Raw genomic sequence first — 115,343 nt, 5'->3', positions numbered from 1 at the left:
AGCCCCTCATCCGCCAGCTAAGTGTCATCGCCGCCGTGGCCAGTTATCTGGCAGTAGTGTTGGGCACTTTGGTTACAGGTTCCGGTCCACACTCAGGCGATGCCACCTCGCCGCGTATGGAATTGGACGGCTACCTTGTGACTCGCATGCACGCCGTCCCCGTCTACGTGCTCGTGGCGACGGCGTTGCTGCTGGTCATTTTGCTATGGCGCAACGGCAAGGGCGATATCCTCCGAAACGCATCCTTGATCCTTTTCGTCTCGGTGCTGTTCCAGGGCGTTATTGGATACTGGCAGTACTTCACCGGCATCCCGATCCTCCTCGTAGTGGTCCACATGTTCGGAGCCTCGCTCATGCTCTCCGTCGCCACCAACATGATTGATGTGGCGCTCTGCCGCGGCAAGGACCAAGTTCAACTCAAGTAGCCTCCTGCTCCAGTGCCGCGGACCCAGAGGCTCGTGGCCGATAGTGTCACGGCGGCACAGCCCCTGCACAGACTGCTGCTTTAGGGCCCGGTGTCAATACCCGAAAAGGTATCGGCACCGGGCTTTTTCATGCACGTTTGTCCTCCGCCCTGTATTCCGCCCTGCCCTCCGCGCTGTACTCCGTGCGCCGATTCTTGCTGCCGCGACGTGTCCTAGTGCCTGACTCCCCGGTCAGTGTCCAGATAATGCCACTTACAAGCCCAGAAAACCGCTCATAACGACATTAACTGGACACACGACGGCAGAACGGACGGGCCCGGACCGGAAGGGCTCACGGCCCAACGTGAGTACGGCGAATCAACAGGGCAACACGTGAGAGTCAGTCGGCAAGGCTCCAACTCCGCGCTACCCGCGCACGCCAGTACCGCCCTCAACGAGCCAGGGTCTGCTGCCCCGACGTGTTCTAGTGCCTGTGTCATTTTCAGTACTCGGCTGCACAGGGGGCCTCTTGTTTCCGGGGTTGTGCAGGCGAGTGTTGAGCACTAGTTTTTCAGTACTCCTCTGCACTAAAGTCACTTCTGCTTAGTACTCCTCTGCACAGGAGGCCCCAGATTGGACACCCTACTTTGAGCTGAAGAGTTTCTGTCCGTCGGCTCGGAGATCTCCGGTCGGGGAAACGTGGCGATAGAGGGGCTGGCGGGTGATGCCAAGTTCTACGCATAGGTCACCGACCTTTGTTTCAGGTGGTCCCATGGAGGCCAGGGCCAGTCGAACCTTGGCCGCGGTCATCTTGCAGGGCCGTCCGCCCTTGCGCCCGCACGCGAGGGTGGAGGCGAGTCCGGAGATGGTGCGTTCGGAGATGAGTTCCCGCTCAAACTCGGCCAGTGCTGCGAAGATCCCGAAGACAAGTTTGCCTGAAGCCGTGGTGGTATCGATTGCGGCGCCTTCCCCGGTAAGGTACTTTCAGGCTGATGCCTCGGTTCGTGAGGTCATGGAGGGTATTCACCAGGTGACGCAGGTCCCGGCCGAGTCGGTCGAGCTTCCATACCAACAAGGTGTCTCCGTCACGTAGCGCTTTCAGGCACGCGGCAAGTTGTGGCCGGTTCACTCTAAGAATCCGACCTGTGGTGTCTCATAACCTAAGTGTCTAGAATCCGATGTCGTGCAAGACGTTAGATGCTGACGGAGTCGCCATTTAGGCTGCGATTTGGCCGCCATTCGGAACGATCAGTCACAGGCCAAAGGGGAAAGCAATCAGGGTGTTTCAAAAACGGTCGTTTGCTATAGAGCACGGAGGTGGGAACCACCTTGGTGAAAGCTTGCGCTACGTGATCCCCGACCCCTGTTCGTGATGGGCCACACCCGCCACAGGTGGTCGGGTGGTCGGGCGGGTGCTGTCTTCAAGACCTAGGTCATCGTGGAGCTGAAGGCGTACGATGACATCACCAGCAGGGGTCATCCTCAGGGAGTGTTATGGACGCGGACAGCGCATCAACCGAGGACCCCCAACCCTTCGGGAACGAGGCGGCGACCGACGAGGCAACCGGGGCGCGCACGAAGAAGCGTTCACCGGTGGTGCGTTACCTTTCGATCCTTGGTCCGGGCCTTGTGACGGGCGCCTCCGATGATGACCCGTCAGGAATCGCGACGTATGCGCAGGCGGGTGCCACCTATTCGAACTCCATGCTGTGGACCGTGCCGCTTACCCTGCCGTTGATGATGGCGGTGCAGGAAATCTGTGACCGCACGGCGTTGGCGACCGGGAAAAGTCTTGGTTTACTTGTCAGGGTCAAGTTTGGACGCCAGCCCAGCATAGTCATCGGGGTGCTTATCGCGGCCCTCCTCGTGGCCAATACCCTCAATATAGCTGCCGACCTTGTGGCCATCGGTGACGGTGTTCAGCTTCTCGGTGCCGGGCCGGCACCCTTGTGGAGTGCGATCGCCGGGGCCGCCATCGGGACCACCTTGATCGTGGGCTCCTTCGAAGCGATTGCCAGAATCTTCAAGTACTTGTGCCTGGCACTATTGGCCTATGTAGCCGTGCTGTTCGCCGCGAACGTCAATTGGCCCGACGCACTCCAGGGCATGCTCGGTCTGCAGCTTCGATTCGAACCCGGCTACCTAGGATTGGCCGTGGCTGTGCTGGGCACCACCATCACCCCCGTACCTGTTTTTCTGGCAGAGCGCGCACCGGATCGAAGAAATGCGGGGCGAGGAACTCGGGGGCGACGACGCCCCCTCCCATAGGGACCGGGGCAAACCGGGGGCCAAACGCAAACAGCGCAACAGCCGTGTCGACGTATTTAGCGGCATGGCGTTCTCCGTCCTCGTCATGTTCGCCATTATTGCCGCCACCGCCGCGACACTTGGCATCCACGGAACAAGAATCACCAGCGCAGCGGATGCCGCGAAAGCACTCCAGCCCATCGCAGGGGGCGCCTCGACTCTACTGTTCGCTGCCGGGTTCATCGGATCCGGCATCCTGGCTGTGCCCGTACTTGCAGCCTCCGGCTCTGCTGGGATGGCCGGACTGTTGGGCAAGAATTGGGGTCTGCAACGCAGCCTGAAGAATGCGCCCCTTTTCTATTCGCTTCTCGCCGCGGGCACAATCCTAGGAATCCTACTCAGTGTCTTGGTCACGGACCCCTTCGCTCTACTCGTGCTCAGCGCGATCGTTAACGGCATTGCCGCCGGACCATTCCTGATCGTGACAATGCTCATCGCCCGCGACAGAAAGCTAATGGGCGAGTACCGAAATGGAAAACTGGCCGCGACCCTGGGGCTGGGGAACAACCGGGCTCATGTGCATCGCCGGGGCCATAGGCCTGTGGCTCACCATCACCGGGGCATAGCCAACCGAAAGCGGCATGATTTCCCGAGCCTCACCTCACCCTCGAAGCGGATTCTTGGGTTCCGTCCGCGATAAGTGCAGCCCCTGTTTACGGCAGCCGCCACTTTCTACTTAACAGTGCAGCGTTCCGCCGAACACCCCAAGCATGGCCGCCGCATCCCTGGCTACCGTGAAGCTGCCGCGACCGGGGATGCGGGACTGCATCTCGAGTGCTTCAGCCATGGCTTCCGCCTCCTCGGGCGGCTTAGTGCCCATGTGGCTGCTGCGCGCCGACATGATCAGGCCCCTCTGTGACAGTCGTCGGACGGATGGCGAAGTGGTCAAGTTTCGGCAGGGCATGGCCAATCCGGTGTTCGGCGGAATGGATGATTTCACCTACCACCGACAACGCGGCGTCGACCACCACCACTGTGGCGGCGCCCTGGAGCCGATGCCCCACCCACCGCAGCTGGACGTTGTCCACGGCCAGGACTCCCGGCGTGCTGGCCAGGGCTGATTCGGCACGGTCCACGAGCCCGGGCTCGATCCCGTCCATCAACCGCCGGCCGATGCTTTTGACGGTGCCCCACAGCAGGGCGATGATGGCCGCTGAAATGAGCAGGCCCACGATCGGATCGGCCAGTGGGAAGCCGAGCATGACTCCGCCGGCACCGAGCACCACGGCCAGCGAGGTGAACCCGTCGATCCGAGCATGGACGCCGTCGGCCACGAGTGCCGCGGAACCGATCTGCCGGCCCACCCTGATCCGGTAGACGGCCACGGCCTCGTTCCCGGCGAAGCCAATGACGCCGGCGGCCAGCACCCACCACAGATTGTGCAGAGGTTGCGGATGGAACAGCCGGTCGATGGACTGCCAGGCCGCAACTACGGCGGACAGCGCGACCACCGCAACGATGAACAGGCCGGCGAGGTCCTCGGCCCGCCCGAACCCAAAGGTGTAGCGGCGGGTTGCGGCGCGGCGGCCCAGGATGAAGGCAATCCACAACGGGACGGCCGTCAGGGCATCGGAGAAATTGTGGATGGTATCCGCCAGCAGCGCCACTGAACCGCTGATGAGGACCACCAGGAATTGCAGGACGGTGGTGCCCAGCAGGATGAAGAGGCTGATCTTTAGGGCCCGGACGCCCTTGACACTGGACTCCAAGGCGTCATCGATGGAGTCTGCAGAGTCATGGGTGTGCGGGACGAACAACTCGAACAGCCACCCCTTGAACCCGGAGTGGTGCTTGTGAGAATGTCCGGCGTGGGCGTGGCTGTCGGCGTCGTGGTGCCCGTGCTCATGGGGATCATGGGGATGACTGTGCCCATGCTCCACGTCATGACGGTGGTCGTTTGTCTTACCGGCGGGGCTCATGCTGTCCTCTGGCCTGCGCGGTGGTGTGCGGGCATCCCGCCGAGTGCGTGCTCGGCCTGGTAAATGGCGTCAGCGACCAGCTGGCGTGCGTGCTCGTTCTCCAACCGGTACATGACCTTCGTCCCGTCCTGGCGGGTGGACACGATGCGGGCCAGGCGCATTTTGGCCAGGTGCTGCGACACGGCGGCAGGGGATTTGCCCACGGCTTCGGCAAGCGCGCCCACGGCCATCTCGCCGTCGCGAAGGGCCAGTATGATCCGCACCCGGGTGGCATCAGCCAGCATGGCAAAGATCTCCACCGCCAACTCCACGTACTGGCTATCCACATCCAATGTGCAAGACTTCTTATCTGCATTCATACGCACATAATCTCATTAAGCGACTGCATGTGTCGCATTGACCGTGACGGGTCAGGCTATGGCCCGACTGTCGACTGGACTCGATGCAATTCCTGGGTGCCGCCTAGTTAAGAGGGTGATCGGTTTCTTCGCCACCTTGCTTCGGTGCGCGGTGTGTTTGTGGATCGGCTTTGCGGTTCCGTAGAGGCGGCACCTTTGCCTGCAGGGCACCACGGTGCCGGGCGCGGCGCAGGGTGAGGAGGGTGAAGCCGATCATCACCGCGGCGATGAGTGCGATCAGGGTCATCGAGATCGCAATCAGACAGGGAATTCCCATCGCGTTGATGTTTGACCAGTCATCCCATCGGGAGGCAATTATTCCTTGACCGATATCATCCTGTTGTCTCTGGTTGCGTCACACCCTCGGCGGCTGGCTGCCCGTCCAGAGCCGTGTACTTCGTCCTTGCACGGTGGGCCCGGTATTCATGCATGGTGAGCCAGACGATGAAGTTGTCAAAGGCGGTCAGCAAGACCATGCCCCAAGTAAAGGCAATCACCAGTTCGTAGCTTTGGTAAAGGATGAAAACACCCAGGAAGGCAATCATCCACGGGTAGGCCCAGAGTTTGTCCTTGAGTACCGCCCAGATCAGGGCGATCTTCACAAGCCCGTGCAACAACAAGTAGATGGCCCCGAACAGGGTCGCAGAGACGGTCATGGTCCCCGCCAAATGCATCAGGGCCCTAGCAACGAGGTCATGGGGATCTTCGGAGAGCTCATGCCGGGTCAGGATCTGGACCAAGGAGCCCACCTGTGCGGGAGAGCCCAGGAGGAGGATTCCTCCGATAAGTTCCAGCACCCCGTCCAGACCCTTCAGGACCTGGCTGACCTTGAAGGTTTTGTCCAGGACGTCCTGCGGGTATTTACGTTCGTCATCCTTCCTCATCCTCATCAAATCCCACAAACACGGGCCACTACTGCGCTCGACAAAACCCTAGTGTCGGATATTTCACTTTGTAACAAGCCGCCCTAACCGGTGCAATCAGTTATTGCATTGCAACCATTTGTGGATTCTTTTTGCCCCATTCGTTGCCTGCTCGGGCCGGTAGATGCCGGTACAAGGTGGATCGAGTCAGCCCCGTCTTGTTGGGGATCTCCGCCATGGTGTTCCCGCTGGCCCGCAGCAGCGCGGCGTGTTCGAGATCATTCGGTAAAACGACAGAGGGGCGGCCAGTGCGCCGTCCGGGAGCGGACGCAACGGCCCGGGCGTGCGCTGCCCGTTCGATGGCGTAAGTACGTTCCGTCTGGCCAAACAAAGCAAGCATGACCACGGCCAGCTGCCCCATGGGATCGTCAGGGTTGGATGAATGCACCCGGATAGGGTCTGCCAGGTTTCGAACACCCACACCGCGCTGGGCCAGGTCGTGGATTATATTCAAGGTGTCGCGCACGGTCCGCCCCAGGCGGTCTAAGGTATGCACCACCAGAACGTCACCGGCCCTCAGATTAGCTAGGGCGGCCAGTTGGCGCCCTAGATCCTGTTTCGTGGTCGAGACGCGCGCATTAGCCGATCAACATACGATTGAACTCCTTGTCATTTATCCGATCGTATAAATGACAAGGAGTACAAGCCATGCTGATTGGCTATGCGGCTGTCCAAAGCAGACGGATCACAAAGCACCGATCTGCAAAGAGATGGGCTCCTTGCGGCCGGGGTTGATTCCTTGAACCTCTACGAGGACCAGGCCTCTGGCAAGAAGGACGACCGTCCGGAACTTGCGGCTTGTTTGAAGGGGATGCGAGACGAGGACACCCTGCTGGTGTCGAAGCTCGACCGGCTGGGCCGGGACCTGCGCCACCTGGTCAACACCGTTCATGACCTCACGGACCGTGGCGTCGGGCTGAAAGTCCTCACCGGCGAGGGTTCCGCCATCGACGCCACCACAGCCTCCGGCAAGCTCGTCTTCGGGATCTTCGCCGCCCTCGCCGAGTTTGAACGAACCCTGATCTCCGAACGCACCATCGCCGGCCTGGCCTCAGCGCGGGCCCGAGGCCGAAAGGGAGGGCGACCCTACAAAATGACTTCGGCAAAGGTCCGCCTGGCGATGGCAGCCATGGGACAGAAGGAAACAAAGGTCGGCGCCCTGCGCGAGGAACTTGGCGTCACGCGGCAAACCCTCTACCGCCATGTCTCCCCGTCAGGTGAACTGCGCGCGGACGGGAAGAAACTCCTAGACTCGAAATGATGCCAGAAGGTTGGACCCGCTGCTGAAATTTGTGCACTCGTCTTTGGAAAAATAACACATGGAGAGCCGGATGCGATGAGAGTCGCACGTCCGGTTCGGCGGGCAGCCACGGCGAAACCCAGCCCAGCAATAGGACAACGGGCGCGCCGTGACTGACCCAACCAGACGGCTTCTGAAAATGACAGCCTGACTCCCCGGTCAGTGTCCAGATAATGCCACTTGCAGGCCCAGAAAACCGCTCATAACGACATTAACTGGACACTCGACGGCAGAGCAGAATGGACGGGGCCGGACCGGACACAGCCTCCCGGGCTGAGAACTTAACCAACAACGGCCGGCTCCTTCCGTGGGGAAGGTGCCAGCCGGCGTCGTGCGGTGCCGTGTGCGCAACATTCTGCGCGTGCAGCGAGTGAGGAAGATCAGCCCATCAAGGCGGAACCAACAAACGGGTCCACAGCCAGCGACAGGAATACCAGCGTCAGGTAGCTGATGGAAACATGGAACACCTTCATGGCGTTCTTCTTCGTCACGAGGTCTTTCTTCGAATTGTTGTAGAGGACGTGGGCCTCGTACAAGAACCAGGCACCTGCAGCGAGGGCCACCACCGTGTAGACAATGCCAGCGCCACCGAGTGGAATCATCAGCAGCGAACAAACCACCATCGCCCAGGTGTAGAGGACAACCTGGACGGCAACGGTGCGGGAACCGGCCACGGCCCCGAGCATGGGGACGTTGACGGCGTTGTAGTCGTCGCTGTAGCGCATGGACAGCGGCCAGTAGTGCGGCGGGGTCCAGAGGAAGATGACCATGAAGAGGATGATGGCGGGCCACTGAACGGTGTTAGTGACAGCAGACCAGGCGATCAGGACCGGGAAACAGCCAGCGGCTCCGCCCCAGACAATGTTCTGTGAGGTGCGGCGCTTGAGGATGATGGAGTAGACGACCACGTAAACAAAGATGGCCCCCACACCCAACATTCCTGTGAGCGGATTCACACTCCACAGTAAGGCAACCGCAATGACGGTGAGCACCCAGGAGAAGATCAGAGCCTCGCGGGGTGTGATGACGCCGGTCACCAAAGGCCGCTTGGACGTGCGGTTCATGACCTTGTCAATATCGCGGTCAATGTAGCAGTTGAACGCTCCCGCAGCACCGGCGGCCAGTGCGCCACCCACCATGGTGGCCAACATCAGCCACAGGCTGGGAACGCCGCTCTTGCCCGAAAAACCCTGCGCGTAAAACATGGTCGGCAAGGTGGTGACCAGGAGAAGCTCAACAACCCGGGGCTTGGTCAGCGCCACATATCCCTTGGCCTTGTCCGAGAAACTAAGCGAAACTTTGGCCGAAGCCCCAGTTGCCGGGCTATGTGTCGCACTCACGTGTAATGTCACCATGTTTTCATTGTTGTCTTTAGTGCCGTTTACATCCGGGCCGCAATTATTGCGCCGGATGTCGCTGTTACGCCAGCCTCGCCCAGCTCGCCCGCGAACAGGCACGTCACCGGCGCGTCACAGACGTCATAAACCTCTAATCATCATAGCGGATTGCCCTATAGAAGAGCGAAAACGGCCATTGTCAAGACCGGCTCCAACTCTTCGCAACATGTCAAAACTAATCACGTTCCGGGTACTACATCGTGTAACTTTAGAATTGCCTAATGGCATGAGATTTTAGTGGTCACACTACCGTGCGACTAAGCTTGCAACTGCTGAAGCACCACCGCAGTGCGGAGCCAGCAGCGTGCGCCGGATACCTCAAGGCAACCGGTTGCGTTCAAGTCGCCCGCACCTGCATTATTTATGCACATAACGAGAGGGACCTGTCAGTGTCACATCAGGATTTGCCAACGTTCACCTGGACCGCCAACGATCAGCGCGCAGTAGACACCGCACGCATTTTGGCCGCTGACGCCGTTGAGAAGGTGGGCAACGGCCACCCCGGAACAGCCATGTCACTGGCTCCGGCCGCGTACTTGTTGTTCCAGAAGGTCATGCGGATTGATCCGAAGAACCCCGACTGGATTGGCCGCGACCGCTTCATCCTCTCCCCCGGCCACACCTCGCTGACACTCTATGTGCAGCTGTTCCTCTCCGGCTACGGCCTAGAGCTCTCCGACTTGGAGGCCCTGCGCACCTGGGGATCGTTGACCCCCGGGCACCCCGAGTACAAGCACACCGCTGGAGTCGAGATCACCACCGGCCCGTTGGGCCAGGGCCTGGCTTCGGCTGTTGGCTTCGCCTACTCGCAGCGCCGCATGCGCGGCATGCTCGATCCCGAGGCCGCCCCCGGCACCAGCCCGTTCGACCACACTGTCTGGGTCATTGCTTCCGACGGCGACCTCCAGGAAGGCGTGACCAGCGAGGCTTCCAGCCTTGCCGGCCACCAGGAACTGGGCAACATGGTTGTTGTCTACGACTCCAACCACATCTCCATTGAAGACGACACCAACATCGCCTACTCCGAAGATGTCCTCAAGCGCTACGAAGCCTATGGCTGGCACGTCCAGCGCGTTGACTGGACCAAGACGGGCGAATACGTCGAAGACGTTGCAGAACTGCACGCCGCTTTGGCCGCAGCCAAGGCCGAGACAACCAAGCCTTCCTTGATCTCCCTGCGTACCATCATTGGCTTCCCGGCCCCCAAGAAGCAGAACACCGGCGCCATCCACGGCTCCGCTCTGGGCGCTGCTGAAGTTGCTGCTGTCAAGGAAGTTCTGGGCTTCAACCCGGAGAAGAGCTTCGACGTAGAGCCCGCCGTTCTGGAGCATGCACGTGCGGTAGTAGACCGCGGTGCCGCTGCTCACGAAGAGTGGAACACCAACTTCAACGCCTGGGCTGCTGCTAACCCGGAAAACGCTGCTTTGCTGGAGCGCATCCAGAAGAAGGAACTGCCTGCCGGCTGGGAAGAAAACCTCCCCGTCTTCGAAGGCGGCAAGGCTGTCTCCACCCGCGCAGCATCGGGCAAGGTGCTGAACTCCATTGGCGCCGTACTGCCTGAACTCTGGGGCGGTTCCTGCGACCTGGCTGGTTCCAACAACACCACCATTGACGGTGCCGGATCGTTCGTGCCTGCTTCCAAGCAGACCGAGACCTGGTCAGGTGGCCCCTACGGCCGCGTCCTTCACTTTGGTATCCGTGAGCACGCCGCCGCCTCCATTGTGAACGGCATCCACCTCAGCGGCCCCACACGCGCCTTCTCCGGCACGTTCTTGATCTTCAGCGACTACCAGCGCCCGGCCATCCGCCTTTCGGCACTGATGGGCGTACCCTCCATCTACGTATGGACGCACGATTCCATCGGCTTGGGCGAAGACGGCCCCACTCACCAGCCTGTCGAGCAGCTCTCGAGCCTGCGCGCCATCCCGGGCTTGGACGTTGTCCGCCCCGGTGATTCCAATGAAGTTGCGGCTTCCTGGAAGAAGATTCTGGAAACCACTGACAACCCGGCCGGCATTGTGCTGACACGTCAGAACATCCCCACGTACTCCCGTGGCGCTGGCGCAGCTACCGCCACCGAGTTTGGTTCCGCAGACTTGGTCGCCAACGGCGGCTACGTTTTGGCAGAGGCCGTGTCCGACGGCGCAGTGGTCACCCCCGCTGTCATCCTGATCGCCACCGGTTCCGAAGTTCAGCTGGCTGTTGAGGCCCGCGAAGCTCTCGCTGCTGATGGCATCGCCGCCCGCGTTGTCTCCATGCCGTGTGTTGAGTGGTTCAACGCTCAGAGCCCGGAATACCGCGAATCAGTATTGCCCGCAGGCGTCAAGGCCCGTGTCTCGGTCGAAGCTGGCTTGGCACTGGGTTGGCGCGAGTTCGTTGGCGACGCAGGCCGTTCCATCTCCTTGGAGCACTTCGGCGCCTCCGCTGACTACAAGATCCTGTTCGAGAAGTTCGGCATCACCACCGAAGCAGTGACAGCTGCTGCCAAGGACTCCATCGCAACGGTTAACGCTTAATCGACCGCACGTCACACCCGTATTCCCGAAGGCCGGCACACCGCATCTCCTGACGCCGGCCTTCGGGAATACAACCTCTCACCTGCAACGCTATTAATTGCAGGGCCTTAATCCACAAGGAACACAAGGAAGTAGCACAATGACTAACTCAACTCCCACCGCAGCCGTCTCCGCCGCAGGCGTGTCCATCTGGCTCGATGATCTCTCCCGCAGCCGGATCAGCAGCGGCAACCTTTCTGCCCTGATCGCAGAAAAGAACGTTGTTGGCGTCACCACCAACCCCAGTATTTTCGAAGCAGCCATCACCAAGAGCGATGACTACAAGTCCGAGCTGGCCAAGTTCTCCGCCGCCGGCATCAACGCCGAAGATGCAGTCTTTGAACTCACCACAGCAGACGTTGCAGACGGTTGCGATATCTTCGCTCCCATCTACGATTCCACCGCTGGCGTTGACGGCCGTGTGTCCATCGAAGTTGATCCGCGCAAGGCTTGGGACACCGAGGGCACCATTGCCGAGGCCAAGCGCCTCTACGCCAAGGTCAACAAGAAGAACGTCCTGATCAAGATCCCGGCAACCCTTGAAGGCCTCGAAGCCATCACGGCAACCTTGGGCGAAGGCATCAGCGTCAACGTCACCCTGATCTTCTCACTGGACCGCTACCGCGCCGTCATGAACGCATTCCTCAGCGGCCTGGAGCTGGCAAAGACCAACGGCCACAACCTGGCCGAGATCCACTCTGTGGCCTCCTTCTTCGTTTCCCGCGTTGACCTGGAAATCGACAACCGACTCGACGCCATTGGCACCGAAGAAGCAGCAGCCCTGAAGGGCAAGGCCGGACTGGCCAACGCCCGCTTGGCATACCAGGCATTCGAGGAAGTCTTCTCCTCGGAGCGTTGGGCCGTGTTGGCTGAAGCCGGTGCACTCCCCCAGCGTCCACTGTGGGCCTCCACCGGCGTGAAGAACCCGGCCTACCCGGACACCATGTACGTCACCGAGCTGGTCGCCGCACACGTGGTCAACACCATGCCGGAAAAGACCCTCGATGCAACCTTCGATCACGGCGTGGTCACCGGTGACACCATCACGGGCACCTACGAGGAATCGAACGCTCTCCTGAACAAGCTCGAGGGCCTCGGCATCTCCTACAACGATGTTGTGGGCGTTCTGGAAACCGAAGGCTTGGACAAATTCGTTGCCAGCTGGAAAGACCTCTTGAACCACGTTCAGGTTGCTCTTGACGCTGCCGGCGCGGAAGGCTGACGGCCATGACAGCACTGGCATTTACCGCCACCGGAGCCGCTAAGGCTGCCGGCGAGGCGCAGCTGCTGACGCTCGTGGCAGACCAGGTAGCTTCACGCGTATTCGCCAAGGACGCCACCCTGTGGGGTCCGGACGCCGAGTCCGAGTCAGCCATCCGTCTTGGCTGGGTCGAGGCACCTGAGGTCTCCGCCGCTCTGATCGAAGACATCACCGCCCTACGCGATGAACTGCGCGCCGAAGGCGTCAACCACATTGTGCTATGCGGCATGGGCGGCTCCTCGCTAGCTCCTGAGGTCATCACGGCAACTGCCGGTGTTGAACTCACCGTCCTGGACAGCACCGATCCGGGCCAGGTTCGTGCAGCTATCAGTGACCGCTTGGCCACCACGGCTATTGTGGTCTCCTCCAAGTCCGGATCCACACTGGAAACTGATTCCCAGCGCCGCATCTTCGAGCAGGAATTCACAGCTGCCGGCATCGACGCCAAGTCACGCATCATCATTGTCACCGACCCGGGTTCGCCCTTGGACGGTTCGGCACGTGAAGCTGGCTACCGCAAGGTATTCAACGCAGACCCCAACGTAGGTGGCCGCTACTCGGGCCTGACCGCTTTCGGTTTGGTGCCCTCGGGCTTGGCTGGCGTGGACCTTGTGTCCTTGCTGGATTCCGCTGAGGAAGCCGGCGAGATGCTGCGCGATGACGACGTGGACAACGTCGGCTTGCGCCTCGCCGCAGCCTTGGGTGGTACCTCGCCGTTGCGCAACAAGATTGTCATAGTTGATGAGGGCTCAGGCATTGTGGGCTTCGCGGACTGGGCCGAACAGCTTATTGCCGAATCAACTGGCAAGCTCGGCACGGGCGTGCTCCCTGTCGTGGCTGATCCCGATTCCCCCGAGGTCACAGGCGGTGCAACCGACGTTTTGGTGGTGCGCTTGGTAGCCGGGGACGCCGACGTGGAACTTCGTGAAAACGAGGTCAGCATCGCCGGTGACCTGGGCGCCCAGATGATGGTGTGGGAATTTGCCACAGCCGTTGCCGGTCGCCTGCTGGGCATCAATCCCTTTGACCAGCCTGACGTTGAGGCTGCCAAGGTAGCTGCTCGCGGCCTGCTGGACGCCACTCCTGCCACGACCCCTGCGCTGTTCACCGACGGTGCGGTAGAAGTTCGCACTGCCAACAACGACGCCGAATGGCTGGCCGGGGTACAAACCCTCCCCCAGGCACTGGCTGCTCTGGTAGGCACCTTGGGCGCCGACGGTTACCTGAGCATTCAGGTGTACCTGGACCGCTTGGCTAATGCACCGTTGGAGTCTGTGCGCAATGAGCTTGCCGCATACTCCGCCCGCCCCGTCACCTTCGGCTGGGGCCCGCGCTTCCTGCACTCCACCGGCCAGTTCCACAAGGGTGGCCCCGCCATCGGTGTGTTCTTGCAGGTGACTGGTGCCGCCACTGCGGACTTGGCTATTCCGGAACGACCGTTTAGCTTCGGCGAGCTCATTGCAGCTCAGGCCGCAGGCGATGCAGCCGTCCTCGCTGACCACGGATGTCCGGTACTCCGACTGCATCTGACAGATGTAGTCGCCGGCGTTGCTCAACTTCAAACTGTGGTGGCCGAACTTGCCGGCCGTCACTTAGACGCATAAGGCTACCTCTCTTAAGATGCCAACCTCTGCCACATCACAAAATGAAAACCCGCTCCGGGACAGTCGCGATCGGCGACTGTCCCGGGTTGCGGGTCCCTCGTCTCTAGTACTCTTTGGAGTCACTGGAGACCTCTCTCGCAAAAAGCTCATGCCAGCCGTCTACGACCTGGCAAACCGCGGATTGTTGCCGCCGAGCTTTGCCCTTGTTGGCTTTGGCCGCCGAGCCTGGTCCGACACGGAATTTGCGGCAGAGGTAAGGGCCTCGGTTGAGGCTCACTGCCGCACGCCGTTTGATGAGACTGTGTGGAACCAGCTCAGCGAAGGAATTCGCTTTGTTCAAGGTGAGTTTGATGAAGACGCCGCCTTTGAACGCCTCAGGGCCACCCTTTCCGAGCTGGATGAAACCCGCGGTACCCGCGGCAACCACGCCTTCTATCTCTCCATTCCACCCAAGGCTTTTGAGCTTGTCTGCCGTCAGCTCTCGCAGCACGGCCTCGCTCAGGGCCCTACGGAGACCTGGCGCCGGGTAGTTATTGAGAAGCCGTTTGGCCATAATCTCAAATCTGCCAGGGCCCTGAACGACATTGTTGAATCAGTATTCCCGGCCGACGCCGTGTTCCGGATTGACCACTATCTGGGCAAGGAAACCGTTCAAAACATCCTTGCCCTGCGTTTCGCCAACCAGCTCTTTGAGCCGCTGTGGAACGCAAACTATGTTGACCATGTGCAGATCACTATGGCCGAGGACATCGGCACCGGTGGCCGCGCTGGTTACTATGACGGCGTGGGCGCAGCCCGTGACGTAATCCAAAACCATTTGCTACAGTTGCTGGCCTTGACGGCCATGGAGGAACCCATTTCCTTCAATGCCGATCATTTGCGGGCCGAGAAGGAAAAGGTCCTCGCCGCTGTGAAGCTGCCTGAGGATCTCTCCGCTCACTCTGCACGCGGCCAATTCGCTGGTGGCTGGCAGGGTGGTGAGCAGGTTCTGGGTTACCTGGAAGAAGAAGGCATTCCTGCCGACTCCACCACGGAGACCTTTGCCGCCATCCGTTTGGACATTAATACTCGCCGTTGGGCCGGCGCACCGTTCTACCTGCGTGCAGGAAAACGTCTGGGCCGCCGTGTGACCGAAATTGCTGTGGTGTTCAAGCGCGCACCAAACCTTCTGTTCACTGACCACGCCGAGGATGACTTCGGTCAGAACGCCGTAGTTATCCGGGTACAGCCAGATGAGGGTGTAACAATTCGTTTCGGCTCCAAGGTGCCGGGCACGCAGATGGAAGTCCGCGATGTCACGATGGACTTTGGCTACGGCCATGCGTTCACCGAATCCAGCCCTGAAGCTTACGAACGCCTCATTCTCGATGTGTTGCTAGGCGAACCACCGTTGTTCCCCCGCCATGAAGAAGTTGAGCTTTCTTGGAAGATCCTTGACCCGTTCGAGGAATACTGGGCAGCAGAAGGCATCCAGCCTGAAGCTTATGAACCAGGTAGCTGGGGCCCGTCCTCCGCTGACGAACTCTTGAAGCGTGATGGAAGGACGTGGCGTCGACCATGATCGTTGAACTCCCCAATACAACCACGTCCAAGATCACCAAACGCATCGTGAAGATGCGCGAACAAGGCGGCGTTGTGGCCTTGGGACGCGTACTCACACTCGTGGTGATCACTAAGCGCGGCCGCGAAGAAGAAGCCATTGAGGCTGCGAATTTGGCTAGCCGCGAGCACCCGTGCCGGATCATTGTCCTCGCGGCGGGCTCGCCCGAGGACAAGACGTGCCTGGACGCCGAGATTCGTGTTGGCGGTGACGCCGGTGCTTCCGAGGTGATCGTGCTCCGTGGATCCGGTGAGCTTGCTGTTGAGAGCGAATCCGTTCTCTCGGCGTTGCTCTTGCCTGACGCCCCGATCGTTGCCTGGTGGCATACGGATGCTCCCGCATCACCGAGTAAATCAGCAGTGGGCCGGATTGCGCACCGCCGCATCACCGACTCAGCAAATTCCGCTGACCCGCGTGACGCACTTGAGCACATCGCTCAGACCTACGCCGACGGTGACACGGATTTGGCGTGGACTCGCTTGACCAACTGGCGTGTGCAGTTGGCGGCTGCCTTGGATCAGTACGATGGATCGGATCCCATCACCGGCCTTCAGGTGGAGGGCGCCAGCGATTCCCCCAGCACATTGCTGCTGGCGGCGTGGCTGCACCGCGCCTTGAACGTGCCGATCACGGTAACCGAAGATCCCAGTGGCACCGGCATCCGTAGGGTGGTCATGGAGCGCCACAACGGCAATGTTGAATTGACCCGACCGGGTTCCTTGGAAGCAACACTGCTACAGCCGGGTCAGCCGGAACAGAAGATCTCCTTGCCTCGGCGTTCCTTGCAGGACTGCTTGGCTGAGGAATTGCGTCGACTGGATCCCGACTTGGTCTTTGGTGAAGTTATCACCTTGGGCCTGCCCAAGCTGTTGGCCGAAGAGAAGGTAGTCAAGGCATGAGCAAGAACGTCCGCATCACCACGCATCCCTCCTTCGATGTACTGGCCGCCACCACGGCCGCACGTCTGATCACGCGGCTATTGGATGTCCAGGGCGAACGTGGCGAGGCAACTGTTGTCTTGACCGGCGGTAGCGTAGGTATTGCCACATTGCGTGAAGTTGCCAAGTCGCCGGCTCATTTGGCCGTCGACTGGAGCAAAGTCAACTTCTGGTTTGGCGACGACAGGTTTGTTGAGACCGCTTCGGAGGACCGCAATTATGGCCAGGCAGCAGATGCGCTGTTGAACCATATTCCAGTTGATCCGGCACGCGTCCATGCCATGGCCGCCTCGGACACTGTTGCCGATCTCGAGGAAGCCGTAGCCAAGTATGCCCAGGAGCTGGCCATAGCGGCCAAGACTGAATGGCAGAACGACGACGAGGCCTCCGGAGACGCTCCGGTAGTCCCCCGCTTTGATGTTCTGCTGCTTGGTCTGGGTCCCGATGCGCACATCGCATCGTTGTTCCCGGAGCTGGCGGGCATCCGCACCAAAGGTGTCCCCGTGGTGGGGGTTCGCAACTCACCCAAGCCACCGCCCTTGCGCGTTTCGTTGACGCTGGAAACCATCAACTCTGCCCAGGAAATCTGGATTGTTGCTGCCGGTGCCGATAAGGCTGCCGCTGTGGGCTTGGGCTTGGCTGGTGCGAGTGAAGTTCAGGTTCCTGCCTCAGGTGCACGTGGCCTCAACAAGACCCTGTGGCTGTTGGATGAAGCGTCGGCAGCCAAAGTTCCTTCGGCGCTGACACGCCGCGAGTCCTGACAGAAGCGTTGAGCTAAGCGAGCCAAGTAAAAGGTCCCCTCCGGCAACATGCCGGAGGGGACCTTTTACTTGGCTCTAGGTACTAGACGCCGATGTTTCCGTAGGACATGATCAGGCCTAGGCCAATGATGACCAAGCCCCAGACAATGCCTAGAACTACGGTGAAGCGGTTCAGGTTGCGTTCTGCCACGCCGGAGGAGCCCAAGTTGGAGCTCATGCCACCGCCAAACATGTCAGACAGTCCGCCACCACGGCCCTTGTGGAGCAAGATCAGCAGGGTCAGCAACAAGCTGGTGACACCCAAGATGATCTGCAGGGCAATTTGTAATGCTTCCACGTGTGGCCTTTCGAACATGATGATGGTGAATCAAGTAGGTGATGGAACAGGGGTGAGGCGCATCAATGCGCGGCCATGCCTGCGTCCGCAATCAAGTCTAACCGTGTCCACCCACACAATGCGAATGGACACGGCATACGGCTACTTGGTTACGAGGTGGTTTTCAAAGCGAGCAATGCTGGCAAACTCGCCGGCATCGAGGCTGGCTCCACCTACCAAAACACCGTCAACATCGCGCTCGGCCATGATGGCGCCCACGTTGTTGGCCTTGACTGATCCGCCGTAGAGCAGACGAGTCTTGGCAGCGGTCTCAGCATCGAAGAGTTCCACGAGCTCGGCGCGGATGGCTGCGCACATTTCCTGCGCATCTTCGGGGCCGGCAACTTCGCCGGTACCAATGGCCCAGACGGGCTCGTAGGCAATGACCAGCTGTGCAGCCTGCTCGGCGGTGAGGCCAGCAACGCCGCCACGAACCTGTGCGAGCGTGTGCTCTACATGGGTTCCGGCCTTGCGGATTTCAAGGCCTTCGCCGGCGCAGAGGACGGGAGTGACCTCGTTGCGGAAAGCGGCCTGGACCTTGGCGTTGAGCAGCTGGTCGCTTTCGCCATGGATTTCTCGGCGTTCGCTGTGGCCAACCAGGACGTAGGCGCAGCCGAGCTTGTTCAGGAAGGCGCCAGAGATGTCTCCGGTGTAGGCGCCTGAATCCTTATCGGAGAGATCCTGTCCACCGTACACAAGCTTGAGCTTGTCGCCCTGAACCAAAGTCTGGACACCGCGCAGGTCGGTGAAGGGAGGGAAGACTGCAACTTCCACTCGGTCAAAATCGTGGCGGGCATCGGACAGGGTCCAGGCCAGCTTCTGCAGGAGGGTGATGCCCTGGACATGGTCCATGTTCATCTTCCAGTTGCCTGCGATCAGCGGCGTCCGGTCAAAATTGCCGTTCGTTGAAGTAGTCATCGCTTCTCTCGTTTCTTGCGTTACTTAGAGTAAAACTTTTTTCACAACAGTGCCGATAGGGAAATCGGCAAAAAGTGGCGGCGGGGAGACCCCGCCGCCACTGTGGTGCATTTAGCGGTCGAGTGCGATCAGACCCGGGAGTTCCTTACCTTCAAGGAATTCCAGGCTGGCGCCGCCACCGGTGGAGATATGACCAAACGCGTCATCAGCAAAACCCAATGATCGAACGGCCGACGCGGAGTCGCCACCGCCAACAACGTTGAAGCCACCGTTGGACGTGTTAGCAGCAAGTGCACCGGCGACTGCCCGCGTTCCACCAGCGAAAGCCGGGAACTCAAAGACACCCATCGGGCCATTCCAGAACACGGTCTTCGCACCGGAGATCGCAGCAGCAAACGCTGCACCGGAATCCGGTCCAATGTCCAAGCCAAGGCCAGCGGCGCCGAAGCTGCTGCTTTCAATGGATTGTGCAGCAACTACTTCATGTGCTGCATCTGCAGCAAAACCTGCGGCTACAACGACGTCGGTGGGCAACACAAACGTGGTGCCAGCCGCTTCGGCGCGGGCCAGGTAATCCTGTACCACGGGGATCTGGTCAACTTCCAGCAAAGAAGCGCCAACCTTGTGGCCCTGGGCCGCGAGGAAGGTGAACAGCATGCCGCCGCCAACCAAGATGGAATCGGCCTTGCCAATCAGGTTGTCAATGACAGCCAGCTTGTCCGAAACCTTGGACCCACCCAGAACAACCACATAGGGACGCTCGGACTCGGTGGTCAGCTTGCGCAGGACCTCCAGTTCCGTGCGCACCAGATCGCCCTGGTAGGACGGCAGCACCTTGGCAATGTCGTAGACACTGGCGTGCTTGCGGTGGACGGCACCAAAAGCATCGTCCACATAAGCGCCGTTGGTACCAGTCAGGGAGGCGAGCTCGGCAGCGAAAGCCGCCCGTTCGCCGTCGTCCTTGGACGTTTCGCGAGCATCGAAGCGCACGTTTTCCAGGACCAGTACCGAGCCGTCAGCCAACTCGGCAGCAGCAGCCACAGCGGCCGGGCCGGTGGTGTCTGCAGCGAGTGTGGCGTTGAGTTCCGGTGCCAGCTCGGCCAAGCGAGCCACCGCAGGAGCCAAGGAGTACTTGGCTTCGGGGGCACCCTTGGGCCGGCCCAAGTGGGCACTGACCAGAACACGGGCACCGGCGTTAGCCAGGGCAGAGATAACGGGGATCGACGCCTTGATGCGTCCATCGTCACTGACGTTAGAGCCGTCGAGCGGCACGTTCAGGTCACTTCTGACCAGAACGTACCGCCCGCGGACACCTTCATCGATGAGTTCGCTGAGGGTGTGAAGAGTCATTCTCGCCTAGGCCTTAGAGCTTCGAAGCGACGAGTTCGGTCAAGTCGACCAGGCGGTTGGAGTAGCCCCACTCGTTGTCGTACCAGGAAACAACCTTGACCTGGTTGCCGATGACCTTGGTCAGGCCCGAGTCAAAGATGGACGAGGACGGGTCGCCAACGATGTCCGAGGACACGATCGGGTCTTCGGTGTAGGTCAGGTAACCGGCAAGCTTGCCTTCAGCTGCGGCAGCCTTGTAGGCAGCGTTGACTTCTTCAACGGTGACCTCGCGGCTCACTGTTGCGGTCAAATCCGTTGCTGAACCGGTGGGGACGGGTACGCGAATGGCGTAACCATCGAGCTTGCCCTTGAGCTCCGGCAGAACCAGGCCGATAGCCTTGGCGGCACCGGTGGAGGTCGGGATCATGTTGATGGCAGCACCACGGGCACGGCGAAGGTCGCTGTGGGGACCGTCCTGCAGGTTCTGATCGGCAGTGTAGGCGTGGATGGTGGTCATGAGACCGCGCTCCAGGCCGAAGTTGTCGTTCAGCACCTTGGCCAGCGGGCCCAGGCAGTTGGTGGTGCAGGATGCGTTGGAGATGATGTGGTGCGCAGCCGGATCGTAGAGATCGTCATTGACGCCCAAAACGATCGTGATGTCTTCATCGGATGCCGGAGCGGAGATGAGGACCTTCTTGGCGCCTGCATCAATGTGCTTCTGAGCGGCAGCAGCCTTGGTGAAGAAACCGGTGGATTCGATGACGATGTCTACGCCCAGCTCTCCCCAGGGGAGGTTGGCGGGATCGCGCTCAGCCAAAACGGTGATGGTCTTGCCATCAACAACGAGGTGACCGTCAACAACCTCAACGGAAACGGACAGGCGGCCGTTTACGGAGTCGTACTTGAGCAGGTGGGCCAGCGCTTCGGGGCTGGTGAGGTCGTTGACTGCAACGATCTCAATGTCTGCACCCTGAGCCAAAGCGGCGCGGAAGTAGTTGCGGCCAATGCGGCCGAACCCGTTAATACCAATACGAGTAGTCACTTGTTCTCTCTCCTTGGTGCTCACAATGGAACACACGTAGACAGGTTGAAGGTCACCTTCAACCACTATTTCCCGCACGACATTGGGCAGAGATTTTTTACTGGCACACAGCACTAAAGCGTGCACCGTGATCTATATTACGTTCCATGGTGCCCGCCCCGTAAATTTTACGGAGCGGGCGTCCATATATTGGTCATTTTTCCAGCCTTTGAGGGCCGTCAAAGAATGACTCAGGTTCCTGCTGGTAACACTAGATTCTGCTACTTACGGCAGGATCAGGCCAGTCGCGTTCTTGCGTGCAGCCTCAAAGCGCTTGGACACATCGGCCCAGTTAACAATGTTCCAGAATGCCTTGACGTAGTCAGCCTTGACGTTGACATAGTCCAGGTAGAAGGCGTGCTCCCACATGTCCAGCATCAGCAGCGGGGTGGTGGCTACAGGAACGTTGCCCTGCTGATCGAACAGCTGCTCGATGAGCATGTTGCCACCGAGGCCTTCGTAGGAAAGCAGTGCCCAACCGGAGCCCTGGATACCCATGGCTGCTGCGGTGAAGTGTGCGCGGAACGCATCGAAGGAGCCAAAGGCGTCATCGATTGCTGCGGCCAGCTCGCCCTCAGGCTTGTCGCCACCCTCAGGTGAGAGGTTGTTCCAGAAGATCGAGTGGTTGGTGTGACCACCGAGGTGGAATGCCAAGTCCTTGGAGAACTTGTTGACGTTGGCGAAGTTGTTGCTTTCGCGTGCTTCGGCAAGCTGCTCCAGAGCCAAGTTTGCGCCAGCGACGTAAGCCGCGTGGTGCTTGCTGTGGTGCAGTTCCATGATGCGGGCGGAAATATTTGGTTCCAAAGCAGCGTAGTCATAGCTGAGTTCTGGAAGTGAGTACTGAGTCACGGTTCCTCCATTGCGATTCTTCTGATTTTCACCGGCAAAAAGGACCGGCCGGGCAAAAGGGGCCCAAACGGGCCGCGCTTCAACCTCTACTCTTCCATACTAGAACGTTTAGCCATCGAGCATGTCAAAGGTGACGTTAGACTCAGTCCCCGGGATGCCCAGATCCTTGGCCTTTTTATCAGCCATTGCCAGCAAGCGGCGGATGCGCCCAGCGATAGCATCCTTGGTCAGCGGCGGATCGGCCAAACGGCCCAATTCGTCCAGACTTGCCTGCTTGTGCGCCACGCGCAGTTCGCCTGCGTACTTCAAATGATCGGGTACGTCCTCGCCTAGGATCTCCAGCGCCCGCTCCACCCGAGCACCTGCGGCAACTGCTGCCTGAGCAGAACGTCGCAAATTGGCGTCATCAAAATTAGCCAGACGGTTAGCCGTAGCGCGTACTTCCTTGCGCATGCGGCGTTCCTCCCACACCAAGAATGTGTCATGGGCGCCCATGCGCACCAGCAGCGCACCGATGGTATCGCCGTCGCGAATGACCACGCGGTCAATTCCGCGCACATCGCGGGCCTTGGCGGCGATGTCTAGACGGCGGGCGGCGCCCACCAGAGCCAACGCCGCTTCCGGACCGGGGCAGGTGATCTCCAACGCGGAGGACCTTCCCGGTTCCGTCAGTGAGCCATGGGCCAAGAAGGCGCCGCGCCAAACTGCCTCGGCATCAGCCGTAGAACCATTGACGACGGCGGATGGCAGCCCTCGCACGGGCCGTCCACGTCCGTCGAGGAGGCCACTTTGGCGAGCCAAAGCTTCGCCGTCACGCACCACACGCACCACATAGCGGCTGCCGCGGCGCAGCCCGCCACCGGAGACCACCACAATTTCACTTTGATGACCATACATTTCTGCAATAGCCATGCGTAGGCGCCTAGCCGTGGCTGCGGTGTCTACCTCAGCTTCGATGACGATCTTGCCAGCGATGATGTGTAGCCCACCCGCAAACCGCAGTAGCGCTGATACTTCAGCCTTACGAACCGATGACTTTTTTACGTCAAGCCGGGACAATTCCTCTTTTACTGCCGCGGTTAGCGCCATGGTTCATCCTCCACTGATCACGATAATTTTTGACCACCAAAATATCTCGGTAGGCCGCTGCCAAACGCAACGGGTCATGGACCGCATCGCCGCCCGAACTACCCACCTTACCGAACACAACCTCGGCACCAATCATTGCCGCTGCTCGTTCGAACTCGGCGGCGTCGCCAATAGTACTCGGATCGGCCAGCACTACGTCCACCGTAAATTCCGGTGCATACCGGGAGATGACATGCAGATGGTCGGCTGCATTCATTCCCGCTGCTTCCAGGTCATTGACGTCCAGGTTCATGGTGATCAGGCGCTTGGCCTTGGTGGTGCACAGCGCTTGACGCATTTCGGGCAGGAGCAGGTGCGGCAGCACGGAGGTGTACCAAGAGCCTGGCCCCAAAACTACCCAGTCGGCCTCATGAATGGCCGTCACGGCTTCTCGGCAGGCCGGGGCATCCTTAGGTAGCAGGCGCACATTTTCCACCTCGCCAGCCTTGGCGAGCTTTGACTGTCCACGGATGAGGGTGCCTGGTGTGCCGTTAACCCGCACCAAACCCTCAATGGTGAGAGGCACGCTGGCCATGGGCAGCACTTCGCCCCGAGCGCCCAGCAAGGCACCGGCCCAGCGCAAACCTGCCACTGGATCCCCCAGCAGTTCCCACAACGTGACAATGAGCAGGTTTCCCAGCGCGTGATTATCTAGCGAGCCGGCAACACCTTCCTTGGAGGTGAAGCGATGTTGCATGACATCGCGCCAGGTCCTCCCCCAGTCCGTATCGTCACACAGCGCAGACAGGGCCATGCGTAGATCACCTGGCGGGAGAACACCCAACTCCTCGCGTAAGCGTCCGGAGGATCCGCCGTCGTCAGCTACTGTCACAACGGCGGTGACATTGCCGGTGACCAGGCGCAATGCCGAGAGCGACGCCGCTAAGCCGTGGCCGCCTCCCAAAGCAGCAACTTTGACGCCGGAATCCGCTGCTGGGAGCTTGTTCGCCGACGGAATGATCGGCAAAATGCCCGTGTACACTGCTACTCCCGGCCCAGATCACGGTGGCGGATGCTGGTGGTGACGCGCGGCAGCTGGCTCAGGCGCTTGGCCAGTTCGATCGCGACGGCAACCGAGCGGTGCTTGCCGCCGGTGCAACCCACGGCGATGGTGGCGTAGTGCTTGTTTTCGCGGCGGTAACCGTCAAAAACGGGCTCGAGCATGTGCACATACCGGTCCACGAAATCGTTGGCACCATTGTCGTTGAGGACAAAGTTGCTCACGACCTCGTCTTCGCCGGTGAATGGACGCAGCTGCGGGATCCAGTGCGGGTTGGGGATGAAACGGACGTCGGCAACATAGTTGGCGTCCACGGGAAGGCCGTACTTGAAGCCGAAGCTCATGATGGTCAGGCTCAAAACAACGGGGCCTGATTCGGAGAACAGCTCTGTCACGGCAGTGCCCAGCTGGTGCACGTTCATGACGGAGGTGTCCAGAATCATCTCTGCCTGGTCCTTCATCTCGGCCAGCAAGAGACGTTCGGCCGCAATGCCGTCGGTGATGCGGCCATCCTTCTGCAATGGGTGCGGGCGCCGGCCCTGCTCAAAGCGGCGCACCAGGGTGTCATCGCTGGCGTCCAGGAAGAGAACCCGGTAGGAGACTCCCGCGGCGGAGAGCGCGTTCAAGGACTCCCGAATGTCAGCGAAGAGTGCCTTGCCGCGAACATCGACCACCACGGCAAGCTTGGGAAGTGCGGCGGGCATGCGGGCCACGAGTTCGGCCAGTGCGGCGAGCATCTGGGGAGGCAGGTTTTCAATGACGAACCAGCCATGGTCTTCCAAGGCGTTGGCTGCGGTGCTGCGACCGGCTCCGGACATGCCGGTGACCACGAGAAGCTCCGCTTCTACGGGCTTGACCGGGGTCAGCTCGCCTTCGACGGCGGCAGTGGGTTCTTGCTGTTGAGTCATTGCTCTTCCCTGTCGGTTGTTGGCGTGCACATGCAGCACGCACCAGCTACTGATCTAAGCGTACTGGGCGAGGGCCCCGAATTTCAGCGAAGCGAAATTTGGGAGACCAGGAAGCGGTACTGGGCGAGGGTTATCAGTTCGTGAGGATGAGCGGCCCGTCTTCGGTAATGGCGATGGTGTGCTCGCTGTGGGCGGAGCGGGCTCCCGTTGCACTGCGGAGTGTCCAGCCGTCTGAATCGGTGATCAACTCTGCGGTATCTGCCATGATCCATGGTTCGATGGCCAGCAGTAGGCCAGGGCGAAGCTTGTAGCCGCGTCCGGGCTGGCCATCGTTGGAGATGTGGGGTTCTTGATGCATGGTTGTGCCGATGCCATGCCCACCGAAGTCGGTGTTGATGGGGTAGCCGCCAGCGGACAATACCGAGCCAATGGCATGAGAGATATCGCCAATCCGCGCTCCAGGGTTGGCTGCCGCGATCCCGGCTGCAAGGGCCCGTTGCGTGGTCTCGATCATCAGAGAATCGGCAGGCGAGGCTGGCGCTCCAACGATGAAGCTAATGGCGGCATCGGCCGCGATTCCACCGAGGATCGCAGCGAGGTCAAGGGTGAGTAGGTCCCCGTCTTTGAGGGCATAATCGTGAGGTTTACCGTGCAGCACGGCATCGTTGACAGAGGTGCAAATGTAGTGCCCAAAGGGGCCGTCACCAAATGACGGGTCATAATCGACATAGCAAGAACTGGCACCTGCATCAGCAATCATCTCAGCTGCCCACTGATCGATTTCCAAGAGATTGGTGCCAACTTTGGCCCGTCCCTGCAAACTTTTCAGAACCGAGCCGATGAATTTTCCGCTCTCCCTGGCTCGCGGCAGGTCAGCTGGACCGAATATTTCAATCATGCTTTTATCCCCTCAGTAATCCAATAACAATACCGGTAAGACTATTCCGGTACTATCATTGCTTCTATGGTCAGACTCCCACTCACTCCCGCCGAGATCGAACGAGGGCAAAACTTGGGGGCACTGCTGCGCCGAGCCAGAACGGATCGCTCGATGTTTGATGTGGCCGTAGCCGCAGGCATCTCACCCGAGACGCTCCGGAAGATCGAAACTGGCAGGGTAGCCACTCCCGCCTTCTCAACCATTGCGGCAATTGCCGCCGTACTTGGGCTTTCGCTCGATGATGTTTGGGCAGCCATCAACCAGCCAGCCGCAACGCCTGTCTACCAGGCGCTAGCGGACCGGCTGCCGGAGCGCTTAGCGTCTTAGTGCTCCAAACCAGAATCCTTCCCGGCGCGGTCGCTCGGTTGGCCGAAACGTTTCCCGAGGTTTCCCCACTGGCGGTTCCAGCAGTGGTTTGAGGCATCGCGCCATCGCCCGCCAGCAAGCTATCGCCCGGGGCCGGCCCTGAGTGAGGCTAGAGGAAAACCGCCCCAGCAAGGCTCTAGTCCAGAATTTCGCCCGTGGTCATGTTGACCGCTGGCGCCTGCGGCTGGTTTTGGTCCTGCGCATTCAACGTGTCGTAGATAGCTTGGGCTAGGACAGGACCAACGCCCTTGGCTTCCCCGAGCTCCTCCAGCGAGGCGGCCCGGACCTTCTTCAGCGAACCAAAATGTGCCAGCAGTGATTTCTGCTTGGCAGCACCCATACCCGGAACCGTGTCCAATACCGATGCGACCATGGCCTTGCCACGCTTGGCCCGATGGAATGTGATGGCGAATCTGTGGGCCTCGTCGCGGATGCGCTGCAGCAGGTACAGCCCTTCCGAGGAACGCGGGAGGATCACCGGGAAATCGCTGTCCGGGATCCAGACTTCTTCTAGCCTTTTTGCCAATCCGACGACGGCCACATCAGTAATACCCAGATCCGCCAGTGCGCGCGAGGCCGCGTTGACCTGAGGGATGCCACCATCCACCACGACCAGGTTGGGCGGGTAGGCGAACTTGGACTTGGGCGTCTCGGCTCCATCACCGTTCGCACCGTCACTGTCCAGCCCCCCACTCAAACCGGCGGGGACACCCGAGGAGGTGCCGCCGTCGTGCGTTCCGAGCAACGCGGGGCGGGCCAGCACCTCACCGCTGATGCCAACATTTTGGGCACACCGTTCCTGCTCGGCCAGGTAATTGCGGAAGCGTCGGGTGATCACGTCATACATGGAAGCGGTGTCATCGATCGCGGCATCGCCCGTGATGGCGAATTTGCGGTACTCACTCTTCTTGGTCAGCCCGTCTTCGACCACCACCATGGAAGCCACCACATTGGTGCCTTGGACGTGGGAAATGTCGTAACACTCGATGCGCAGCAGCGGCATCGGCAGCTCCAACGCTTCCTGCAGCTCCTGCAGGGCCAGCGAACGGGTGGTCAGATCCCCCGCACGCCGTGACTTGTGCAAGATCATCGCCTGGCGAGCGTTGGCCTGGACGGTGTCCATCAGGGCGGCCTTTTCACCGCGTTGCGGCACCTTGATGGAGACCGGCCCGTTGCGCAGCGTGCCCAGCCAAACAGACAATTCTTCATGGTTGGCGGGCAGCTCAGGTACCAGAATGTTGCGCGGGATAGAGTCCTGTTCGGAATCTTCACTGCCGTAAACCTGTTGCATGAAGTGTTCCCAGAGATCGGCGTCGGTGGCGTCCTCCACCTTCTCCACAATCCAGCCACGCTGTCCTCGGATACGCCCGCCACGGACGTAGAAGACCTGCACCGCAGCTTCGAGGTCATCCTGTTCAACGGCGAAGATGTCCGCGTTGGTGTCTTCTGTCAGCACCACGGCATTACGCTCAAAGACCTTTTTCAGCGCAATGATGTCATCGCGGAGTCGGGCAGCCTGTTCGTAATCGAGCTCCGACACGGCGGCAGCCATTTTCTTTTCCAGTGTGCCGATGAAGCGCTTGGCCTCCCCGCCCATGAAGTCGCAGAAATCCTGGGCGAGGGCCTGGTGATCTTCAACGCTGATGCGGCCCACACACGGGGCGGCACACTTGTCGATGTAGCCGAGCAGGCATGGACGCCCGCTGCGCTCAGCGCGGCGCAGCACACCCACACTGCAGCTGCGCACGGGGAACACGCGCAGCAGCGTGTCCATGGTTTCGCGAATGGCCCCGGCTGTATACGGACCAAAATAGCGGGTGCCCTTGCGCCGCTCACCGCGCATGACCTGCACCCGCGGGAACTTCTCACTCATGGAGACTGCCAGGTACGGGTACGTTTTATCATCCCGGAACGCCAAGTTATAGCGTGGCGTAAATTCCTTGATCCACGTATATTCCAGTTGCAGAGCTTCGAGTTCACTGCCCACAATGGTCCATTGCACGCTAGCGGCATGATGAACCATAGCGTGGGTTTTGGGCAGCAGGGTGGCCGGATTGGCGAAGTAGGAATTCAGGCGTGAGCGGAGGTTTTTAGCCTTACCCACATAAATGATGCGCCCATGCTCGTCGCGGAACCGGTACACGCCCGGATCTGTAGGAATTTCGCCCGGCTTGGGCCGATAGTCAACTGGATTTGCCACACGTCTATCCTAGTCTGGGCCCATAGGATGCCGAAGCCCACGCGCCCGAGGCACCCGCGGGAGGGCGTGGTGGGGCCCCGCTTGCCAGGTTGGCACGCTGGGCCCACAACCGCGAGGGATCCGCGGCGAGCTTGCGAACGGCGGCTAGTACTTGGGTGGGCCCACGCTTGCCAGGCTGGCACGTTGGGCCCACAACCGCGAGGGACCCGCGGCGAGCTTGCGAGCGGTGGGAGCGGTTGGGGACTATTCGACGACAGGGCTCTGGTTGTATTTGGTGCTTCGTTCCTGGCCGGTGAGCTCGGCGATCGCGTCCATGATGGTGTCAGTGACCAGACGACGAGCCGGCAGCGAATGGTCCGGCCCGGTTTTATCGAAGTACAACGGCTTGCCAAAGCGCAGCGTGAACCGGGCAGGCCGGAAGCCTTTGCTTCCGGCAGGCTGTAGCTTTTCGGTGCCAATGATCCCCACGGGAACCACGGGAGCGCCGGTGGTCAGTGCCAGCCAACCCACGCCTGTTCGGCCACGGTACAAAATGCCATCACGGGAGCGAGTTCCCTCAGGGTAGATCCCCACGCCTTCATTCCGACCCAAAATATCAAGCAGCGTCTTGAGTGCCTGCACGCTGGCCGCCTGTTCGCCACGTTCCACCGGAATGGAATTCACGGACTCGAAGAAGGATTTCATGAGTTTGCCCTTGACACCCTTCCCCGTGAAATATTCAGCCTTCGCAAAGAAGGACACGGGCCGCGGGGTAAGCGCCTGAACAATTACTGAATCGAAGAAGGAGAGGTGATTGGGCGCCACAATAAATGGCCCGTCGGTGGGCACGTTCTCGAGGCCCTCCACGGTAGGCCGGCAGACGGCCGCTATGGTGCCGCGGGTCAGCAGCCGGGTTGCGTCATACAGCGCCATGGTCGGGCCCCCTGCTAGAACTGTTCGGGTTCCCGTGCCAGCCAATTCCGTAGCCAATTCCTGTGTGGAATGGACGACGGCGGCAGCTCCTGCCGCTGTCAACTCACCTTCTGCGGCAAATCCCCAGGCAACCCCGATGCACTCAAGTCCGTTGTTCCGGGCCCCCTTCACATCCTGGTGCCGGTCCCCCACCATGACAGCGGTGAGCTCCGTGCCGGGTGCGACAACGAGTGCGGCCATAGCTGAGGTGTCGGCCAGTGCGGCAGCAACAATCTCAGTCTTGCCAGGGCGGTACTGCGGATCCCCGGGCTTCAGTGTTTCATCAGCGTGAGAACCGCGAATGGTGTGGAACAGGGTGTGGATACCGTGATGTGCCAGCAGCTTTTTGGCCAGCGGCTCGGGCTTTTGCGTGGCAACGGCGAGGTAAACGCCGCTGTCCTTCAACTGCGTCAGCAGCTCACGGACGCCCGGGTAAACCTGCGACATGGCCATGCCGTGCTCTGCATACCAGGCCCGGTAGGCGGCGATCACGCCATCGACCTGGGCCTCGGGGACCCCGGCAATGTTGACCAGTGCGTCGGCCAACTTGGGGCCGATCATCATATTGAGCACGTCGGTCTCCGGCACAGGCAGGCCCAAGGAACGCAGGGCAAATGCCACCCCGCCGGTGATGCCACCGGCGGGGTCAACGAGCGTCCCGTCGAGGTCGAAAAGAACCATCCAGGGCAGGTTGTCACGTTTTTTGCCCGCAGTCATGGCAGGAATCACTGTACTCACGTCCACCAGTTTCTCACGACCGGACCGTCACCGTGCCCATCCATGCAGCAGGAGGCATACATGAGATGGGCTACCGGCTCGGTGGGTGGGCCCACGCCGGCCAGGTTCCCGGGAAATCGCGTCAGCGATTTCCCGGGCCGGAACAGTGTGGGTGGGCCCACGCGCCCGAGGGCCCCGAAGCGAGGCGCTCATTCCGAGGGCGTGGGTGGGCCCACGCCGACCATGTTCCCGGGAAATCGCGTCAGCGATTTCCCGGGCCGGTCGGTGGGGCCTAGAGAACCTCGCGCAGGAAGGTTGCCGTGTGGCTCTCCTTGTTCTTGGCGAGCTTCTCCGGGGTACCGGTGGCGACCACGCGGCCACCGCCGGTACCGCCGTCGGGCCCCAGATCCACGATCCAGTCAGCGCTCTTGATGACATCGAGGTTGTGCTCGATGACGATGACGGTGTTGCCCTTGTCAACGAGCCCCTGCAGGACCAACAGCAGTTTGCGAATGTCTTCGAAATGCAGGCCGGTGGTGGGTTCATCGAGCACGTAGATGCTGCGACCGTTGGAGCGCTTCTGCAGTTCTGCAGCGAGCTTGACACGCTGCGCCTCGCCGCCGGAGAGCGTGGTGGAGGCCTGGCCCAGGCGAACGTAACCGAGTCCGACGTCGACCAGCGTGCGCAGGTGCCGGGCAATGGGGGTGAAGGCGGCGAAGAAATCGGCGCCCTCCTCGATGGGCATGTTCAGGACGTCGGCAATGGACTTGCCCTTGTAGTGCACCTCGAGGGTTTCGCGGTTGTAGCGGGCACCGTGGCAGACCTCGCAGGGCACGTAAACGTCCGGCAGGAAGTTCATTTCGATCTTCAGCGTGCCGTCACCGGTGCAGGCTTCGCAGCGCCCACCCTTGACGTTGAAGGAGAAGCGGCCCGGCTGGTAGCCGCGCATCTTGGATTCGTTGGTCTCGGCGAAGAGCTTGCGAATGTTGTCAAAAACGCCCGTATAGGTGGCCGGGTTGGAGCGCGGGGTGCGGCCAATGGGGCTCTGGTCAACGTGCACCACCTTGTCCAGGTGTTCCAGGCCGTCGATGCGCAGGTGGCGCCCGGCAACCTGCTTGGCGCCATTGAGCTTATTGGCCAGCACCTTGTACAGGATCTCGTTCACCAGCGTTGACTTACCGGAGCCACTGACACCTGTAACAGCTGTCAGGACCCCCAAAGGGAACTTCACGTCAATGTTGAGGAGATTGTTTTCACGCGCCCCGATCACGGCGAGCTCCCGTGCTTTGTCATACTTGCGCCGCTTGGCGGGCAGTGCGATGGACTTGCGCCCGGAGAGGTAATCACCGGTCAAGGACCGGGTGTTCGCCAACAGATCCGGCAGGGAACCTGAGTGCACCACTTCGCCGCCGTGCTCACCGGCGCCGGGGCCAATGTCAACGATCCAGTCGGCTTCCTTGATGGTGTCCTCGTCATGCTCCACCACAATGAGCGTGTTGCCCAAGTCCCGCAGACGTGTCAGGGTGCCAATGAGGCGGCGATTATCGCGCTGGTGCAAACCAATGGACGGCTCATCGAGCACGTACAACACGCCCACCAGACCGGAGCCAATCTGGGTGGCCAGACGGATGCGCTGGGCTTCGCCGCCGGAGAGCGTGGCAGAGGCGCGTTCCAGGTTCAGGTATTCCAAACCGACATCGAGCAGGAACTTCAGGCGGGCCTGGATTTCCTTCAGCACCTGGCTGGCAATCTGTGCTTCGCGGCCCGTGAGGACAAGGTTGGAGAGGAAGTCAAAGCAGTCGCGCATGGACAGGGCGCAGACCTCGGCAATGTTCTTGTCGTTGATCAGCACCGAGAGGGAGGCCGGGTTCAGCCGCGCACCGCCACAGGCGGGGCACGGAATCTGGCGCATGTACTCTTCGTAGCGGTCACGGGCGGAATCGGATTCGGTCTCGCCGTGCTTGCGGTGAATGTACTGGATGGCACCTTCAAAGCCGGTGCTGTATTTACGTTCACGGCCAAAGCGGTTCTTGTACTGAACCACTACCTTGTGGTCCTTGCCGTACAGGATGGCGGTGCGGGAATCGGTGTCCAACTTATTCCACGGGGTCTCCATCTTGAAGTCCAGCTCAGTGGCCAGACCTTCAAGGAGCCGGTTCCAGTACTCGGTGGTGGCTGTTCCCAGCGACCACGGAGCAATGGCGCCTTCGCGCAAGGACAGGAACGGGTTGGGAACTACCAGCTCCTCATCCACTTCCAGTTTGGTACCAATACCGCTACAGGCGCTGCAGGCCCCGAAGGGGTTGTTGAAGGAGAAGGAGCGTGGCTCAATCTCGTCAATGGCGAGCGGGTGCTCGTTGGGGCAGGCAAGGTTCTCCGAGAAGGAGCGGATCCGTCCGTCGTCGCCGGCATCAAGGTCCACCAGTTCCGCCAGCACACGGCCATCGGCCAGGCCCAGGGCGGTTTCCACAGAGTCGGTGAGGCGCTGTTGAATGCCATCCTTGACCACCAAACGGTCAACCACTACCTCGATGGTGTGCTTGAACGTCTTCTTCAGTTTGGGCGGATCGCTGAGCTGAACTTGCTCGCCATCTACCTTGGCACGCGAGTAACCCTTGGCTGTGAGCTCCTTGAACAGTTCAACGAACTCACCCTTGCGGTCACGAACTACGGGGGCCAATATCTGGAAGCGGGTACCTTCGGGCATTTCCAGCAGCTGATCCACAATCTGCTGCGGCGTCTGCTTGGCGATGGGCTCGCCACAAACAGGGCAGTGCGGCGTACCTACACGGGCCCAGAGCAGGCGCATGTAATCGTAAATCTCGGTGATGGTGCCCACCGTGGAACGCGGGTTCTTCGACGTCGACTTTTGATCGATGGATACTGCCGGGGACAGACCTTCAATGAAGTCAACATCCGGCTTGTCCACCTGGCCCAGGAACTGCCGCGCATAGGCGGAGAGGGACTCCACATAGCGGCGCTGACCCTCGGCAAAGATGGTGTCGAAGGCGAGAGAGGACTTGCCTGAACCGGACAACCCTGTGAAGACGATCATGGAGTCGCGGGGCAGGTCAAGGTCGACGTTGCGCAGATTATTCTCCCGGGCACCCTTGACAATCAGGCGTGACAAATCCGGGCGGGCGGCATTCACAGGTGTTGCTGACTGGGCCATTATTTCCTTCGCGTAGCAGTCCACGGCTGAGCCGCTGCACGTGGCGAGCGTCCGCCACATGGTGTGTTCCTACATGAGTATAATCGAATGTTCGTTCGAATGCCGGTTCCTCAACCGGCGCCCACGGCTCTGGAATTAGCCATTGTTGCGTTCCAGAGCGGCGGAGACAATGCGCAGAGCCTGAGTGCGTGGCATCCCCAAATCACGCACGACGGCGGCATAAGAGTCCGCGGCGTCGGCCACTTGGGCGGCAATCTTGTCACCCCCGGAGGCAATGGCCGTGCCGCTGCGCCCCGCTGTGATCACAATGCCTGCCTGCTCCAATTCCCGGTATGCCCGGGCAACAGTGTTGGCCGCGACCCCTAGATCTCCGGCCAGGGCACGCACCGAGGGCAGTTTGGTGCCCACCGCCAGCTCACCTGAAGAGGCTAGATCCAGAATCCGCAGCCTGACCTGTTCAAACGGTGGCACCGTCGATTCCAAGTCCAATCGCCACCTGCGCATCAATACATCCATGGAGTTCATGCCCGGCTCACCTCTTCCACCATTGGATCGCCAAATTGGCTCATATACAGATCGTAATAGAAACCCCTGTGAGCGAGCAGCACGTCATGGCTGCCCTGCTCAATAATGCGACCACTATCCATCACCAGTATGAGGTCGGCATCGCGAATAGTGGAGAGCCTGTGAGCAATAACAAAGCTGGTCCGGTTGGCGCGCAGCTTATTCATGGCTTGGCGGATCATGACCTCGGTGCGAGTATCCACGCTACTGGTGGCCTCGTCCAAGATCAGAATGCCCGGATTGGCGATCCAGGCCCTAGCAATCGTCATGAGCTGCCGTTGCCCCTGACTCAGCCCGCCGCCGTCGTCCGCTAGCACCGTGTCATAACCATCCGGGAGGGAACGGACAAAGTGATCCACATGCGTTGCCACGGCCGCTTCCACGATCTCCTCCTCGGTAGCACCCAGCTTGCCGTACGCCAGGTTCTCCCTGATGGTGCCACCAAAGAGCCACGCGTCCTGAAGCACCATGCCGAACTGGCTGCGCAGGTCATCGCGGCTGAGGTGGGCCGTGTTGACCCCGTCAACCGTGATGGTGCCAGAGTCAATCTCGTAAAAGCGCATGAGCAGGTTCACCAAGGTGGTCTTGCCGGCACCGGTAGGCCCCACAATGGCCACGGTCTCCCCTGGCTCGGCCACGAGAGAGAGGTCCTTGATGAGCGGCTCCCCCGGCTTGTAGCCGAAGTTGACGTGGTCAAACACCACGCGACCCTTGGGTTTTGCAAGCTTCGCGGCCGGGACGTGATCGGGCGTCTGTTCCGTGGCATCGAGCAAGTCAAAGACGCGCTCGGCGGAGGCAACACCAGATTGGAGCAAGTTGATCATGCTGGCAATCTGGGCCATGGGCTGACTGAATTGGCGCGAGTACTGGATGAACGCCTGCACGCTACCAATCGTGAGGACGCCCTGGGCGACCTGGATGCCACCAAGCACCGCAACCACCACGTAGTTGAGGTTGGAGATGAAGTTGGTGCTGGGCATGATGATGCCGGAGATGAACTGCGCCTTGGCGCTTGATTCATACAAGGAATCGTTGGAGACCCGGAACTTCTCGATGGCCTGCTTCTGCTGGCCGAAAGCCTTGACGATCTCGTGGCCCGTGAACATTTCCTCCACATGACCGTTGAGCTCGCCGGTGCTCTTCCATTGAGCCGCGAACTGCACCTGCGAGCGCTTAGCGATCATGATGGTGATGACGGCGATGATGGGCACCGTCACGAGGGAGATGCCAGCCAGTAGGGGCGAGATGGAGAACATCATGGCTAGGACGCCACATACCGTCAGGACGGCGATGAGGATCTGAGTCAGTGTCTGGTTCAGGGTTTGGGAGAAGTTGTCGATGTCATTGGTGACACGGGAAAGAACATCGCCGCGAGATTCCTCCTGGAAGTGCGACATTGGCAAGCGGTCCAGCTTCGCCTCGATGTCGCGGCGCAGTCTGTACATGGCTCGCTGGACAATCCCCGTGGTGACGAAGCCCTGACCCCAGTTGAAGAAGAAGGCCGCTATATACAGGCTCAGGACAATCACGAGTACCTGACCGAGGGCGGCCAGGTCCATGCCCTGGCCCGGCACCACGTTCATGGCGTTGAGCATATCCGCCAGTTGCCCCTGCCCCTGAGCGTGCAGCGCGGCAACGGCTTGGGCCTTGGTGGTACCGGCCGGGAACTGGCCGAGCATCTTGCCCACCACTCCGTCGAAGATGATGTCGGTGGCGTTGCCGAGGATCTTTGGGGCAACCACGGACAGCCCTACAGAGATTGCTGCCATGATCACCACCAAGGTGATGCGTAGCTTGTCCGGGGCCATAAGCCCCAAGATTCGTTTCAGGCTCGGGCCAAAAGATATGGCCTTTTGAGGTGGGCCCCCACCGCGGCCTCCGCGCATCATAGTCATGAGTGACCCCCTTTACTGCCAAAGTCTGCCCTATCGGTGTCCAACCCCGCACTGTCCAACGCCGGGGCGCCGGGGTCGTCGTCAGCTCCTAGCTGGGAGTTGACGATCTCTTGGTACGTGGGGCAGCTCAGCAACAACTGCTCATGGGTTCCTTGACCTACCAGCAGTCCCTCATCCAGGACCAGAATGTTGTCCGCATCCTTGATGGTGGCGACCCTTTGTGCCACCACCAGGACTGCCGCCTCTCGGGTTACCGGTTTCAGGGCGGCCCGCAGCTTCGCGTCAGTGGCGTAGTCCAGGGCTGAGAAGCTGTCATCAAAAAGGTAGACGGACGGTGAGGCCGCAATGGCGCGAGCAATACATAGCCGTTGGCGCTGTCCACCGGAGACGTTGGAGCCTCCCTGCTCTATAGGGGCGTCCAAGCCTTCCGGCATGTCCCGCACAAAGCCTGCGGCCTGCGCCGTCTCCAATGCATGCCACAGCTGATCGTCCGTAGCCTCCGGGTTACCCATGCGAATGTTGCTCGCCACCGTACCCGTGAATAAGTAAGCCTTTTGCGGTACCAGCCCAATGGAGCCACGCAGTGCGCTCAGCGTGACGTCCTTGATGTTGTACCCACCCAGCTCAATGCCACCCTCGGTGGCCTCCAAGAGTCTTGGCATGAGGTTCACCAGCGTGGACTTTCCGCTACCGGTAGAGCCAATGATCGCCGTCGTGCTTCCCGGAGAAGCCGTGAAGCTGACCCCGGAGAGGACAGGTGACTGCGCGCCAGGGTAGGTGAAAGTGGCATTTGTGACGCTGAGCCGGCCATCCAGCCGAGTGACGTGCACGGCGTTGGGCCCATCCACCACACTGGCTTCGGTGTTCAAGACCTCCATGATCCGTTCGGCGCTGACGGCTGCGCGCGGGATCATCATGAACATGAACATGGCCATCATGACGGACATGAGGATTTGCATAATGTAGCTCAGGAAAGCTGTCAGGGCGCCGATCTGCATGTCGCCGGCGTCAATGCGCTGCCCACCGAACCACAGCACACCCACGCTGGTTACATTGACCACGAAGAAGATGGTCGGGAACATCAGCGACATGAGCCGACCTGCCCGCAGCTGGGAGGAGGTGAGTGCTCCGTTGGCGGTGGCGAAGCGATCGGCCTCGTAGTCGCGGCGGCCAAAGGCACGGATGACGCTGATGCCGGTAATTTGTTCGCGCAGCACACCATTGATGTCATCGAGTTGGCGCTGAACTTTGCGGAACGTGGGGACCAGGACACGCACGATCAAGCCAATGGCGATGATCAGCACGGGCAGGATAACCAGCAACAACCCGGAGAGCGGAACATCCTGGGCCATGGCCAGCACGATCCCGCCAATACACATGATGGGCGCCATGACCATCATGGTGAAAGACATCAATGTCAGCATCTGTACCTGCTGGACATCGTTAGTGGTGCGCGTGATGAGCGACGGCGCGCCAATGATGCCCACTTCTTGGGAGGAAAACGTCTCCACTTTGTCAAAGAGGTCACGGCGGATGGCCCGTCCCACGCCCATGGCAAGCTTGGCGCTCAGATACGTTGCGGCGATGGCACACACCACCTGGCCTGCGGTAATGAGCAGCATCCACATGCCCAGATTCATGATGACGTCGGTCTGCCCCTTGACCACACCCTCGTCAATGATGTCGGCGTTGAGCGTGGGCAGGTACAGCGTGGCGAGGGTAGAGAGGAATTGCAGCACCACAATCGAAATCAATGACACCTTATGCGGTGCCAGATTACGGGCGATCAAGCGAAACAGCATCCATCCTCCTGACGGTTTCCCGAGCATGTTTTTAGTCCAGCTATTAAGCTACTCCTCGAAGCGTGAAATTGTCAGTTATCCGGTGCCTGTAAGTTTGCCGTGGCCGGGGGGACGCGCTCGCAGGCAAGGCTGTCACATGAATAGCCCGGTACGCAGCCCCCGGACCGGCAAGCTGGCTCCTCAACCACCTCGAGTGTCCACATAACGTACGCTCCGGGCCGATTTCGGGCTCCAAACGTACGTCAAGTGGACACTCGATCAGCGGAGCGGCGCTGCCCCAACGGAAAGGGACGGCGCTCGCGGGTTCGGGCAGCCGTCTAAGACCATCCGAACCAGCAAGCGCCGTCCCTTTTCCCTCAATCGTCCGGTAACCGGATATCCCGGCAACCGGATAATCGGGAGCGGTTTCCTAGGCGACTACCTGCCGCTTGGAGGAGATGACACCGGTATCGAAGCCGGCCAGGTGCAGGCCGCCGTGGAAGCGGGCGTGTTCAATCTTCACGCAGCGGTCCATGACCACCTCCATTCCGGCGGCTTCAGCCTTGGCTGCAACGTCCTCGTGCCAGGAGCCCAGCTGCAGCCACAGGGTCTTGGCCCCAACGGCAATGGCTTCATCCAGGACGGTGGGCAGATCATCATGGCGGCGGAACACATCCACCAGATCAGGAACCTCCGGCAAATCGGCCAGTGACTTGTACACCGGCTGGCCGAGGATCTCCGTTGCTACCGGGTTCACAAAATAGACCCGGTAGCGGCTGGAGGAGAGCAGGTAGGTGGCTACGAAGTAGCTGGCCCGTGACGGTTTATCCGAGGCACCCACAATGGCGATGGACTGCGTCTTGCGCAAGATGGCAAGGCGTTCGGGGGCGGAAGGGCCAACCCACGTGCGTTCTGGCGTGTTAGCGGTGCTCATGCGTTTGCTCCGATCGTGCAGGACGGTGCGGTGTCCTCATCAGTAGCCTGCGCATCAGCAGCGCTACTTGCGATGAACTCCTGGGCTACTGTCAGTGCCTGATCAAGGTCCCACAGGATATCGGCCAGATCTTCCAGACCAATGGAAATGCGAATCAAGTCCTCGGGGACCCCTGCTGCTTCAAGCTGCTGCGCTGTGAGCTGCTGGTGTGTGGTGGAACCCGGGTGCAGCACCAAGGTGCGTGAATCACCAATGTTGGCCAAGTGGCTGGCCAACTGGAGAGAGTCGATGAACTTCTTCCCGGCAGCACGTCCCCCGCGCACACCGAAAGCGAACACGGAGCCAACACCCTTGGGCAGGTAATGCTGTCCACGCTCAAAGTGCGGGTGACTGGGCAATCCGGCGAACTGAACCCAGGACACGCGCTCGTCTGCTTCAAGCCAAGCAGCTACAGCGGCGGCGTTGCGCAGGTGCTCATCCATGCGCTGCGGCAGTGTTTCTACGCCCTGCAGCAACTGGAAAGCGGACTGCGCCGAGAGTGCCGGACCAATGTCGCGCAACTGCTCCGAGCGCAGCTTGGTCAAGAAACCGTACTCGCCAAAGTTGCCCCACCAGGACACGTTGCCGTAGGAGGCTACGGGTTCGGTCATGGATGGGAACTTGCCGTTGCCCCAGTTGAAACGACCGGATTCCACCACCACACCACCCAGGGTGGTGCCGTGCCCGCCAAGGAACTTCGTGGCCGAGTGGATCACGATGTCGGCACCGAATTCGATGGGCCGGATCAGGTACGGGGTGCTCAGGGTGGCATCAACCACCAACGGCACTCCGGCTGCATGGGCCACGGTGGCCAGTCCCTCAAGATCGGCAATGTCGCCGGAGGGGTTGGCAACAATCTCCGTGTAAACAGCCTTCGTGTTCTCTTTGATCGCGGCGGCAAAATCGGCCGGATCATTGGAATCGATGAAGGTGGTGTCCACACCGAAGCGGCGCAGCGTGACATCGAGCTGAGTGATGGTTCCGCCATACAGCTTGGAGGAGGCCACGATGTGGTCCCCGGCCCCTGCCAGTGCGGCAAAGGTGACGAATTCGGCAGCCATGCCCGACGCCGTTGCAACAGCACCGATGCCACCCTCCAGAGAAGCGATGCGCTCCTCAAAGGCGGCAACGGTGGGGTTGCCAATGCGTGAGTAAATGTTGCCGTACTTCTGCAGCGCAAAGAGGTTGGCGGCGTCGTCGGTGTCTTTGAACACGAAGGAAGTGGTCTGGTAGATGGGCACCGCGCGGGCGCCGTGCTCGGAGTCGGGTGTGCCGCCGGCGTGTAGGGCGCGGGTGCGGAAACCGAAGGAATGTTCAGTCATTAGACGCTTACCTTGTCAAAGTTGGTGATGGGCAGCAGCGACGTGTCCAGCTCGGTGCCGTGCTTGCGAGCCAAATCGGCTTCCAGTTCGCGCACAATGGGCATGACGTCGCGACCAAATGCGGCTGTTTCTTCCTGGAAGTGCAGGTAGCCGGTCAGCAGCAGGTTTACGCCGCGCTTCTTGTACTCCACGATGCGGGTGGCGATTTGCTCGGGGGTGCCGATCAGTTCGGTCTTGAAGCCGTCGTTGTACTGGATCAGGTCCTCGAAGGAGGAATCTGCCCACATGCCCTTGCCATCCTTGGTGGAGGCGCCGGCTTCCTTGACGGCGGCGGCAAAGCCTTCCACGGCCGGGCGGTGTGCCTTGGCTACGATCTCGCGCAGGGTCTCGCGGGCCTCCTTCTCCGAGTCGCGAGCAATGACGAAGCCGTTGAGGCCAAAGCGTGGTTTGCGGCCGGACTCGGCAGCTGCGGCCAACACGCCGTTGACGTTTTCGGTGTAGCCCTCAAGGGTGCGGCCATTGGAGAAGTACCAGTCAGCTACGCGGCCAGCCGTTGCCTGGGCGGCTGTGGAGTTGCCGCCGAAGAAGATCTCCGGGTGGGGGCGCCCGGGCACGGCAACGGGTGCCGGATTGAGGGTGAAGTTATTGATGTTGTAGTACTTGCCGGCCTGCGAGTATTCCTTCTCCGTCCAGAGTCCGCGCAGCACACGGATGAATTCCTCGGTGCGGACGTAGCGTTCGTCGTGCTCCAGCCAGTCGAGACCAAAGTTGACGAACTCGTCCTTGAGCCAGCCGGACACAATGTTCACGGCGGCGCGGCCGTTGGAGAGGTGATCGGCGGTGATGATGAACTTGGCCAATACGCCGGGGTGCCACATGCCCGGGTGGACTGCGGCGATAACCTTCAAGCGCTCCGTCGCACCGAGCAGGGCGAGGGAGAAGCTCGTGGCCTCGTGCTGCTGATCGGCTCCGTAGGAGGCCGCGTAGCGGGTCTGCGTCAGGGCGTACTCGAAGCCGCTGTTCTCAGCGATTTGAGCCAGCTTCTTGTTGTACTCGAAACTCCAGTCGGTGCGCTGCTCGATGGTGCTCACCACGAGTCCACCGGAAACGTTGGGCACCCAATAGGCAAATTTGAGCGGGGTGGCGAGGTCTGCAATGTTAACGGGAGCGATACTCATGAGTGATCCTTCTTTTTGTACTGGGTAACGGCGGCTATAATTCCGGCCATTGATTCTTCGTTTTGCAGCGAGGTGGCATCGCCCAAAGGCGTCTCCTCAAACATTTGGGTCAGCAGCCGTCGCATGATTTTCCCGGAACGGGTCTTGGGAACATCGGGAACGACGACGACGGCGGCTGGCTTGGCGATGGGCCCAATCTTGTGTGCCACGTGGGCACGCAATTGCTCCTGAACTTCCGCGGTGGAGTGCGATTCGGTGTCCGCCAGGACCACGAAGGCCACCACGGCGTGGCCAGTCAGCGCATCCGTCACCGGAGTGACACCAGCTTCAATGACATTGGGATGAGTGATCAGTGCCGATTCGATTTCGATGGTGGAAAGCCGGTGACCGGAGATGTTGATGACATCATCAATGCGGCCCAGGATCCAGATATGACCGTCGGCGTCATACCGGGCGCCGTCGCCAGCGAGGAAGTAGCCTTGCGCCGCGAACTTACGCCAGTAGGAGTCCAGGTAGCGCTGCGGGTTTCCCCACACCGTCCTGGCCATAGCCGGGCCTATCCCGTCAACCACAATCAAACCCTGGACATCGTGCGCAACGTCCGTTCCGGCGTCGTCCACGATCCGCACACTCACGCCCGGCATGGCGCGGGAGGCACAGCCTGGTTTGAATTCGGTGTCATCGGGGCGCGGGGAGAGGATGGTAGCTCCGGTTTCTGACTGCCACCACGTGTCAACCATGGGCAGGGTGCCACCGCCGAGTTGATCGCGGAGCCAGTTCCACGCCTGTGGGTTGACGGCCTCGCCGACGGTTCCGAGCAGGCGCAGGGAGGACAGATCATGGTGGGCCGGGACGCCGTCGGGGAACCAGCCCATGAGGGAGCGGACTAGGGTGGGCGCCGTGTAGTAGCTGGTGACACCGTAGCGTTCAATGATGTCAAAGTGGCGGCCGGGGTGCGGGGTGTTGGGGGTGCCTTCGAAAATGACTTGGCTGACGCCGTTGCTCAGGGGTCCGTAGATTTCGTAGGTGTGCGCTGTGACCCAGGCAAGATCGGCCGTGCACCAGTGGACATCCTGATCGCGCAAAGCAGGATCAGGATTGCTGAACAGCAGTTCGTGACTGTAGGACGCTTGGGTGAGGTAGCCGCCGGTGGTGTGGACCAGCCCCTTGGGCTGGCCCGTGGTGCCGGAGGTGTACATGATAAACAGGGGGGTCTCGGCGTCGAAGTACTCGGCCGTGTGCTCCGTGCTGGCTTGTCCGAGCGCGTCATGCCACCAGATGTCCCTGCCCTCGGTCCACTCAATGTCGGAGCCTGTGCGGCGAACCACCAGGACGTGTTCAATCGAGTTGTCCCCCGCCACGGCGGCGTCTGCGTTGGCTTTCACTGGAACGGCTTTGCCGCGGCGGAACTGGCCGTCGGTGGTGACGAGAAGCTTGGCTCCGGTGTCTTCAACGCGGAACTTCAACGCTTCGGCTGAGAACCCACCAAAGACGAGCGAGTGGACGGCGCCAATTCGCGCCACCGCCAAGGTGATGATGATGGTTTCGGCAATGACGGGGAGGTAGATGACCACGCGGTCACCCTTGCCGATACCCAGGGCGATCAGCGCGTTAGCGGCCTGGCACACCTGATCTTGGAGTTCCTTGTAGGTAATGGAACGCCTATCCCCGGCTCACCCTCGCAGAACAGCGCCACCTTGTTGCCGTTGCCGGCGTCGACGTGCCTGTCAACGCAGTTGACAGCCGCGTTGAGCTTGCCTCCTGCAAACCACTCGATGTGCGGAACCTGCAGATCACCGGTGACAGGGTTCATGGCCGGCTCAAAGCTGTGGTCGGTGTGCCAGGGCTGCGCCCAGTCAAGCCGCTGGGCTTGCTCGGCCCAGAAGTTCACCCTGGCCGCGTCTTCTTCGGAACGCACAGTCCTGGCGGTGGGGGCAATGCTGGTGGTACTCATAAAAACTCCATCAATCCTGGCTGTTGCAGCCGCCTGGGACAGGCGCCTGTCAATACCTCCGCGTGCAGGCGTTAGGGTGCGCCATCATGGGTCCAGGTTTCTTGGTTGCAAGAAATATTTCTTCATAACTAGACCTCACAATCGTGTTACTTGCCAAATTTTCGGGTCATAAATGGTCACCATGTGGAACGAATGCAGCAGTGAGCCACATTTCGTCACCTAAAATCGTCCATTAGTTCGCTGGGATGATAGTTTTCACTCATGACAGCAGCCGCAGTCCAGGCCCATTCTGGCCGTAATGAAGGAGTACCCATGTCGCAGTCAACCGTTTTCGCAGAGCCAGAGCAGGCCAACCATCACGGTTTCTCAGACATGCTCAGCGCCGATGACTTCAAATCTGCGTTCCGGAACCATCCTGCCGGTGTTGCTGTCATCACCGCTGACATCGGGAACGGCCCTGTTGGGCTGACGGCAACCTCAGTTATTTCCGTGTCAGCCAATCCGCCTTTGGTGGTATTTTCCCTGTCCTCAGCATCGTCGTCGACTCCGACGATCAAGCAGGCCGAGACTGTGGTCATCCACCTTTTGGGTGCCGATCAGATCGGCCTGGCCAAGAATTTTGCCACCAGCGGCATTGACCGGTTCGCCGATACGTCCATCTGGTCGCGTCTGGTGACCGGGGAGCCGGTGCTGCCATCGGCTAACGCGTGGATGCGTGGCCGGATTGTCAACCAGATGGATGCCGGCGATTCCACAGTGGTTGCCGTCCAGATTTTGCAGGTGGATCTGCCCGGTGAATCCAGCCGCACAGCGGAACAAGCCCGCCCGCTGGTCTACCACGACCGCACCTGGCACTCCTTGAGCGAAACGTCGGTAGTCCAGTAGCACCCACCGCACCAAAGCTGCCACCGGCATTAAAGTAGTCATCATGAGTATTCAGACAGATGTCATTGTCATTGGCGCCGGTGCCATGGGTTCGGCCGCAGCTTTGAGCGTTGCCCGTCAAGGTAAATCCGTGGTGGTGCTGGAACAGTTTGCCGCGGGTCACACGATGGGTGCATCGCACGGTGAAACCCGCAATTTCAACACGGCCTATCAAGATGCTGTGTACCTGAAGTTGGTTCGCGAAGCCCGTGGACTTTGGGATGAACTGGAGCAAGAGACCGGTCTGAAACTCTTGGACCTGGTAGGTCTGGTCAACCACGGTGACATCCAAGCACTCAAGCGTACCCACGCTGCTCAGCAGAACTTTGGCCTGGAGAGTTTTTTCCTCTCCCAACAAGAGGCAACGGAACGCTGGCAAGGCATGCGGTTTCGCGGCGAGGTGCTGTACGTTCCGGACGCCGGCAGGGTCCGGGCCGCCACGGCACTGCAGGCTCTACGGCAAGCAGCCGAATCCCGCGGTGCAACCTTCCACTACACAACGCCCGTCCGCGATATCACCGTCTTGAGCCAGGACTTAGTCTCGGTTGCCGCTGAGGCCGAGGAATACCGGGCCCCACGCGTCATCGTCACGGCCGGGGCCTGGACCCGTAAGGTACTGACTGGATTGGTGGAGCTCCCCGTCTGGTGGTCACACAGGAACAGCCAGCCCACTTCCGCCTGCTCAGCGACGGTGTCAGCGACGATCTGCAGTGGCCAAGCTTTAACCACAATCCTGATCCGGGTGTCGCAGCCGATGACTATTGGTACAGCCCGACCTACGGCATGCTGACCCCGGGGGAAGGGATTAAAGTCGGCTGGCACGGTGTTGGTCCCGTGGTGGATCCGGATGCGCGGGATTTCACCGCGGAGGCCACGCAACTTGATGCGCTGCGCCGCTACGTGCGCGAGTGGTTCCCCGGCTTGGATGCCGAGCAGTGTGAACCCATCAGTTGCACCTACACGTCAACCGATTCCGGCGACTTTATCCTGGATCGCTTCGGCCCTGTGGTGGTGGGCGCTGGTTTCTCAGGTCATGGTTTCAAATTCACGCCGGCCATTGGCAGGGTTCTGGCCGATCTTGCTGATGGCGTGGCCGCCCCTGAGCTCTTTCGGGTGCCTCGCCAACACTGAAAACTCGGCCTCCGAGCGGACTCAGCCGTAAACTTCGAACGCCACGGCGCCGCCGGCAGTCACCATTTCTATTTGCTTCCGTGCCTGTTCCTCCACCGGTACATCGCTGAGGGCGCGGAGGTATTCGCGGTGTTCAGCCAAGGAAGCGACGGCCTTGTCAATGCTCATGGCCGTCACTGCTTGGGTGTGCGTAGGCTGCGGTGAACTGATCGCAACCCAGCGGACCTTGTGGCGGGACAGGCCTTCGTCGAGCAATTCCGGGAAGATCCATTCGTTGTCTGCGTCCCCAACAGCATCCAACACCGCGCGGCCCACAGCCCTGTGATCGGCGGAGTTCCATTGGCCCGGACCCCATTCATCCCGGTGGTTCAGGGTCAGCACCACCTCTGGCCGGGCGCGGCGGATCTCCCGTGCAAAGTCTCGGCGCAATGCCAGGCCCTCCTCAATCCGTCCGTCCGGATGATCGAGAAATACTAGATCCGTGACGCCCACCCGGGCGCAAGCATTCTGCTGTTCCAGGGACCTCAGCGGGCCGGACTCCCCCGGCGACATGCCAGCAATCCCGGCCTCACCACGGCTGGCCAGCACATAGCTGACCTCTTTGCCCGCCGCCGTCCACTGTGCCACCGCAGCGCCCATTCCATATTCGGGGTCATCTGGGTGCGCTACCAGAACCAGGGCCCGCTGCCAGTCCTGTGGAAACTGCTCAAGAACCGTCATTGTTTCTCTCCCACCATGAAAATCCGCCTAAACTCAAAGTTGCTGCCATACTCGCCAGCGGGATAGGCCTTGGCCAGCAATGCCGCGTACTCATGTTCGAACGCCATTGCTTCGCTAAGAGACAGCGCACCTAAAACGGGCCTCAGCGCCGTACCTCGAACCCACTCCAGTACCGGGTTTTTGCCCTGCAGTAGGTGGCTGTACGTTGTCTCCCACACGTCCACCCTAGCCCCGCAGCTCAGGAACAGCTCCTGATAGAGGGCAGGTTCGGCCACAGCGTCTTCGTGCCGCAGGACCCCGCCAAGCTGCTTGCGCCACCGGGGACTTTCGGCCAGTTCTCGCATCAAGACGTGCGACGGCGCCCCAAAGTTTCCTGGCACCTGCACTCCCAGCCACGCGCCAGGGTGCATGGCCGCCAACCAGCCCGCCATGAGTTCGCGGTGTTGCGGGATCCACTGCAGTGCAGCATTGGAGACGATGACATCAGTATCGGATGTGGGCACCCAGGCGGCAATGTCGCCTTGCACAAAAGCGAGCCCCGGCGCGATGTGTGGGCTGGCAGCCGAGGGGGTGCCGCCGTCGTCCGCCGAATGAGTAGGCGCAGCGGAAGCACCGGCCCCAGTGGACCTGGACCCAGTGGAAGCGGCGGGGATCAACGCCCGCGCCTGCGCCACCATGGCGGCCGAACTGTCCAGGCCCAGCACGGATGCCTGCGGCCATCGCTGCGCCAAGGTGGCCGTCAGGTTGCCCGGGCCGCAGCCAAGATCAACCACTCGCGCGGGCGCCACAGCCCCAATGCGGGCGGTGAGATCGAAGAACGGCCTGTCGCGGAAATCGCCGAACTTACGGTACTGAGCTGGTTCCCACAGAAATGGCTGATCCGTCATGGCGTTATCCTGCCACAGCTGCGTGCACCTAAACTGGGATGACCATGAATCTTCTTGAACAGCTTGCCACCCTGAATCCGCAGACCTCCTCCGACGACGACGTATTGGACGCGTTTTTGGAGTGGACCTTAGACCGGGGGTTGGAGCTGTACCCCGCTCAGGAAGAAGCCGCACTGGAACTGGTCAGCGGCAACAACGTGATTTTGTCGACTCCCACGGGCTCGGGTAAGTCCATGGTGGCCATTGCCGCGCACTTCAACGCCATGGCCCGCGGCGCCGCCAGCTACTATACGGCCCCCATCAAGGCACTGGTCTCCGAGAAGTTCTTTGCCCTGTGCGAGATCTTTGGTGCCGAAAACGTGGGCATGATCACCGGTGACTCCTCCGTGAACCAGGACGCCCCGATTATCTGCTGCACGGCGGAGATTCTGGCGAACATTGCACTGCGCGAGGGTGAGGATGCCGACGCGGGCGTTGTCATCATGGACGAGTTCCACTACTACTCTGACCCGCAGCGCGGCTGGGCGTGGCAGCTGCCATTGCTGGAGCTGCCGCAGTCGCAGTTCCTGCTCATGAGCGCCACGCTGGGCGATGTCAGCCGTTTTGAGAAAGAACTCACCGAGCTGACCAACCGGGAAACCACCACGGTGTCCTCGGGTGAGCGCCCCATCCCGCTGCACTACTACTATGTGCAGACCGGGGTGCATGAGTCCCTCGAGGAACTGCTCGCCACCAAGCAGGTCCCCGTCTATGTGGTGCACTTCAGCCAGGCCGAGGCTATTGACCGCGCCCAGACGCTCATGAGCATCAACGTGTGCACGCGTGAGGAGAAGGACAAGATCGCCGAGCTCATTGCCGGATTCCGTTTCTCCGCAGGCTTCGGAAAGACCCTGAACCGTTTGGTCCGCCACGGTATTGGCGTGCACCACGCAGGCATGCTGCCCAAGTACCGCCGCCTCGTGGAACAGCTGGCCCAGGCTGGCCTGATGAAGGTCATCTGCGGCACCGACACGCTGGGCGTGGGCATCAATGTGCCGATCCGCACCGTGTTGCTGACTGCTTTGAGCAAGTACGACGGCGTCCGCACTCGCGTTTTGCAGGTGCGTGAGTTCCAACAAATTGCGGGCCGCGCGGGCCGCGCCGGTTATGACACGGCCGGAACCGTCATTGTGCAGGCCCCCGAGCACGTCATTGAAAACACCAAGGCCATGGCGAAGGCCGTTGCCAAGTTTGGTGACGATCAGAAGAAGCTGCGCCAGGTGGTTAAGAAGAAGCCACAACAGGGCTTTGTCAGCTGGGGTGAGCCCACGTTTACGCGCCTGGCCGAGTCCGTGCCGGAACCACTGACCTCCAGCTTCACCATCACGCACGCCATGCTGCTGAACTTGCTGGAACGCCCGGGCGATCCCTTCCAGGCTGCCAAGGCCCTGCTGACGGATAACCATGAGTCACCATCCAAGCAGCGGGTGCTGATGCGCAAGGCCATTGGCATGTACCGAGAACTCCTAGGCGCCGGCGTCGTGGAGCGCATCCCTGAGGACGAGCTGGAAAATGACGGCCGCACGGTGCGTCTCACGGTGCACTTGCAGATGAACTTCGCCCTGAACCAGCCACTCTCCCCCTTCGCTCTGGCCGCCCTGGACCTGCTGGATGCGGAGTCACCCAGCTACGCCCTCGACGTCATCTCCGTCATCGAGGCCACCCTCGAAAAGCCGCGCCAGATCCTATCGGCCCAGCTCAAGCGGGAGCGCACCGAGAAGATCACGGACATGAAGGCCCAGGGCATCGAGTACGACGAGCGCATGGCGATCCTCGACGAGGTCACGTACCCCATGCCACTCCTGGAACTCCTCACGGACGCCTTTGAGGTCTACCGCAAGGCCGCACCGTGGATGGGCGACTTTGAGCTCAGCCCGAAGTCCATCATCCGCGACATGTATGAGCGCGCCATGAACTTCGGCGAATACGTCCAGTACTACTCCTTGGCCCGCTCCGAGGGCATTGTGCTGCGCTACCTGACCGACGCCTACAAAGCCCTGCGTCAGACAGTTCCCCAGGATGCGCTGCGTGAAGACCTCGAGGACATCATCTCGTGGCTGGGTGAACTGGTCCGCCAGGTTGACTCCAGCCTGCTGGATGAGTGGGAGAAGATGACCAACGGCGAATCCAGCGACACTCCGCTGGAGGAAACCGCCATGCCGCCTGCCCCTCCGCGCCTGACCGACAATGCCCGGGCCTTCCGGGTCATGGTCCGCAATGAGCTGTTCCGCCGTGTGGAGCTCGCGGCCGATGATGACTATGAGGCGTTGGGGAAGCTCGACGGCGATCACGGCTGGGATGGCGACCGCTGGGCCGATGCTCTGGATGAGTACTGGGACGAACACGAATACATTGAGTCCGGCCCGGCCGCCCGCGGCCCGGCCCTGTTGCACATCGCCCCGTCCACCACCACCTGGGAGGTGCGCCAAACCATCGTTGACCCGGCAGGTAACCACGATTGGTTCATGTCCGCCACAGTGGATCTTGACGCATCGAATGAGGCGGGTGCCGCCGTCGTACTCTTCAAGGAATTCAGCCGTATGTAATGGTGCACGATAAGCTCAGTGCATGAATTTGCTCCGCACTGCCGTGCCCGCCGATGTCCCCGCAATCCTTGGCATGATCCACGATCTGGCTGTTTATGAAAAAGAGCCCGACGCCGTGAAAAACACGCCCGAGATGCTCCATGCCAGCCTGTTTGGCGAGAATCCGCAGGTGTTTGCACACGTGGTGGACTCCCCCGTTGCCGGCGATCCCATTGTGGGTTTCGCCCTGTGGTTCCTGAACTACTCGACGTGGGAGGGCACACACGGAATCCATCTCGAGGACCTGTATGTGCGGCCCGAGGCGCGCGGCGGCGGATACGGCAAGCTGCTGCTGCAAAACCTGGCCACGATTGCGGTGGAGCGCGGTTATGCGCGGGTGGAGTGGAGCGTTCTGGACTGGAATGAACCCTCCATTAAGTTCTATAAGTCGTTCGGCGCGGCGCCCATGGATGGCTGGTCGGTGTTCCGCCTAGATGGCGCGGCACTGGAGAACTTTGGTTCTTCTGTGAGTGCCAGCGCGGCTGTACCCGTTGCTGGCGCCGAGACCGCAGGCGCCCTGTCATGAGTGATTCATACACGGTCCTCTCCGAGATGGCGAGCTCCGAGGCGTACACCGCCCGAGGCGTGCGCATGCGCGATTATTTCTTCACCGTTCCGCTAGATCATGCACAGCCTCAAGGGCAAACCATCGAGGTTTTCGCCCGCGAACTCAGCGATGCCCGCATTGACGCCGAGCAGTTGCCCTGGCTGTTGTTCCTGCAGGGCGGCCCGGGCGGCCGCGGCAACCGCCCCGCGGGGCTGAACGGCTGGCTCGCTGAGGCCACCAAGCGCTTCCGCGTGCTGATGCTTGATCAGCGCGGCACAGGACTTTCGACGCCAGCCACTCGCCAAACCCTGCCGCTCGCCGGGGATGTATCTGCTCAGGCAGATTACCTGTCGCATTTCCGCGCTACCGACATTGTGTCCGATGCCGAGCTCATCCGGGCCACGCTGGGCTCTGAACCGTGGAGCATCTTCGGTCAAAGCTATGGCGGTTTCTGCGCGTTGACGTACCTGTCCTTCGCACCGAAGGGCGTCCGCGAGGCACTCATCACCGGCGGCTTGGGCCCGCTGACCGGCCCTGCGGATCAGGTCTATCAGGCAACGTTTGGCCGGCTGCGGACCCGCAATGCCGAGTACTTTGCCAAATATCCCGAGGACCGCGAGCTGTTCACCCGGATCATGGCGCACACCGCGCAGGTAACGGAATTGCTGCCTACTGGCGAGCGGCTCACCCCCGAACGCGTTCAGATGTTGGGCAGCTACTTGGGCGGCAATACTCGCTTTGATGCGCTCCACTTTGTGCTCGAGGATGCGTTCACAGCAACGCTCGACGGCGTCCGGCTTTCGGACACGTTCTTGAGCACCGTCTCGGCTTATGTGAGCCGGGCAGCCAATCCGCTCTACGCGCTGATGCATGAGTCCATTTATGTCCAGGACTCCCCCAGCAACTGGGCCGCCGCTCGCGTACTGGCCGACAACCCGGATTTCCGGCCAGACGCTGCCGAACCGCTACTCACCGGCGAAGCCGTCTTCCCTTGGTACTTCGAGCAGGATCCCGCTCTGGTTCCGTTACAGGAGCTCGCTGAGGTGTTGGCTGTTCGCACCGAGGGCTGGGGCCAGCTGTATGACGTTGCCCAGTTGGCCAAGAACACCGTGCCCGTGGCCGCCGCGGTCTACAGCGACGACATCTTCGTGGACCGCGAGATCTCTATCGCCACGGCCGCAGCCGTCAACGGACTCCATGTATGGGAAACCGCCGACTTCCACCACGACGGGATTGCCGACGACGGCGAGGCTATTTTCGCCAAGCTCCTAGGCATGGTCCGAGCGTAACTAGGCGGGCGGGAGCAGGCCCGACATTTTTCCGGCGACTATCCGACACCACGGCCGCGGGCGGCCTTAGGCGTCTCCTTTACGTCGCCTACAAAAAAAGCCGGCTCCTGCCCCGAGCGCCGCGTCCCCGCCCGCTGGCCGTTTAGGCGTGGCCGGCTTCTCGCATTTGGCGTAGTTCCTTCTTCAGATCGCCCACTTCGTCGCGGAGGCGGGCGGCGAGTTCGAAGTGAAGGTCCGCGGCGGCGCCGTGCATCTGGGCTGTGAGCTCTTCGATGAGCGCGATGAGTTCGGCAGCTGGGCGGGAGGTGGCGCCGCCGGATGCCTTCTTCTTGCCGGCTTTCCCGCCACCTTCGCGCTTCAAGCGGGCTTCTTCCAGGAGGGCTGCGGTGTCGGCATCTTCACGGGCCAATTGGTCGGTAATGTCGGCAATCTTTTTGCGGAGCGGCTGCGGGTCAATCCCGTGCTTCTTGTTATAGCTGACCTGGATTTCCCGGCGTCGATTGGTCTCATCGATCGCGAACGCCATGGATGCCGTGATGCGATCCGCATACATGTGCACCTCGCCCGAGACGTTTCGAGCGGCACGGCCAATGGTCTGAATCAGCGATGTGGAGGAGCGCAGGAAGCCTTCCTTGTCGGCGTCGAGGATGCTGACCAGGGAAACTTCCGGCAGGTCCAAGCCTTCACGGAGCAGGTTAATGCCCACGAGGACATCGAAGACGCCCATGCGCAGTTCGCGCAGCAATTCCACGCGACGCAGGGTGTCCACGTCGGAGTGCAGGTACTGGACTTTAATTCCGTTGCCGAGAAGATAGTCGGTCAGGTCCTCGGACATGCGCTTGGTCAGCGTGGTCACGAGAACGCGCTCATTCTTGGCCGTGCGTTTGCGAATCTCGCCGAGCAGATCATTGATCTGGTCTTGTGAAGGCTTAACGATGATCTCGGGATCGATCAGGCCTGTGGGGCGGATGATCTGCTGGACGTAGCCATCTGAGACGCCAAGCTCGTACTTGCCGGGGGTTGCCGAAAGGTAAACAGTTTGGCCGATGCGCTCCAAGAACTCATCCCATTTAAGGGGCCTGTTATCCATGGCTGAGGGCAGGCGGAAGCCGTGGTCAACAAGGGTGCGCTTGCGGGACATATCACCCTCATACATGGCGCCAATCTGCGGAACTGTCACATGGGATTCGTCAATGACCAACAGGAAATCGTCCGGGAAGTAGTCAATGAGACAGTGTGGGGCGCTGCCTTTGTCGCGGCCGTCAATGTGCCTGGAGTAATTTTCAATGCCGTTGCAGAAGCCCATCTGCTCCATCATTTCCAGGTCATAGGTGGTGCGCATGCGTAGGCGCTGGGCCTCGAGGAGCTTGTTTTGGCTTTCAAGTTCCGTGGTCCGGGCTGCGAGCTCGTCCTCAATTTGTTTCACCGCACGGGACATTCGCTCTGGTCCGGCAACATAGTGCGACGCCGGGAAGACGTACATTTCGTTTTCTTCACGGATGATCTCCCCCGTCAAAGGGTGGAGCGTGTAGATATTTTCAATCTCGTCACCGAAGAACTCAACCCGGATGGCCTGCTCTTCATACATGGGAATGATCTCCACGGTGTCACCGCGCACGCGGAAGGTGCCGCGGTGGAAGTCAATGTCATTGCGGGTGTACTGCATGCTGACAAACTTGCGTAGCAGGTCATCGCGGTTCATTTGGTCACCGCGCGTCAAGGTAACCATGCCCGCAACGTACTCTTCGGGCGTGCCCAAACCGTAGATGCAGGAGACAGTGGCCACCACGATGACGTCGCGCCGCGTCAGTAGCGCATTGGTTGCTGAGTGGCGCAACCGTTCCACTTCCTCATTGACGGAAGAGTCCTTTTCAATGAAGGTATCCGACTGGGGCACGTAGGCCTCGGGCTGGTAGTAATCGTAGTAGGAGACGAAATACTCGACGGCGTTGTTGGGCAATAGCTCACGGAACTCGTTGGCAAGCTGTGCAGCAAGGGTCTTGTTTTGCACAAGCACCAGTGTGGGCCGCTGTACCTGTTCAATCAGCCACGCCGTGGTGGCTGATTTACCCGTTCCCGTGGCACCCAAGAGGACCACGTCCTTCTCACCGTTGTTGATGCGCTCGGTGAGTTCCTTAATAGCTGCCGGCTGGTCGCCAGCTGGCTTGAACTCACTGATCACTTCGAAGGGGGCCACAACACGGTTGATTTCCTGCGCAAGACTCATGGCGTTAACGCTACCCCGCTTGACGGCAACCCGCACACTATCTGAGACCGCCGATGGGGACAACTCCCCATGACACATACGATGGATTAAGGTGCATGCATGCAAAAATGGAATAGAAAATCATCACTTTGACACCCAAATGTTCCTTTGAGAGGAAAATATGTCTTCCAACACCCCGGAAAACCCATACGGTCAGCCCAGCCAGGCCCCCGCACCCTACGGCCAACAGCCGTCCGGCGAAAAGTCCGGCGCGCCGTACACTCAGCAAGCACCGGCTCCTTATGGTCAGCAGCCTGGTCAGTACGGTGCCCCTGCCGTTGACCCCGGCAAGACCATGTCGATCATTGCCATCATCTTGCCGTTCGTCGGATTCAGCCTGGTGGGCTTGATCTTGGGTCTCGTTGCCAAGTCGAAGTCCAAGAAGGCCGGTTACAAGAACACCTTGGCACTGGCGGCCATCATCATCAGCGCCGTGTTTATTGTGCTGAGCATTATTGGCGGCATCCTGATCTCTGTTTACTTCGTCAATTTGGCAAATGAGGTCGCTCAAGCCTGCCAGGATGGCGCCGAATTCGTCACGATCAATGGCCAGCAGCTGGCCTGCCCTAGCGTTACCCCTTAACTAAATATTTGACTTGACCGACCGTTCCGCCCCATAGGGGGGACACGCCGGAACCAGTGTGGCCCGCACCCTTTGGTGCGGGCCACACTGCTTTAATGGAGCTTCCGCCCAGAGACCGCGCCCTAGCCACCCTGAGCCGCTGCGAATTAGGTGACGGCGTTGCGCCGCTTGAATTCGGGGGCATCCCACGAGCGGGTATCGAGAATATCGCGCAGGATTTCCACCGCGTCCCAAATATCTGCATAACTTAGGTACAGCGGTGTTATGCCAAAGCGCAAGACCTCCGGCTCCCGGTAATCTCCAATTACTCCTCGGTCGATGAGCGCACTCATCACCGCGTAACCCTCTGGGTGGCGGAAACTCACATGGCTTCCCCTACGCGCGTGATCCCGTGGCGTCATCAGTTCCAGCGGATGATCGCCGCAACGCTGTTCTACGAGCGCGATGAACAAGTCAGTCATCGCCAAGGATTTGGCGCGGAGGGCATCCCCATCGACATCGAGCATGATGTCGAGTCCCGTTTCCACCATGGCCATCGCCGTGATCGGCTGAGTGCCACAGAGAAAACGATTGATGTCAGCAGCGGGCGTATAGGAATCCGCCATGGCGAAGGGATTAGCATGCGACCACCAGCCAGCCAACGGTTGCCAAAAACGCTTCTGATGCCGGGCGTTGACCCAAATGAATGCTGGTGAACCCGGCCCTCCGTTGAGGTACTTATACGTACATCCCACAGCGTAGTCAGCGTCCGCCCCGACAAGGTCAAGAGGGACGGCCCCGGCGGCATGTGCCAGATCCCAGATCACCAATGCACCGACGGCGTGGGCTTGGGCACTCACCTCTGCCATGTCCCACATGGCCCCCGTTCTGTAGTTGACGTGGGAAAGTGCAATGACCGCCGTCGACCCATCGAGGGCCACGCTCAGGGGCAAGTCATCGTCAATTAGCCGTACTTCGTAGCGGACACCTGCTTCCTGGCTCATGGAGTTCAAGAAGTCGATGATCCCTTCTGCAATGTAGACGTCAGAGGGGAAATTGTCGCGTTCGGTCACAATGACACGCTTTTCAGGGTGGTCCACCTGCTGAATGCGGATGGCCGAGGCAAGTGCCTTGAAGAGGTTCAGGCTGGTTGTGTCAGTAACTACGGCCTGCCCCTTGCCGCCACCCATAAGCTGAGCCAATTTCTCTCCCAACCGTCCTGGGAGATCAAACCAACCGGCTGTGTTCCAACTGCGAATGAGGCCAACACCCCATTCTTCGGTGACCACTTCTTGAACTCGCTCCAGGGCACCGGCGGGGCGCGGACCCAAGGAATTGCCGTCAAGGTAGATGACTCCCGGTGGCAAGATAAACCGCCCCTTGAATAGGGCCAGAGAATCGGCCTCATCAGCGGCGAGGCAGTCTTTGCGTTCGGTACGTGCTGCGGTTCCATTCACTGTCATCTTTACTCCTGTGGATTCTGCCAATGAAGACAGAGCGGCGTGATGTATCCACACCGTAGAATAAACATCTACTTTGAACAAGACAGTTTCTATCATCAACAAGAATTGGCAGCAGTCAAGCAGCCTTCAGGACTGCGACCACCTTGATCTTTGAGCAGCTCTAGGCTGCGAAAATAATCCTTGTGCCCTGTCCCGGATCTGCCGAGGCCAGCACCGTGGCGCCACCGCTGGTATCCGACACCGGAAAGAAGCCTGCACCGGCAAGCGCACCAAGGATCAGCTCTGGCAAAATGCCTTCCAGAGGTACCACGCGAAACACCGGGCCAAAACCGTCATGCTGCAAGGCGCCGATGACGGCCCTCTCCCCCACCGCATGCTGGAGGCGGAGAAGCGCCCTAGCTCTCGAGGCTGCTTCTGCGCCAAGTTCAGCTTCCACGTGAGGCTTGAGAGCTCCAAACCCTGCACCAGCAGAGTCGTGCGCCCGGCCGGCCGCCAAATTCGCTGCAAAGGGCAGCAGCCTTCCATGCCAGAGTGAGTCCAAAGCCGCAACCGTGTCTTCACGTGTGCCGTTGTTGACAATCACCACGTCAGCCACGGCCGCGCGCTCCTCGTCGCTAGCCTGGGCGGACATACGCGCCAGCGCATCCTCCCGGGACATACCGCGGTCACGGATCATGCGCTCCAACCGGATCTCCCGCGGTGCCTGCGCCACCACAACAAGGTGAAAGTTGGGTCCTTGCCCGGTCTCCACCAGCAGCGGAATGTCTTGGACCACGATGGCTCCCGGGCCGGCGCAAGACTTCAGCGCAGCAGCCTCCGCACGCACCAACGGGTGAGTGATGGCGTTCAGCGCAGCAAGCTCCGCCTTATCGGAAAAGACGCGGGCACCCAGAGCGGTGCGATTCAGAGAACCATCAGGCAGCAACATTTCCGAACCAAAATGATCCACGACGGCGGTCAGGCCGACAGTGCCAGGGGCCACGACCTCGCGGGCCAGCTGGTCGGCATCAATAACAACGGCTCCCAGCTCGCGAAAACGGGCAGAGAGCAACGATTTTCCGGCCGCGATGCCGCCGGTGAGACCAAGTGAAAGCATGCCCCCCATACTATCCAGCGTGCCGTAGGAAAGCTTTAGTGGACACAGCACCGCATAGGCAAATGAAGGTGACACCGCTGCGTTGGATAGGATCAGGAGGTGACACTCCCTCTGGCCTCCTCCGGACCCAATAGCTATACAACACTGGCATCCGGCCCCGACTTTCGGCATGAAATATCCATCAAACGCTCACGATTCATCACGGTGTTACGGCGCGTGGAGCAGGAATCCTCCGCCCGCGAACTGATAACAGAATTGCGCAAGGAATTCTACGATGCCAGGCACCACTGCTCCGCCTTTGTCATCGGCGCAGACCGAAGCATCCAACGCTCCAATGACGACGGGGAACCCTCCGGTACCGCCGGTACTCCAATGTTGGATGCGCTCATCAAACGTGAGATCCACCCGCCGTCCAGCAACGGCATCGCCGCACAAGGTGCCGCCGATCTCAGCGACGTGTGCGCCGTCGTCGTGCGCTACTTTGGTGGCATACTACTCGGCGCCGGAGGGCTGGTGCGGGCCTACTCCGAATCAGTCAGTACGGCTCTGGAGCTGGTCCCGCTGGCACGCAGGGAACGGCTGAAACTGTTCACTGTGGCCGTGCCCCACGCCGAGGCCGGGCGCCTTGAGAATGATCTGCGCAGCGCTGGCTATGTTATGACAGGCAATACGTACGACGGCGCCGATACTCACCTTGGGCTGGCCATGTCCGACGATGAGCAGGTCATTATCGATGCGGTGGAACGGCTCGCTTCACTCACCGCTGGCCGGTGCACACTCATGGCGGCCGGTACAGACTGGGTTGACACGAACCTCGGCTAATTCACTGATCCCGCGCCTGATAAGCAGCTCCTTTCAAGGGTTCCCCTACCGCAGCGGGTAGCTGCCCTGCGGCCGGTTAGGCGGAAACTTCTCATACCTGACACCTCGCGGGTTGCTCGGCAGCGCCGCCAAAATGCAGATAATCAGAGCGCCCGCATAAGGAATCAGGGCCAGCGCAAGAAAACCACCGCTCATATTGGCGTCATGAAGCCGCCGAACGAAAAGCGCGAGGGTTGGCACCACGGTGCCCAACACGAAGAGTACATAGATGAACATCATCAGTCCGCCCAGGAATCCAGCAACACCTCCGTTACTTCCTGTTCCGAAGATGCTGACCATAAGGAGCAATCCCCACAAGATCAACTGCATCCACCAAAACTCACTGCGTGTGGAACGGCCACTAAAGGTGGCATATTGCTTGAAGTAGCTCTTAACGGCACCGACCAGCCCTGTGTACTGCCCATGTTGCGGCACGGGAATATATTGCGCCTGAACAACCGGCTGTGCCGCATACGCCGGAGCCTGCGGCGGCGCTGCTTGTCGCTGGACCTGTGGCTGCTGCTGGCCAGGAGCCACATACGGGCGCGGGACATCGTGTGACGGCGGTGGCGTTGCCGGGCTGAAATAGCCGGGGGTTACATGCCCAGCAGGCGGCGGGGTGTAGGGACCGGGATTACTCTGGTCCCCTCCCGGATAGTTTGTTGGCATGTGCAGCTCCCCCAATATGTGTACGTGTGGTGTCATGATCATATCTTTGCTCACTGACAAAGTTCTCAGCAATCAGCTCCCCTTACGGGCTGTCCCCTTGGAAACCCTTGGAAGCAGAACCAATAAACTCTACGCGTTAAGCAAGTGTGGGCCCCAGCCAATGGCTAGGACCCACACTCAAGTCAGCAGCACTGCGTTTTCACACAGCCATGCTTACCTGTGCCGAAATTAGTTTCCGGTCAGCTTTTCGCGCAGAGCAGCAAGTGCCTCATCGGAAGCCAGCGTGCCGGCACCTGACTCGGTTGCAGCAGGCTCGGAGGAGTAGGAAGTCCCTGCGGACTCGCCACCTTCACCGGCGTTGTCAGCAGCTGCATCTTCTGCGGCGTGCTCGGCAACCTGCTTCTTGTGGGACTCCCAGCGAGCCTGAGCGTCAGCGTACTGCTGCTCCCAGACGGAGCGCTGAGTCTCGTAGCCTTCAAGCCACTCGTTGGACTCGGAATCGAAGCCCTCCGGGTACTTGTAGTTGCCTTCTTCGTCGTACTCAGCAACCATGCCGTAGAGTGCGGGATCGAACTCGGTGGAGTCGACGTCAACACCCTCGTTAGCCTGCTTGAGGGACAGCGAGATCCGGCGGCGTTCCAGGTCGATGTCGATGACCTTGACGAACAGCTCGTCACCAACGGAGACAACCTGCTCGGCCAGCTCAACGTGGCGCACGGCCAGCTCGGAGATGTGAACGAGGCCTTCGATGCCGTCTTCAACGCGAACGAACGCACCGAACGGAACCAGCTTGGTGACCTTACCCGGTACAACCTGCCCGAGGGCGTGGGTGCGGGCGAAGGTCTGCCACGGGTCTTCCTGCGTAGCCTTGAGCGAGAGCGATACACGCTCGCGGTCCAGGTCAACTTCGAGAACCTCGACGGTGACTTCCTGGCCAACTTCGACAACCTCAGACGGGTGGTCGATGTGCTTCCAGGACAGCTCGGAAACGTGGACGAGACCGTCTACGCCGCCCAGGTCAACGAATGCACCGAAGTTGACGATGGAGGAAACAACGCCGGGACGAACCTGACCCTTTTCCAGCTTGTTGAGGAACGTGGAGCGAACCTCGGACTGAGTCTGCTCGAGCCAGGCACGGCGGGACAGAACAACGTTGTTGCGGTTCTTGTCCAGCTCGATGATCTTGGCTTCGATCTGCTGACCGATGTAGGGAGCCAGGTCGCGCACACGGCGCATCTCGACCAGCGATGCGGGCAAGAAGCCGCGCAGGCCGATGTCGAGGATAAGTCCACCCTTGACCACTTCGATGACGGTACCGGTAACGACACCATCTTCTTCCTTGACCTTCTCGATGTCGCCCCAGGCACGCTCGTACTGAGCGCGCTTCTTGGAGAGGATCAGGCGGCCTTCTTTATCTTCCTTCGTGAGGACCAAGGCTTCGACCTGATCGCCAACGGCGACAACGTCACCGGGATCAACGTCGTGCTTGATGGACAGCTCACGGGAGGGGATGACACCTTCGGTCTTGTAACCGATGTCGAGCAGAACTTCGTCGCGGTCAACCTTGACAACTACACCTTCGACGAGATCTCCGTCGTTGAAGTACTTGATGGTTGCGTCCACTGCGGCGAGAAATTCTTCAGCAGTACCAATGTCGTTGATTGCAACAACAGGAGTACTTGTCTTCTCGGGGTCGTGATGGTCATGTAGTAGGGGCTCCGATGTGGATAGTTGGTTTCGCCAATTCCCAAGCCGGCCGCGAAAGGTCGCTGCCAGCCCGGTGGGAACCGGAATTATTATGGTTGCAGGGGTTCCTGCGAAATACTTGGTGCACGTGCTGCGCGTCACAAGACCGCCGAAACGGCCCATTTCACGCATGACATGCCTATTTAGTCTAGTTGTTTGGGACAAGGAGCGCAAAAGTTCACCGGTGACTTGCCATAATGACAATCGTGGATAACTCGACGCTTCTCATTCTGGGCCCGAACGCGTGGATATTGCTTGCCGTCATGCTGATTTTGGCCGCTGCGCTGTGGCGTCTGGCGCTTGGCCGATCCCCCTGGGACATGCTGTTTGCGGGGCTGCGCGCACTTCTGCAGCTCGCCGCTGTGGTGCTTGTCATAGCGTGGCTGTCCGACCGCGGCCCCTGGGCCTTTTGCTTCGTGGCACTGATGTTCACGGTGGCGGTGTGGACGTCGGGGCGGCGGGTTGCCTCGGACGGCCGCTGGTGGATTGCCGCAATTCCCATCGCCGCCGGGGTCATCCCCGTTGCTGTCTTGATGTTCGCCCTGGGCGTTGTCCCCTTCAGCGCGCTGGCCATCATTGCCGTGGTTGGGCAACAGATTGGTGGCGCCATGTCCGCTGTGACGTTATCGGGGCGACGAGTCCGCGATGAACTCACGCTGCGACACCATGAAGTGGAGGCAGCCGTGGCCTTGGGCTTCCAGTGGCCGGCAGCCCGCCTCATGGTTGCCCGCCCAGTCGCCGGAGAGGCCATACTTCCCACGCTGGATCAGACCCGCACGGCCGGCTTAGTCACCTTGCCCGGCGCCTTTGTGGGCATGATTTTAGGCGGTGCCGCCCCGATCGACGCCGGACTCATTCAGCTTTTGGTGCTCATCTCACTGCTTCTTGTCAACGCCTCCGCCGCCGCGGTGACCTTATGGCTTGGTTCCCGGGGCGCGTGGCGTTACCCCCGCTTGTCTTAAAAGTGGGTCAAACAGTGGGGCGTGCTCGTCGGGCTGAAGAGAGCATCGAAGCGGTCTACAGCCCCGGATTTGTATTCTTGAAGGCGGCCGGCAGCACTCAAAGTCCGCGCCGATACCCCGCCAAGATACAAACTGGAGAGTTCAGCAACACCAAGACTTAGTTCAGGTGCCTCATCCACGTCCACGTGACTGTCCGGATAGGCTGCGGCGTGGCCATCGAGGTGATCCCTGAGGCCGTGATGCTCGGCTCCCCCAGCAGTCTCGGCCAGCCGTGTCACCGTGGCCCTGCCGCCGTCGACCTCTATGCGGAACAACCCGGAGGCATGCCCCAATTGGTCGCCCACATGTACGGTGATGCTTCCGTCGTGCTGATAGTGCCGCGCCGCCAGTACGGCTGGGACATCGAGAATGCGCAGCCACAGCAAATCTTCGGTCTTGGAACGCCGGTAGTCCCGCTTGGCGGCAATGGCCCATTCCAGCGGATCAACCAGCGGCGCCCGATCCCACGTGATGACATCGATCAAGTCCAAGGAGCCCAAGTAGTTCCACAGGGCCAGATAGGCGTCCTCGGTGGCTGCCAGCAGATCCACGATTTCCACCGAGGAGCGATCCTTGCCCTCGCTGGGCGTGTACGTTACATAGCCGTCCAGCTCCCCAGCGGCGTTGTAGTGCAGCGCGGCCCGAATCTTCTTGATGGGCTCCATCGATTCGTAGCTGCCCTGACCGGCCGCCATGAAACGGTACGTGTCTTGGCGGCCGATGGAGCCATACGTTGATCCATGGACCTTGGCGAAGACCTCGTTGTGCAGCTCGAGGATGACCTGGGCATCAGCCACTTCCACACTGCCTTGCCGTGCTGCGGCCGGATTATGGAACATCAGGCCGCCCTTGACGTCAACTTCCACCGAGCATTCGTGAGTGGCCACGCCGAAGCCGAACCGCCCGTAAATGGTGGCTTCCGACGCTGTCAGTGCCGCCATTGGAAGCCCTGCCGCCTTGGCCTGAGCCAGGTCCGAGCTCATCATGGCCCTGAGCAATCCACGACGGCGGTGGCTGGGGCGCACTGTGACGGCAGTGATCTGATGGACTGGAAGCAACGTTCCCGCACCCACGTTGAGCGTCTTTCGGTGGTAGGCGTAGGTTGCCACCGGGTAGTGAACACCCCATGCACCCGCCGGTGCCACGGAGTCGGTCAAATAGGCGCCGATGACCATGCGCCCGTCCACCTGCTCGGCCGTCACCAGGTGTTGATACAACTCCGGAGCAGGGGCGGCCCCATAGAAGCCCAGGGCAACCGCCTGGATCCAATGGCCCACTTCTGAGGGAACTTCTCCGTTCTCAAAACGAACAGGGAAGGAACGCAGCTCATAGGGAAAGGGACGTTGGTGGCGGGTGGACTTCTCGCTGGCGGTGCTCATGGTGGCTCCTGGTGGGTTGAGTCAGCTGATGATGGAGGGTGTCAGTGGCCGGCGTCGTTCCAGCTGGCGCCCAGACCCACCTGCACTTCCAGGGGGACCTGCAACTGTGCGGCGGCACCCATCTGTACGATGACCAGGGCCTTGACTGCGTCAAGCTCCCCCGGCCAGATTTCCAGGATCAATTCATCATGGACCTGCAACAGCATCCGCGACTTCAGGCTCTGGTCCTTGAGCGCCCCGTCGACCCCGAGCATGGCCTGTTTGATGATGTCGGCAGCTGAACCCTGGATGGGTGAATTCAGTGCCACACGTTCTGCCAGTTCACGCAGCTGGCGGTCGGTGCTGGCCAGATCCGGCAAGTAGCGTCGGCGGCCCTCAATGGTGGAGGTGTAGCCGTCAATGCGCGCTTGTTCCACCACACCGCGCAGGTAGTCGCGTACCCCACCGAACCGGTCAAAGTAGTCCTTGACCAGGGTGCGGGCTTCATCCACCGAGATTTCCAACTGCTTGGACAGGCCAAAGCTGGTCAGCCCGTAGGCCAGACCATAGGACATGGCCTTGACCTTGGAACGCATGGCGGAAGTGACCTCTTCCGGGGCCACACCAAACACATGTGAGCCCACATAGCGGTGCAAATCCTCGCCCAGCGCGTAGGCCTCAATCAGGCCAGCGTCACCGGAGAGGTGGGCCATGATGCGCATTTCAATTTGCGAGTAATCCGCGGCCAGCAGGCATTCATAGCCTTCACTGACCACGAAGATGTCCCGGACTCGGCGTCCTTCTTCGGTTCGGATCGGGATGTTTTGCAGATTGGGGTTGTTGGAGGACAACCGGCCAGTCGCGGCAACATTCTGGGCGTAGGTGGTGTGAATGCGGCCGTCCTCCGCCACGGACTTCTTCAGCGTTTCCACCATTTGCTTCAGCTTGGAGGCCTCACGATGAGCCATGAGCTGCGCCAGGAATTCATGGCCGGTCTTCTCCAGCAGCATCTTCAAGGACGCCGCATCGGTGGTGTAACCGGTCTTGATCTTCTTGGTCTTGGGCAGACCCAATTCCTCAAAGAGCACTTCCTGCAGCTGCTTGGGAGAGCCAAGGTTGACCTCGTGGCCAATAGCGGCAAAGGCAGCTTCTTGCGCCGCATTCATGGCCGCGGTGAAATCTGTGAGCAGCGTGGTCAGACGCTCCTGCGAGACGTCTATACCTGTCAATTCCATGGTGGCCAGAATCGCGGCAAGCGGTAGTTCCAGCTCGTGCAGCAAGTTGGCGGCACCGCGCTCCACCAGCATGGGTGCGAAGTGTTCACTCAGCAATAAGGCCACGTAGCCGCGCTGGACGGCATCGCTGAAGGTTGCATCACCCTCTAGGCCCAAGTCCAGCTGCCCGGATTCTCCGCCGCCGGACTCAAAGGACACCTTCAGGTGTACCTGGCTCAGCGCAGAGAGCTCGTAGCTGCGGCGATCCGGCTGAATCAGGTAACCGGACAAGGAGGTGTCATCGACAACACCAGACAGCGTCAGCCCGCGGACAGAAAGCGCCTTGAGCGCCTCCTTGTACTCGTGAACTACCTTGGGCCCATCGGAGCCAAGCCATGCGGCCAGAGCTGACTCCAGCTCCTGATCGGCGGTTCCCAGTTCAACCACGACGGCGGAATCCTTACGTACCAGCGCCACCGCAACGGCTTCGAAGGCCAGCCCTGCCTTTTCGCTGAGCACATCCACCGCCACAGGGGCGCCAGCTGTACCGGCGGCAAGCCACTGCGTCAGGGCGGCTGCCTCGGTGAGAACCTGGTGAACGGGCACTTGGTGAGCTTCTCCGGCGTCGTCCGGTTCCTCCTCGGCAAAGAGGTCAAACAGGCGCTTGCGCAGCGTGTTGAACTGGAGGGCGTCAAAGAGCTCCTCGACGGCCTCACGGTCCGGGGACTGCAGTACGGTGTCGGTGATGGCTACCGGCAGGTCCATGTCGCGCAGCAGGTGATTCAGGCGCCGGTTGCGCTTCACGTCATCAACATGGTTGCGCAGCGACTCCCCCACTTTGCCGCCAATGGCGTCCACATTTTCCAGGACCCCATCCAAGCTGCCATAGAGCTTGAGCCATTTCGCGGCAGTCTTGGGCCCCACGCCAGGCACGCCGGGCAGGTTGTCCGCGGATTCACCCACCAGGGCGGCCAGATCCGAATAACGGTTGGGCGGGACCAGGTACTTGTCCTGAACGGCCGCAGCATCCATGGGCGGGATATCGGAGATGCCCTTTTTGGGGTACAGCACCAGCACCTTGTCGGTAATGAGCTGGAAGGCGTCACGGTCACCAGAGACCACGAGGACGTCCCAGCCGGCCGCCTCGCCCTGGACGGAAAGCGTGGCGATAATGTCATCGGCCTCGAAGCCGTCCACCGAGATGGTGGGGATGCGCATGGCGGCCATGACCTTGATGATCAAATCAATCTGGCCGTAGAACTCCTCCGGCGTCTTGTTGCGCCCACCCTTGTATTCCGTGTACTCCACAGATCGGAACGTGGGGGTGTCCAAGTCAAAAGCCACCACCACGTGGGTGGGCTTCTGCTGGCGAATCATGGTCAGCAGCATCGAGGTGAAGCCATGAACGGCATTGGTGTGCTGGCCGGTGTCGGTGGCGAAGTTCTCCGGGGGCAGCGCGTAGAAGGCACGGAACGCCATGGAGTGACCATCAATGACCAGCATCCTGGGCGTTTCGCCTCCCGGACGTTCGGCAGAGGTCCCGGTTACGGGGGTTGGTGCAACAGTGGACTGGGGGGCCGTCTTGGCAGAATCACTCACAGGTGCAAGCCTAGTCATCATGAGCGATAAATTCACACCCCACCCCCGTTCCGCCGAACTCCTCGCCGCAGGGGTCCCCGACGAGTACCATTCCATGCTGAGCCGCCACGGCGTAGGGACGCTGGTGGAGAAGATGGGGATCGTCTTCACTCACATGAGCGCCGATTCCATGGTTGCCACCATGCCAGTGGAGGGAAACACGCAAGTCACCGGTTTGCTGCATGGTGGCGCGCACGTTGTTTTAGCCGAGACGCTGGGTTCCTTCGCCGCCGCTTTCCACGCCGGGCCCACGTCCCGCGTGGTGGGCATTGAGATCAATGCCACACATCATCGCGGTGCTGCCGGCGGCCTGGTCACCGGCACGGCCACCCCCGTTCACCTGGGCCGGACACTCACCACCCACGAGGTGGTCATGACCAATGAAGCCGGCCAACGCCTCTCCACCTGCCGCATCACCAACATGATCCTCTCCGACTGACCAGTTTTTAAACTAACGACGCCGGGCATGTTCCTTGCCGCTGTAGCGGAAGGAACATGCCCGGCGTCGTGCGTTGACGAACGAATCCTCTAGAAGATCATGCTGAGGACGGCGCCAGCCGCCTTGTTCAAGGGAGGCACGATCAAAATGATGGCGGTCACAACGGCTAGCACGCAAAAGCCGAAGCAAATATAGGAGCCCCACCTAGCCACGTGGTTGATGCGGCCGGCGTCATCACCACTCACTGCTGTAAAGCGCACGCCCAAAGAGTACATGGTGACCACAAATACGGCGCCAATAAGGGTTGTCAGGCCCACTGTGACAAAGGCGAACCAGTCAATCATTTGTTTTCCTCCTGCGCGTCGAGCCCGGTTGCGACTTTCGGTGCGTGCTCAGTGGCGTGCTCAGCTACCGCCGTCTTGGCCTTGACCTTGGGCATTTGCGCCTCGAGCGCCGCCTTCGTCATGGCCTTCAACACAGCCGTGTCCGCACGGTCCAATGCGCTCTGGGCGTCGGCCCGGGCAGCATCTGTTTCTGCGGCACGCTTAGCTGCTTTGGCGGCAACCTTCTGGGCGGAGACAGCCTTCGCCGCGAGACGGTCACGTTCCTTCTTGCTGGGAATGTGCATGGCGTCGCCCACGGCGTCAACGTCACTCAGAGCGTTACTGTGATCCACAGTTTCACGTTGGGACAAGAAGAACATGAACAAGATCGCGCCAAGTCCCAAGACGGCGACAATGACAACGCCCACGACCCCTACTCGCATCAGCAAGGCAGCGAGGCCGCCAACTATTGCGGCTGCTGGCAGCGTGAGTAACCAGGCAATACCAATCTTGCCGATGGCCCCCAGCGCACGGTTGAACCCTTACGTCCAAGACCGGAACCAATCACGGACCCGGAGGCCACGTGCGTGGTGGAGAGCGCGAAGCCCAGGTGGCTGGAGGCCAAAATGGCTGCGGCGGTGCTGGTTTCGGCGGCGAAACCCTGCGCCGGCTTGACGTCGGTCAGACCTGAGCCCAGGGTGCGGATGATGCGCCACCCACCCACATAGGTCCCGCCAGCAATGGCCACCGCACAAGCCGCAATGACCCAGAGGTGCGGGCCGGTTCCGGCTTCCTGCAGATTCGATGCCACCAGAACCAAGGTGATGACACCCATGGTCTTTTGGGCATCGTTGGTGCCATGTGCCAGCGCTACCAACGAGGAGCTAAAGACCTGGCCGCGACGGAAACCGCCGCGCTTCTGTGTCAGCTTGTCGCCGGAGTCCGGATCGGAACGGCGGGTGATGCCATATGCCAACTTGGTACACAGGTAGGCCACCAGACCGGCAATGGCAGGGGCCAAGACCGCTGGCAGCAACACCTTGGAGACAACCACGGCGAAGTTCACCGCCCCGAAGGACCAGGTGCCCACAATGGCAGCACCTATCAAGCCACCAAAGAGTGCGTGCGAGGAACTGGAAGGCAATCCCAGAAGCCAGGTGAACAGGTTCCACAACACCGCACCCATCAAACCGGCGAAGATCATCCCTGGGGTAATAGCCACACCGTTGGGCCCACCCTCGTTGATGATGCCACCGGAGATGGTCTTGGCCACCTCTGTGGACAGGAAGGCGCCAACCAAGTTCAAGATCGCGGCCAGCGCCACTGCAGTCTTGGGTTTGATGGCTCCTGTGGCAATGGGCGTAGCCATGGCGTTGGCTGTGTCGTGAAAGCCATTCGTAAAGTCAAAAAAGAGGGCCAGTGCTATAACTAGCACGACCATGAAGGTGAGATCCACCCGCGATCCAATCTTGAGAGGGCGTAAGCGAGACTGTGAACAGATAGCCGGAAATCTTGTGCCAACGCCGATGACTTGCGGCAGTGCTGACGAACCGAACCGCTTACGATCCTACGATGATTTTGCCCTGCTTGGTGTCCAGTGACCCCACTTAAGGTTAACGGAAGGTGAACAAAGGGTAAACCGTGGTGTTTAAGGGCCACGCCAGCACGGGCCGCAGGGAACACGCTGCGCAGGAAGCCGACAATGTTGTGAGTAGAATTCCTGCGCTGCTCAACAGTGCGAGCAGTCCGCCAGAGGCGATTTGACCCGGATTTCCGGGCGCTGGGACCGCTGGCGCAAAGATCAACAGGCTCCCGCTGTCTCCGTGGAACCAGCCCATTGCCATGACGCCGGACCGGACACTGGTGCGGCGTCGCCGTCCCAAGATCGGGTCACGGTGTTTCGTTGATCACTATGGTCCCGATGGTGAGAAAAGGGATCCGAAGCCACCATTGCGAGCACCTCACCACACAGTTGTGGCCCCCGCATGGACGCGCGGGGGCCACAATTGTTAGACGACACTCGCCATACTCTTGACGGAGCCAAGACTAAGGCTGAGCCTTGCTGCTAAGCGATGCTGACGCTATGCCTTGTGAAGGTTCTCCCGCACGAGCGGGGCAACTTCAGTGGCGTACAGCTCGATGCTCTTCATCATGGCCTCGTGAGGGAGCGTGCCGTGGCTGTACTTCAGGTCAAAGCGCGAGAGGCCCAGCGCTGTGGCCACCGTGGTGATCTTTCTGGCCACGGTCTCTGGGGAGCCCACCATGAGTGCACCAGTAGGTCCGGCTGTGGCGTCAAAATCGGCCCGCGTCATGGGTGGCCAGCCACGGTCGCGTCCAATGCGACCGTGAGCTGCGGCATAGTGCGGCCACAGTTCATCCATGGCCTGCTGATCCGTGGCGGCAATGTGACCGGGTGAGTGAACACCGATGGGCTGTTCCGGCTGCCCGAATTCCTTCAGAGCCCGGTGGTAGAGCTCCGCAAAGGGAGTGAACTGTGCCGGCTCACCACCAATGATGGCCAGCATCAACGGCAGTCCGTAGTGTGCAGCACGCACCACCGACTGCGGGCTGCCACCCACCGCGACCCAGGTTTTCAGTGATCCGGATTCGGTGTGCGGGTACACCATTTGGCCATGCATGTCCGGACGGGTGTTTCCGCTCCAACTAACAGGGCCTTCCTTGCGCAGCTCGCTGAACAGCTCCAGCTTCTCCTCAAAGAGCTCCTCATAGTTGGCCAGGTCAAAACCAAACAGGGGGAAGGATTCCGTGAAGGATCCCCTACCCAAGGTCACTTCGGCGCGGCCAGAAGAAACGGCGTCGAGCGTGGAAAAACGCTGGAACACCCGGATGGGATCATCAGAACTGAGCACGGTAACGGCCGATCCCAAACGGATGCGCTGAGTCTGTCCTGCAATGGCAGAGAGCACCATGTCCGGGGATGAAATGGCATAGTCGTCCCGGTGGTGTTCACCAACGCCGAAGTAATCCAGACCCAACTTGTCAGCCAGGACGGCCTGTTCGACGACGTCGCGAATCACGTGTGCGGCAGGCTTGGGTGCACCGGTGGCATCGAGGGTGATGTCTCCAAAAGTGTCCAAACCCAGCTCAAACTGCTGGGGCGAGGAAGTGCTGCTGGCCATGGTTTCCATCCAATCCAAATAAATATGCGTTTGTATCTACTTGGGGAACCAGAGGGTCGGTGAAACTATTCCCGCGCACCCAGCTGGCCCAGCCCGGCGCGGGCCCGGCCAACTAGCGACGCGTCAGAGCCGCTTTACTGCGGTACACGGCCAGGAACGTGCTGATACGCCGGATGGCCTCATCAATGTCAGTCACAGAGGGCAAGATCACGAACCTGAAGTGATCCGGGGTGGGCCAGTGGAATGCCGTGCCGTGGCTGACCAGGATTTTCTGGTCTTGCAGCAGGTCAATCACAAACTTCTCATCGGATTCAATGGGGTACAGGGCGGGATCAAGTTTTACGAACAAGTACATGGCCCCAGCGGCCGGCACGCAAGAGACGCCCGGCAGTGCGTTGAGCAGCGCCGAGGCCCTGTCACGCTGTTCGCGCAGGCGTCCGCCGGGCTTGGTTAGATCATCAATGCTCTGATAGCCGCCAAGAGAGGTCTGAATGGCGTGTTGAGCCGGGACGTTGGCGCACAGGCGTAGGGACGCCAGTAACTCCAGTCCTTCCTTGAAGCCAGCCATCGCGGCACGGGGCCCGGAGAGAGCCACCCAACCGGAACGGTAGCCGGGCATTCTGTAAGCCTTGGACAAGCCGCTAAATGTCAGCACGCAAATATCATCGGCCAGCGATGCCATGTGGATGTGGCTACGGCCGTCATAAAGGATTTTCTCGTAGATCTCATCCGAGAAAATCACCAGATCGTAGGTGCGAGCCAGCTCCACAAACTTTTCCAGAATGTGCGCCGGGTAGACAGCGCCCGTGGGGTTGTTCGGGTTGATGATGACGATGGCTCGGGTCGCCGGGGTGATCTTGGCCTCGACGTCAGCCATGTCCGGCCACCATTCATTGTCCTCATCACACAGATAGTGCACGGGACACCGCCGGTCAGGGTGACGGTTGCGGTCCAGAGCGGGTAATCGGGAGCCGGAATGAGGATCTCGTCTCCGTTTTCCAAAAATGCCTGCAGCGTCATGGAGATGAGCTCGCTGACGCCATTGCCGACAAAAATGTCATCGACACCAATCTTCATCAAACCCTTGGTTTGGTAGTACTGCGAGATGGCGGTGCGTGCGGAGAAAATGCCCTTGGAATCGCTGTAGCCTTGGGCTCCGCGGAGGTGATGGATCATGTCCACCACAATGGATTCGGGCGCCTCCAAGCCAAAGGGGGCGGTATCGCCAAGATTCATGCGCAGGATACGATGGCCCTCCGCCTCCATCTTTTGGGCCGCATGCAAGATGGGACCACGGAGTTCGTATCGGACGTTGGCTAGCTTGGAAGAATGTTGCATGGGGCGCATGCCTTCCATTTTTACACACGCGCCCCTGCAAGCCGCCAACCAGTCCACACTGCGGCTAGCCCATGGCACTGCCTCACAACCGCCCCCACGGCAAGGAGTTACTTCTTGGCCAGCAGCCGGTCAACGCGTGGCTTGACCTCGGTGGCCAGCAGCGTGATGGATTCGAGCAGGTGTTCGTGCGGCAATCCGCCAATGTCTGTTTGCAGGAAGTGACGCATGTGACCCATGTAGCCGTGCAGGTGCGCGATCCGCTGCGCCACCTCGTCAGGATCGCCCACATAGTAGGCACCAGGCGCGTCAGCCTGAGCCAGGTAGGCATTTTTGTCCGGTGCCGGCCAGCCGCGCAACCGTCCCATCTCCACATTGAGGTTGCGCCAGCCAGGGTAGAAGCGCTCCAGCGCCTCTTTTTTGGTGGGTGCCACCAGGCCCAGTGCAGCCACGGAAATCTTGATCTCAGCACCAGCGTGCCCGGCTTGCGCGGCTGATTGCCGGTACAGCTCGGCCAGGGAAGCAAATCTGTGCGGCGCACCGCCAATGATCCCGTAGGAGATGGGCAGTCCCAGCTGTCCTGCCCTGGCGGACGACACCGGGCTGCCGCCAGTTGCGATCCACAGCGGCAGCTTCCCCTTCACTGGCCGCGGGACGACGGCCAGGTTGTCAATGGCGGGCCGTACACTGCCGCTCCATGTGACGTTTTCCGTCTCGGCATTATTGATGGCCATGAGCAAATCAAGCTTTTCGGAGTAGAGCTGGTCGTAGTCACGCAAATCGAAGCCAAAGAGTGGGAAAGTTTCCACGGAGGAGCCGCGTCCGGCAGTGATTTCAATGCGCCCGCCACCGGAGATGGCATCGGCCGTGGTCATCTGCTGGTAGACCCGAACAGGATCGTCAGTGCTGATGATGCTGGCGGCACTGCCGAGTTTGATATTCTTGGTGGCCCCTGCTGCCGCAGCCAGCATGGCACCGGGCGATGACGCGGGCATCGAGACGGTGTGGTGCTCCCCCACACCAAAGTAGTCCAAGCCCTGCGTATCTGCATGAACAATTGCCTCAAACAGGTTCCTAATGCCCTCAGCCGTGGACCCAGGCGTGCCGTCCGCATTCAGAGGTGTATCGCCAAAGCTGTACGCGCCGATTTCCATGGTGCCTCCATAATTCATGATGTGGCGGCACACCGTGCCGAGCCACGGATATACGTGGTATTACAGATCATATTGATTACAGATCATTTGGGCAAGGTGGGACAGGCGTAGGGTGCCGGCGCGGGAACAGCCACGCAACGCGATCAGGCACTCAATCAGAGCAGCGGCAGCGATTGCTCCTTGACCTGCTTGCGGAGGATCTTGCCAAGCATGGACCGCGGCATGTCATCGATGGCCACAATGCGAACGGGCACCTTGTACCTGGCCATGAGTCCCTTGCAGTACGCGCGGAGGGCGGCCTCATCCAACGCCACACCGGGTTCCAGCTGCACGGCAGCAACCACCATTTCGCCACCGCGCTGCGCAACCTGGCCGAACACTGCCGCGTCCACCACATGCTCATGCTGACGCAGCACGTCTTCCACCTCAGACGGGGAAACGTTGAATCCCCCGGTAATGACCAGCTCCTTGGCGCGATCCACAATGGTGGTGAAGCCCTGTTCATTGACGGTGACAATGTCACCCGTGTGCAGCCAGCCATCCTTGGTCAACGTCTTGGCGGTTTCCTCGGGGTTGTTCCAATAGCCCTGGAATATCTGCGGACCCTTGAGTAGCAGTTCTCCGGCTTCACCCTGGCCAACCTCACGAGAGGGCTCGTCCAGATCCACCACCTTCATCAAGGTGGAGGGGAACGGCACCCCAATGGTGCCCGTCTGCCGGGTTTCAGCGAAGGGGTTGCCGAGGGCCACCGGGGAGGATTCGGTCATGCCATACCCTTCAACCAGCAACCCTCCGGAGACCGATTCCCACAGTTCCACCACATGGTTGGGTAAGTTCATGGCCCCGGAGATGCAGAATTTGCAGGAGCGCAGTGACACGCCCTTCTCCTTGGCGGCGATGGCTGTGCGCTCGTAAATGGGCGGCACGGCGCAGTACACGGTAGCGGGCGATTTTTTCATCGCAGACAGCACCAGATCGGCGTCGAACTTGGGAAAGAGGACCAGCAGGCCCTGCTTGCGAATACCGAATGTGAGGTACAGCGTCATGCCAAAAGCGTGGAACATGGGTAGCACGGCGTACAGAATTTCCTTCTGCTGCTGGGCCCCGTGCATCCAGGCTTCGCCCTGAAGCGCGTTGGCATAGAGGTTGAAGTGGGTGAGCTTGGCACCCTTGGGGCGGCCTGTGGTCCCTGAGGTGTAGCCAATCACAGCCAGATCGTTGACCAGAGGGCGCGGGTGGAGCGGATCAAGAGTGCCACCGGCGAGCAACTGCTTCCAGGGCAGCGCACCGGGCGCCGGAGCAGTCAGGGACGCGCGGGTCTCGCGAAGCTTCTTCAACGGCAATCTCAAGGCCAACCGCTTGAGGGCCGGGAATTCCGCCAGCAGATCCACGGAAATGATTCGGTCAAGAGCTACATCGGCAGGGAACTCCTGCACGGCCGGAACCACCTTGTTCCAGGCGATCACCACGCGGGCCTGATGGTCTTCAAATTGGTGGCGCAGTTCCCGTGAGGTGTAGAGCGGGTTGTGTTCAACCACCACGGCCCCGAGCCGCAGCACCGCGTAAAAGGCCACCACGTGTTGCGGACAGTTCGGCAAAATCAAGGCGACACGGTCTCCCCGGCCGACACCGAGCTGGCGCAGACCTTCGGCAGCCTGGACCACCTGCTCCCCCAGCTCACGGTAGCTGGTCCGCCGGCCAAAGAATTCCATGGCCGGATGCTCACCTGCTTCCTGCACGGACCGCTCAAACATCTCCACCAGCGATTCAGTGGGCATCTCGATATCGGCCGGAACACCCGGCTGGTAGTTGGCGACCCAAGGCTGCTGGACGGGGCCGGGTGAGGGGGCTGGGCTGGTGGTTTCGTTGTGCGGCATGATTCCATCTTGCCGCCTTTAGGGAGAATTTTGAAACATTTACCCGACGGTGCTGGACTCTGGGCGGAAGGGTGGCTAGCGTGGGGATTCCGGACCTTGTAGAAAATAACTTGCAGGAACAATACTTGGACCGGATGCCATGCGAACAGCAGCACATTCACTACTAGTTCACTATTAGGAGACTGTTATGGGTTTCATCGGATGGATTATTTTGGGCCTCATCGTCGGGGCCATCGTCAAGGCCATCATGCCCGGCAAGGTGGGCGGCGGCTGGGTCACAAGCCTGATCCTCGGTGTGGTTGGTGCCATTGTGGGCGGCTGGATCGGTGACCTTCTCTTCAACAAGGGTGAAATGGGCTTCTTCAACATCGGCTCTTGGCTGTTGGCAATTGTCGGCGGCTTGGTGGTCGCCGGCATTTACGGTGCTATCACCGGACGCAGTAAGACCTCCGCCTAGGAGCGGCGAATCGTGACAGTAACTCAACGAGGCCCGGCCACAGCGCCGGGCCTCGTCACGCCCGGAGCAGCCGTGGACAAAGCCGACGCCCCAGCCCCAGATGACGAGCGCAAGCCAGATAGCCCCACCCAGCTACCTGCCAAGTCCTGGAAGTACGCCGGGCGCCGCGCCGTGGCCAAGTTCAGCGCCGATGGCTGCACAGACCTAGCAGCATCGCTGACCTACTACGGTGTGCTCTCCCTCTTCCCCGCCCTTCTGGCCCTGATCTCGATCATGGGTCTAGTGGGCCAAGCAGAGCAGACCTCGGCGCTCCTGCTGGATCTGGTGAGCCGGGCTGCCGGCCCGGACACTGTTGAGGCGATCCGGCAGCCCGTGGAGCAGCTGACAAGTTCCCGGGCTGCCGGGTTGACGCTCGCCATCGGTATTGTCACAGCCCTATGGTCCGCATCAGGATATGTTGGCGCGTTCAGCCGCTCCATGAACAGGATCTACGGCATTGACGAAGGCCGGCCAGCCTGGAAATTACGCCCGGCCCTGTTGTTGGTGACACTTGCCGTTGTCCTGCTGGTAGCCATCATGGCGCTGCTGCTATTGCTCTCCGGCACTGTTGCCCAAGCGGTGGGTGAGATGCTCGGCGTCGGCTCCGCCACCCTTACAGTGTGGTCCATCGCCAAATGGCCCGTGGTGGGCATCTTGGCCGTGGTGCTGATCGCCATCCTCTACTACTTCACCCCCAATGTGCGCCAGCCAAAATTCCGCTGGATTAGCATTGGCGCCGCCGTGGCCTTGGTGGCCGTGATTGTGGCATCAGCAGGTTTTGGCTTGTATGTGGCCAACTTCTCCAACTACAACAAGACCTACGGCACCATTGCCGGCATGATCGTGCTGCTGTTGTGGATGTGGATCATGAACTTGGTGCTGCTCTTCGGTGCGGAGATCGACGCCGAACTTGAGCGGGTTCGTCAACTCCAGGCGGGTATAGAGGCTGAAGCCCAACTTCAGTTGCCCCCACGCGACATTGCCGCCAGCGCCAAGAAAGAAATCAAAGAGCAACAGCTCCTGAGCGACGGTCGCGCGCTCCGTGCCGAATTGCGGACAGAGGAGGAACCTCCGGCCAGGAAATCGGCCGAGGCCCGCACGCTGCTGTGGATCGCCGGAATCGGTGCTGGAGCCCTTGCTGTGACCGCCTTACGCAACCGGCGCCGTCGACCCTGAGATTCACAGCGAAAGTATCAGCAGGACCCCCATGGGTGGATCCCCGGAGTGGCCCACTGTGCGCCCAGAGAAGGGACCCGGAGAGTGGACCCAAAGAAAACCGTCTCCCAGCCAGAGTTTGACGCCTCTAAGGGCTGTTGCATTTCTCACAATTGAGCAATTTTACCTTCCCTTAGCACAGACCCCCGATGCCCGGTTGCCGGGAAATAATTGATAGGCTGGGAAGTCGGCCCTGCTCTCTTAAGGGAAGCTGCCGCAACCACTCCCATTCCCTCTAAGGAGAACTAAGCCTCAATGACATCCGTGGCCACTGAATCACTGCGTGAACAGCTCTGGAATCGCCGTTACGACGAGAACATTGCTCCCATCACCGAACTCTGCGACACCCTGGCGGAAGCCCGGCCCGAGCAGCAGGTGGCTTACGTGGACCCCGTTCATGATGTTGACGAGTGCAAGATCATCAGCTTGTTTTCCAATGTTGGTGAAATTGACGATTCCGGATACGTCACAGCAGGCGACGAGCAAGCAGCCACACGCCTTCTGGGTATCCACTGGCAGCTTGGTCTGCGCCCCAGCTACGTCATGCCGTGGAATGTGCACCCCTGGTTCACCCCGGGCGAGCCCAACGGCCGCCTCACTGCACCCCAGATCGAGCAGGGTCTGCGCCCGCTCGTGAAGTTCCTGACGCTGGTTCCCCGGGCCTCGGCCTTGGTTGCTCACGGCACTGAGGCGCATCGCCTGGCCGATCAGCTCCTGAAGGCTCAGGGGCCCATGCTTTACAAGCGCGGCTTTGGCATCTACAAGGTCCGCTCACTGTCCGGCCGCAGCTTTGCCGGTTCCCCGGAACGTCAGGAGCAGTGGCTGCAGGAATCCGCCAAGGCCTACGCCGAATCGATGACCCGCAACGGCATTACCATCAAGGGCCGCTAGCACAGAGTTCTTTGCTGGCTCTCTTTTGTCTGGCCCGTAGCACCTTGCACCGCGATGTCGCGTGGCCAGTCTGTTACGGGCCAGCGGTCTTTTAATCAGTCACCGAGGCCGACGGCGGGAGCGAGCTTTAACGGCGTCGCTCGCCACCAAAGAGTGCACCAGCCATAGCGTGAATCCCAGAACTCCAACCACAATGGCCGCGGTAGGTCTCAGGATCCCCGCAATCAGCGAATCGCTGGTCAACATGATGGTCCCGGCGAAGGACGGCGGCACCACTTTCACCAGCCACAGCATGGCAGAACATGCGCGGTCCATGGGCTCTCCTTCAAGGTGGCTAGCAAAGTTTACGGCTAAACTCCTTTCGTGATGCACACAAAAACTCGCCCCAAGCCCGCACTCGTTATCTACGCCCTTGCCGCCGACCTTGTGTTGGTGCTGGTCTTTGCGCTTTCCGGGCGCCGCAGCCATGCCGAGACGCTAAGCCTGGCGGGAGTGCTGGAAACGGCTTGGCCCTTCCTGTCTGCCCTGGCCGCGGGCTGGCTGATCTGCCGGATGTGGGCGCACCCGGTGCAGATTCTCCCCCGTGGCGTCTACCTGTGGCTCATCACCCTAATCCTTGGCATGACGCTGCGCTTGGCCTCGGGGGCCACGGCAGCCATCCCCTTCGTGGTGGTCGCCACCCTGGTGCTGGCCCTGTTCTTGCTGGGTCACCGAATCCTCGCAACACTGGTGCTCCGACGCCGTGCGAAAGCCTAGTTCCAAGCCCCGTTTGGGATAAGATCTAAGCGTGTTGACAAGGATATTTACACTCCCGCGGAACCGCTGACGCAGTACCGCCGACCCCCGTGGCGAATGCGCCTCAACATGCACTGTCAACAACTCCAGATAATTCACCCACACGACAAGGACCCCCGACTGTGATTACCGCATTTGTCCTGATCAAGACCGACGCTTCACGGATTCCCGAGTCCGCTCAGGAAATCTCGGAGCTGGCAGGTATCAGCGAGGTTTACTCCGTGACGGGCGAGTGGGATCTGATCGCGATTGCCCGGGTGAAGAAGCATGAGGACCTGGCCGAGGTCATCGCCGACAAACTTTCCAAGGTTAAGTCAGTGGTCTCCACCACCACCCAGATCTCCTTCCGTGCATACTCACAACACGATCTTGATGCGGCATTTTCCCTCGGCTTCGACCACTGAGACTGACGGATGTACCTTGAAATTGCTGTTCAGGATGTTCCCGGAGCCCAGCTGGCAGCCACCCATGGTGCTGACCGGATTGAGTTGTGCTCTGCTCTCCAGCTCGGTGGTCTCACGCCGTCGCAGGGATTACTGACCAGCATTCACGCAGCCGCACCAGCCTTGCCAATCCACGCGCTGATTCGGCCGCGTCCCGGCGACTACGTCTATGACGCGGCGGCCGTGGCTCTCATGGTGGCCGAGATCAAGGAAATGCGCGACGGCGGCGCCACCGGTGTGGTCATTGGCGCTCTGACCTCCGATGACACCATTGACTATGCTGCAGTAGAGACCTTGGTGGCAGCCGCAGACGGATTGCACATCACCTTCCACCGGGCCGTGGACCACCTCTTCATGAACGACGCCGTTGCTGCCGTTCCGCGTTTGGCCAGCCTAGGGGTTGCCCGCATCTTGAGTTCCGGTGGCTCTACCAGAGCTGGCACCGGCCTGGCCCAGCTGCAGGCCATGCATGAAGCCGCTGAGGGGGCGTTGAGCATCATGGCCGGCGGCGGCGTTGACATCGCCGACTTCGCCGCTTTTCATGGAGCCGGACTGCGCGATGTTCATCTGTCCGCAAAGCGGACAGTCAATCAGTCTTCTCCAGCTCCGCTCACGGAAGCTGCCCAAGCTGAGGACAATAGCTATTTTGCCACCGACCCGGGCCTCGTGGAACAAGCCGGGATCGCTGCTAGAGCATTGGCCTGAGCTAGTTCTGCTGGGCCTGGCTGCTCAAGGCCACCCAGCGTGTGAGAACCTTGGCGGCCGCCCCACTATCGATGGAGGCCTTGGCCCGCACCACGGCGGCGGCCATCCGCTCGAGCAGAGTTCCGTCACTGTTAGGGTCATAGGCCACCAGGCCTGCCGCGGCATTGAGGACCACTGCATCACGCACTGGCGAGCGTTCGCCATCCAGGATGCGGCGGACTACCCCCGCATTGAATTCTGCATTCTGCCCCCGCAGGTCTTCAATAGTGGCGCGAGGGATACCCAGATCCAACGGATCAAAGTGGCTTTCGGTGATGGAATTGCCCCTGACCTCCCAGATCGTGGAGGTGCCCGTCGTCGTCAATTCATCCAGCCCATCGCTGCCACGGAAGACGAGTGCGCGAATATTTCTGGCCGCAAGCACGCCCGCCATGAGAGGGGCCATACGGACATCCGCCACCCCAATGGCTGATGCCACCACACGGGCAGGATTAGTGAGCGGACCTAGGAAGTTGAAGGCGGTGGGGACGGCAAGTTCCCTTCGAGCAACTGCTGCGTAACGCATGGAGGGGTGGAAGAAGTTTGCAAAACAGAAGGTAATACCCACTTCTGTCGCCGCACGTTCCACCATCTCCAGCGACAGGTCCAACCGTACTCCCAGGCTCTCCAGCACGTCGGCCGAACCAGCAGCCGAGGAAGATGCCCGGTTTCCGTGCTTGACAACGGTGGCGCCCGCTCCGGCACAGACCAGGGCGGCCATGGTGGAAATGTTGACCGTATTGAGGCGGTCTCCGCCCGTGCCAACAATGTCCAGAGCTTCACTCGATACCTGCAATGGACGGGCGTTGGAGAGCATCGCCTCCACAAGCCCCGTCACTTCCGCAACAGTTTCTCCCTTGGCTCGAAGCGCCACCAGGAACCCGGATATCTGTGCGTCACTGGCGTCGCCAGCCATGATCGTGTTCATTGCCCACGCGGTCGCGTCCTGCTCCAGATCGTTTCCCGCAATCAATGCGGCAATGAGATTTGGCCAGGTGTGGTTGCTTGCCGAAGCGTCTTGAAGAGGATTCACCCTATAAATATTAGACGCAACCAAGCCGTTCCCAGCCTATGTGACCATTGACACGTGCTCCGTGTTGTGCATACAGAACTGGGTTTAGGCTGTGAATGCACCGGAATTTCGCAAGTTTGTAGAAAAAGATCTGTCAATCAGAGTTTTGCATTGGGTTCTCTGGCGTTTTATAGACATAATGTCTATGTGACAACTGCAACCCACGCCCCCAGTACCCCGGCGCATCCGACGCTGAACCGTCCGAACATGGTTTCTGTAGGAACCGTAGTTTGGCTGTCCAGTGAGCTGATGTTTTTTGCCGGCCTTTTTGCCATGTACTTCACGCTGCGTTCCACCACCGGTGGATTGTGGGCGGAAGAATCGGCCAAGCTGAACTTCCCGTTCGCCCTGGTTAACACCCTTATTCTGGTTTCCAGCTCCTTTGCCTGCCAGATGGGCGTGTTCACCGCGGAGAACCTTCGGCCTCGCCGCACCGGAAGCTTCTTCCAGTTCTCCAAGTGGGGAATGACGGAGTGGTTCCTGTTGACCTTCGTTCTTGGATCAATCTTTGTAGCCGGTCAGGCGACCGAATACGCAATGTTGACCTCCGAGCACGTGACCTTGAATTCAAACGCCTATGGCTCCGCTTTCTACATGACGACTGGCTTCCACGGCTTGCACGTCCTTGGCGGTCTCATAGCCTTCCTCCTCATTGTTGGCCGCGCCTTTGCAGCCAAGAAGTTTGGACACTTTGAAGCTACGAGCGCGATCGTGACTTCGTACTACTGGCACTTCGTGGATGTCGTGTGGATTGGCCTCTTCTTGGTCATCTACGTCCTGAAATAAGCTCTCAACAGCTTTTTCTACACAACAAGAACTAGCATTTGCGGCTCTCACTAGGGGCTGCTGGATACAGATCAAAGGAACCACCAAGTGAAGGCACTTTCGCAGAAGCGACGTCATCCGCTGGCCGCACTAGCGTTGCTAGTCATGGGGCTCATGATGACAGGTGGGCTATACGCCGTTGTCACAACCGTGAATGAGGCCAAGGCCGACACCACCACCTACAGTGCGCATGAAGTTGGCGAGGGCGAGAAGCTCTTCATTGCCAACTGTGCAACCTGTCACGGCCTCGGCGCCAGCGGCACTGACGCAGGACCGTCATTGGCTGGCGTAGGCGCCGCAGCTGTTGACTTCCAGGTCGGCACGGGACGCATGCCCATGCAGATGCAGGGCCCCCAGGCCCGCAAGAAGCCGACGCAGTTCACCACGGACCAGACCCGCCAGATGGCCGCATACGTAGCCAGTCTGGGCGATGGCCCCGCACTGCCTGCCGAGGAATACATCGACGGCGAAGGCAACGCAGCCGCCGGTGGTGAGTTGTTCCGCGTCAACTGCGCCATGTGCCACAACGCCGCCGCCGCCGGTGGCGCCCTGACCCGTGGGAAGTTCGCTCCGTCGCTTGCCGGCGTTTCAAACAGCCACATTTACAGCGCCATGGTGACTGGACCCCAGAACATGCCGGTCTTCAACGATGCCAACATCACCCCCGAGGGTAAGCGGGACATCATCACGTTCCTGAACACCATCGAAAACCAGGGCAACCCTGGTGGCGCCAAGCTTGGCTCACTGGGACCGGTATCTGAGGGCTTGTTCCTCTGGACTGCTGTTCTGGGTGTCATCATCGGCTTCACCATCTGGCTGACCTCACGGACCTCCTAGGTCCACCCAGAAGTCAACTGATTTTGGCTGCAGCTGCAGCCGCAGAAACATACATTACGACCCCGGGTCTGTCCCGGGATAAGAGAAGGATGAGGGGATTATGGGCAACCATAGTGACGGCACGCCGACCAGCTCGGACGCCGTAGCTAAGGCTGGTCACGAAGAGGTGGATAAGTTCCAAGACCCGGGACTGGCTCCACATCGTTTGCGACTAGCTGACACGGACCCCAAGGCTGCAAAGCGGGCCGAACGCCAGGTGGCATGGCTATTTATCATTTCCATTGCCGGCACCTTACTGTTCTTCGTTGCATACTTCGGTATTCGGCTGGATGACACGTTCGGCGCGCTGCGTCTGCAGAACACCTTTCTAGGCCTGGGCGTCGCCTTTGCCATGCTGGGTATTGGAACTGGAATTGTGCACTGGGCCCGCGCCCTCATGCCGGACCACGAAGTGGCTGAAGAACGTCACGAGCTGCGTACCGAAGAGGACCGCCTGGCTGCTCTGAAGATTGTCGATGACATCATTGACGAGACTGGCATTAAGCGCCGCCCGTTGATCCGCAACACCCTCATCGGTGCTGTGGCTCTGGCACCGTTGCCGGCAATTGCCATCTTCCGCGACCTCGGCCCACTGCCGGGCGATGCTCTCCGCCACACACTGTGGAAGGAAGGCGAGCGTCTTGCACGCGACCCCGACGGAACTCCTATCAAGGCTTCCGATGTCACCATCGGCTCTGCTTTCCATGTGATTCCCGAATCACTCAACAGCCTCGAACACGGCAAGCTGAATGCAAAAGCCAAGGCTGTTGTGCTGTTGATGCGCTTGGATCCCCAAGACCTCAACCCCTCCAAGGGTCGCGAGGACTGGAGCTACAACGGCATCGTGGCCTACTCCAAGATCTGCACCCACGTTGGTTGCCCGGTTGCTCTCTACGAGCAGCAGACGCACCACCTCCTGTGCCCCTGCCACCAGTCGACCTTCGACCTGACGCAGGAATGCAAGGTCATCTTCGGCCCGGCCGTCCGGCCTTTGCCGCAGCTTCCCATCACAGTTGATGCTGATGGCTACCTGGTCGCTCAGAGCGACTTCCACGAACCTGTTGGACCGAGCTTCTGGGAGCGTGGCTAAACATGTCTGCAGTTACTGAAACTCCGTTCGAACCCACCACCACCACTGGGCGCATCACCAACTTTGTTGATGAGCGTGTTGGCGGATCGGGAATGCTGCGTGAATTCGGCCGGAAGGTCTTCCCCGACCACTGGTCATTCATGTTCGGTGAAGTGGCAATGTACTCCTTCATCATCCTTCTTCTCTCGGGTACCTTCCTGACGTTCTTTTTTGATCCGTCCATGGCAGAAACCCACTACAACGGCCCCTACGTCCCGCTTAAGGGCGTGGAGATGTCGGTTGCTTACAACTCATCACTGCAGATCTCCTTCGAGGTCCGCGGTGGCTTGTTCATGCGACAGGTTCACCACTGGTCAGCACTGCTATTCGTGGCCGCCGTTGCTGTGCACATGCTCCGCGTGTTCTTCACCGGCGCATTCCGCAAGCCCCGTGAAATGAACTGGGTTGTTGGTGGCGTTCTGCTCATCCTGTCCTTGGCTGCTGGCTTCACCGGCTATTCACTTCCCGATGATCTGCTCTCCGGAAACGGCCTGCGCATCATTGATGGCGTGGTAAAGGCCATACCAGTCGTCGGTACGTATATTTCCTTCTTCCTGTTTGGCGGAGAATTCCCCGGCACCATGATCATCGGCCGCCTGTACATGATGCACATCATGCTGGTACCGGCCATGATTCTGCTCATGCTGGTCATCCACCTGTTCATGGTTGTCATCCACAAGCACACGCAGTACCCAGGTGCAGGGCGCAACGACCGCAACGTCGTCGGCTACCCTCTCGGACCGGTATACGCTGCCAAGGCTGGTGGATTCTTCTTCATCATGTTCGGCATCATTGCCTTCGTTGCCGGATTCTTCCAGATCAACCCGATCTGGAACTACGGGCCGTACGATCCCTCCCCCGTCTCTGCAGGCACACAGCCTGACTGGTACATCGGTTGGGTCGATGGCGCCTTGCGTTTGATGCCAGGGTGGCTCTTCAACATTCCGATGGAATGGCACATCCCACTTCCCTGGGGTGTTAACACGCTGTCCTTCAACGTGCTGGGCCCAGCACTGATCCCCGCCGGGCTAGTGTTCACCGCGCTGTTCTTGTACCCGTGGATTGAGCGTTGGGTAACCCGCGACAACCGCGAACACCATGTGCTTGACCGCCCGCGTAACGTTCCCACCCGAACGGCCATTGGCGTTGCAGGATTCATCTTCTACTGCGTCATGTGGGCAGCTGCAAGCTCCGACTTGATCGCTACGCATTTCCAGGTCGCCCTGAATGACGTTACGTACTGGTTGCGTGCACTGTTCTTCATCGGCCCGATCGTTGGTTTCATTGTCGCCAAGCGCGTAGCCCTTTCGCTCCAGCGCAAGGACCGTGAGATTGCTTTGCACGGCCGTGAGACCGGACGCATTGTGCGCCTGCCGCATGGTGAGTTCCAGGAAATCCATGCGCAGCTCGATGACTACAAGCGCTACAAGCTGGTTGGTTACGAGTCCCCCGTCCCGGAAGAGGGCATTCCGAATGAAAACGGCATCGTCACGAAGAAGGAAAACCTGCGCTCCAAGCTCAGCAGCTTCTTCTTCGAGGATCGTGTAGCTCCGGCCGCACCGTCCGAGCTCGAGGCCGGTCATCATCACGAGGCTGTTGAAGCCGGAGATGACGACAAGGCAATCACGCACTAATCGTGTGAGTGTTTTTTAGTTCAGAAGTAAGAAGGCGGTTCCGAAAGGAACCGCCTTCTTACTTTAAGTTCTAAGACCCGGTGGTGGACTAAGCGCCAGCGGGCATGAGAATGAGCTCCCTCAGCTGGCCCCGATCAGGGCCTCAGAGCCGTCTCAACGTCCGTGGTGAAACAGCTCTAGTACATACGACGGGCGCGCACGCCAGAGCGCTGCAGGGGCACACGGAGCTTGTAGCGGTCTGCGCGGTAGAACGACACGGAGTAGTCCACAGTGGACCGTGATACGAAGGCATGGCGTTCTGTTCGTAGTACAGGGGCCCCAATGTCGATATGCAACAGTCGAGCGATGGACGGCGTCGCTGCATTGGCTTCAATGATGTCCTCACCCCACTCGATGATTAGTCCGTACCGCTCCCCCAGCACGTTGTACAGCGACGGCGGCGGACCAGCATCGAGGATCCCAGGAACACGCCACGCCGGAATGAAGTTTTCATCAACGCTCATAGGTAAGTCATCCGCCAGTAGCAGGCGGCGCAGGCGAATCACGGCCGAGCCTTCTTCAATCTGCAGTTCCCGCGCCAAACGGGCCGTGGCGGGAATTTGTTCAAACGCCAGAGTCCGGGCGGCCGGCCGCAGTCCACGTCTGGCCATTTCCTCAGAGTAAGAAGTCAGCTTGAGGGTCACATCCAACTTGGCGCGTGCCACGAACGTGCCAACGCCCACCTCCCGCTCAAGCAGTCCTTCCTCCACTAGGGCTTCAATAGCCTGGCGAAGTGTCATCCGTGCAACACCGAAACGTTCGGCCATATCACGCTCGGATGGCAGTTGCCTGCCCGGCTTGCTCTGCCCAACTACGTACTGGCGCAACAACTCCCGAAGCTGGAGGTGAACCGAGACTTTGGCGTCCCTGTCCAACTCCCCCGGGATCTCGTTCGCCGACGGCACCAAATAGCCCATGAAACTCCTCTGTTCACAAGTACCAGCCTAAAACACGACTACTCTCTATACAGAACCATTTACCCTAGGAGTAACCATGTATACCCGGAAAGCCACCATTGCAGCCAGCGTTGGCTTGCATGCACGTCCGGCTGCCGTCTTCGTCAGGGCCGTCAATCAGACAGGACTGCCCATCACCCTTGCCAAGGCCGGTCAGCCCCCCGTTGACGCCAGGTCACTCTTGGCTGTGATGAGTGCGGACTTTGAATACGGTACGGAAGTGGAGATTAGCGTCGAGCACAACGAAGCCGGCGAGGAGGCCGTTACAACGGCCGTAGACGCTCTGGCACAACTGCTCCTCACTGACCTTGTAGATCAGCCGCTAAAGCCCGCTTAGGCCCGCCCAGGGGCTGCGCTCCCGCCCCTCACTCTCGTCGCCCCGCAACGCTTCATCACATATGGGGCGTTTTTGGTAAACCCTTCATCACATACTGATGAAAAATTGAAAACGCTCCACCAGGGGCGTTTTTCTTTGGGCCAAGAATTCCGGTTCACTCCATGCCAAGGTACGACGGCGGCAGGTCCCTTCCGTGGAGAAGGGGACCTGCCGCCGTCGGACTTTGTTTTCATGTGAGGAAGCGATCGCTGAAACAGGCCCGAAACATGAGGAAGCGTCACCAATGGGGCGGGCGCGTTGACGGCAGGGCTTGAGGATCTTCAGGACAGCAATTCAGGACATAACAAAAGGGATTGCCCCGCACCAGTGGTGCGAGGCAATCCCTTTGATGTTGCAGTTCCCAAGTTCAGGGACGGAAATCTAGCTCTAGTGAGCGTGGTCTCCACGGCTGTATTCGTAAACCCAACCAACTAGTGCGATGACGGCCAGGCCCGCTCCGAAGAGGAAGACCCACCAGCCAACAGCCAGACCAGCGAACCCGAAGGCGCAGGCAATGGCCAGAACCAGCGGCCACCAGCTCCAGGGGCTGAAGTGCCCCTGTTCGCCGGAACCTTCGTGAACTTCGGCGTCGAGGCGATCCTCGGGACGAGCGCCAACGCGGTCACCGGTGAACTTGACGTAAACGCCGATCATGAGGCACAAGCCAGAGAGCAAGTACATAGCCAAGAAGCCAACGTGCTCTCCCCAGTTCACCATGAAACCGTAAACGGTGGCCACGGGGATGAAGAAGATGCCCAGCAGTATGAACAACCATGCTTCGATTTTCACTACTTAGCTCCCTTCGAGGATGCGCCTACCGTTGCGGGCACGTAATGCGGTGCCAACTCCGGGTGGTGCAGATCAAGTGCCGGACGCTCCGAACGGATGCGCGGAAGAGACGTGAAGTTGTGGCGCGGCGGCGGGCAAGATGTTGCCCACTCCAAGGAAGCACCGAAGCCCCAAGGATCATCGACCTCAACCTTCTTGCCACTACGCCAGGTGATGTAGACATTCCAGAACCACGGAATCATCGATGAGCCCAAGACGAAGGATGAAATGGTGGAGAACTGGTTCATCCAAGTGAAGTTATCTTCAACCATGTAGTCAGCGTAACGACGAGGCATACCCATGACACCCAGCCAGTGCTGGATGAGGAAGGTGCCGTGGAAGCCCAGGAACAAGAGCCAGAAGTGGATCTTGCCAAGACGCTCGTTGAGCATCTTGCCGGTGAACTTGGGCCACCAGAAGTAGAAGCCGGCGAACATGGCGAACACCACGGTGCCAAAGACCACGTAGTGGAAGTGGGCAACCACGAAGTAAGTATCTGAAACGTGGAAGTCAAGCGGCGGCGAAGCCAGGATAATTCCAGTGAGACCACCAAACAAGAAGGTGATCAGGAACCCTAGGCTCCAGAGCATGGGTGTCTCGAAGGTCAAGGACCCTCGCCACATAGTTCCAATCCAGTTGAAGAACTTCACACCCGTTGGCACGGCGATCAGCATCGTCATAAAGGAGAAGAACGGCAACATGACCTGTCCGGTGACGTACATGTGGTGTGCCCACACGGTCACTGACAAGGCGGCAATAGCAATGGTTGCAAACACCAAGCCCTTGTAGCCGAAGATCGGCTTGCGGCTAAAGACTGGGAAAATTTCCGAGACAATGCCGAAGAACGGCAGCGCAATAATGTAAACCTCAGGGTGACCGAAGAACCAGAACAAGTGCTGCCATAGCATTGCTCCACCGTTTTCTGCGTCAAATATATGAGCGCCAAACCGTCTATCTGCACCCAGTGCGAACAGCGCTGCTGCCAGCGGCGGGAACGCCATCAGGACCAAGATACCGGTGACCAGTGTGTTCCAGGTGAAGATGGGCATACGCCACATGGTCATGCCGGGGGCACGCATGCAGATGATGGTGGTGATGAAGTTGACGGAACCAAGGATGGTACCGAAACCAGACAGTGCCAGACCGAAGACCCAGAGATCTCCACCAACGCCGGGGCTGTAGGTGGTGTTTGACAACGGAGCGTAGGCGAACCAGCCGAAGGCTGCAGCACCCTGAGGGGTGATGAAGCCAGCAACGGCAATGGTGCTACCGAAAGCGAAGAACCAGAACGCCAGAGCGTTCAATCGCGGGAAGGCAACGTCTGGTGCACCGATTTGCAGGGGCATGATGACGTTGGCGAAGCCAGCAAACAAAGGTGTTGCAAACATGAGCAGCATGATGGTGCCGTGCATGGTGAACAACTGGTTGTACTGATCCTTGGTCTGCAGAATCTGCATTCCAGGCTCAAACAGTTCCGCCCTGATGATTAGCGCCATGACGCCACCAAGACAGAAGAATACGAATGATGAAATCAGGTACATGTACCCGATGGTTTTATGGTCTGTCGAGGTCAACCAGTTGACGACAATGCGTCCCTTGGAAACCGGAACGACTCTAGGAGCAGCTGAATCAACGTCAGTTGCCGAGTACTCGCGCGTAGACACTTTCCTCCCCTACTTCTTCTGGTGATCCGCGATGGCGGCGGTTGGGTTACGGTCATACTTCTCAGTCAATTCACCGGTCTGGCCCTTGGCCTTCAGTGACGCGAGGTGAGCATCAAACTCTGCCTGAGTGACAACCTTGACATTGAAAAGCATTTCGGAGTGGTACTCGCCGCACAACTCAGCACACTTACCGTCATACGTACCCAACGCGGTGGGCGTCAGGGTCATGTAGTTGGTCTTGCCGGGAAGCATGTCCTTCTTGTCCAGGAACGCAGGAACCCAGAAGGAGTGGATGACTTCACGTGAGTTCAGCTGAAGCTCAACCGAACGGTTCACCGGCAAATACAGTGTGGGCAGCGTCGACTTGTCGAACGGCTTGCCGTCCAGTTCAGCCTGAACACCAACGGAATATACGGATTCCTTGACATCGTTGCCAGCCAAGTAGTTGAAGTCGAATGACCACTGCTTGGCACGGACGTCGATCGTCACATCCGGGTTGTCGTTCCGGGCATTGATGGATTCCTGCTCCACGTTTGTGAAGTGGAAGAACACCAGCACCATGAACAACGGGATCAACGTGTAGAAAATCTCCAACGGGAGGTTATAGCTAGTCTGCTTCGGGTAGCCAGTGGCACCCTTGCGACGACGGTAGGCAATGATGCACCAGATGATCAGTGCCCATGTAATAAGGCCAACGATCAGGACCGTGATCCAGGTATTAACCCAAAGATCGATGATCCCAGCCGTGTGATTGGTCGTATCACGCTCGGATGGCAACCAGCCATTCTTATTCTCTGCCGTACATCCTGACAAAGCTAACGCTCCGACAATCGCCATCCCAGCTATGGGGATGACTCTTGCGCGTCGGCTGCCGGTTCGGTCCTGCGAACTCACAGACGGCCCTTCCTCTTGTTACTATGCTCTGCAACGGTTACACACCGCTGGAGCGAAATGGGTTTTACTACTCGATGTAGAGCTTACCGCTATGGCACGCAAAATGCGTACTAAACCCTCCGTGCGTCGAATGTCCACAAAGAATCTTTGTGGACATTCCTACTTCGAGCAGAAGTTTTCTTTAGTGGAACGAATCGCCGCAGGCGCAAGAGCCTCCGGCATTGGGGTTATCAATGGTGAAACCCTGCTTTGAGATGGTGTCCTCAAAGTCGATGCTGGCACCGTCCAAGTAGGGAACGCTCATCTTGTCAATGACAACCTCGACGCCGTCAAAATCGCGGACAGCATCGCCATCGAGCATGCGCTCATCAAAGTACAGCTGGTAAATCAGACCGGAGCAGCCTCCGGGCTGGACTGCCACGCGCAGGCGAAGGTCTGTGCGACCTTCCTGTTCGAGGAGGCTGCGCACCTTACCGGCGGCAACATCGCTAATCAGCACACCGTGGGTGGGCAGCTCTGTTACTTCTGCGGCGGTGGCAGATGAAGTTTCTTCGTGGACATTTGCAGTCATGGCGTTTCCTTACGTGGGGGTACAAGTACATGCTACGTCGAGCCCGGCAGGGGCGCTAACTAGTCTCAACCATGACTGGGTGCGTTGTGTTCCCGCAACGCTCCGCCATTGACGGCAGCCAACAGCAGGGCCTGCGCGACGATGGCCTTTTCGAAGTCGCCCAGGTGCAGTGACTCGTTGGCACTATGCGCCCTAGAATCTGGATCTTCGACGCCGGTCACCAGGATCTGTGCGTCCGGGAAAATCTCCTTCAGATCAGCAATGAACGGGATGGAGCCTCCCATTCCTGTCTCAACAGCAGGAACACCCCAGGACTCCCCCATGGCCCACAAGGCCGTCCGGGCGGCAGGGGCCGTGGTGTCGGTGGCGAAAGCCTGGCCTGCTTCGCCAGGGGTGAATGTAGCCTGAGCGCCAAAGGGTGCGTTGGCAGCAACGTGGGCTGACAGGGCCTCCATGGCCGCGGCCGGATCCTGACCGGGTGCAACGCGCATGCTGATCTTCGCTCGGGCAGAGGGCAGCAATGTGTTTGAACTCATATCCACACTGGGGATGTCCATGCCAATCACGGATAGTGCGGGCTGGGACCACAGGCGTGAGGTAATGCTGCCACGTCCGGCCAACTTCACGCCGTCGAGCACTGCAGCATCGGCGCGGAACAACTCCTCCGGGTAATCAAGGTCCCCTTCAGCCCCGCGATGCAGTCCCGCGACAGCCACGGAGCCCTGATCATCGTGGAAGGTGGCGATCAGGCGGGCCAACAGGGTGGGCGCGTCAAGCAAGGGTCCACCGAACATGCCTGAGTGGACCGCGTGTTCCGTGACGCGAACTTCCACCGTGCCGTCAACAAGACCGCGCAAGCTTGTGGTCAGGGCAGGAATGCCCACCTGCCAGTTCGCCGAGTCGGCCACCACAATCACGTCACCGGCGAGCAGTTCGCGGTATTCCTGCAGGAAATCCTTGAAGGTGGGCGAACCGGCCTCTTCCTCACCCTCGATGAAGAAGGTGATTCCGATGCCGAACTTCTCGCCGAGGGTTTCGGTAACGGCACGGAATGAGGCAATGTGAGCCATGATGCCGGCCTTGTCGTCAGCAGCGCCGCGCCCGTAGAGGCGGCCCTCGCGTTCAACGGCAACGAACGGCTCACTGTTCCACAGGGCAGAATCACCGGGAGGTTGGACGTCGTGGTGCGCGTACAACACAACGGTGGGCATGCCGGGAGCCGGCAGTTTCCGGGCCACGACGGCGGGACCACCTTGGCCGCCGTCGTTCTTGGGCACACGGAGAATCTGTACATCATCAAGGCCGGCGGAACGAACCAGCGCCGCCACGGCCTCAGCGCTGCGCTCGAGCTGCGCGGCATCGAAGGCTTCCCAAGCAATCCCGGGAATGGCCACGAGCTCTACCAGCTCGGCGACTGTGGTCGCAAAATTTTCGGCCACGCGGGCACGCAATTCAGTAATGGGTAGACGGCTAGCGATTTGCGGATCCAGCGCGGTAACGCCGGTGTTCTCAAGAGTCATAATCCAAACACTACCGCCGTCAAAGCTGAACCGGTCAAGGTGGCAGCCCGGTTCAGGGTATTCTGTACGGGTGTTTGGACGTAAGAAAGATCAAGCCCCCGACCAGCAGGTCACGCCTGCCTCCACCGCGCCGATTAACCGGTCTACGGACCCGCAATCGGCCAAAGGCGTGCCGACGCCCTCGCGCAAGGCTCAGGAAGAGGCCCGGAAGCGGCCCCTCGTGCCTACCGACCGCGGGGCAGCCAAAGTGGCAGCGCGCGACGCTCGCCGTGAGGAACAAGCCCGGATGCGCCGCGCCTTGGACACCGGCGAGGAACGCTTCCTCCCGGCCCGTGACAAGGGTCAGCAGAAGCGCTACGCCCGCGACTACGTGGACGCCCGCTTCAGCCTCGGCGAGTACGTCATGTTTGCCGCCTTGGCGATTGTGCTGCTGACAGTGGTCATCCCGCCCCAAAACGACGCAACACTGATCTTGTTCGCCGCCTTCTGGGTCATGGTTGCCGGTGTTGCTGTTGACGTGTGGCTGATGACTCGAAAGCTCAAGCGGCTGCTGATCGCCAAGTTCGGCAGCGTTGACTCCGGAGTCATCTGGTACGCCTCCATGCGTTCCATGCAGTTCCGCCGTCTGCGCCTCCCCAAGCCCATGGTGCGTCGCGGGGAATGGCCTTCCTGATCCCCACTCCCTCCCAAACCTCGTACCTCGGTTCGGGACCCTCGGGAGCGTGGGCCCACGCACCCTCCCGTCAGCAAAGCTGACCCCTGCGCAACACGCCGGCTCCTTCCCAACGGAAGTGGCCGGCGTCGCACTTTAACAGTGGTTACCCTGAAGGTATGGAATACCGCTACCTTGGCCGATCCGGCCTGAAGATCACTGAAATCACCTACGGCAACTGGCTCACGCACGGCTCTCAGGTGGAGAACGACGTCGCTACGGCGTGCGTCCGTGCCGCGCTCGACGCGGGCATCACCACCTTTGACACAGCCGACGTCTACGCCAATGGGAAGGCAGAAGAGGTTTTGGGCGCTGCCTTAGCCTCCGAACGCCGTGAATCCTTGGAGGTGTTCACCAAGGTGTACTGGCCCGTGGGACTCAAGGGACCCAACGACACCGGGCTCTCGCGCAAACACATCATGGAGGGCATCAACAACTCCCTGCGCCGCCTGAACATGGACTATGTGGACCTCTACCAGGCACACCGCTTCGACTACGAAACGCCGCTGGAAGAAACCATTTCCGCCTTCGCCGATGTTGTGCGGGCCGGCAAGGCACTGTACATCGGCGTCTCGGAGTGGAATGCACAGCAACTGCGCGAGGGTCAGCGCCTGGCACGCGAGGCCGGGTTCTCCCTGGTCTCCAACCAGCCCCAGTACTCCGCACTGTGGCGCGTCATTGAACCAGAGGTCATCCCGGCATCCATTGAATTGGGCATGTCTCAAGTTGTGTGGTCACCCATGGCGCAGGGCGTACTCAGCGGCAAGTACCTCCCCGGAGCTCCCCTGCCGGCCGGCTCTCGTGCACTTGATGAGCATGGCGGGGCTAATACCATCAAGTCCTTCCTTGATGATGAGATCCTGTCCAACGTGCAAAAGCTGCGTCCCGTTGCCGACGAGCTTGGTCTGACCATGCCTCAGCTGGCCATCGCCTGGGTGCTGCAAAACGAAAACGTCGCCACAGCCCTCGTTGGCGCCTCCCGCCCCGAGCAGGTTGCCGAAAACGTCAAGGCCTCCGGCGTGAAGATACCGGCCGAACTCATGTCCGCCATCGACACCGCCCTGGCCCCGTCAATTGTCAACGACCCCACCAAGACGGTCAGCCCGCCCACCCGCGTCGCGTAGCCGGACACAGAAGCCCGGCCCCGCAGTCGCTGGCCCCGGAGCGAGGATGGATTTTGCTCGGGAGGAACGACCGGCAAAATCTTACTGCTCGCGAGGGGTCTGCGACGGAGGGGCCGGGCTTCGTCCCGTCCGGAACTATTTGCGCAGGGCTGCCAGTTCCTTGTTGATGCGGGCTGCCCAGAAGGGACCTTCGTACAGGAAGGCCGTGTAGCCCTGGACCAGGGTGGCACCGGCGTTGAGGCGTTCCTGGACGTCGGCGGCGGTTTCAACGCCACCTACGGAGATCAACGTCAGCTGATCTCCAACGATGGCCTTGAGCTGGCGCAGTACGGCCAGTGAGCGAGCCTTCAGTGGCGCACCGGAGAGTCCGCCGGCACCCTTCTCCTGCACCAACGCGTCGGGGCTGGCCAGTCCATCGCGGCTGATCGTGGTGTTGGTGGCGATGATGCCGTCGAGTTTGAGTTCAAGAGCCAGCGCGGCAACATCGGCCACGTCCTCGTCGGCCAGATCTGGTGCAATCTTGACCAGCAGCGGCACATGGCGGCCGGCGGCGGCGTCCGCTGCCTCGCGGACACCCGTCAAGAGCGGCCGCAGCGTGGCAACGTCTTGAAGCAAACGCAGGCCGGGAGTGTTGGGAGAACTGACATTGACCACCATGTAGTCGGCCGATTCGGCCAAGGTGCGGGCGCTTAGCAGGTAGTCGTCCAGCGCATCTTCAAGCTCAACAACTTTTGTCTTGCCAATATTTACACCAATGATGGGTCGCACGCCCGGGTACGTCTTAACCAAGCCAGCCAAAGCCTCCTTGAGGCGTGGCGCAACGGCGGCGGCGCCGTCGTTATTGAACCCCATGCGGTTGATGACGGCCCGGTCCGCAACGAGACGGAATAGGCGCGGTTGTGGATTGCCGTCCTGTGCCGCACCGGTGATGGTGCCGACCTCAACGTGACCAAAACCGAGATTGGCAAGGGCGTTAATGCCTTGGCCTTCCTTGTCGAAACCGGCAGCCAGGCCAAACGGGGTCGGAAAAGTCATGCCCAGCGCCTGCGTCTGCAGGGACGAGGGAGGGGTGAACAGGCGGCGCAGCACAGCACCAGCTCCCACGGTGTGGATGGCCTTGATCATGGTGAACCCGATCTTGTGGGCCTTTTCGGCATCCATCCAGGAAAAGCAGAGCCGGAAAACTGTGGGATAAATTCGCATACCCCTAGTTTTCCGGTTCCGCAGCCCAACTGCAAAACGATCAAACATGACGTGGATGCGAAAAGGACTACCCACCTGACCGCAAAGAGGCGTTAGCATGGCCCAATGAATACCAATGGCGGTAGCATCTGGCAGCAGTCTGACGTGGTGGTTGTGGGGGCAGGTCTCTCCGGTCTGGTGGCCGCCGCCGAGGCCTACAACGCGGGGCGCAAGGTATTGATCCTCGATCAGGAGCCTGAAGCGTCGCTGGGCGGACAGGCGCACTGGTCCTTTGGCGGGCTGTTCCTTGTTGACTCCCCCGAGCAGCGCCGACTCGGCGTCAAAGATTCCGTAGAACTGGCCCTGAGTGACTGGATGGGATCGGCCGCCTTTGACCGCCCCGAAGATACCTGGCCCCGCGCCTGGGCCGAGGCGTATGTGAACTTCGCCGCCGGCGAGAAGCGCTCGTGGCTGCATGCCCTCGGCGTGCGGCTCTTCCCTTTGGTTCAGTGGGCCGAACGCGGCGGTTACGATGCGCAAGGACACGGCAATTCCGTCCCCCGCTTCCACGTGGTCTGGGGCACCGGACCCGGCATCGTGGCGCCCTTCCTGAGCAAAGTGAAGGAAGGCATCGCCGCCGGACGCGTGCAGATCGCTTTCCGTCACCGCGCCACAGAGTTAATGTTCGACGGCGGAGCCGTCACCGGAGTGCGTGGGCAGCTTCTGGAGCCTTCTGCGGCCGCTCGCGGAGTGGCCAGTAGCCGGAGCGTGGTGGGCGACTTTGAGGTTTCTTCCGACGCGGTTATTGTCACCACTGGCGGCATTGGCGGAAATCATCCAATGGTCCGCGAGCAATGGCCCAACGGTAACGGACCGGCCTACATGCTGACTGGGGTCCCGGCCTGCGTTGATGGGCAGTTCCAGCAGTCGGTGGCCAAGAGCGGTGGCACCCTGATCAACACTGACCGCATGTGGCACTACCCCGAGGGCATCCATAATCCTGATCCTGTCTGGCCCAACCACGGAATTCGGATCCTGTCCGGCCCCTCGCCCCTGTGGCTCGATGCCACCGGAAGGCGACTTCCCGTCCCCTTGTTCCCGGGCTTTGATTCGCTGGGCACCCTGCGCCATCTGGAGACCACCGGACACGGGCATTCCTGGTTTGTGCTGAACAAAACCATCATGAGCAAGGAATTTGCCCTCTCTGGCTCCGAGCAAAACCCGGACCTGACAGGCAAGGATGTAAAGCTTCTGGCGAAGCGGGCCCTGCCGGGCACCATCGGCCCCGTGCAGAAGTTTCTCGACGCCGGGATCGACTTTGTCCAGGCCACCACGGCTCAGGAACTGGCCGCCAAAATGAACGCTCTAGTGGGCAGCGCCCTGATCGATCCCGAAGGTCTGCACAGTTCCATCGCGGCCCGTGACTTGCAGGTAAACAGCGGGCTGGGCAAGGACACTCAGCTTAACGCCATCCGTGAAGCACGCCGTTTTGCCACCGACAAGTTAATGCGAGTGGTACCACCCCATCCCCTTCTAGCACCAGAGCACGGCCCGCTCATTGCTGTCCGCTTGACCACCTTGACCCGCAAAAGTCTGGGCGGGCTTGCCACGGACCTATCTGCCCGAGTGCTTGGTCCGAACGGCGAGCCAATACCTGGCCTCTTTGCTGCCGGTGAAGCAGCCGGCTTTGGTGGTGGCGGCATGCATGGCTACCGCTCCCTAGAAGGAACATTCCTGGGCGGCTGCCTGTTCTCCGGGCGCACGGCGGGCCGGCACGCTGCAGGTACCATCGGTGGATGAGCAACAGCAATCCACAGTGGGTCCCTGACATTCTGGGCCCCGACTATCAAGCCACCACCTTGCTGGTGCAGACCCGCGAACAGGTCATGGCCGGGCAAGACTATCCTGAACAGGGGTCAGCTAAACGGGGCTCAAACGAACACGACACAGCCGAGCAGACTTTGGCCGGCCCTGAGGCCGGACCGCTCTACAGAGCGACCCTGGTGCGGCACCGACCGCTTGAGCGAGCAGCTGGGGCGGGGGTGCCTCGCTCAGGTATCCCTGTGCTCTTCATCCACGGATGGAGTGACTACTTCTACAACACCGGGCTAGCCGAGTTCTTTACGGACCGGGGCTACGACTTTTACGCCCTTGACCTCCATAACCATGGGCGCAGCTTGGATTCCCCCGATATGGGCGGCTACGTGGCCAATCTGGCCGACTACGATGCCGAGATCCTCGCCGCGCACCGTGTCATTAGTGATGACGGCACTGGTGGTGACGGCATTACTAACAGTGACATTGGTGGCGGCCGTCCGCTCATCTTGGTGGGACATTCCACCGGCGGACTCATAGCGACGCTGTGGGCACACCACCATCCTGGACTTGTCAGCCATCTGGTGCTCAACAGCCCGTGGCTGGAGATTCAGGGTGGGGCCGCCATAAGGCGCGCTGCCACGCCGCTGGTGCAGCTTGCCGATCTGCGACCACTGCTGCGCATGCGCGTTCCAGAGCGTTCCTTTTACTGGCGCGGCATCAGCAACCAGGCGTACGGCGAATGGGCCGTCGATAAAGCCCTGCGTCCACCGCACGCGTTTCCCGTGCGGGCCGGGTGGATGAAGGCCATTTTGGCCGCCCAGCAGGAGGTCGCCACAGGACTAAAGCTCCCCATGCCGATTCTGGTGCTGCTCTCATCCAAGAGCATGCTAGGCCCGGTGTGGAATGATCAAATGCTGCACGCCGATGTGGTTCTGGACGTGCGCTCTCTTGCCTTGCGAACCTTGTCTCTTGGCAATTCGGTCACGCTGGAGAGGATCGACGGCGCCCTGCACGAAGTGTTCCTGTCCCGGCGCCCGGTCCGTGAAGCCGCCTATGCAAAGTTGGCTCGCTGGCTGCACGGTTACGTTGATTATGATTTAATGCAATTGAGTTAACTTAGGATTACTCAGCTTGGGCTTGAGCGGCTGCGTCAACCGCACCACCATAGCGACGATCCCGGCGGGCATACTCATCCACGGCAGCCCACAAGGTCCGGCGGTCCACATCCGGCCACATGGTATTCATGAAGACGAATTCGGCATAGGCCGACTGCCACAGAAGGAAGTTGGAGAGCCGCTGCTCCCCGCTGGACCGAAGGAACAAATCCACGTCCGGGATATCCGGCAAGTACAAGTACTTCTGGACGGTCTTTTCATTAACGTGCTTAGGACTCAGGCGTCCGGCTGCCACATCGGCAGCCAAAGCGGCCACAGCATCGGCAATCTCGGCCCGTCCTCCGTAGTTAACACACATGGTCAACGTGATCACGTCGTTGTCCTTGGTATGTTCCTGTGCGGCCTCGAGCTCTTTGATGACCGAGCCCCACAGCTTTGGCCTGCGTCCGGCCCAGCGAATCCGTACGCCCCAGGCGTCAAGCTGGTCGCGCTGTCGCCTTAACACATCCTTGTTAAATCCCATGAGGAAGCGAATCTCTTCCGGTGAGCGCTTCCAGTTCTCTGTGGAAAAAGCATAGACACTGATGTATTTAATGCCCATTTCAATGGCACCGGCCATCACATCCAGCAGCGCCGGCTCTCCCGCTTTGTGGCCTTCTATACGGGGCAGACCCCGCTCATTGGCCCAACGCCCGTTGCCGTCCATGACGATGGCCACATGTTCAGGGATGAGCTCTCGTGGAATAGCCGGAACCGGCACACCCGTCGCGTGGGGCCAAGGTGCCACCACGGGTGGCTTCGCCGGATTGCGGCCACCTTTGTGTCCACTGCCCCTGCTTCCGCTTCTGCTTTTGTTTCCGCTTCGCTCCAGTGCCATATTTCTATACACGCTCCACAAGTTTCAGGGAACGCACTGTGCGTTCCAAATGCCATTGCACGTAAGCAGCCACTAGTCCTGCCGCTTCGCGTCGGTGAATTGTCAAAGATCCATCGGCACCACTCCAGTTGCCACTGAGCAGCTGCCCCAACAACACCATGGTCTCGGGGGCAGGAGCAGGAGAGCCCGGCGGCCGGCAGTCGTGGCAGACCGCCCCACCCAGCGACGCGTTGAAAGCACCGTGGGGACCGGGCTCGCCGCAGCGTGCGCAGTCCGAGAAGCTTGGCGCCCACCCTGCAATCGACACGGCACGCAACAGATACGAGTCAAGAATAAGTTCGGGGGCATGGGCGCCGCGACTGAGGGCAGCCAGAGCGCCCACCAGCAGCAGGTAATGGGCGGTTGAGGTTTCACCATCAATATCGGTGAGCCGCTCCGCTGTCTCGGCCATGGCTGCAGCCACTACGTATCTGTCATAGTTGGCCGCGATGGCATCCCCGTAGCTGGCTCGGGCCACAGCTTGGGTGATGATGTCCAGTGAACGGCCCTTGACGAGCTGCAGATCTGCCACCATGAATGGTTCAAGCCGGGCGCCGAACTTACTGCTTGTACGCCGCACGCCTTTGGCTACCGCCCGCAACTGCCCATGGTGGTGGGTCAATAAGGTGATGATCCGGTCTGCCTCGCCCAATTTGTGAGTACGAAGGATGACGGCATCATCCCTGTAGGTGCGGGCAGCAAACGATTGATTGGACACTCCCCCATTGTCCCATCTTTGCCCGGCGCGGGCGGCCGAACCGCGCCGGGAAACACAACACCCCGGTACTGGCCAATGTCATGGCAAATACCGGGGTGTGAGCTACGGCTGGGTAAGAGGCTAGACCTTAGAAGGCGTTCTTGACGTCCCGGATGGCCCGGTTCACAGCTGAGATAACGGCCTTGAGCGAGGACGTGGAGGTGTTGGCATCAATGCCGACGCCCCACAGCACACGCTCGCCGACTGCGCACTCAACGAAGGCTGCGGCGCGTGCGTCGCCACCCTCGGAGAGAGCATGCTCGGAGTAATCCAGAACACGAACGTCCACGCCGTCCTCGGCCAAGATGGCCAACAGGGCCGCGATGGGGCCGTTGCCGGTGCCCGTGCGGGTGTGGACGGCACCTTCAATGCTGACCTTGGCCGTGAGGGTCATTTCGCCCTCATCATCCGTTGACGTGGTGAACGAACCGATACGGTAGCGGCCCCACTGCTCGTCATTGCCCTCAGCCGGCAGGTATTCGTCCTTGAAGATGGTCCACAGTTCAGCGGCACTCACTTCACCACCCACCGTGTCGGTGCGCTGCTGAATGACGCCGGAGAACTCGATTTGGGCACGGCGGGGCAGGTCCAGACTGTGCTCGTTCTTGAGCAGGTAGGCCACACCACCCTTGCCCGACTGGGAGTTCACGCGGATAACAGCCTCGTAGCTGCGCCCCAGGTCCTTCGGGTCGACGGGCAGATACGGCACGGCCCAGGTGTGGTTCTCCACAGTGGTGCCAGCCGCTTCGGCGTCGGCAGCCATGGCGTCGAAGCCCTTCTTAATGGCGTCCTGGTGTGAGCCGGAGAAGGCTGTGAACACGAGGTCGCCACCGTAAGGTGAGCGTTCCGGAACGGGCAGCTGGTTGCAGTACTCCACCGTGCGGCGGATTTCGTCGATGTCGGAGAAGTCAAGCATGGGGTCGATGCCCTGAGTGAACATGTTAAGTCCCAGCGTTACCAGGTCAACGTTGCCGGTGCGTTCGCCGTTACCAAACAGGCAGCCCTCAATGCGGTCAGCACCGGCCAGGTAGCCCAGTTCAGCAGCAGCGACACCTGTTCCGCGATCGTTGTGCGGGTGCAAGGAAAGAATGATCCCTTCACGCGGGTGCAAGTTGCGGCTCATCCACTCGATGGAATCCGCATAGACGTTGGGAGTTGCCATTTCAACGGTGGCCGGCAGGTTCATGATGACCTGATTGTCGGCAGACGCTTCGAAAATATCGGCGATGGCGTTGCACACGCGCAGCGCATATTCCGGCTCTGTTCCGGTGAAGGACTCGGGAGAGTATTCGTAGGTGATGTGGGTATCCACCAACGTCTCTTCATACTTCTTGCACAGGCGGGCACCCTGCAGTGCAATGTCCAAGATGCCATCTTCGTCCTGGTTGAACACCACGCGGCGCTGCAGCACCGAGGTGGAGTTGTACAGGTGCACGATGGCCTGCTTGGCACCCTGCAGTGACTCGTAGGTTCGCTCGATCAAGTGTTCGCGGGCCTGCGTCAGGACCTGGATGGTGACATCGTCTGGGATGTGGCCGCCCTCGATCAGTTGGCGAACAAAATCAAAGTCGGTCTGTGAGGCGGAGGGGAACCCGACCTCAATTTCCTTGAAGCCCATCTTGACCAGCAGCGCAAACATCTTCAGCTTGCGGCCCGGGCTCATGGGATCGATGAGCGCCTGATTGCCATCCCGCAGGTCCACGGCGCACCAGCGCGGGGCCTTCGTGATGGTCTTATCCGGCCAGGTGCGGTCGGGCAGGCTGACGGAAATCTGGTCTTGGAACGGGATGTAGCGGTGTACGGGCATTCCAGAGGTTTTTTGCGCATTTCGCATTGTGGGTGACCTTAATGTTGTTCAACGAGAGGGAGGCCGGCCGGGCAACACAAACACCGCAGCGAGGGTGGCCATTGCCCACATTGATCACATCAACGGGTTCGAGGCCTCGCCGCGGCAGCTAAGAAGAAGCATTCCAGTGCGCACAATTTCACCCTAACACGGCACGTAGGATGATGGTGAACGATCTCACGTTGTGGGCTCTGGCACCACCCATCACCACTTAGCCAGCAAGACAGCAATTCCGCAAGACTGCAAGAACACAAATGTTTTTGAAGGCCGCAAACCCACGAAGGGGAAACGATCCACTTGACTCACACCGGAATCAATCTCAGTAATATTGACCCGAGCACAAGGCCCCAGGATGACCTGTTTCGCCACGTCAATGGCGCTTGGCTGGACGCGGAGGTGATTCCTGATGACCGCGCAGTCACCGGCTCATTCATTACCTTGCGTGACGACTCTGAAAATGCCGTCAAGGCCATCATTGAACACGCTGCGACCGAGGCAAGTAACCCCGACGCCGAAAATCCCGTCTTATCCGCCAAGATCGGCGCCCTATATTCGGACTTCATGGATGAGGCTGCCATTAACGCTGCCGGGGCCGCGCCGCTCGTTGACAGGCTCCGTGCCATTGCGGAGGCCACCACGATCGATGCCTTGGTCCAACTGATGGGTGCGCTTGATCGTACCGGTGGCAGCACCTTGTTTGGCGCCTATGTTAATAATGACGCCGGCAATCCTGACCGCGCGCTGCTGCACCTTTTTCAGGCTGGCCTGGGACTACCGGATGAGTCCTACTACCGGGATGAAAAGTTTGCGGCAATCCGCACATCCTATGTGAGCCATATTCAGTCCATGTTGGAGTTGGCGGCAGTGCCAGACGCCGCGGCAAAGGCGCCACGCATCATGGCCCTAGAGACGCAGATCGCCGCCACACATTTGGACAAGGTATCCCTGCGGGATCCGCAAAAAACATACAACCTGATGACGCGCCAGGAAGTCCTCACCCTGTTGCCTGCACTGGCCACATGGCTGGATGAGCTCGGCGTCACGGCCGAGCAGAGCAGCGAAATGGTTGTTGCCACTCCTGAGTTCTTCAGCGGCCAGCAGGCGCTACTGGTGGAAGACCGCATTGCTGACTGGCAGGCATGGCTGGTCATGCGCACCATCTCCAGCCTGGCCGGTTACCTGTCCAAGGAATTCGTCGACACCAACTTCGCCTTCTACGGCACTACCCTCAGCGGCACCCCCGCCATCCGGGACCGCTGGAAGCGCGCCGTCGCACTTGTGGAAGGCGTGCTGGGCGAGGCCGTGGGCCAACTGTATGTGGCAAAGCACTTCCCGGAGTCACACAAGGCACACATGGAAGCCTTGGTGGCCAACCTCATTGAGGCCTACCGCATCAGCATCGCCGACCTTGCCTGGATGAGCAATGCAACTAAGGAGAAGGCGCTTGAGAAACTAGCCGCCTTCACCCCGAAAATTGGGTACCCTTCCACGTGGCGCGACTATTCAAGCTTGGACATTGTGGAAGGTGACTTGCTGGGAAACATTGAGCGCAGCAACGCCTTCGAGCTGGCACGCCAGCTGGCAAAGATCGGGGCCCCCATTGACCGTGAAGAGTGGCTTATGACCCCACAGACGGTCAATGCCTACTACAACCCCGCCATGAATGAGGTGGTCTTCCCGGCCGCTATCTTGCAGCCGCCATTCTTCGATGCCGAGGCCGACGACGCCGCCAACTACGGCGGAATCGGCGCCGTCATTGGCCATGAGATTGGCCACGGATTCGATGATCAGGGTTCCCAGTTTGACGGTTCCGGAGCCCTGCGGAATTGGTGGACCGACGATGACCGTGCCGCGTTTGAGAACCTCACGGGAAAATTGGTGAAGCAGTACAACGCTTTATCCCCTGAGGCAGCCCCGGAAGAGTTCGTCAACGGCGAGCTCACTCTGGGCGAGAACATTGGCGATCTAGGTGGTTTGGCCATCGGATACAAGGCCTACCAGCTAAGCCTCAACGGCAGCAGCGCCCCCGTCATTGATGGACTGAGCGGTGCCACGCGTTTCTTCTACTCGTGGGCCGAATGCTGGCGTACCAAGATCCGTCATGAGGAAGCCGTACGTCGCCTCACCGTTGATCCGCACTCCCCCGCGGAACTGCGCTGCAATGCTGTGGTCAGCAATCTGGACGCGTTCCACGAGGCCTTCGGCACCGCAGACGGGGACCAGCTATGGCTTGCCCCGGAAGAGCGCGTGAGCATCTGGTAACACCAGAGCCGTAGCGGCCCACCCGGAGCCACGGGGTCACCCGGGGCGACTCAGGGAAAACGAGGGCGCCGGGATGAAGGATTTCCTTCATCCCGGCGCCCTTTCCCTGTGATTCACGACAGCTCCAGCAAGTGGCTACCACCTGCTGGCAATTCAAGCTAGTTCGTCACTAGTTGGTGTAGTACAGCGGATTGACTACCAAACACCCGGAGCTTTGTTCGGCGGTGCTGGCGACTATGTCCGGCGGGACTACGATCGTGCCAAACTCCTTGCCGGAGACCCAATCTGCGCCCACTACCAAACTCACGCCTGTCACCGTGGGATCAGACTTCACGGCGCTGGCCGGAAGCTTGAACAACGTGGCAAGGTCTGCTGCAACATCGGCCATATCTGCGCCATACAGCAACTGGGTCTCGTTCGCCACCGGGACATCGCCAGCCTGCCATGCGCTCAGGAAGCCCTTCGCGGCCAATTCCTGCACGAGCTCAACTGAGCGGCCAACAATGCCAGTGGCATTGACCACGCTGATGGGTTGAACTGACTTGTCATACGGCACCGCGCTCGGGGCTGCAGTGGTAGGCGCCGTACTCGCAGGGGCACTGGACGTGCCAGAGGGTTTAGGCGCCGCCGTTGTGGGCTTCGGACCACCCGTCAAGTCCGTGTCCTTGCGCAGTGCAGCGAAGAACTGGCTGGCCTGAGGCTGTTTGAGCTGGACCCTGTTGTTATCGGCCGCATAGGGCTCGGTAGGAACCGTGACAAAGGAGACCTTGGCGAGGTCGATCTTGGCCAGCCGAGTGGCAATCTTCACCATGGAGGGAATACTCGCCAGGTCCTGGTCAATGGTGAGGTTCTTCGTGATGACGTCAGCCAAGTTGTAGAGCTTGGGCAAATTAGTCAGGGTGTCTTCGCTCTTGACCTTGCGGACCATAGAGCCGAGGAACTGTTGCTGAGCCTTGATCCGGTCTAGGTCACCGGAATCACCAAAGGCGTGTCGAGTTCGCAGGAAGGCCAGGGCCTGTTCGCCTTCCACGAGGCTTTTGCCCTTGGGCAGACGAAGGAAGGATCCGCCGTCGTCGAACATGGCATGGTCAACGCATACCTCAACCCCGCCCAGAGCCTTGGAAAGCTCCTTGACTGCGGTGAAGTCGGCCAGCATGAAGTGGTCAATGGTCAGCCCGGTGACGTCATTGATGGCAGCCACGGTGCAGCCGGGACCGGCCTGCAAGGCCCCGTTGAGCTGTCCACTGGGGCTCCCCGGGACAGTCTTTTTGTCCGTGGCGGAGACGCAATCGGGGATGGGGACCATCAAGTCGCGAGGGAAACTCGTGACCGAAACCCTGCTGTTGTCCGGGGAGATATCCATGAGCAGCATGACATCTGACTGTCCGGCTCCGGCCGAGTCCGCCTCGGTGCCGTACTGACTGTTCTTGCCTTCGCGAGTATCGGTGCCCAGAATCAGGATTTGCAGCGAGCCGGTGTCTTCAATGGACGAGCCCGAGTTGCCGTTCGGTACGCGAGCGTCCAACGGCGCAGTGGTGACGTTGCTCTGCAGCCTGTAGAACAACAGCCCAGCCGTGCCCACCCCGAGGACCAAAACCGCGCACAGTGACAATGCGGTAATGCGCAACCACAACGGTGCTTGGCGGCGGGGCTTGAAATGCCTACCTGCCGGCTCGGTTCCAGTCTCCGGTTCACTTTTTGGGGTGCCGGCAGCCTCAGCTGCCCCCGTTTCGGCACGGCGTCGCCCCATGAATAAACCTTTCAGTATGGATATAAAACTCTGATGAGTTTAGCGGCGAAGGCTGGGAACATCCCCAAAGCCACACGTTCGCCCAAAAATGAACACCAAGAAGTTGGGCGGCGGCCATAGAGACCGCCGCTCGCCCGACGACTTTTTTCTAGTCCCGCAGCTGTTTAGAAACCGAGCTTCACAAGCTGCTTGGGGTCGCGCTGCCAATCCTTGGCTACCTTGACATGAAGGTCCAGGTAGATTTTGGTCCCTAGCAGCGCTTCGATGCCCTTTCGGGCTGTGGTGCCAACATCACGCAGGCGTGCCCCGCCCTTGCCAATGATGATGGCCTTCTGAGAGGGTCGCTCAACGTACAGGTTTACACGCACATCCAGCAGCGGGTTGTCCTCGGGACGCCCTTCACGAGGCAGAATCTCCTCAACCACCACGGCCAGTGAGTGCGGCAGCTCGTCACGGACACCTTCTAGGGCGGCCTCGCGGATCAGCTCCGCGACCATGACGGCCTCGGGCTCGTCGGTCAAGTGACCATCCGGGTACAGGGCAGGCGAGACGGGCATAAAGCTGGCAATGACGCCAGCCAGAGTCTCGACTTGGAAGTCTTCCACAGCGGAAACAGGCACGACGGCGGCAAATCCGCTCTCGCCGAAGATCTCCCGTCCCAGCCGGTCAACGGCAATGAGCTGGTCGGTGACAGCTTGGCGGTCCACGGTGTCAGTCTTGGTGACGATGGCGATGACAGGCTTTTTACCCACCTGTGACAGCTGCTGGGCAATGAACCGGTCACCGGGGCCGATTTTTTCGTTGGCGGGCAAGCAGAAGCCAATGACGTCAACCTCGGCAAGGGTGTCCGCCACCAGATCGTTCAGGCGCTTGCCCAACAGGGTGCGCGGGCGGTGCAGACCCGGGGTGTCAACTAGAACCAGCTGGTAGCTGTCCCTGTGGACCAGGCCACGAATGGTGTGGCGGGTGGTTTGCGGCTTCGCGGAAGTGATGGCAACCTTTTGGCCCACCAATGCGTTAGTCAAGGTCGACTTGCCGGCGTTGGGACGGCCAGCCAAGACGGCAAAGCCAGCCCGGAAGCCGTCGTCCTTGGGAGCAGGCATAGCCAGTTTCTTATTCGACTTACTCATGGTGGCTCCTATTATTTTGATCATTGGACGCCCCATCGCGAGGCGCAATACCTTGTATTTGTTGTGTACTGAAAGTGTCCGTCTCAGGGCGCCTGCTGGCAACACTGCGACTGGCAATGACATGGCTGATGCGGTTCCGTTGGGGTTCTTTGCGTTCTGCTTGCAAGATCAACCCGGACACTTCAACAATGTCCCCCACCATGGGGATCCTACCCAGGTGCTTGGCCAGAAGGCCGCCCACCGTGTCTACCTCGTCGTCGTCCATGTCCTTGCCAAAGAGCTCGCCCAGTTCATCGACAGCCATTCTGGCCCGAATCCGGAATTGTCCTTCAGCAAGTGTTTGCACATCAAGGGACACTGAATCGTACTCGTCAGCAATGTCACCGACAATTTCCTCAATGAGGTCCTCGAGCGTGACCAGGCCAGCGGTTCCGCCATATTCATCCACAACAATGGCCACATGGGTGGATTCCACCTGCAGTTCTTTCAGCAGCACATCCACCGGCTTGGACTCGGGAACGTACCTGACACTGCGCGAGAGCTGCTCGACTGTGGGCTGGCCTTGGACTCCGCTGTTGCGATAGAGACTTGCCACCAAATCTTTCAAGTACAAGATGCCCAGAATGTGATCGGTACTGTCACCGATCACCGGAATGCGGGAAAAGCCGGAGGAGAGAAATGTCTCCAACGCTTCTTCCAAGGGGGTGTCTTGTTCGATGCTCTGAATATCGGTGCGCGGAACCATAACGGCGCGGACCATGGTTTCACCCATGTCGATCACACTGTGAATGAGTTCGGCTTCGTTATCCTCGATCATGTCCGATTCGCTGGCCCTGTCGACGAATTCACGGAATTCCTCTTCGCTGACGAACCCCTCATCGGCGGCCGGGGCATCCTTCGACAGAGCCGTACCGAGCCGGTTCAGCCATTCCGGGATGGGTCCTAGAACCCGGCGCAATACGTGCACCAGCCAGGAGGTCTGACCCACTAATGCACCGGCATGGAGCCGGCCTAGGCGGCGAGGTGAAACACCCACGATCATGAAGCCAAGAAAGGCCATGATGACGGTGGCAATGAGTCCGGCAATCCATTCGTTCTCGAGCAAACGAACAAAGAAGATCGCCACGGCCACGGCGGCGGCCATCTCAGACCACACGCGCCAAAACTTCAAGGCGTTAATGTGTGCCAGCGGATCCGCTAGGACTTTTTCCATGGAAACGCCCCGGCGGTGCGTGGCAATAATTTCAGCATCGTGGCGCGGGAAGAATCCCAGCGCTGATTCAATGGCCGTCAAGTAGGCGGCGATGGCCGTGAAGAGAACCCCCATAACCGGTAAGAAAACAAGCGTCACCGAGTAGTCTCCTGGGGCGCTTCCTTACCTAGGAAGCTGGACAGCAGTTCACGCTGAAGGCCAAACATCTCCTCTTTTTCATCCGGTTCACGGTGGTCGTAGCCCATGAGGTGCAACATGCCATGCGTGGTCAGCAGCAGCAGTTCCTCATCCATGGAGTGGCCTGCGGCCACAGCCTGCTCTTGGGCTACTACGGGGCACAAGACAATGTCGCCCAGCAATCCGGTGGGCGTGGGATCGGCGGCCGTGCCCGGACGGAGCTCGTCCATGGGGAAAGAGAGTACGTCGGTGGGGCCCGGCTCATCCATCCACTCGATATGGAGTTTTTCCATAGTTTCCAGGTCCGCCAGAATTACCGAAACTTCGGTTTGCGGGTGCAGATGCATGGCGTTGAGGATGTGCCTGATGAGCTTGACGAGCTCCTCCTGGGGCGCCGGAACGCCCGACTCATTGTTGATTTCGATGCTCATCGTGAAGTGCTGTCCTTCGGTTTTGTGGGGCTGGGATGGGCATCATCCCAGCTGTTGTAGGCGCTGACAATGGCACCCACCAGGCGGTGGCGCACCACATCGGTGGCGTCCAGTATGGAGAAGTTGATGTCATCAACGTCTCGAAGAATGTCCCTGACCACGCGCAGCCCTGATTTGGTTCCAGAGGGCAGGTCAACTTGGGTGATATCGCCGGTGACGACAATCTTGGAGCCGAAGCCCAACCGAGTCAGGAACATTTTCATCTGCTCGGGGGTGGTGTTTTGAGCTTCATCCAAAATGATGAACGCATCATTGAGTGTGCGTCCTCGCATATAGGCCAGCGGAGCCACTTCAATGGTTCCAGCCGCCATGAGTCGCGGGATGGTTTCGGGATCCATCATGTCGTGCAGCGCGTCATAGAGTGGGCGCAGATAAGGATCGATTTTATCGCTCAGGGTTCCGGGCAGGAAGCCCAACCTTTCGCCAGCTTCAACAGCAGGGCGGGTCAGAATGATCCGGCTAACTTCCTTGTGCTGAAGGGCCTGGACGGCCTTGGCCATGGCCAGATACGTTTTTCCGGTACCAGCAGGGCCAATGCCAAACACCACGGTGTTGCGGTCAATGGCATCAACGTAGTCCTTTTGATTCGCCGTCTTGGGCCTAATGGTGCGGCCCCTGCTGGAGAGGATGTCATGGGTCAGGATGTCCACCACGGACACTTCAGGCCGAGACTTGAGCATGGCAACCAACTGTTCCCACACCCCGGCCGTCATGGCGCTATCGCGGGCCACCATGCCACGGGCTTCTTCCATCAGGTGCATGATGCGCGGCACCACAGAGGTGGGTCCGGTAATGGTCAGTACGTTGCCACGGGCCAGAAAAGAAATTCCGGGGTACAGGTTCTCAACTATCCGCAGCCCTTCATCTTCGGTGCCGAGTGTGGCAACCATCTGCTCGGTGGAGCGGAAATGGACCAGTTCGGTGCGTGTGCCGTCTACGGAGTGCGGGAAACGCCCTCCGGCCCCCTCATCAGAGGATTGACCGCCGTGGTGTGCTGTTGTCTCTGCCATAAGTCCGGCCTATCGAGGCCTGAAATCTCTCCTTGGGTGTACCGGCTTTTAGCTCCGGTTATGTAGCTCTTTCTACGTGTAGTCAATTCTAATGCACTGCCCCGTCACAGTGCCCCTAACTTTTCCCCCATAGGGCCCAAGCCCCCGGTGAGCAACTCCGATACACACTGTTCACCGAGTCTGCAAGCTACCTGCCAGAAGTGTTTCGATACGGTTTCAGTTCTCGCCAACAGGCCAATTCCAGCGCATCCGGACATTCTCCTGTGCCAAGCTAGATAGTGTTCACGGCCTTGTGGGGATGCTTGGAACAGCCCAATTCGCCTCGTGAATTGCTGCCTATAACCATCTTTGTCAACAGAAATAGTGAGATAGCTCCCTATGCGTTCCTTGCCCCCTGCGCCAACACCACGGAACGGCGCCTGCGCCATCCGTGATGTCAAAGCACAGCGGATAGCGCAGAGGTATCGGACCGTTGACAAGATCGCGATTGCAGCACTGTCGGTGACGTTACTGTTGGGTGGCTGCACCTCGGGCAATGGTGAGAACCATGATGCTTCGATGCCGGCCACCATGTCTTCCTCAGCAGCCGGTATGGTGACCAGCGCTCCACTTGAAACAGCAACGTCCGCTGAAACCCTGCCGGTCTACTGGCTCGGGCACAGCAACGATGAGGTGTTTCTCTACAGGGAGTTCCGTTCCTCCACCAACGCCGATGAGCCCATTGTCGCGGCATTGCGCACCATGATGAGCGAGAAGCCCTTGGACCCCGACTATTTCACCCTGTGGAACAGTCCATCTCGGCTGGGTGCTTCGATTTCAGCCAAGAACGTCATCACGGTTGACGTCTCTGCCGATGCCTTTGGCCAAAAAGTGGATGCTGGCCTGGCCCAACGGTCAATGTCGCAGTTGGTGTACACGGCCACCGCGGCTGCAGCGATGGCCGGACTCGTTGACACCACCACACCCATCCAGGTCTCCGTGTTGGTTGATGGACACACCGGCTACAAGGCTTTCGGCGAAGTTTCTCTGGATAAGCCACTCACCCGCAACCCTGACTTTGTGGCACCGATCTGGATCATCGATCCCGCCCATGGCTCCACGTACAAAAAAGTCCCCCTCAAGGTGACTGGGCAAGGTGTCTCCCCCACCGGGACACTGGCATGGTCGTTGTCCTTGGTAAATGATGGCAAAGTGTCCGGAGACTACCTCAGCGGCACCGTGAACATTCCCGCGGGCCCCGATGAGCTGGGCGAATTCACCTTCAACCTGGTTCCGCCGCCCGGTAGTTACGAACTCTCGATCTTCGTCAACGACCCCATGCTGCCGGGCCGAAAAATTGGTATCGACAGCAAAATGGTCACGATAGCCAACCCTTAGCCCACACACCCGAGGGGCCCGCGGCGAGCAAGCGAGCCGTCAGCGGCGTGGTGGGCCCACACACCCGAGGGGCCCGCGGCGAGCAAGCGAGCCGTCAGCGGCGTGGTGGGCCCACACACCCGAGGGGCCCGCGGCGAGCTAGCGAGCCGTGGGAGGGCGTGGGGACCAGCGGCCAAGTTCCTGACTTAGAAGTACGACGGCGGCCGGTCCGGCGGTCGATGAGCGCAGGACATGGTGGCCCAGAAGCGCGGTCCGTGCGCCGGCAGCCGTGAAGGCCGCAACTTCTGCACTACTCATGCCGCCTTCGGGGCCTACGATCATGAGAACAGTTTGGGGACCGGTTGCCGGGGCACCGGCAGCCTCGAGAGCATCCTGCCATTGGCGGGCCACGGCCGCCACAGAGTCCGTGGCGTCTTCGTGCAAAATCAAGGCGAGCCCGGAGGCTGAAATCGCCTCACAGACGCCGACCGTTCCCACCAGGGAGCCGACGCTCGGGATGGTTGAACGCCGCGCCTGCTTGGCGGCCGCAGCTACTACCTGACGCCACTTCTCCGGGCCTTTGACGGCCTTGTCCATCTTCCAGCGCACGATGGAACGTTCGGCCTGCCACGGCACCACCGCGTCGATACCAAGTTCCGTGGCCATTTCAATGGCCAACTCATCCCGATCACCCTTGGCTAGTGCCTGAATCAAGGTGAAGGTCAGCGACGGGGCGGATTCACGCTCAATCCGCTCCACCTGCACCGTCAACAGCCCCTTTTCGGCGCTACTGACGGTGCAGGACAAACGCAGCCCGGCGCCGTCGCACATGTCAACCGGCTCACCTGTGGCCAGGCGCTTGACGGTTGTGGCATGCCGGCCCTCGGCACCGCCCAAGGTGAAGCTCGAGCCGGGGATGAGCCCGGCAAGCTCGGAAGGATCGGCGTAGAAGACTGGATTGCTCATGGGCGTTTAGAGGTTGCCCAGCTTATCCCGCAGCTTGGCGAACATGCCGCCGCTGGAGACCAACTTGCCTTCGGTGAACGTTTCCCCACGCAGAGCAGCGAGCTGCTTCAGGAGTGCTTCCTGTTCGGCGTCGGGCTTAGTGGGCGTCTCAACATGGATGTGCACCTTCAAATCGCCTCGGCCAAAGCCGCGCAAGTGGGTCACGCCCAAGCTGCGTAGGTTGATGACTTCACCGGCCTGGGTGCCGGGCTTGATGCTGATGGGCTGCTCGCCGTCGAAGGTTTCGAAATTCAGCTCGGTGCCCAACGCCGCTGCCGTCATGGGGACGCTCAGTGTGGCGTGCAGGTCATCACCTTCGCGCATGAAGTTGGGATCGTTGTTGACCTTCATCTCCACGTACAGATCGCCCGCGGGGCCGCCGGCAGGGCCGGCCTCGCCCTGGTTGGCCAGCTGAATCCGGGTGCCGGTGCCCACGCCGGCCGGAACCTTGATGGTCAGCGTGCGGCGGTTACGGACACGGCCTTCGCCCATGCATTCGTTGCACGGATCGATGATCATGGTGCCGAAACCCTGACAGGAGTTGCACGTTGCCAAGGTCATGACGTTGCCCAGGATGGAGCGCATGGGGCGCTGGATCTGGCCGGCGCCGTGGCAAACATCGCACGTGGTGGGTGAGGTGCCTTTTCGGCAGCAGCTGCCTTCACACGTGGGGCAGGTGACGGCCGTGTCGATTTCCAGCTTCTTATTGACTCCGAAAACTGCTTCGCGCAGTTCCACGCGGACAGTGATGAGCGCGTCCTGACCGCGGCGCATGCGTGACGCGGGGCCGCGACCCCCGCCTCCTCCACCGGAACCACCGAAGAAGGTCTCGAAGATGTCCTGGAAGGCGAAGCCGTCGCCACCAAAGCCGCCTCCACCGCCGCCAACATCGTTGCCATTCTCATTGCCGGTGGTGTCATAAATGCGGCGCTTCTGCGGGTCCGAGAGTACTTCATAGGCGTGTGTGACAGCCTTGAAACGGTCCTGGGCATCAGGGGCGTCGTTAACATCCGGGTGGAACTTGCGGGCAAGCTTGCGGTAGGACTTCTTAATTTCCTCGGCGGTTGCGTCGCGGGCTACGCCCAATGCATCGTAATGGTTGCTCAAAGTGTTGCTCTCTTTTGTTGACTCGGTGGCCGCTTAGCTGGCCAAAATTCTCGACAAGTACTGGGCCACGGCGCGAACGCTGGCCATGGTGTTGGGGTAATCCATTCTGGTGGGGCCCACCACACCGAGCTTGGCGTTTTCGCCCGGCACATAACTGGTGGCCACCACAGAGGCCTCAGCTAAGGAATCGTGAGGGTTCTCGCGGCCGATCACTACGGCCATCCCCAACGAATCCTGGGCCATTGCCTCCAGTAGACGCAGCAGCACCACCTGTTCCTCCAGGGCATCCAGCACAGGGCCAATACTCAGCGGGAAGTCATTATTGGACCGGGCTAAATTAGCCGTGCCCGCCATGACAATGCGGTCCCCACGAACGTTGCGCGCCAACAGCGCGAGCCCTTGGGCCAGCCGTGTGGCAGCGCCTTGCTCCACTACTGGAACATCCAGGGGAATCTTTGCCACAGCTGCGGGCAGCTGGGCCACTGTCAGCCCATTGAGCCCGGCCATGAAAATCTTCCGCAGTCCGGCAAGTACCTCGTCATCGACGCCGGCGCCTAGGTCAATGACGTTTTGCTCCACTTTGCCAGAGGCAAGGATCAGCACCACCAGAACCTGATGGGCCGCCAGTGAAACAAACTCAATGTGCCGAACAGTTGCCGCGGTGGTGCGCGGGTACTGGACGACAGCTACCTGATTGGTCAGGTGTGCCAGCGTCCGTACGGTGCGTTCCAAAACGTCATCAAGATCGGTAGGCCCATCCAGCAATACCGAAATGGCTCGCCGTTCAGCAGCCGATAACGGTTTGACGGAGGCAATCTGATCCACGAAGAGCCGGTATCCGGCATCCGTGGGGATACGGCCCGAGCTGGTGTGCGGGGCGGTGATGAGCCCCTCTTCTTCCAACGCGGCCATGTCATTGCGGATGGTGGCGCTGGAAACGCCCAGGTGGTGCCGTTCGACCAAAGCTTTTGAGCCCACAGGTTCACGTGAATGCACATAATCTTCAACAATGGCCCGTAGGACTTCCAATTTCCGTGGCTCACTCATGCCCGGCACCTCCTTTCAGCCTTTTCACCGTACAAAGTTTCTTCGTAGGGCATGCCTAGCGGCACTCGATAACTAACTTTTAGCACTCTACCCAACCAAGTGCTAAGTCTAATACCTTTTCATGCTGCCTCCCCCTGGCTGATCCACAAGCCGCACGCGCCCGCCATGGCCCTCAACTGCCGCTGCCACGGGGGTAGGCACAGCACGCGATAGCATGGCTTTTCACCCAGTAGCGTTCGCCATGAGCGTTTCTTTGAGCGTCAAGAGTCAGGTTCCTCTATGCATTTCAATGACGTATCCCACCATCAGTGGGGTCCCCAAGATCTCAGCGCCCCTCCGGAACGTGTGCTGCGAAAAATAGAGGCCCGCTCAGGCCTCGTGGTGGAGGATGTCCAGACAGGCTGGGTTGGAGCCGTGGTGCGCTTGGAGAAGTCCGGTGGGATGCACATTGTGGAACTCGCCGACAGGAGAGAGAAGATCCGCGCCTTTCCGCTCGGCTTCGGCTTCCTACTGGAAGGCGAACCCATTGAACTCATCGCACCCACGACTGCCGCGCCCAAGCAGATTTTGCGCACCGCTTCTGGTTCCGTCAAGGTCACCGGGGACCGCGCCAAGGTTGCTAAGGCCAGCCGGATCTGGGTGGAGGGCAAGCACGACGCCGAGCTCGTCGAGAAGGTCTGGGGAGACGATTTGCGGGTGGAGGGAATCGTGGTGGAGCCCCTGCGAGGAATTGACGATCTTGCCGCGGCCGTGTCCAATTTCAGCCCCGGCCCTAACCGCCGCTTGGGCATTCTGGTGGACCATTTAGTGCCTGGCTCCAAAGAAACACGCATTGTGACGAATCTCATGAAAAACCCTGGCGTGCGGGCGAATGTGTTAGTGGTGGGCCATCCCTATGTTGATGTTTGGCAAGCCATCAAACCTGCCACTTTAGGCATACCGGCATGGCCGGTTATCCCGCGAACAGTGGAATGGAAGGTGGGAATCTTGAGGGCCTTCGGCTGGCCGCACACCACTGCAGAGGACATTGGATTGGGCTGGCAGAGGTTGCTTTCACGCGTGAATTCCTACTCCGACTTAGAGCCTTCACTGCTAGGCCGTGTCGAGGAAGTCATTGATTTCCTGACAGCACCCGTATCCTAGACTAAGGGCCATGATCTTTCACGCCCGTAGCTTCGCATGTTGAAAGGCCTGTAACTGTGAGCCACCCGGCCAACCAGAAAAACCAAAACAACCAGGGCAACGTTGTTCCCGTGGTGCCCCTCACCCCTTCAGAAGACAAGCAGTGGGCCTTCATGTCCCATTGCGGCGGCATTTTGGGTTGCATTCCGTCGCTGTTGATTTACAAGTTCATGGCGCCACGCGGCCGTTTTACGGCACAGGAATCCAAAGAAGCCCTGAACTTCACCCTGATCCCCACCTTAGTGGCGGTCCTCTTGAACATCGTGGCTATCGTCCTGCAGATGATCAACCCCGGATCCGGCACACCCTTTTCCCTGTTGGCACTGCTGATCTGGGCTTTCCTGACGGTCTTCGCCATCATTGGCGCCGTACGAGTCAACAATGGCCAGCCATACCGGTACCCGATGAATCCGCGGCTGATCAAATAACACCTACGTTTTTGGTTTTTTAACGCCGAAGGGGCTAGTTCACGACGAACTAGCCCCTTCGTATTTTCCCCCTGCATGCCCCAGAAGGTTAGTCCAACTAATCCAAGAGCGCGCGGGTTACGGCATCGCCCAGAAGCCGGCCCTTGAGCGTGAGCACCAAGGTACCGGCAAAGGCCTGTCCGGGGTCCACGAGTTCCCCGGCGATGAGTCCGGCAATAGCTTTCCGGGCGGCCGGAGACAGCGTCTCAATAACCAGCCCTTCTTTCAGCCGTGAGACCAGCATGATGCGTTCAAGCTCTCGGGTATCAGCGTCCAGAGTTTCGCGTCCCGCCGCCGGCGATTCGCCGTTGTCCAGACGGTTCGCGTAGGCCGTTGGGTGTTTGACGTTCCACCAGCGCACGCCACCCATATGTGAGTGTGAGCCTGGCCCAATCCCCCACCAGTCATCCCCGCGCCAGTAAGCCAGGTTATGCTGACACGCGTCCTGCGGTGTGCGGGACCAGTTGCTGACTTCATACCAAGACAAGCCGGCCTCTTGGAAGAGCCGATCGGCCAGTTCGTATTTGGCGGCATGATCGTCGTCGTCAATATTAGGAACCTGGCCGCGGCGGATTTGAGCGGCTAGCTTGGTGCCCTCCTCCACAATCAGGGAGTAGGCGGAGATATGGTCCGGCTCATAGCTCAGCGCGGTGCGCACCGAGGTTTCCCAGTCTGCGAAGCTCTCCCCCGGCGTGCCGTAGATCAAGTCGACGCTGACCCGCAAGCCAACCTCGCGCGCCCAGGCAACAGCTTGCGGGACCTTCTCCGGGTTGTGGGTGCGGTCCAGGACCTTGAGCACGTGCGGCACGGCCGATTGCATGCCGAAGGACACGCGAGTGAATCCGCCGTCGAACAGCTCCTGCAGGGACTCGCGAGTTACTGAATCCGGGTTGGCCTCGGTGGTCACCTCGGCGCCGTCTTCAATGCCCCACTGCTCGATGGCGGCACCCAGAATGCGGGTGAGATCGCTGGCAGGTAGGAGCGTTGGGGTGCCGCCACCAAAGAAGACTGTGCTCAGCTTTCTGGCGGGCAGGCCCGAAGCCACCATGGCCTTGGCGGCAAATTCCACCTCGCGAACAGCAGTGCCGGCGTAGGCATCCTGGGACGCCCCTCCCCCGAGCTCAGTGGCCGTGTAGGTGTTGAAATCGCAGTAACCGCAGCGCACAGCACAAAAAGGAATGTGCGCATACAAGCTGAATTTACGGCCGGAGGCACCGACGGCGGCCTGCGCGGGCAGGACGCCGTCGGCCGGAGCCGGGTCCCCGAGGGGCAGCGCAGATGGTGTCACTTCTTTGCTTTGTCCTTGGGCGATTCGCTGGTGGTCAGGGCGGCGATGAAGGCTTCCTGCGGGACTTCTACACGGCCCACCATCTTCATGCGCTTCTTCCCTTCCTTCTGCTTTTCGAGCAGCTTGCGCTTACGCGAAATATCGCCACCGTAGCACTTGGCCAAAACGTCCTTGCGGATGGCACGGA

Annotated in this window: 97 protein-coding genes and 7 pseudogenes (2 of these 104 running past the window's edge); 40 read left to right on the top strand and 64 right to left on the bottom strand. The window is 60.2% G+C overall.

Annotation, left to right across the window (positions count from 1 at the left end):
• Positions 1 to 425, top strand: partial view of a COX15/CtaA family protein gene (locus tag AS189_RS11120; protein ID WP_062293492.1) — the end only. 532 nt of this gene lie to the left of the window's left edge; the window shows 425 of its 957 coding nt (coding positions 533-957); the start codon falls outside the window, past its left edge; it ends in the stop codon at positions 423 to 425.
• A gap of 621 nt (positions 426 to 1,046) precedes the next feature.
• Here the strand turns inward: AS189_RS11120 and AS189_RS19400 are convergent.
• Positions 1,047 to 1,536: pseudogene (locus AS189_RS19400) on the bottom strand (recombinase family protein); the annotation flags it as partial.
• 362 nt (positions 1,537 to 1,898) lie between these two features.
• Here AS189_RS19400 and AS189_RS11110 point away from each other — a divergent pair.
• Both AS189_RS11110 and AS189_RS11105 read left to right on the top strand, forming a co-directional pair.
• On the top strand, positions 1,899 to 2,672 hold the full coding sequence (locus tag AS189_RS11110; RefSeq protein ID WP_062288720.1) for an NRAMP family divalent metal transporter: 774 nt from the start codon (positions 1,899 to 1,901) through the stop codon (positions 2,670 to 2,672).
• Complete coding sequence (locus AS189_RS11105; protein ID WP_062288717.1) at positions 2,629 to 3,351, top strand: divalent metal cation transporter; 723 nt, start codon at positions 2,629 to 2,631, stop codon at positions 3,349 to 3,351. The genes AS189_RS11110 and AS189_RS11105 overlap by 44 nt, the downstream gene beginning before the upstream one ends.
• A gap of 169 nt (positions 3,352 to 3,520) precedes the next feature.
• Here the strand turns inward: AS189_RS11105 and AS189_RS11100 are convergent, their stop codons facing one another.
• The 5 genes from AS189_RS11100 to AS189_RS11080 all read right to left on the bottom strand — a co-directional run bounded on the left by AS189_RS11100 (position 3,521) and on the right by AS189_RS11080 (position 6,471).
• Positions 3,521 to 4,630, bottom strand: coding sequence for a cation diffusion facilitator family transporter (locus AS189_RS11100; protein WP_082634236.1), 1,110 nt, complete (start codon positions 4,628 to 4,630; stop codon positions 3,521 to 3,523).
• Positions 4,627 to 4,989 carry an ArsR/SmtB family transcription factor gene (locus tag AS189_RS11095; RefSeq protein ID WP_062288715.1) on the bottom strand — a complete coding sequence of 121 codons (363 nt, stop codon included), beginning with the start codon at positions 4,987 to 4,989 and terminating at the stop codon, positions 4,627 to 4,629. The genes AS189_RS11100 and AS189_RS11095 overlap by 4 nt, the downstream gene beginning before the upstream one ends.
• A 103-nt stretch (positions 4,990 to 5,092) precedes the next feature.
• Positions 5,093 to 5,305: a hypothetical protein gene (locus AS189_RS11090; RefSeq protein WP_129587245.1), complete on the bottom strand. Its 213-nt coding sequence runs from the start codon at positions 5,303 to 5,305 to the stop codon at positions 5,093 to 5,095.
• 55 nt (positions 5,306 to 5,360) lie between these two features.
• Positions 5,361 to 5,912 carry a DUF2127 domain-containing protein gene (locus tag AS189_RS11085; protein WP_062288709.1) on the bottom strand — a complete coding sequence of 184 codons (552 nt, stop codon included), beginning with the start codon at positions 5,910 to 5,912 and terminating at the stop codon, positions 5,361 to 5,363.
• 100 nt (positions 5,913 to 6,012) lie between these two features.
• Complete coding sequence (locus AS189_RS11080) at positions 6,013 to 6,471, bottom strand: recombinase family protein (protein WP_272946753.1); 459 nt, start codon at positions 6,469 to 6,471, stop codon at positions 6,013 to 6,015.
• Positions 6,472 to 6,599: 128 nt separating this feature from the next.
• On the opposite strand from AS189_RS11080, the pseudogene AS189_RS11075 reads away from it, so the two are divergent.
• A pseudogene (locus AS189_RS11075) lies at positions 6,600 to 7,212 on the top strand (recombinase family protein).
• A 419-nt stretch (positions 7,213 to 7,631) separates the two neighbouring features.
• Here the strand turns inward: AS189_RS11075 and AS189_RS11070 are convergent.
• On the bottom strand, positions 7,632 to 8,603 hold the full coding sequence (locus AS189_RS11070; RefSeq protein WP_062293486.1) for a heme o synthase: 972 nt from the start codon (positions 8,601 to 8,603) through the stop codon (positions 7,632 to 7,634).
• Between the two features lie 434 nt (positions 8,604 to 9,037).
• Between AS189_RS11070 and tkt the strand changes: the two genes are divergently transcribed.
• The 6 genes from tkt to pgl all read left to right on the top strand — a co-directional run bounded on the left by tkt (position 9,038) and on the right by pgl (position 17,367).
• On the top strand, positions 9,038 to 11,164 hold the full coding sequence (tkt, locus tag AS189_RS11065) for a transketolase (RefSeq protein WP_062293483.1): 2,127 nt from the start codon (positions 9,038 to 9,040) through the stop codon (positions 11,162 to 11,164).
• Positions 11,165 to 11,303: 139 nt separating this feature from the next.
• A complete protein-coding gene (tal, locus tag AS189_RS11060; RefSeq protein WP_062288706.1) occupies positions 11,304 to 12,425 on the top strand; it encodes a transaldolase in 1,122 nt (373 codons plus the stop codon).
• Positions 12,426 to 12,430: 5 nt separating this feature from the next.
• Positions 12,431 to 14,068: a glucose-6-phosphate isomerase gene (locus tag AS189_RS11055; RefSeq protein WP_062288701.1), complete on the top strand. Its 1,638-nt coding sequence runs from the start codon at positions 12,431 to 12,433 to the stop codon at positions 14,066 to 14,068.
• Between the two features lie 16 nt (positions 14,069 to 14,084).
• Positions 14,085 to 15,629: a glucose-6-phosphate dehydrogenase gene (gene zwf, locus AS189_RS11050; RefSeq protein WP_062288699.1), complete on the top strand. Its 1,545-nt coding sequence runs from the start codon at positions 14,085 to 14,087 to the stop codon at positions 15,627 to 15,629.
• On the top strand, positions 15,626 to 16,567 hold the full coding sequence (locus tag AS189_RS11045) for a glucose-6-phosphate dehydrogenase assembly protein OpcA (RefSeq protein ID WP_062288697.1): 942 nt from the start codon (positions 15,626 to 15,628) through the stop codon (positions 16,565 to 16,567). The genes zwf and AS189_RS11045 overlap by 4 nt, the downstream gene beginning before the upstream one ends.
• Positions 16,564 to 17,367: a 6-phosphogluconolactonase gene (pgl, locus tag AS189_RS11040; protein ID WP_062288693.1), complete on the top strand. Its 804-nt coding sequence runs from the start codon at positions 16,564 to 16,566 to the stop codon at positions 17,365 to 17,367. Before AS189_RS11045 ends, pgl begins: the two co-directional genes overlap by 4 nt.
• An 82-nt stretch (positions 17,368 to 17,449) precedes the next feature.
• Here the strand turns inward: pgl and secG are convergent, their stop codons facing one another.
• The 9 genes from secG to map form a co-directional block, all read right to left on the bottom strand.
• Complete coding sequence (secG, locus tag AS189_RS11035) at positions 17,450 to 17,722, bottom strand: preprotein translocase subunit SecG (RefSeq protein ID WP_424580456.1); 273 nt, start codon at positions 17,720 to 17,722, stop codon at positions 17,450 to 17,452.
• 123 nt (positions 17,723 to 17,845) lie between these two features.
• Positions 17,846 to 18,661: a triose-phosphate isomerase gene (tpiA, locus tag AS189_RS11030; RefSeq protein ID WP_062288689.1), complete on the bottom strand. Its 816-nt coding sequence runs from the start codon at positions 18,659 to 18,661 to the stop codon at positions 17,846 to 17,848.
• Positions 18,662 to 18,772: 111 nt separating this feature from the next.
• Positions 18,773 to 20,011 carry a phosphoglycerate kinase gene (locus AS189_RS11025; protein WP_062288686.1) on the bottom strand — a complete coding sequence of 413 codons (1,239 nt, stop codon included), beginning with the start codon at positions 20,009 to 20,011 and terminating at the stop codon, positions 18,773 to 18,775.
• Positions 20,012 to 20,024: 13 nt separating this feature from the next.
• On the bottom strand, positions 20,025 to 21,032 hold the full coding sequence (gap, locus tag AS189_RS11020) for a type I glyceraldehyde-3-phosphate dehydrogenase (protein ID WP_062293476.1): 1,008 nt from the start codon (positions 21,030 to 21,032) through the stop codon (positions 20,025 to 20,027).
• Positions 21,033 to 21,296: 264 nt separating this feature from the next.
• Positions 21,297 to 21,920, bottom strand: a complete 624-nt coding sequence (locus AS189_RS11015) for a superoxide dismutase (protein WP_062288682.1) — start codon at positions 21,918 to 21,920, stop codon at positions 21,297 to 21,299.
• Positions 21,921 to 22,028: 108 nt separating this feature from the next.
• On the bottom strand, positions 22,029 to 23,009 hold the full coding sequence (whiA, locus tag AS189_RS11010; protein ID WP_062288678.1) for a DNA-binding protein WhiA: 981 nt from the start codon (positions 23,007 to 23,009) through the stop codon (positions 22,029 to 22,031).
• Positions 22,966 to 24,030 carry a uridine diphosphate-N-acetylglucosamine-binding protein YvcK gene (locus AS189_RS11005; RefSeq protein ID WP_082634233.1) on the bottom strand — a complete coding sequence of 355 codons (1,065 nt, stop codon included), beginning with the start codon at positions 24,028 to 24,030 and terminating at the stop codon, positions 22,966 to 22,968. Before AS189_RS11005 ends, whiA begins: the two co-directional genes overlap by 44 nt.
• Before the next feature lie 2 nt (positions 24,031 to 24,032).
• Positions 24,033 to 24,956 carry an RNase adapter RapZ gene (gene rapZ, locus AS189_RS11000; RefSeq protein ID WP_062288675.1) on the bottom strand — a complete coding sequence of 308 codons (924 nt, stop codon included), beginning with the start codon at positions 24,954 to 24,956 and terminating at the stop codon, positions 24,033 to 24,035.
• A gap of 133 nt (positions 24,957 to 25,089) precedes the next feature.
• Positions 25,090 to 25,854 (bottom strand): type I methionyl aminopeptidase, encoded by a 765-nt coding sequence (gene map, locus AS189_RS10995; protein WP_062288672.1) that lies wholly within the window; start codon positions 25,852 to 25,854, stop codon positions 25,090 to 25,092.
• 66 nt (positions 25,855 to 25,920) lie between these two features.
• On the opposite strand from map, the gene AS189_RS10990 reads away from it, so the two are divergent.
• Complete coding sequence (locus tag AS189_RS10990) at positions 25,921 to 26,223, top strand: helix-turn-helix domain-containing protein (RefSeq protein WP_062288667.1); 303 nt, start codon at positions 25,921 to 25,923, stop codon at positions 26,221 to 26,223.
• A 175-nt stretch (positions 26,224 to 26,398) separates the two neighbouring features.
• Here the strand turns inward: AS189_RS10990 and uvrC are convergent, their stop codons facing one another.
• The 11 genes and pseudogenes from uvrC to acs form a co-directional block, all read right to left on the bottom strand.
• Positions 26,399 to 28,462, bottom strand: a complete 2,064-nt coding sequence (gene uvrC / locus AS189_RS10985) for an excinuclease ABC subunit UvrC (protein WP_062288663.1) — start codon at positions 28,460 to 28,462, stop codon at positions 26,399 to 26,401.
• A 243-nt stretch (positions 28,463 to 28,705) separates the two neighbouring features.
• Positions 28,706 to 29,374 (bottom strand): lysophospholipid acyltransferase family protein, encoded by a 669-nt coding sequence (locus AS189_RS10980; RefSeq protein ID WP_062293472.1) that lies wholly within the window; start codon positions 29,372 to 29,374, stop codon positions 28,706 to 28,708.
• A gap of 72 nt (positions 29,375 to 29,446) precedes the next feature.
• Positions 29,447 to 30,094, bottom strand: a pseudogene (locus tag AS189_RS19395) (HAD hydrolase-like protein); the annotation flags it as partial.
• Between the two features lie 328 nt (positions 30,095 to 30,422).
• Positions 30,423 to 33,302 carry an excinuclease ABC subunit UvrA gene (gene uvrA, locus AS189_RS10975; protein ID WP_062288660.1) on the bottom strand — a complete coding sequence of 960 codons (2,880 nt, stop codon included), beginning with the start codon at positions 33,300 to 33,302 and terminating at the stop codon, positions 30,423 to 30,425.
• A gap of 135 nt (positions 33,303 to 33,437) precedes the next feature.
• On the bottom strand, positions 33,438 to 33,827 hold the full coding sequence (locus tag AS189_RS10970) for a GntR family transcriptional regulator (RefSeq protein ID WP_237759821.1): 390 nt from the start codon (positions 33,825 to 33,827) through the stop codon (positions 33,438 to 33,440).
• The gene (locus AS189_RS10965) at positions 33,824 to 35,761 is read right to left on the bottom strand and encodes an ABC transporter ATP-binding protein (RefSeq protein WP_062288657.1); all 1,938 of its coding nucleotides are present in this window, start codon (positions 35,759 to 35,761) and stop codon (positions 33,824 to 33,826) included. Before AS189_RS10965 ends, AS189_RS10970 begins: the two co-directional genes overlap by 4 nt.
• The gene (locus AS189_RS10960; protein ID WP_082634231.1) at positions 35,758 to 37,563 is read right to left on the bottom strand and encodes an ABC transporter ATP-binding protein; all 1,806 of its coding nucleotides are present in this window, start codon (positions 37,561 to 37,563) and stop codon (positions 35,758 to 35,760) included. Before AS189_RS10960 ends, AS189_RS10965 begins: the two co-directional genes overlap by 4 nt.
• A gap of 409 nt (positions 37,564 to 37,972) precedes the next feature.
• A complete protein-coding gene (locus AS189_RS10955; protein WP_062288653.1) occupies positions 37,973 to 38,476 on the bottom strand; it encodes a CoA-binding protein in 504 nt (167 codons plus the stop codon).
• Positions 38,473 to 39,837, bottom strand: coding sequence for an O-acetylhomoserine aminocarboxypropyltransferase/cysteine synthase family protein (locus AS189_RS10950; protein WP_062288650.1), 1,365 nt, complete (start codon positions 39,835 to 39,837; stop codon positions 38,473 to 38,475). The genes AS189_RS10955 and AS189_RS10950 overlap by 4 nt, the downstream gene beginning before the upstream one ends.
• Positions 39,837 to 41,015 carry a dimethylsulfone monooxygenase SfnG gene (gene sfnG, locus AS189_RS10945; RefSeq protein WP_062288648.1) on the bottom strand — a complete coding sequence of 393 codons (1,179 nt, stop codon included), beginning with the start codon at positions 41,013 to 41,015 and terminating at the stop codon, positions 39,837 to 39,839. Before sfnG ends, AS189_RS10950 begins: the two co-directional genes overlap by 1 nt.
• Positions 41,012 to 42,969: pseudogene (gene acs / locus AS189_RS10940) on the bottom strand (acetate--CoA ligase). The gene sfnG and the pseudogene acs overlap by 4 nt, the downstream one beginning before the upstream one ends.
• A 312-nt stretch (positions 42,970 to 43,281) precedes the next feature.
• Between acs and AS189_RS10935 the strand changes: the two are divergent.
• Genes AS189_RS10935 through AS189_RS21005 form a run of 3 tightly spaced genes read left to right on the top strand, consistent with a single transcriptional unit; the run spans position 43,282 to position 45,024 of the window.
• Positions 43,282 to 43,854, top strand: a complete 573-nt coding sequence (locus AS189_RS10935) for a flavin reductase family protein (protein WP_062288646.1) — start codon at positions 43,282 to 43,284, stop codon at positions 43,852 to 43,854.
• Between the two features lie 43 nt (positions 43,855 to 43,897).
• A complete protein-coding gene (locus AS189_RS10930; RefSeq protein WP_272946723.1) occupies positions 43,898 to 44,683 on the top strand; it encodes an FAD-dependent oxidoreductase in 786 nt (261 codons plus the stop codon).
• On the top strand, positions 44,677 to 45,024 hold the full coding sequence (locus AS189_RS21005; protein ID WP_272946722.1) for an FAD-dependent oxidoreductase: 348 nt from the start codon (positions 44,677 to 44,679) through the stop codon (positions 45,022 to 45,024). Before AS189_RS10930 ends, AS189_RS21005 begins: the two co-directional genes overlap by 7 nt.
• A gap of 21 nt (positions 45,025 to 45,045) precedes the next feature.
• On the opposite strand, the gene AS189_RS10925 is transcribed toward AS189_RS21005, so the two are convergent.
• Positions 45,046 to 45,744, bottom strand: a complete 699-nt coding sequence (locus AS189_RS10925) for a PIG-L deacetylase family protein (RefSeq protein ID WP_062288643.1) — start codon at positions 45,742 to 45,744, stop codon at positions 45,046 to 45,048.
• On the bottom strand, positions 45,741 to 46,631 hold the full coding sequence (locus AS189_RS10920; RefSeq protein WP_062288640.1) for a trans-aconitate 2-methyltransferase: 891 nt from the start codon (positions 46,629 to 46,631) through the stop codon (positions 45,741 to 45,743). The genes AS189_RS10925 and AS189_RS10920 overlap by 4 nt, the downstream gene beginning before the upstream one ends.
• Before the next feature lie 44 nt (positions 46,632 to 46,675).
• Here AS189_RS10920 and AS189_RS10915 point away from each other — a divergent pair, with 44 nt between their 5' ends.
• Genes AS189_RS10915 through AS189_RS10905 form a run of 3 tightly spaced genes read left to right on the top strand, consistent with a single transcriptional unit; the run spans position 46,676 to position 51,091 of the window.
• Positions 46,676 to 49,216, top strand: coding sequence for a DEAD/DEAH box helicase (locus AS189_RS10915; RefSeq protein ID WP_062293465.1), 2,541 nt, complete (start codon positions 46,676 to 46,678; stop codon positions 49,214 to 49,216).
• 22 nt (positions 49,217 to 49,238) lie between these two features.
• Entirely contained in the window at positions 49,239 to 49,781 is a 543-nt protein-coding gene (locus tag AS189_RS10910) for a GNAT family N-acetyltransferase (protein ID WP_062288637.1), read from the top strand.
• Positions 49,778 to 51,091 (top strand): alpha/beta fold hydrolase, encoded by a 1,314-nt coding sequence (locus AS189_RS10905; protein WP_062288634.1) that lies wholly within the window; start codon positions 49,778 to 49,780, stop codon positions 51,089 to 51,091. Before AS189_RS10910 ends, AS189_RS10905 begins: the two co-directional genes overlap by 4 nt.
• Before the next feature lie 142 nt (positions 51,092 to 51,233).
• Here the strand turns inward: AS189_RS10905 and uvrB are convergent, their stop codons facing one another.
• Positions 51,234 to 53,318, bottom strand: coding sequence for an excinuclease ABC subunit UvrB (gene uvrB / locus AS189_RS10900; RefSeq protein WP_062293456.1), 2,085 nt, complete (start codon positions 53,316 to 53,318; stop codon positions 51,234 to 51,236).
• 160 nt (positions 53,319 to 53,478) lie between these two features.
• Here uvrB and AS189_RS10895 point away from each other — a divergent pair, with 160 nt between their 5' ends.
• Positions 53,479 to 53,940: a DUF4190 domain-containing protein gene (locus tag AS189_RS10895; RefSeq protein WP_062288630.1), complete on the top strand. Its 462-nt coding sequence runs from the start codon at positions 53,479 to 53,481 to the stop codon at positions 53,938 to 53,940.
• Positions 53,941 to 54,086: 146 nt separating this feature from the next.
• Here the strand turns inward: AS189_RS10895 and kynU are convergent, their stop codons facing one another.
• The gene (kynU, locus tag AS189_RS10890; protein ID WP_062288626.1) at positions 54,087 to 55,382 is read right to left on the bottom strand and encodes a kynureninase; all 1,296 of its coding nucleotides are present in this window, start codon (positions 55,380 to 55,382) and stop codon (positions 54,087 to 54,089) included.
• Between the two features lie 160 nt (positions 55,383 to 55,542).
• Positions 55,543 to 56,478: a dephospho-CoA kinase gene (gene coaE, locus AS189_RS10885; RefSeq protein ID WP_082634525.1), complete on the bottom strand. Its 936-nt coding sequence runs from the start codon at positions 56,476 to 56,478 to the stop codon at positions 55,543 to 55,545.
• A gap of 99 nt (positions 56,479 to 56,577) precedes the next feature.
• Between coaE and AS189_RS10880 the strand changes: the two genes are divergently transcribed.
• Positions 56,578 to 57,300, top strand: a complete 723-nt coding sequence (locus AS189_RS10880) for an IMPACT family protein (RefSeq protein WP_237759820.1) — start codon at positions 56,578 to 56,580, stop codon at positions 57,298 to 57,300.
• A 45-nt stretch (positions 57,301 to 57,345) separates the two neighbouring features.
• Here the strand turns inward: AS189_RS10880 and AS189_RS19390 are convergent, their stop codons facing one another.
• Both AS189_RS19390 and rpsA read right to left on the bottom strand, forming a co-directional pair.
• On the bottom strand, positions 57,346 to 58,044 hold the full coding sequence (locus tag AS189_RS19390) for a DUF805 domain-containing protein (RefSeq protein WP_160320822.1): 699 nt from the start codon (positions 58,042 to 58,044) through the stop codon (positions 57,346 to 57,348).
• A gap of 192 nt (positions 58,045 to 58,236) precedes the next feature.
• Positions 58,237 to 59,714: pseudogene (gene rpsA, locus AS189_RS10870) on the bottom strand (30S ribosomal protein S1).
• Between the two features lie 246 nt (positions 59,715 to 59,960).
• On the opposite strand from rpsA, the gene AS189_RS10865 reads away from it, so the two are divergent.
• Positions 59,961 to 60,716: an ABC transporter permease gene (locus AS189_RS10865; RefSeq protein ID WP_202814083.1), complete on the top strand. Its 756-nt coding sequence runs from the start codon at positions 59,961 to 59,963 to the stop codon at positions 60,714 to 60,716.
• Here AS189_RS10865 and AS189_RS10860 read toward each other — a convergent pair.
• Both AS189_RS10860 and polA read right to left on the bottom strand, forming a co-directional pair.
• Positions 60,713 to 62,134 (bottom strand): GNAT family N-acetyltransferase, encoded by a 1,422-nt coding sequence (locus AS189_RS10860; RefSeq protein WP_062288614.1) that lies wholly within the window; start codon positions 62,132 to 62,134, stop codon positions 60,713 to 60,715. The two genes, AS189_RS10865 and AS189_RS10860, sit on opposite strands and share 4 nt — an antisense overlap.
• 41 nt (positions 62,135 to 62,175) lie before the next feature.
• A complete protein-coding gene (gene polA, locus AS189_RS10855) occupies positions 62,176 to 64,806 on the bottom strand; it encodes a DNA polymerase I (RefSeq protein ID WP_062293441.1) in 2,631 nt (876 codons plus the stop codon).
• 139 nt (positions 64,807 to 64,945) lie between these two features.
• Here polA and AS189_RS10850 point away from each other — a divergent pair, with 139 nt between their 5' ends.
• Positions 64,946 to 65,404, top strand: a complete 459-nt coding sequence (locus AS189_RS10850; protein WP_062293445.1) for a hotdog fold thioesterase — start codon at positions 64,946 to 64,948, stop codon at positions 65,402 to 65,404.
• Between the two features lie 89 nt (positions 65,405 to 65,493).
• Here the strand turns inward: AS189_RS10850 and AS189_RS10845 are convergent, their stop codons facing one another.
• The 6 genes and pseudogenes from AS189_RS10845 to AS189_RS10820 all read right to left on the bottom strand — a co-directional run bounded on the left by AS189_RS10845 (position 65,494) and on the right by AS189_RS10820 (position 73,233).
• Positions 65,494 to 65,748: a hypothetical protein gene (locus tag AS189_RS10845; protein ID WP_062288610.1), complete on the bottom strand. Its 255-nt coding sequence runs from the start codon at positions 65,746 to 65,748 to the stop codon at positions 65,494 to 65,496.
• Positions 65,745 to 67,183 (bottom strand): annotated as a pseudogene (locus AS189_RS10840) (anion permease). Before AS189_RS10840 ends, AS189_RS10845 begins: the two are co-directional and overlap by 4 nt.
• A 625-nt stretch (positions 67,184 to 67,808) precedes the next feature.
• Positions 67,809 to 68,867 carry an LLM class flavin-dependent oxidoreductase gene (locus AS189_RS10835; protein WP_129587242.1) on the bottom strand — a complete coding sequence of 353 codons (1,059 nt, stop codon included), beginning with the start codon at positions 68,865 to 68,867 and terminating at the stop codon, positions 67,809 to 67,811.
• A 112-nt stretch (positions 68,868 to 68,979) separates the two neighbouring features.
• Positions 68,980 to 70,214, bottom strand: a pseudogene (locus tag AS189_RS10830) (pyridoxal phosphate-dependent aminotransferase).
• Between the two features lie 98 nt (positions 70,215 to 70,312).
• Positions 70,313 to 71,356, bottom strand: a complete 1,044-nt coding sequence (locus AS189_RS10825) for an LLM class flavin-dependent oxidoreductase (RefSeq protein ID WP_062288604.1) — start codon at positions 71,354 to 71,356, stop codon at positions 70,313 to 70,315.
• A gap of 155 nt (positions 71,357 to 71,511) precedes the next feature.
• Entirely contained in the window at positions 71,512 to 73,233 is a 1,722-nt protein-coding gene (locus tag AS189_RS10820) for a long-chain-fatty-acid--CoA ligase (RefSeq protein ID WP_062288600.1), read from the bottom strand.
• 187 nt (positions 73,234 to 73,420) lie between these two features.
• On the opposite strand from AS189_RS10820, the gene AS189_RS10815 reads away from it, so the two are divergent.
• The 3 genes from AS189_RS10815 to AS189_RS10805 all read left to right on the top strand — a co-directional run bounded on the left by AS189_RS10815 (position 73,421) and on the right by AS189_RS10805 (position 75,835).
• Entirely contained in the window at positions 73,421 to 73,690 is a 270-nt protein-coding gene (locus tag AS189_RS10815; RefSeq protein WP_062288597.1) for a GlsB/YeaQ/YmgE family stress response membrane protein, read from the top strand.
• A gap of 12 nt (positions 73,691 to 73,702) precedes the next feature.
• A complete protein-coding gene (locus AS189_RS10810) occupies positions 73,703 to 74,905 on the top strand; it encodes a YihY/virulence factor BrkB family protein (protein ID WP_082634228.1) in 1,203 nt (400 codons plus the stop codon).
• A gap of 294 nt (positions 74,906 to 75,199) precedes the next feature.
• Entirely contained in the window at positions 75,200 to 75,835 is a 636-nt protein-coding gene (locus tag AS189_RS10805; protein WP_062288594.1) for a hypothetical protein, read from the top strand.
• A 99-nt stretch (positions 75,836 to 75,934) separates the two neighbouring features.
• On the opposite strand, the gene AS189_RS10800 is transcribed toward AS189_RS10805, so the two are convergent.
• Entirely contained in the window at positions 75,935 to 76,150 is a 216-nt protein-coding gene (locus tag AS189_RS10800) for a hypothetical protein (protein WP_062288591.1), read from the bottom strand.
• 51 nt (positions 76,151 to 76,201) lie between these two features.
• Between AS189_RS10800 and AS189_RS10795 the strand changes: the two genes are divergently transcribed.
• The 3 genes from AS189_RS10795 to AS189_RS10785 all read left to right on the top strand — a co-directional run bounded on the left by AS189_RS10795 (position 76,202) and on the right by AS189_RS10785 (position 77,778).
• Positions 76,202 to 76,591 carry a DUF3054 domain-containing protein gene (locus AS189_RS10795; protein ID WP_062288588.1) on the top strand — a complete coding sequence of 130 codons (390 nt, stop codon included), beginning with the start codon at positions 76,202 to 76,204 and terminating at the stop codon, positions 76,589 to 76,591.
• Between the two features lie 161 nt (positions 76,592 to 76,752).
• The gene (locus AS189_RS10790) at positions 76,753 to 77,034 is read left to right on the top strand and encodes an Lrp/AsnC family transcriptional regulator (RefSeq protein ID WP_062288585.1); all 282 of its coding nucleotides are present in this window, start codon (positions 76,753 to 76,755) and stop codon (positions 77,032 to 77,034) included.
• A gap of 9 nt (positions 77,035 to 77,043) precedes the next feature.
• On the top strand, positions 77,044 to 77,778 hold the full coding sequence (locus AS189_RS10785; protein WP_062288583.1) for a copper homeostasis protein CutC: 735 nt from the start codon (positions 77,044 to 77,046) through the stop codon (positions 77,776 to 77,778).
• Between the two features lies 1 nt (position 77,779).
• Here AS189_RS10785 and trpD read toward each other — a convergent pair whose 3' ends face one another.
• Positions 77,780 to 78,850, bottom strand: a complete 1,071-nt coding sequence (gene trpD / locus AS189_RS10780) for an anthranilate phosphoribosyltransferase (protein WP_062288580.1) — start codon at positions 78,848 to 78,850, stop codon at positions 77,780 to 77,782.
• 186 nt (positions 78,851 to 79,036) lie between these two features.
• Here trpD and AS189_RS10775 point away from each other — a divergent pair, with 186 nt between their 5' ends.
• From AS189_RS10775 to AS189_RS10760, 4 genes are all read left to right on the top strand, one after another.
• Positions 79,037 to 79,675, top strand: a complete 639-nt coding sequence (locus tag AS189_RS10775) for a cytochrome c oxidase subunit 3 (protein ID WP_193393478.1) — start codon at positions 79,037 to 79,039, stop codon at positions 79,673 to 79,675.
• Between the two features lie 87 nt (positions 79,676 to 79,762).
• Entirely contained in the window at positions 79,763 to 80,551 is a 789-nt protein-coding gene (locus AS189_RS10770) for a cytochrome c (protein ID WP_062288573.1), read from the top strand.
• 100 nt (positions 80,552 to 80,651) lie between these two features.
• Positions 80,652 to 81,680, top strand: coding sequence for a ubiquinol-cytochrome c reductase iron-sulfur subunit (locus AS189_RS10765; RefSeq protein WP_062288571.1), 1,029 nt, complete (start codon positions 80,652 to 80,654; stop codon positions 81,678 to 81,680).
• Positions 81,681 to 81,682: 2 nt separating this feature from the next.
• Positions 81,683 to 83,353, top strand: a complete 1,671-nt coding sequence (locus AS189_RS10760) for a cytochrome b (protein WP_062288568.1) — start codon at positions 81,683 to 81,685, stop codon at positions 83,351 to 83,353.
• Between the two features lie 176 nt (positions 83,354 to 83,529).
• Here the strand turns inward: AS189_RS10760 and AS189_RS10755 are convergent, their stop codons facing one another.
• Positions 83,530 to 84,309, bottom strand: a complete 780-nt coding sequence (locus tag AS189_RS10755) for a GntR family transcriptional regulator (protein ID WP_082634227.1) — start codon at positions 84,307 to 84,309, stop codon at positions 83,530 to 83,532.
• 76 nt (positions 84,310 to 84,385) lie between these two features.
• Between AS189_RS10755 and AS189_RS10750 the strand changes: the two genes are divergently transcribed.
• Positions 84,386 to 84,685, top strand: coding sequence for an HPr family phosphocarrier protein (locus tag AS189_RS10750; RefSeq protein ID WP_062288564.1), 300 nt, complete (start codon positions 84,386 to 84,388; stop codon positions 84,683 to 84,685).
• Between the two features lie 426 nt (positions 84,686 to 85,111).
• On the opposite strand, the gene AS189_RS10745 is transcribed toward AS189_RS10750, so the two are convergent.
• From AS189_RS10745 to AS189_RS10725, 5 genes are all read right to left on the bottom strand, one after another.
• Positions 85,112 to 85,513, bottom strand: a complete 402-nt coding sequence (locus tag AS189_RS10745; protein ID WP_062288561.1) for a cytochrome c oxidase subunit 4 — start codon at positions 85,511 to 85,513, stop codon at positions 85,112 to 85,114.
• The gene (ctaD, locus tag AS189_RS10740; RefSeq protein WP_062288558.1) at positions 85,513 to 87,216 is read right to left on the bottom strand and encodes a cytochrome c oxidase subunit I; all 1,704 of its coding nucleotides are present in this window, start codon (positions 87,214 to 87,216) and stop codon (positions 85,513 to 85,515) included. Before ctaD ends, AS189_RS10745 begins: the two co-directional genes overlap by 1 nt.
• Positions 87,217 to 87,225: 9 nt before the next feature.
• Complete coding sequence (gene coxB, locus AS189_RS10735) at positions 87,226 to 88,110, bottom strand: cytochrome c oxidase subunit II (protein WP_062288555.1); 885 nt, start codon at positions 88,108 to 88,110, stop codon at positions 87,226 to 87,228.
• Between the two features lie 181 nt (positions 88,111 to 88,291).
• Complete coding sequence (locus AS189_RS10730; RefSeq protein ID WP_062288552.1) at positions 88,292 to 88,681, bottom strand: HesB/IscA family protein; 390 nt, start codon at positions 88,679 to 88,681, stop codon at positions 88,292 to 88,294.
• 65 nt (positions 88,682 to 88,746) lie between these two features.
• Positions 88,747 to 90,201, bottom strand: a complete 1,455-nt coding sequence (locus AS189_RS10725; RefSeq protein WP_082634226.1) for a dipeptidase — start codon at positions 90,199 to 90,201, stop codon at positions 88,747 to 88,749.
• Between the two features lie 70 nt (positions 90,202 to 90,271).
• Between AS189_RS10725 and AS189_RS10720 the strand changes: the two genes are divergently transcribed.
• Positions 90,272 to 90,874, top strand: a complete 603-nt coding sequence (locus tag AS189_RS10720; protein ID WP_062288550.1) for a DUF3043 domain-containing protein — start codon at positions 90,272 to 90,274, stop codon at positions 90,872 to 90,874.
• A 158-nt stretch (positions 90,875 to 91,032) separates the two neighbouring features.
• Entirely contained in the window at positions 91,033 to 92,037 is a 1,005-nt protein-coding gene (locus tag AS189_RS10715) for an aldo/keto reductase family protein (RefSeq protein ID WP_062288547.1), read from the top strand.
• 135 nt (positions 92,038 to 92,172) lie between these two features.
• Here AS189_RS10715 and AS189_RS10710 read toward each other — a convergent pair whose 3' ends face one another.
• The gene (locus tag AS189_RS10710) at positions 92,173 to 93,240 is read right to left on the bottom strand and encodes a quinone-dependent dihydroorotate dehydrogenase (RefSeq protein WP_062288544.1); all 1,068 of its coding nucleotides are present in this window, start codon (positions 93,238 to 93,240) and stop codon (positions 92,173 to 92,175) included.
• Positions 93,241 to 93,345: 105 nt separating this feature from the next.
• Here AS189_RS10710 and AS189_RS10705 point away from each other — a divergent pair, with 105 nt between their 5' ends.
• A complete protein-coding gene (locus AS189_RS10705) occupies positions 93,346 to 95,019 on the top strand; it encodes an FAD-binding dehydrogenase (protein ID WP_062288543.1) in 1,674 nt (557 codons plus the stop codon).
• Positions 95,016 to 96,152, top strand: a complete 1,137-nt coding sequence (locus AS189_RS10700; protein WP_237759818.1) for an alpha/beta hydrolase — start codon at positions 95,016 to 95,018, stop codon at positions 96,150 to 96,152. Before AS189_RS10705 ends, AS189_RS10700 begins: the two co-directional genes overlap by 4 nt.
• Positions 96,153 to 96,159: 7 nt before the next feature.
• On the opposite strand, the gene AS189_RS10695 is transcribed toward AS189_RS10700, so the two are convergent.
• The 3 genes from AS189_RS10695 to leuA all read right to left on the bottom strand — a co-directional run bounded on the left by AS189_RS10695 (position 96,160) and on the right by leuA (position 99,659).
• Complete coding sequence (locus AS189_RS10695; protein WP_082634225.1) at positions 96,160 to 97,029, bottom strand: isoprenyl transferase; 870 nt, start codon at positions 97,027 to 97,029, stop codon at positions 96,160 to 96,162.
• Positions 97,030 to 97,033: 4 nt separating this feature from the next.
• Positions 97,034 to 97,786, bottom strand: a complete 753-nt coding sequence (gene recO / locus AS189_RS10690; protein WP_062288537.1) for a DNA repair protein RecO — start codon at positions 97,784 to 97,786, stop codon at positions 97,034 to 97,036.
• 127 nt (positions 97,787 to 97,913) lie between these two features.
• On the bottom strand, positions 97,914 to 99,659 hold the full coding sequence (leuA, locus tag AS189_RS10685) for a 2-isopropylmalate synthase (RefSeq protein WP_062288534.1): 1,746 nt from the start codon (positions 99,657 to 99,659) through the stop codon (positions 97,914 to 97,916).
• A 309-nt stretch (positions 99,660 to 99,968) separates the two neighbouring features.
• Here leuA and AS189_RS10680 point away from each other — a divergent pair, with 309 nt between their 5' ends.
• On the top strand, positions 99,969 to 101,933 hold the full coding sequence (locus AS189_RS10680; protein WP_062288531.1) for a M13 family metallopeptidase: 1,965 nt from the start codon (positions 99,969 to 99,971) through the stop codon (positions 101,931 to 101,933).
• 169 nt (positions 101,934 to 102,102) lie between these two features.
• On the opposite strand, the gene AS189_RS10675 is transcribed toward AS189_RS10680, so the two are convergent.
• The 5 genes from AS189_RS10675 to AS189_RS10655 form a co-directional block, all read right to left on the bottom strand.
• Positions 102,103 to 103,683: an LCP family protein gene (locus tag AS189_RS10675; protein ID WP_082634224.1), complete on the bottom strand. Its 1,581-nt coding sequence runs from the start codon at positions 103,681 to 103,683 to the stop codon at positions 102,103 to 102,105.
• Positions 103,684 to 103,847: 164 nt separating this feature from the next.
• Positions 103,848 to 104,813 (bottom strand): GTPase Era, encoded by a 966-nt coding sequence (gene era, locus AS189_RS10670; protein ID WP_062288528.1) that lies wholly within the window; start codon positions 104,811 to 104,813, stop codon positions 103,848 to 103,850.
• Entirely contained in the window at positions 104,806 to 106,164 is a 1,359-nt protein-coding gene (locus AS189_RS10665; RefSeq protein ID WP_062288524.1) for a hemolysin family protein, read from the bottom strand. Before AS189_RS10665 ends, era begins: the two co-directional genes overlap by 8 nt.
• Complete coding sequence (gene ybeY / locus AS189_RS10660; protein WP_062288521.1) at positions 106,161 to 106,634, bottom strand: rRNA maturation RNase YbeY; 474 nt, start codon at positions 106,632 to 106,634, stop codon at positions 106,161 to 106,163. Before ybeY ends, AS189_RS10665 begins: the two co-directional genes overlap by 4 nt.
• Entirely contained in the window at positions 106,631 to 107,704 is a 1,074-nt protein-coding gene (locus AS189_RS10655) for a PhoH family protein (protein WP_062288518.1), read from the bottom strand. Before AS189_RS10655 ends, ybeY begins: the two co-directional genes overlap by 4 nt.
• Positions 107,705 to 108,082: 378 nt before the next feature.
• Between AS189_RS10655 and AS189_RS10650 the strand changes: the two genes are divergently transcribed.
• Positions 108,083 to 109,081 (top strand): GerMN domain-containing protein, encoded by a 999-nt coding sequence (locus tag AS189_RS10650; protein WP_062288515.1) that lies wholly within the window; start codon positions 108,083 to 108,085, stop codon positions 109,079 to 109,081.
• 138 nt (positions 109,082 to 109,219) lie between these two features.
• Here AS189_RS10650 and AS189_RS10645 read toward each other — a convergent pair whose 3' ends face one another.
• From AS189_RS10645 to hrcA, 3 genes are read right to left on the bottom strand one after another with little or no spacing between them, the layout of a single operon-like run.
• Entirely contained in the window at positions 109,220 to 110,026 is an 807-nt protein-coding gene (locus tag AS189_RS10645; protein WP_062288512.1) for a 16S rRNA (uracil(1498)-N(3))-methyltransferase, read from the bottom strand.
• A 6-nt stretch (positions 110,027 to 110,032) separates the two neighbouring features.
• Positions 110,033 to 111,172 carry a molecular chaperone DnaJ gene (gene dnaJ, locus AS189_RS10640; protein ID WP_062288509.1) on the bottom strand — a complete coding sequence of 380 codons (1,140 nt, stop codon included), beginning with the start codon at positions 111,170 to 111,172 and terminating at the stop codon, positions 110,033 to 110,035.
• A 33-nt stretch (positions 111,173 to 111,205) separates the two neighbouring features.
• Complete coding sequence (gene hrcA / locus AS189_RS10635; RefSeq protein WP_062288507.1) at positions 111,206 to 112,219, bottom strand: heat-inducible transcriptional repressor HrcA; 1,014 nt, start codon at positions 112,217 to 112,219, stop codon at positions 111,206 to 111,208.
• A 279-nt stretch (positions 112,220 to 112,498) separates the two neighbouring features.
• On the opposite strand from hrcA, the gene AS189_RS10630 reads away from it, so the two are divergent.
• Positions 112,499 to 113,362, top strand: coding sequence for a DUF3097 domain-containing protein (locus tag AS189_RS10630; RefSeq protein ID WP_062288506.1), 864 nt, complete (start codon positions 112,499 to 112,501; stop codon positions 113,360 to 113,362).
• A gap of 56 nt (positions 113,363 to 113,418) precedes the next feature.
• The gene (locus AS189_RS10625) at positions 113,419 to 113,829 is read left to right on the top strand and encodes a DUF4870 domain-containing protein (RefSeq protein ID WP_062288505.1); all 411 of its coding nucleotides are present in this window, start codon (positions 113,419 to 113,421) and stop codon (positions 113,827 to 113,829) included.
• Positions 113,830 to 113,926: 97 nt separating this feature from the next.
• On the opposite strand, the gene hemW is transcribed toward AS189_RS10625, so the two are convergent.
• A complete protein-coding gene (gene hemW / locus AS189_RS10620; protein ID WP_062288504.1) occupies positions 113,927 to 115,156 on the bottom strand; it encodes a radical SAM family heme chaperone HemW in 1,230 nt (409 codons plus the stop codon).
• Positions 115,153 to 115,343, bottom strand: the 3' end of a protein-coding gene (gene lepA / locus AS189_RS10615; RefSeq protein ID WP_193393477.1) for a translation elongation factor 4. The gene runs 1,666 nt beyond the window's last position; the window shows 191 of its 1,857 coding nt (coding positions 1,667-1,857); its start codon lies beyond the right edge, outside the window; it ends in the stop codon at positions 115,153 to 115,155. The genes hemW and lepA overlap by 4 nt, the downstream gene beginning before the upstream one ends.

Origin of the sequence: Arthrobacter alpinus (genome assembly GCF_001445575.1) — a bacterium.
In the GTDB taxonomy this organism is placed as follows: Bacteria; Actinomycetota; Actinomycetes; order Actinomycetales; family Micrococcaceae; genus Specibacter; species Specibacter alpinus_C.
Note: the sequence above shows the minus strand (reverse complement) of the source record. Positions and strands in the feature narration are given on the sequence as shown.

Excerpts from the sequence above, each read along its gene's own strand:
- AS189_RS11110 (WP_062288720.1), top strand. The coding sequence starts at position 1,899 with ATGGACGCGGACAGCGCATCAACCGAGGACCCCCAACCCTTCGGGAAC.
- AS189_RS11105 (WP_062288717.1), top strand. The coding sequence starts at position 2,629 with ATGCGGGGCGAGGAACTCGGGGGCGACGACGCCCCCTCCCATAGGGAC.
- AS189_RS11100 (WP_082634236.1), bottom strand. The coding sequence starts at position 4,630 with ATGAGCCCCGCCGGTAAGACAAACGACCACCGTCATGACGTGGAGCAT.
- AS189_RS11095 (WP_062288715.1), bottom strand. The coding sequence starts at position 4,989 with ATGAATGCAGATAAGAAGTCTTGCACATTGGATGTGGATAGCCAGTAC.
- AS189_RS11090 (WP_129587245.1), bottom strand. The coding sequence starts at position 5,305 with ATGGGAATTCCCTGTCTGATTGCGATCTCGATGACCCTGATCGCACTC.
- AS189_RS11085 (WP_062288709.1), bottom strand. The coding sequence starts at position 5,912 with ATGAGGAAGGATGACGAACGTAAATACCCGCAGGACGTCCTGGACAAA.
- tal (WP_062288706.1), top strand. The coding sequence starts at position 11,304 with ATGACTAACTCAACTCCCACCGCAGCCGTCTCCGCCGCAGGCGTGTCC.
- AS189_RS11055 (WP_062288701.1), top strand. The coding sequence starts at position 12,431 with ATGACAGCACTGGCATTTACCGCCACCGGAGCCGCTAAGGCTGCCGGC.
- zwf (WP_062288699.1), top strand. The coding sequence starts at position 14,085 with ATGCCAACCTCTGCCACATCACAAAATGAAAACCCGCTCCGGGACAGT.
- AS189_RS11045 (WP_062288697.1), top strand. The coding sequence starts at position 15,626 with ATGATCGTTGAACTCCCCAATACAACCACGTCCAAGATCACCAAACGC.
- pgl (WP_062288693.1), top strand. The coding sequence starts at position 16,564 with ATGAGCAAGAACGTCCGCATCACCACGCATCCCTCCTTCGATGTACTG.
- secG (WP_424580456.1), bottom strand. The coding sequence starts at position 17,722 with ATGTTCGAAAGGCCACACGTGGAAGCATTACAAATTGCCCTGCAGATC.
- tpiA (WP_062288689.1), bottom strand. The coding sequence starts at position 18,661 with ATGACTACTTCAACGAACGGCAATTTTGACCGGACGCCGCTGATCGCA.
- AS189_RS11025 (WP_062288686.1), bottom strand. The coding sequence starts at position 20,011 with ATGACTCTTCACACCCTCAGCGAACTCATCGATGAAGGTGTCCGCGGG.
- whiA (WP_062288678.1), bottom strand. The coding sequence starts at position 23,009 with ATGGCGCTAACCGCGGCAGTAAAAGAGGAATTGTCCCGGCTTGACGTA.
- rapZ (WP_062288675.1), bottom strand. The coding sequence starts at position 24,956 with ATGACTCAACAGCAAGAACCCACTGCCGCCGTCGAAGGCGAGCTGACC.
- map (WP_062288672.1), bottom strand. The coding sequence starts at position 25,854 with ATGATTGAAATATTCGGTCCAGCTGACCTGCCGCGAGCCAGGGAGAGC.
- AS189_RS10990 (WP_062288667.1), top strand. The coding sequence starts at position 25,921 with ATGGTCAGACTCCCACTCACTCCCGCCGAGATCGAACGAGGGCAAAAC.
- AS189_RS10980 (WP_062293472.1), bottom strand. The coding sequence starts at position 29,374 with ATGGCGCTGTATGACGCAACCCGGCTGCTGACCCGCGGCACCATAGCG.
- uvrA (WP_062288660.1), bottom strand. The coding sequence starts at position 33,302 with ATGGCCCAGTCAGCAACACCTGTGAATGCCGCCCGCCCGGATTTGTCA.
- AS189_RS10970 (WP_237759821.1), bottom strand. The coding sequence starts at position 33,827 with ATGAACTCCATGGATGTATTGATGCGCAGGTGGCGATTGGACTTGGAA.
- AS189_RS10965 (WP_062288657.1), bottom strand. The coding sequence starts at position 35,761 with ATGACTATGATGCGCGGAGGCCGCGGTGGGGGCCCACCTCAAAAGGCC.
- AS189_RS10960 (WP_082634231.1), bottom strand. The coding sequence starts at position 37,563 with ATGCTGTTTCGCTTGATCGCCCGTAATCTGGCACCGCATAAGGTGTCA.
- AS189_RS10955 (WP_062288653.1), bottom strand. The coding sequence starts at position 38,476 with ATGAGCACCGCTAACACGCCAGAACGCACGTGGGTTGGCCCTTCCGCC.
- AS189_RS10950 (WP_062288650.1), bottom strand. The coding sequence starts at position 39,837 with ATGACTGAACATTCCTTCGGTTTCCGCACCCGCGCCCTACACGCCGGC.
- sfnG (WP_062288648.1), bottom strand. The coding sequence starts at position 41,015 with ATGAGTATCGCTCCCGTTAACATTGCAGACCTCGCCACCCCGCTCAAA.
- AS189_RS10935 (WP_062288646.1), top strand. The coding sequence starts at position 43,282 with ATGTCGCAGTCAACCGTTTTCGCAGAGCCAGAGCAGGCCAACCATCAC.
- AS189_RS10930 (WP_272946723.1), top strand. The coding sequence starts at position 43,898 with ATGAGTATTCAGACAGATGTCATTGTCATTGGCGCCGGTGCCATGGGT.
- AS189_RS21005 (WP_272946722.1), top strand. The coding sequence starts at position 44,677 with ATGCTGACCCCGGGGGAAGGGATTAAAGTCGGCTGGCACGGTGTTGGT.
- AS189_RS10925 (WP_062288643.1), bottom strand. The coding sequence starts at position 45,744 with ATGACGGTTCTTGAGCAGTTTCCACAGGACTGGCAGCGGGCCCTGGTT.
- AS189_RS10920 (WP_062288640.1), bottom strand. The coding sequence starts at position 46,631 with ATGACGGATCAGCCATTTCTGTGGGAACCAGCTCAGTACCGTAAGTTC.
- AS189_RS10915 (WP_062293465.1), top strand. The coding sequence starts at position 46,676 with ATGAATCTTCTTGAACAGCTTGCCACCCTGAATCCGCAGACCTCCTCC.
- AS189_RS10910 (WP_062288637.1), top strand. The coding sequence starts at position 49,239 with ATGAATTTGCTCCGCACTGCCGTGCCCGCCGATGTCCCCGCAATCCTT.
- AS189_RS10905 (WP_062288634.1), top strand. The coding sequence starts at position 49,778 with ATGAGTGATTCATACACGGTCCTCTCCGAGATGGCGAGCTCCGAGGCG.
- uvrB (WP_062293456.1), bottom strand. The coding sequence starts at position 53,318 with ATGAGTCTTGCGCAGGAAATCAACCGTGTTGTGGCCCCCTTCGAAGTG.
- AS189_RS10895 (WP_062288630.1), top strand. The coding sequence starts at position 53,479 with ATGTCTTCCAACACCCCGGAAAACCCATACGGTCAGCCCAGCCAGGCC.
- kynU (WP_062288626.1), bottom strand. The coding sequence starts at position 55,382 with ATGACAGTGAATGGAACCGCAGCACGTACCGAACGCAAAGACTGCCTC.
- coaE (WP_082634525.1), bottom strand. The coding sequence starts at position 56,478 with ATGCTTTCACTTGGTCTCACCGGCGGCATCGCGGCCGGAAAATCGTTG.
- AS189_RS19390 (WP_160320822.1), bottom strand. The coding sequence starts at position 58,044 with ATGACACCACACGTACACATATTGGGGGAGCTGCACATGCCAACAAAC.
- AS189_RS10860 (WP_062288614.1), bottom strand. The coding sequence starts at position 62,134 with ATGAGCACCGCCAGCGAGAAGTCCACCCGCCACCAACGTCCCTTTCCC.
- polA (WP_062293441.1), bottom strand. The coding sequence starts at position 64,806 with ATGGCGTTCCGTGCCTTCTACGCGCTGCCCCCGGAGAACTTCGCCACC.
- AS189_RS10850 (WP_062293445.1), top strand. The coding sequence starts at position 64,946 with ATGAGCGATAAATTCACACCCCACCCCCGTTCCGCCGAACTCCTCGCC.
- AS189_RS10845 (WP_062288610.1), bottom strand. The coding sequence starts at position 65,748 with ATGATTGACTGGTTCGCCTTTGTCACAGTGGGCCTGACAACCCTTATT.
- AS189_RS10835 (WP_129587242.1), bottom strand. The coding sequence starts at position 68,867 with ATGGCCAGCAGCACTTCCTCGCCCCAGCAGTTTGAGCTGGGTTTGGAC.
- AS189_RS10825 (WP_062288604.1), bottom strand. The coding sequence starts at position 71,356 with ATGGAAATCGGCGCGTACAGCTTTGGCGATACACCTCTGAATGCGGAC.
- AS189_RS10820 (WP_062288600.1), bottom strand. The coding sequence starts at position 73,233 with ATGCCGCACAACGAAACCACCAGCCCAGCCCCCTCACCCGGCCCCGTC.
- AS189_RS10815 (WP_062288597.1), top strand. The coding sequence starts at position 73,421 with ATGGGTTTCATCGGATGGATTATTTTGGGCCTCATCGTCGGGGCCATC.
- AS189_RS10805 (WP_062288594.1), top strand. The coding sequence starts at position 75,200 with ATGACATCCGTGGCCACTGAATCACTGCGTGAACAGCTCTGGAATCGC.
- AS189_RS10800 (WP_062288591.1), bottom strand. The coding sequence starts at position 76,150 with ATGGACCGCGCATGTTCTGCCATGCTGTGGCTGGTGAAAGTGGTGCCG.
- AS189_RS10795 (WP_062288588.1), top strand. The coding sequence starts at position 76,202 with ATGCACACAAAAACTCGCCCCAAGCCCGCACTCGTTATCTACGCCCTT.
- AS189_RS10785 (WP_062288583.1), top strand. The coding sequence starts at position 77,044 with ATGTACCTTGAAATTGCTGTTCAGGATGTTCCCGGAGCCCAGCTGGCA.
- AS189_RS10765 (WP_062288571.1), top strand. The coding sequence starts at position 80,652 with ATGGGCAACCATAGTGACGGCACGCCGACCAGCTCGGACGCCGTAGCT.
- AS189_RS10760 (WP_062288568.1), top strand. The coding sequence starts at position 81,683 with ATGTCTGCAGTTACTGAAACTCCGTTCGAACCCACCACCACCACTGGG.
- AS189_RS10755 (WP_082634227.1), bottom strand. The coding sequence starts at position 84,309 with ATGGGCTATTTGGTGCCGTCGGCGAACGAGATCCCGGGGGAGTTGGAC.
- AS189_RS10750 (WP_062288564.1), top strand. The coding sequence starts at position 84,386 with ATGTATACCCGGAAAGCCACCATTGCAGCCAGCGTTGGCTTGCATGCA.
- AS189_RS10730 (WP_062288552.1), bottom strand. The coding sequence starts at position 88,681 with ATGACTGCAAATGTCCACGAAGAAACTTCATCTGCCACCGCCGCAGAA.
- AS189_RS10725 (WP_082634226.1), bottom strand. The coding sequence starts at position 90,201 with ATGACTCTTGAGAACACCGGCGTTACCGCGCTGGATCCGCAAATCGCT.
- AS189_RS10715 (WP_062288547.1), top strand. The coding sequence starts at position 91,033 with ATGGAATACCGCTACCTTGGCCGATCCGGCCTGAAGATCACTGAAATC.
- AS189_RS10710 (WP_062288544.1), bottom strand. The coding sequence starts at position 93,240 with ATGCGAATTTATCCCACAGTTTTCCGGCTCTGCTTTTCCTGGATGGAT.
- AS189_RS10705 (WP_062288543.1), top strand. The coding sequence starts at position 93,346 with ATGAATACCAATGGCGGTAGCATCTGGCAGCAGTCTGACGTGGTGGTT.
- AS189_RS10700 (WP_237759818.1), top strand. The coding sequence starts at position 95,016 with ATGAGCAACAGCAATCCACAGTGGGTCCCTGACATTCTGGGCCCCGAC.
- AS189_RS10695 (WP_082634225.1), bottom strand. The coding sequence starts at position 97,029 with ATGGCACTGGAGCGAAGCGGAAACAAAAGCAGAAGCGGAAGCAGGGGC.
- leuA (WP_062288534.1), bottom strand. The coding sequence starts at position 99,659 with ATGCGAAATGCGCAAAAAACCTCTGGAATGCCCGTACACCGCTACATC.
- AS189_RS10675 (WP_082634224.1), bottom strand. The coding sequence starts at position 103,683 with ATGGGGCGACGCCGTGCCGAAACGGGGGCAGCTGAGGCTGCCGGCACC.
- era (WP_062288528.1), bottom strand. The coding sequence starts at position 104,813 with ATGAGTAAGTCGAATAAGAAACTGGCTATGCCTGCTCCCAAGGACGAC.
- ybeY (WP_062288521.1), bottom strand. The coding sequence starts at position 106,634 with ATGAGCATCGAAATCAACAATGAGTCGGGCGTTCCGGCGCCCCAGGAG.
- AS189_RS10655 (WP_062288518.1), bottom strand. The coding sequence starts at position 107,704 with ATGGCAGAGACAACAGCACACCACGGCGGTCAATCCTCTGATGAGGGG.
- AS189_RS10650 (WP_062288515.1), top strand. The coding sequence starts at position 108,083 with ATGCGTTCCTTGCCCCCTGCGCCAACACCACGGAACGGCGCCTGCGCC.
- AS189_RS10645 (WP_062288512.1), bottom strand. The coding sequence starts at position 110,026 with ATGAGCAATCCAGTCTTCTACGCCGATCCTTCCGAGCTTGCCGGGCTC.
- hrcA (WP_062288507.1), bottom strand. The coding sequence starts at position 112,219 with ATGAGTGAGCCACGGAAATTGGAAGTCCTACGGGCCATTGTTGAAGAT.
- AS189_RS10630 (WP_062288506.1), top strand. The coding sequence starts at position 112,499 with ATGCATTTCAATGACGTATCCCACCATCAGTGGGGTCCCCAAGATCTC.